Source organism: Actinokineospora diospyrosa (genome assembly GCF_024171925.1).
In the GTDB taxonomy this organism is placed as follows: Bacteria; Actinomycetota; Actinomycetes; order Mycobacteriales; family Pseudonocardiaceae; genus Actinokineospora; species Actinokineospora diospyrosa.
Genome location: NZ_JAMTCO010000005.1, coordinates 1 through 115,343, shown reverse-complemented (window position 1 = coordinate 115,343; position 115,343 = coordinate 1). Strand labels below are relative to the sequence as shown.

The following is a 115,343-nucleotide window of genomic DNA, read 5'->3' as shown; positions in this document are numbered from 1 at the left end:
GCGGGCTTCGGAGAAGCCCAACCACTTGCGGGCCAAGGGGAACCACGCCTTGTAGACGCTCTCCTTGGCGGCGAACAGGAGCTTGTCCCAGTGCACGTCCGGCGCCCGGCGCGCCAAGTCGGCGAGGTGATCACGCTCGTCGGGGAGGCTGACCGCGTCCAGCACGCCGTCCGGCAGACCCACGTGCGGCTCCGCGTCGATGCCGACGGTGGTGATCTCGGCGGACTCGGCGAGCACCGCGGCCCGGTACCCCGCGCAGTGGGTCATGCTGCCGACCACCCCGGCGGGCCACTGCGGGGCCCCCTTCTCCCCCGGCAGGATCGCCACCGGCTCGCGCCCGAGCCGCACCAACCCCTCCCGAGCACAATGCCGAACCGTCGTGTACTCCCGCCGCCGCTTGTCCACCGCCTTGGCGACGAACTGCTCCTCCTCCGGCAGCAACACAGCCCCCGGCGGATCAACAAACGCCTCCACCGCCACGACGGCGGCGGGCAGGATCAGCTCAATCACGGTCCACCACGCCCCGACCCTATCCAGCCCCCCGGCCCCCAGGGGCCCGTCGTGGCACGGATCATCCGCGAACCGCCGGTACCTCACTCACCACGAGTCGCTTCACCCAACCCCAGCCAGCGCTTCCCTCACCAACCCACCCCAACCGCCTACCCCACGACCGGCGACCCTGCCCCACCCCGGCAACCCCACCGCCACCCGCTCCGCGCGCACGCGTCGACCTGCGCCCGGCCCCCACCCTCTCCGGGGGGCGTCCCTGGTCCAGTCTACTGGGCCCCACCGACAGTGGATCTTGAAACGAGGGCGTGGAGATCGACATGTGGATAACTTCTGTCGCTGGAGCGGGTGAATACAGGTCACCCTCCTGACGCAGATCCCGAGGTCAGGAAGTTTCGAAGCGTGAGAGGTGCGACTGGCGGAACGAAGTCGCCAGCGGAGCAGGAGTCGAGGCAGGCGACTTCCCGCAGGTGGGTGGTGTCGGGACCAGCAAGGCGAGATGTCGCGATCGGCGAACCCTTGCGCACGCCGTCGGCAATCTGCGGTGCGGGAGATTTCGCCCCCGGAGGGGCGCTGGCGGTAGAGCGAGAAGCCGCTTCTGGTGCGCACCGGCTACAAGCGCGGCGCCGGGCTCCCCGCGCGCGTCGGGCGACGCCCAGCCCCCACCCTCTCCGGGGGGCGGCCCCAGGGCCAGTCTACTAGGTGGGACCGACAGTGGATCTTGGGAGAGGGGTGGTGGAGATCGACATGTGGATAACTTTTGTCGCTGGAACGGGTGAATGTGGAGGGGGAGGGAGGCGCCAGGGGAAGAGGGCGCAGGGGCCCGCGCCCCGACCGGGTCCAGCGGGGTCGGAGCGCGGGGGCGCGTAGAAAGGGCTAGCCGGCGCGGGCGATGACGTAGGTCATGGGAAGGTCTAGGCGGTCGCCGTTGGGGAGGGTGTCGGTGCCTTGGAGGATGATCGCGCCGGAGTCGAGGATTGAGAGGCCTGCGCTGGCGAGGACCTCCTGGAGTTTGCCGTCCACCCAGGCGGCTGGGGTGAGGTTGTGCTTGAAGACCTGGCGCATCTTGGGGACGGCGGTGGGGCTCTGGGAGAGGGCGTCCTTGATCGTGTCCCCGGCTGCGGGGGCCAGTTCGACGGCGAAGAGGTGGCCGGAGGCGCCCAAGAGGGTCGCCAGGGACGCGGCGGCAGCGGGGCGGCGTTCGTCGGGCATTTGGTGCAGGACGCCGCGCATGTAGATGTTGGTGTCGCCGAGTTCGGCGTGCAGGGCGGTCGCGGCGGCGGGGTCGGCGAGGTCGAAGGTGCGGAAGTCGACCCCTGAATCAGCGTGCAGGGCGGTCGCGTGCTCGATCGCGGCAGGCGCGAAGTCCAGGCCGAGCACCCGGCCGTAGTGCTCGGCGAGCGCTGCCGACTGGGTGCCGTTGCCGCAGCCGACGTCCAGCACCGGCAGGTCGATGGCGAAGTGCTGCTCGAACAGCGGCAGCTGCGCGGTCGCGGTCACCCCCGGCGCACTGTCCCAGATGGCCAACCCCCGCTCGTGCGGCAGGTCCGACCAGAACCCCTGCCAGTTCGCGTTCACCGGCTGTCCCATGATGCCTCCACCCACTTATCCCACTGATGGGTGATGGTTTACGACTCTCCGGCAACGCGCACAAGTCCTTGATCGACTTTTTGGGCTGAACAGGTGAAATCAGATAACGAAAGTGGTCGATGCACATAACGAACCGTGACCACAACCGACGATCGATCTGTCCACACAGGACATATCCAGGACCCCGACCACACCGAAGGGCCCGCCGGTCGAGACCGGCGGGCCCTTCGGGTCAGACCGCTAGCGATCAGTCGCTACCGCTGCGCCGCCGCCTGGTCACGAAGACCGTGACCGCGCCGACCAGGAGCAGGAACAGGCCGCCGAAGAACGGCCACTTGACGTCGGCACCGGTGTCGACCAGCCCCGAGTCGTCGCCTGCGGTGACGCCGACGGTAACCACGGCCGCGTTGTTCGCGGCGTTGTCGTCCGGCGTCCCGTCGGCCAGCGTCACGTTCGCCACCGCGGTGGTGTCGGTGACCGTGGTGGTCGCCGTCGTGCTCACCGTGATCGCACCGAGCTGCTGACCGGGCAGGATCACCGCGTCGGTGACGCAGGTCGCGACCTGGCCCGCCACGGTGCACTGCCACAGCACCGCCGCGGCCGCGTTGATGTCCTGCGCGCTCGCCGCGGGCTGGGCCTCACCGCCCGCGGAGTCGATCCGCAGGCCCTTCGGGACGGTGATCGTCGTGCGCGCGCCGACCACCGGGGTGTTGCCGGTGTTGGACACGACCGAGGTGAAGATCACCGTCTGGCCGACGTTGGCCGACGGCGTCGGGGTGCTGACCCCGACCGCGAGGTCGATGAGCTTGGTCACGAACCCGGCGTCCACATCCGACAGCTGCGGGATGGTCCCGTCGCCGCCCGGCTCGATGGCCAGCGCCGCGGTGACCCCGGTGAGCCAGCTGACGTCGGAGTTGGTCGCGTCACCGGACACGTTCGGCTTGGTGAACGACTTCCCGGCGGGCAGCGTGACACCGACGTAGTAGGTGCCGGCGACCAGGTCGGCGAAGTGGTACTTGCCGTTGGAGTCGGTCGTGGTCGTCGTGATCGGCGAGCCCGCGTCGTTGTAGAGGGTCACCGTCACCCCGGCCACCCCGGGCTCACCGGAGTCCTGCAGGCCGTTGGCGTTGGTGTCGTCCCAGACGAAGTCACCGACGCTGCCGTGCCGCTCGCCGAAGTTGATGACCTTGCCGTCGACGGTGTTCGGGTTGATCTGCAACAGCGTCACCGGCACCACGTTCGGCGTGGTCGAGCCGTACCCGGCGGGCTGGGTCTCGACGACGATGTAGTTGCCGAGCGGCAGGTTCGGGAACGTGTAGTGCCCGTTGCTGTCGGTCGTGGTCGGGGACCCGATCTGGACCCCGTTGCCGTCCTGCAGGGTGATGGTCACCCCGGGCAGGAAGGTCGGCTCGTCGTTGTCGATCACGCCGTCGCCGTCCAGGTCGACCCAGACGCGACCGCCGATGGAGTCCGGCAGTTCGGCGAAGGTGTAGCCGCTGGCGTTCTCACCCGCGACGAGCACGATCGGCGTGATCGTGTCCGAACCGCTTGCCGAGCCACCGCTGTTGCCCGGTGTGTCGACGCCGTCGTTGTAGTTGTCCGGCTGCTCCTCGGTCAGCGAGTACGTGCCCGCCACCAGCTCGGGGAAGATGTAGGACCCGTCGCCCTTGCTGGTCGCGGTCGCGTTGACAGTGAGCCCGTTGACGTCGGTACCGGTCAGGTGCAGGACCACGTCCGGGATGCCCGGCTCGCCGACCTGCTGGGAGCCGTTGCGGTTGTTGTCCTGGAAGACCACGCCCTCCAACACCGTGAAGTTGTCGGTGAAGTTGTAGCCGGTGATCGACTTGTTCGGGTCGAGGTCGATGTTGGTGATGTAGTTCGGCAACGAGTCGTCGCCGCCCTCGCTACCGGCCTCCGACGTGCCCTGCCCGTACCCGGTGGGCTGGGTCTCGGCGAGGGTGTAGTTCCCGCCGGGTCGCAGGTTGGTGAAGGTGTAGGTGCCGTCGACGCCGGTCGTGGTCGTCAGGTTGACCGGGTTGCCGAGGTCGTCGAGGCCGGTCAGCGTGATCGTGACCCCCGCGAGCGGGCTCGGCGTCGAGCCGTTGTCGGTCACCAGACCCGAGATCGAGGACGGGACGACCTCGCCGAAGTTGTACCCGGTGGCGTCCTCACCGCCCGCGAGCGAGATGCCGATGATCGCGTTCGGCGGCGAGAGCGTGCCGCCGGTGTTGCCGACGGTCTCCTTGCCGTCGAGCCGGTTCACCGGGGTGTCCTCGGTCAGCGTGTAGCTGGCGCTACCGACCAGGTTCGGGAACGTGTAGATGCCGGTGGTGCCGTTGGAGGTGACCGTCTGGTTCACCGTGGTGCCGTTGGCGTCGGTACCGGTCAGGTGGACGCTTGCGGCAAGACCCGGCTCACCGACGTCCTTGATGCCGTCGTTGTCGTAGTCGTCGAACACGACACCGGCGAGGGAACCGCGGTCTTCGGCGAAGATGTAGCCGGTACCGGTGTTGCCCGAGCTCACCACGATGCCGCTGATGACGTCGTTGACGCTGACGTTGCCCGCGGGCGTGCCGTTGGTCTCCGGTCCGTCGCCGTACCCGGTGGGCTGGGTCTCGGTGAGCGTGTAGGTGCCCGGGGCCAGGTTCGTGAAGGTGAACGTGCCGTTGGGCGCCGTGGTCGTGGTCGAGGTCGCGGCACCCGACAGCGCGATGCTGACGTTGCCGATCCCGTTGCCGCCGTCGTCCTGGACGGTGCCGCTGATGGACACCGCCACGTACTCGCCGAACAAGTACCCGGTGGCGTTGGTCCGCGCGGCCAGCGAGATGGCGCTGATCGCGTTCGGCGGCGAGAGCGTGCCGCTCGACGTGCCAACGGTTTCCTTGCCGTCGGAGTACGCGCCCGGCTGCGTCTCGGTCACCGTGTACGTGCCCGCCCGCAGGTCCGGGAACGAGTACAGGCCGGTGGTGGCCGCGCTCGTCGCCGTCAGCGTGATGGCGTTGCCGTCGGAGTCGGTGCCGGTCAGCGTGACCGTGACCCCGCTGAGGCCTGCCTCGGCGCCGTTGATGGTGCCGCTGTTGTCGGCGTCGAGGTAGACGTTGCCCGCCAGGCTGGAGGTCGGGCGCTCGGCGAACAGGTTGCCGGTGCTCGACTGCCCGGAGGTCAGCGTGATGTTGACGATGTCGTTGCCGCCGGAGGAGCCGATGGTCCCCGGTGTGTCGGTGCCGTCGTCGTAGGCGGCGGGCTGCGTCTCGGTCACCACGTAGGTGCCTGCTTGCACGCTGGTGAACTCGAAGGTTCCGTCCGCGGCGGTGGTGGCCGGGATGTTGACCGGCGAACCGCCCACGGTGGTGGTCCCGGTCAGCGTCACGGTCACACCCGAGATCCCGGTGTCGTACTGGGTGCTGCCCGGGTTGTAGGTGCCGTTGTTGAGCCGGTCGGCGAACACGCGGCCGGAGATGGTGCCCACGGTCGGGGCGGACGCGGTCGCGAAGTCGCTGATCGGGTCGCCGACGACGTCGGTGCCGTTGACCGTCGCGGTGTTGCTGTCACCGGTGATCGGGGCGGTCGCGGTGCAGGTGTAGCTGGAGCTGCCGCCCGCGCCCAGGGTGCCGATCGTGGCGTTGGCGCACGAGGGCACCGTCGGGTCGGACACCGTGATGCCGGTGATGTTGCTGTCGCCGTCGTTGTGGACGGTGATGGTGAAGGTGATGGTCTCGCCGGTGGTGTAGGTCGCCTTGTCCGGGACCTTGGTGATGTCGATCGACGGGTTGACGACGGTGACCGCGACCTCACCGGTGCCGGTCAACGGGTCGCCGAAGGAACTGTCGCCGGTGGCCGTCGCGGTGTTGGTGTAGTCGTCGGCGCCCGCGACACCGGTGCACGAGTAGGTGTAAGGCGCGTCGGCCAGCAGGGTGCCGATGATCCTGTCGCAGTTCGCGGCGAGCGGGTCGTCGACCTCGACGCTGGTGGCGCTGGACCCGCCCGGTGACACGACGGAGAAGTTGTAGGTCACCGTGTCACCCGGCTTGTACGGGCCCGGGGCGTTGAGGGTCTTGGTGACGCTGATCGACGGGATCGGCACGGACAGCACGAGGTTCTCGGCGAGGTAGGTGTCGCCGGAGGTCGAGAAGGTCAGTGTCGCCGATGTGGACCCGGTGGTGATCAGGTTCGTCGCGATGACCTTGGAGTCGATGCTCATGTTGTTCGCGACCGACGGGTTGGCCGCGTGTTGGCCGTTGGAGACGAAGAAGTTGTTCGTCACCGCGGCCCCGAGCGGGTCCTCCGTGGCCGTGCCGTTGATGGAGAACGCGTCGCCGACGATGTTGAAGTCGCCCTCGTAGGCGGTCACGCCGACGCGGACGTTTGGGTCACCCACCCGGAAGCCGGTCACGGTGGTCGTGGTCGCGGCGTCGGCGGAGGACTGGCGGACGTGACCGTCGTAGATGTAGACCTCGCGCTTGGCGGGGGCGTCGACGTTGGGCGCGTCGAAGTACCAGACGACGACCAGCGACCAGCCCGCGAAGCAGCCGAAGCCCTGGGGGGACCAGACGTTGCCGAGGGTGATGGTCTGCGCGGACCCGGTCGTCAGGTTCGCCGAGACCTGGGCGGTCACGTTCGCGTACGCGGTGTAGAACTGCGGCTGCGAGTTGGGCACGTTCGCCAGGGCGTCGCGGCTGACGACCTGCGGCGCGTAGGCGGTGGTGACGCCGCCGACGGTCAACCGGGTGGAGGTCGACTCCGGGGTGCCCGAGGGGAGCACCGACGTTCCCGCGCCCGCGAGGAACTGGCGGGTGTTGCAGCCGGGCAGCGCGGAGATGGTGCCGTCGGCGAGGCGGACGGTGCCGGTGTCGCCCGCCCAGTTCAGCCGGGCGTAGTCGATCTTGGCGCCCGCCGGGACGGTGACCGTGGCGGTGGAGGAGTTGAAGGTGGCGGGGCTGCCGTCGACGTCGGACCACCTCATGTAGTACGAGTCGTTGATGCCCGTCGCCGTGGTGTTGGTCCGCGCCTGGGACTGGGCGCAGGTCGAGATCGGCTCACCGAACGGGTCCTCGGGGTCGTCGCCCTGCGGGCACTGCATGTTGCCGTTGCCGGTCTGGTAGAAGTCGCCGTAGATCTCTTTGTCGTAGTTCAAGGTGAACGGGCGAACGACGGCGGCTTCCACGGGAGCGGCCACCAGGACCACCACACCCGCGGCGGCGGTCACCGAAGCCAACGCGACCGCGAGGCCGCGGCGGACCGCTCTCGTTATGGACATGTCCCAACTCCCATGCAGAACGACAGTTTCCGACGAATCGGAATCTGCCTTGGGTGCACGGACCGCGCGCGCCAGCGGCCGGGGATTCACCAGGTCGGGTAGATCTCAGTAACGATGCTGGTCAGCACTGTGCGAAGTGGACCTTCGAAAACGGCGGGGTCAGCCGGTCTCGCGGAGCTCGGCGGGCACGGCGGCGAGGTCCGCGGGGTTCTTGGCCTGCTCGCGCACCAGGACGCCGTGCAGGATCATCCGCTGCCGGTTGGAGAACTTGGGGTGGCAGGTGGTCAGCGTGATCATCTTCTGGCGCTGCTCGGCCGGGGTCTTCGCGGCAGGGTTACCGGGCACAGGTGCGACTACCTCGCTCTGCGCGGGGGTGACGATCTGGCGGCCGACAGCCCTGGCGTACTCACCGGTCTGCGGGGCGACTCCTGCGCAGTGCGGGTTGGTGCTCTTAGCGGCCCAGTTCTTGGCGTCGTCGGTTGTGGGGAGCATGCGGTAGACGTACCAAGTGGACTGGGTCTCTACGACCATGGCGTCGCAGGCGTTGAGGAGGTCGAGGTCGTTGAAGGGGGCACCCTTGCCAACCCGGTGACCGGCGACGGCGAAGTTGCCGGGCTGGCCGGGTAGGGCGGACTTCTTGTAGTGGCCGGGACCGGTCTCAAGGTCCTCGACGGAAGTACCTTCGACGACGGTGAAGTGGTAGTCCTCGCCGAGCGCCGGGATGTACAGCTTCGCCATCCCCTCCCCGTCGGCGAACTCGAACTTCTGCTGCCGCTGCGGATCGGCGACCGTGGGCTGCTGCCACTGCTCGTCCAGCGCGACGGTGACGTCCTCCTGCTTCTCAGCGGACATCAGGTCGGTCACCCAGACCTCGTACACAACGAACAGCAGGACGACGATGCCCAGGGTGACCATCGCCTCGCCTATAGACCGGACGATGACTGCACCGGTGCTCGCCTTGCGCACGGGCTTTGGCGCGTCTTCCTCGGGCTCGTCGTCGAACTCGTTTTCGGGGTCGTCGGGGGGCGGTTCGATGCGTTCGGTCTCGGGGTCGGCGTAGCGGGGGGCTCCTAGGGAGCCCCGGTGCGCGCGGATGAACTCGGTGGGCTCGTCCTCGGCGGGGTGGACGGGCTGGAGGAGCTCGGTGGGCGCCTCGGCGGGGTGCGGGCGGCCGCGCTGGGGAGCGGGACGGCCGTTCAACCCGGGGTCGGGGCGGCCGTTGACGGGTGGTGCGGCACTGGTCGGCTCGGCACCGGGTGGGGGCTGAGCAGCGGTGAGGGGGCGACCGCCACGGGGGGCGCCAACTGGGCGACCGCCGAGCGGAGAGCGCGCGTCGGCGCGCGGGAACTGAGCGTCGGCACGTGGACGATCACTGGGTGGCTGCGCGCCGGTAGGCGGGCCCTGGGGCGGCCCATCACCGCGCGAGGCGCGTACGCCATCGGATGGGCGATCACCGCGCGGAACGCGTGCGTCGGCGCGCGAGCGATCTGCACGCGGGGGCTGCGCGTCGGCGAGCGGACGATTGTTGGGTGGCTGCGCGCCGGTGAGGCGGACCTGGGGATCAGCAGGCGGCCCGTCGCCTAGTGGGGGGCGGGTGCCACCGGTTGGGCGATCGCTGAGGGGAACGCGCACGTTGGCGCGTGAGCGATCGGTGGGCGGGGGCTGCGCGCTGGTGGGCGAGACCTGGGGATCAGCAGGCGGCCCGTTGCCTAGCGGGGATCGACCGCCGCCGGTTGGGCGATCGCCGGGTGATGGGTGTGTGCTGGCGGGGTGGTGATCGGTGGGGGCGGGGCGGCCACCTGCGGGCTGGGCGGGGCCGGGTGGTCCGTCGCCGCGGTGGGGTTGGGGGTCGCCGGGTGGGCGGCCGTTGATCGGTAGGTGCCCGCTACGCGGGGATTGCGCGGCGGTTTCGGGGCGGCCGTTCGGGCTGGGCGGAGGTGCGGGGGCGCGGCCATTGGGAGGCTGCGTGGGGGCGCGGCCGGTGGGGGGCTGGGTGGGGGCGGGTGAGTGCCCGTCCACTGGTGGGCGCCCGGTGTTGGGACGGGGCGCACCAGGGGTGGGCCTGGATCCGCTCGCGGGGCGCACGTCCGGCCGTGACTTGGCCTCGGACAACGGGGGATCGGCGGGCTGCCTGCCCGAACGGTCGCTGGGCTGGGGCACCTCGCCACCAGCCGGGCGATCACTGGACTCCGCCCTCAACCGCGCGGCGGCTCGCCTGCCGGGGCGGTCACCGGCCTGGGCCGTGTCGCCCGCAGGTGGGCGGTCACCGGGAGTGGGACTCGGGCGATCGGCGGCCCGGCCGCCGAGGGGGCCAGCCAGCGGGGGGTCGCCGGGCTGGACTGGGGGGTCGGGCAGGCGTCGGCGGCCTTGGTAGTCGGCGGTGGGGGGTTGGGGGTCGGACTCGGGCCAGTGCGGTTGGGGCGGGGGTTCCCGCCGCCGGTCGTCGTGCACTGTGGTCACCCCCTGGTCCTGTCAGACACCTAGAAGGTACGACATGGGGCCGTTCGGGGGACGGGTGAACTGGACACCGGCGGCGGGGCGGCCCCGATCAGGCGGCGTGCAACTGGTCTCGGCCCTCGGTGGCGGCGGCAATGAGCTGGTCGAGGCTGGCGGGGGTGAGCAGGACCTCGAAGTTGTCCAGCTGACCGGCGAAGCGCACCAGCAGGTCGCTGCCCTCGACCTCGGTCGAGATGGCGCAGCTGTCGTTGATCTTGGCCCAGGTGGTGATCTCCAAATCGGAGCGCAACAAGGGGCACCTTCCTTTCGTTGGTTGTGCTGGAGTCAAGGTAGGCCGGCGCAAGTTGCTCCAACAATGCCCCGATAGGGTGGCAACTGTGCCACCCGGACAGCCGCTACCCTCCGTCCATGGCAGCAACCCCCACCCGCCGCAAGAAGCGACTCGGCCGCTTCCTGCGCGACCTCCGCGAAGCAGCAGGCCTGCGAGCAGTGGACGCCGCCCGCAAGCTCAAGACCGAAGAGAGCACCATCAGCCGCTACGAGAACGGCATCTACAAACCCGCCTGGGCCGCCGTCTCCGTCCTGCTCACCCTCTACGGCGCCGATTCCGAAGCCGAAGACAAGGCGGGCGTCCTCTACGACGCGGCCTCGGTCACGGTCCCGAAGATCCGCATCCCGCCCGACTCGCCCAAGGTCTTCCGCGAGTTGGTCAACACCGAACGCGAAGCAGAGAATCTCTACATCCTCGAAACCTCAGTGATTCCAGGACTGCTGCAAACTGCCGACTATGCGAAAGCCCTGTTTTCCACCGGCAGCGATGTCACCATCGAAGTGGATGAGTTGGTCGATTTCCGCCTCGAGCGGCAACAGGTCCTAACTGGACCCGATGCACTGGAACTTTGCGTATGCCTCGATGAGGCCCTGCTGCATCGGCAAGTAGGAGGCCGCAAGGTGCTCCACAACCAGTTGCGGCATCTCCTTGCACTGCTCGAGCAACCCAACATCACGATCCATGTGATCCCGTTCGAAGCGGGCGCCTACGGCAACATGTCGGGCGGTTACCAGGTGATGACTTTTGGCGACGAAGGGGACGCCGATGTCGTCTACATCGAGCACGCTGCAGTCGGCGTGTGGGTGGAGAATGAACGAGACGTAAGGCACTTCCAAGACACGTTCGAGGATGTTCGGGCCCAGGCTCTGAACCCAGAGGAAAGCGCGGAGGTGATCCGCGCGCACGTGAGGAGATTGAGCAAGTGAAGGACCTTCAGTGGCGTCGCAGCAGTCGCTCGGGCACCGCCGGTGGCAACAACAACTGCGTGGAGGTCGCGCGGCCGACCACGGAGTCCGCTGTCTACCTCCGCGACAGCAAGCACGCTGGCACCGCTCTCCGCGTTGACACCAAGTCGTTCGTGGCGTTCCTCAGTGGAGTGACTCGGTGAACTGGCGCCGCAGCAGCTTCAGCGGAGCAGGCGGCGGCAACAACGACTGCGTCGAAGCGGCCTGCCCCACCCCCACCACCATCCACCTGCGGGACAGCAAGAACCCCGGCCCCACCCTCCGGTTCACCGCCCCCGCCTTCCGCAGCCTCCTCACCAAGGTCGGCTGATCCCACACAGGCCCCCGGGATGATTTCGGGGGCTTCTGTGTGCCTATATTGATCCATGCGGATCCGCGAGCTCGACACAGTGCTCCTCGGCGTCCTGAGCAAGGACCACCCGGAGATCACCGAGGTGGTCAAGATCGATAAGGGGCACAGCCGGCTCCGCGTGGACTTCGCCAGCGGCGCCCGAGTCACCATCATGGTCCGCGAGGTCAGCGGGCCGGGTGTGCCCGCTCACGCCGCCTACAGCATCCCCGAGGCGGTCCTCTGATGCGCCGCGACCGCTTTGTCGAATACCTGCGCGAGCAGCTCGCGGCGGCGGGTCACCCCGACATCGCCAGCATCGATACCTACGCCGTCGACACCAAGATCTCTGACCTGCGCATCACCTGCACCGACGGCCGGGTCATCTCGCTGCACACCACCCGCACCTCCCCACCCGGCGGCGACAACTTCGCCGAGCAGGAGCGGATCGTCTCCAAGTAGCTAGCGGTGGTACACCGGTGGGCTGTTGCCCCAGTGGTCGCGGAGGAACTTGGCCAGGGTGGGGTCGTCGACCGCGTAGGCCAGTTTCATGTCGCAGCGGGAGGTCACCGCGATGTGCCGGGCGAGTTGGGCCTCGAGCTTGTAGATGAACTCCTTGTGGATCAGCGGGGAGAACAGCGAGCCGCCCGCGAGTCCGGCTTCGGTGGCCCACTCGTGCCGGGTCTTGACCTCCCAGACCAGCTTCGGGTCGTTCGCGTCGAGCCCGTCGGTGGTGGTTTCGAGGCCTTCCGGGGTGCGCAGGTAGTAGTCGGTCATCGAGCCGGTGACCTTGTCGGCGAAGGCGTTGTGCCGGGCGTTGCCGCCTTGGCGGGGTACGGGTTTCTGCAGGCAGGGCCCGGCTTTGCGCTCGGCGGGGTCGGCGGCGAGTTCGAGGTCCATCCCGGCGATCGCCTTCATCATCGCCCACCCGGACATCTCGGGGAGGGTCTGCGCGCGTTTGCGCAGCGCGCCCGCGAGCACGGCGAAACGGGCGCTGCCACCGGGGTCTAGGGCGCGCGGCGTGTAGATGATCGTGACGTCGTCGAGCGCGGTGGGGATGGACGGGCCCGCTGGCAACTCCGTGACCAGGGAGTCCGGGAAGTACACCGCGTGCACGCTGGCCAGGTCGGCCTCGCTGCTGACCTTCGACGCGTCGTGCGCCAGGGCGCCGAGCACCTCGAACGACCGTAATCGGTGGTGGACGGTGACGTTGCCCTCCGACCCGCCCTCGAACGCGACCGACGACTTCGCCCACCCGCGCTCCACCACGAACCCCGGCGCCGAACCGCCGCCCGCCAGCGACGCGATCGGCCGCTCGCCCTCCCAGACCGCGGCCTCCCGGGTCCCCGCCGAGGTCAGCCGCCGGTCGAACTCGTCGATCGAGTAGTCCGGCGGCGCCGCGTACCGGGGCGCCCCGTTGGGCGTGGCCACCGGCCGGGACACCCCGGCCCGGGGCTGCACCACGGGCGGCCGCACCGGCGGCGGCGCCGGGACGTACCGGCTCACCGTGACCATGTCGGAAACAGCCCTGTTCCCGGCGCTGCGCTGCAACCCGATCAGCGCGTTCTGGCTGTCAGGCGTACCCGCCGGGCGGGCACGCACCGGTTCCGGTTTCCGCTCGCGCTCGGTACCCATGACCAGCAACTTTATCGACGCCACGCCCGGCCATCCGGGCACAGATTCCCGCCCCCACGGCCAACCACGCGCGTTCTACCCTTCGACCAACCCCAGCCCAAGGGACCGCTCATGCACGAACACGAGGCGCTACCCACTCACAACACCCCCACCCGGCCGAAACCGGCCCCCACCTCCGGTTCCGCCATCCTCACCCTCCAACACCAAGCAGGCAACCACGCCGTGGCCACCCTCCTGGCCCCCACCGTCCAACGCGCCTGCTGCGACAGCTGCGGCTCCGGCGGCAGCTGCGAATCCCCCACCCCCGAGGTCGACCCCGCCACCCTGCGACCGCAGTAGCGCTCACCTGGTGGAACGCAGCGAATCGGCGTCAGTTGGACTCCATCAGCCGCGAAACACGCGCACTGGCAGCACCTTCATCGCCGCTGGCTCACGCCAAGAAACCCCGCAGCAGAGCCGCTGTTCCGGCCAGGTGTTCGGCCATGCCCACCCGGGCCGCGACCGCGTCGCCGTCCAGGATTGCGTCGATGATGGCCTTGTGTTGTTCGTTCGAGTGCGTCAAGTTCGCCGGGATGACGGGGATGGCCGCCAGCAGCGCGTTCAGCCGGGTTCGGACGTCGGCTACGGCGGCGGTGAGGGACGGGGTGGCGGTGGCTTCGGCGATGGCCAGGTGCAGCCGGGAGTCGGTGCGGCGGTAGTCCGAGATGCCCGAGGTCGCCGTGTCCGCCAGGCAGCTCCGCAGGTGGCGCCGGACCTGGGGGGTCAACGACCGGGAGGCCGCGACCTCCGCTGCTCCCGTCTCCAGGGCGTAGCGCAGGGTCAGGGTGTCCTCGACATCCCCCGGTGGGGGCAGGGGGTCCGACGACGGGAGTTGGACGAAGGCGCCGCCGTAGCGGCCGCGGCGGGATTCGATGTGGCCGGATTCCTGCAGGGCCCGCAGCGCCTCGCGCAGGGTGACCCGGCTGACCCCCAGGCGCGCCGACAGCTCGCGTTCCGGGGGTAGCCGACCGCCCGGGGGTACGACGCCGAGGCGGATTGCCTGCAGCATCCGCTCCATGGTCTCCTCGAACGCGTTGCCCGCCCGGACCGGCCGGAACAGCGCGTCGGCGAGGACCGGGTCGATGGGGTCAGACGGGAGTGACATAGGCCCCCGAGATACCGCCGTCGACCAGGAACTGGGACGCGGTCATGAAGGACGAATCGTCACTGGCCAGGAAGGCCACTGCGGCGGCGATCTCCTCGGGTTCGGCGAAGCGGCCGAGGGGGATGTGGACCAGGCGGCGGGCAGCCCGCTCGGGATCCGCGGCGAACAGCTCGCGGAGCAGCGGGGTGTTCACCGGACCGGGGCACAGCGCGTTCACCCGGATGCCCTCCCTGGCGAATTGCACGCCCAGCTCGCGGCTCATCGCCAGCACCCCGCCCTTGGACGCGGTGTAGGAGATCTGCGAGGTCGCCGCCCCCATCACCGCCACGAACGAGGCCGTGTTGATCACAGAGCCCTTGCCCGCGCGGCGCATGTGCTCGATGGCGTACTTCGAGCACAGGTACACCGAGGTCAGGTTGACCTCCTGCACCCGGCGCCAGGCGTCGAGGCCGGTGGTGAGGATGGAGTCGTCCTCCGGCGGCGAGATGCCCGCGTTGTTGAAGGCGATGTCGACCGAGCCGTAGGTGTCGAACGCGGTCTGGAACAGCGCCCGGACCTCGTCCTCGCTGGTCACGTTGACCCGCACGAACAGCCCGTCGACCTCGGCGGCGGCCGCCGACCCGCCGTCGGTGTCGACGTCGGCCACCACGACCCGGGCGCCCTCGCTGGCCAGCCGCCGGACCGACGCCAGTCCGATCCCGCTGGCGCCGCCGGTGACGACCGCGACCCGACCCGCTAGACGCATGTTCACTCCTGGGTGTCGATGAAGACGTTCTTGACCTCGGTGAACCCGGCCAGGGCGTCCGGCCCCAGCTCGCGGCCCAACCCGGACTGCTTGAACCCGCCGAAGGGCGTCGAGTACCGCACCGACGAGTGCGAGTTGACCGACAGGTTCCCGGCCTGCACGCCGCGCGCGACCCGCAGCGCCCGGCCGACGTCGCGGGTCCAGATCGAGCCGGACAGGCCGTACTCGGTGTCGTTGGCCAGCCGCAGCGCGTCCGCCTCGTCGGTGAACGGGACCACGGAGACGACCGGCCCGAACACCTCCTCCGCCCAAGCCGGGTACTGCCCCGGCCCCAACACCGTCGGCGGGAACCAGAAGCCGGGGCCGTCGGGCGCGGACCCGCGGAAGGCCACCGGCGCGCCGTCGACGTAGGCCTGGACCCGGTCGCGGTGCGCGGCGGAGATCAACGGCCCCATCTCGGTCGCGGCGTCCGCGGGCGCGCCGACGACGACCCCGCGCACGGCGGTCTCGAACTCGGCCATGAACGCGTCGTACGCGGACCGCTCGACCAGGATCCGCGACCGCGCGCAGCAGTCCTGACCGGCGTTGTCGAACACCGCGTACGGCGCCGTGGCGGCGGCTTTCGCCAGGTCGGCGTCGGCGAAGATGATGTTCGCGCTCTTGCCGCCGAGCTCGAGGGTCACCCGCTTCACCTGGTCGGCGCACCCGGCCATGATCTGCTTGCCGACCCTGGTGGAGCCGGTGAACACGACCTTGCGCACGGCGGGGTGGGTCACGAACCGCTGCCCGACGACGTCGCCGCGACCGGGGAGGACCTGGAAGACGTCCTCCGGGATGCCCGCGGCACGGGCGAGTTCGGCGAGGCGCAGCGCGGTCAGCGGGGTCAGCTCGGCGGGCTTGAGGACCACGGTGTTGCCCGCGGCGAGCGCGGGCGCGAACCCCCACGCCGCGATCGGCATCGGGAAGTTCCACGGCACGATGATCCCGACAACCCCCAGCGGCTCGGCGAAGGTGATGTCTACGCCGCCCGCGACCGGGATCTGCCTACCGAACAACCGCTCCGGTGCGGCCGAGTAGTAGTAGAGGACGTCACGGGCGTTGCCCGCCTCCCAGCGCGCGTTGCCGATCGTGTGCCCGGCGTTGGCGACCTCCAACCGGGCCAAGTGCTCCGAGTCGTCGTCGACCAGGTCCGCGAACCGCCGCAACAACCGCCCCCGGTCGGCAGGCGCCACGTCCCGCCACGCCGGGAACGCCGCGGCCGCCCGCTCGATGGCCCGGTCGGCCTCCTCGAGGCCCGCGAGGTCCACGCTCGCGATGACCTGCTCAGTCGCCGGGTTGACGACGTCGAACGAGGTCATCAGCGGTCTCCCTTTCGCTCAAGCACAGCACTGGACAGCGCGGCCATCAGCGGCCACCTCGTCGCTCGTGGGCGGCCTTGACCAGGGCGCCGAACAGCCGCACGTCGTCGGCGTTCTGCTCCGGGTGCGACTGCATGGCCACCACGAACCGGCGGCCCGGGAGTTCCAGCGCCTCCACCGTTCCGTCCTGTGCGTGGGCCACCACCTGCAGCCCCTCGGCCACCCGGTCGACCGACTGGTGGTGGTGGCACAGCGCCGAGACCGACTCGCCGAGGACCTGGGCGAGCAGCGATCCCGGTGTCACCGACAGCTCCGTCTTGCCGAAGGAGGCCACGTGCGGCAGGTGGTCGTTGGTCCCCACGACCTCCGGCAGGTGCTGGTGCAGCGTGCCGCCGAGAGCCACGTTCAGCACGTGCAACCCCCGGCACACGGCCACGGTCGGCAGGTCCATCTCGAGGGCGGCGCGCAGCAGCGCGAACTCCGAGGTGTCGCGCAGGGGTTGGGGGGTGCCGGTGGTCGGGTGGGGTGGTTGGCCGTAGCGGGCCGGGTCGACGTCGGCGCCGCCCGCCAGGACCAGGCCGTCGAGCCAGTCCAGGGTGGCGGGGCGCCAGTCGCCGATCGGGGAGAGCAGGACGGGGTTGCCGCCCGCGGCGCGGACCGCGTCGAGGTAGTCGCGGTGCAGGACGGCGGCGTCGGTCTCCCAGACCCCGAAGGTGGCGTGCTCCAGGTAGGTGGTGATGCCGATGACCGGTGGACGGTCAGAGACGTTCGAAGCCACGCACGCGCTCCCAGTCGGTGACGGCCGAGTCGAAGGCCCGCAGTTCGACCGCCGCCGCGTTGCGGTAGTGGTCGACCACGTCCGCGCCGAACTCCTCGACCGCGACGGAACTCGCCGCGAGCAGGTCCGCCGCGGCGTGCAGAGTGGCCGGGACACGGGGTTTCGCCGCAGTGTAAGCGTTACCGGTGACGGCCTCCTCCAGCGGCAGCTCCTCGTCCACCCCGCGTAACCCGGCGGCAATCATGGCGGCCACGGCCAGGTACGGGTTCACGTCACCACCGGGTACCCGGTTCTCCACGCGCAGCGACTGCCCGTGCCCGACCACGCGCAGCGCGCAGGTGCGGTTGTCCACTCCCCACGCGAGCGCGGTCGGGGCGAACGAGCCGTCGGCGAAGCGCTTGTAGGAGTTGATGTTCGGCGCGAAGAAGTAGGTCAGCTCGCGCAGGTACGCCAGCTGCCCGGCGATGAAGCGGCGCATCAGCGGTGCGAACCCGTACTCGCCGTCACCGGCCATGACCGGGGTGCCGTCGGCGTCGCGCAGGCTCAGGTGGATGTGGCAGGAGTTGCCCTCGCGCTGGTCGTACTTGGCCATGAAGGTCAGGCTGTGCCCGAGCGCGGCCGCGATCTCCTTGGCGCCGGTCTTGTAGACGCTGTGGTTGTCGCACGTGGTGAGCGCGTCGGCGTAGCGGAACGCGATCTCGTGCTGGCCCGGGTTGCACTCGCCCTTGGCGGATTCGACGTACATCCCGGCGCCCGCCATGCCGTTGCGGATCGCGCGCAGCACCGGTTCGACCCTGCCGGTGCCCAGCAGCGAGTAGTCCACGTTGTACTGGTTGGCCGCGGTCAGGTCCCGGTAGCCCGCGCGCCAGGCCTGCTCGTAGGTGTCGGTGAAGAGCATGAACTCCAGCTCGGTGCCGACGAAGGCGGTGAGGCCGCGCTCGGCGAGGCGGTCGAGTTGGCGGCGCAGGATCTGCCGGGGCGAGACGGTGACCGGGCCGCCCTCGACGAGTTCCACATCGGCCAGGACCAGGGCGGTGGACTCGTGCCAGGGGATCAGCCGCAGCGTGGACAGGTCCGGGCGCAGCACGAAGTCGCCGTAGCCGTCCTCCCACGAGGACGAGCGGTACCCGGCGACGGTGTTCATCTCCACGTCGACGGCGAGCAGGTAGTCGCACGCCTCGGTGGCGTGGTCGACGACCTCGTCGAGGAAGAACCGGGCGGTGACCCGCTTGCCCTGCAACCGGCCCTGCATGTCGGTGATGGCGACCAGCACGGTGTCGACCGCGCCGGACTCGACCAGCTCGCGCAGCCGCCCCAGCGGCATCCCGGTGTCGCCCACAACCCGACCTCCTGTCACGAGCACCCCGCCGCAAAGGACCAGCATCTGACCATTGGCGGGCTATCTCGAGCATGCTGTCAGCGGTCGGGGGTGTGCGCAACCGCCAGATCGGGACAGCCGCGGCGCCCGGATTCGACAACCCGGCCGCAGATCGCGTCGATCGGTCACCGTGCGCAGCCAGCAGGGCCGCGCCAATGGCCCTTGACCAGCTGGGTAGCGCAGATCACACTTGTTGGTCCAGCAATGGAGCGCGACCAGTCCATTGGAGGACTCATGCCCGACCAGTCCGACCAGTCCCCCACCCACTCCCCCGGCGCCAACGACGACCAAGCCAGGCTGCACGCACTGGGCTACGCCCAGGAACTGCGCCGCTCGCTGTCGGGCTTCAACAACTTCGCGGTGTCGTTCACGATCATCTCGATCCTGTCCGGCTGCCTGACGCTCTACGGGTTCGGCATGAAGACCGGCGGCCCGGCGGCGATGATCTGGGGCTGGCCGCTGGTCGGGCTCTTCGTGGTGCTGGTCGGGCTCGGCATGGCGGAGGTGTGCTCGAGCTACCCCACCGCGGGTGGCCTCTACTACTGGGCGGCGAAGCTGGCCAAGCGCAACGCCCCCGCGTGGGCGTGGTTCACCGGCTGGTTCAACCTGGTCGGGCAGGTGGCGGTCACCGCGGGCATCGACTTCGGCGCGGCGCTGTTCCTCAACGCGTTCCTGGACCTGCAGTTCGGCTTCGCCGCGACCCCCGGGCACACGGTCCTGCTGCTGGCGATCATCCTGCTGGCGCACGCGCTGCTGAACACCTTCGGCGTGCGGGTCGTGGCGGTGCTCAACACGATCAGCGTGTGGTGGCACCTGCTCGGCGTGCTCGCGATCGTGGTCGTGCTCGCGGTCGTGCCGGACAAGCACCAGGACGCGTCGTTCGTGTTCGGCGAGTTCGCCAACCAGACCGGGTGGACCTCACCGCTCTACGTGTTCCTGTTGGGACTCCTGCTCGCGCAGTACACCCTGACCGGCTACGACGCGTCCGCGCACATGACCGAGGAGACCCGCGGCGCCGCGGTGGCCGGGCCGCGCGGGATCGTCACCTCCATCCTGGTCTCGCTGGCCGCCGGGTGGGTGCTGCTGATCGGGCTGACCTTCGCCGTCCAGGACTACGACGGCGCGGTGAACTCAGCGACCGGGGTGCCGCCCGCGCAGGTGTTCATCGACGCGGTTGGACTTGCGACCGGCAAGGTGCTGTTGCTGATCTGCATTGGGGCGCAACTGTTCTGCGGGATGGCCGCGGTGACCGGCAACTCGCGGATGATTTACGCCTTCGCCCGCGACGGCGCCATCCCGGGTTCGCGGGTGTGGCACCGGATCAACAAGCGCACCAGGACGCCGACGAATTCCGTGTGGTTGGCGGCGGTGGGAGCGTTCCTACTGGCGGTGCCGTACCTGTGGAGCTACACCGCCTACGCCGCGGTCACCTCGATCGCGGTGGTCGGGCTCTACACGGCTTACGTCATCCCGATCTACCTGCGGGTGCGCGCGGGCGAGGACTTCGAGCGCGGCCCGTGGCACCTCGGCCGCTGGGGCCGTCCTATTGGGATAGTCGCGACGATCTGGGTCGGGTTCATCTTCGTGCTGTTCATGTTGCCGCAGGTCTACCCGGTGACGTGGGAATCGCTCAACTACACGCCGATCGCGTTCGCCGTGGTGCTCGGCGGGGCGGCGCTGTGGTGGATAGTGTCGGCGCGCAAGTGGTTCACCGGCCCGAAAGTGCAGGGCGACGCGGCCGAGTTGGCGGCGGTGGAACGGGACCTGGCCATCGACTGAACGCGGGCGGACGGGGAAGAACTGGGAAACGGGAAAATCCGCACCGCCGCGCCGTCTTGTCAGGTTCACGGTGGTTAACAAATACTGACAACGTTCCACGCGACGCCGAACACCGCTCAACCAACCGGAGAACCCCAACGAGGGCTGGGGATCCGGGGACCCTGCACCGAGTGAGGTGACCGCGTCGCGCGACCGCCCCTGCGGGTCTGGGGAACACGTGGCGACGGCGGTGGGCGTGCACAACCCCCACCGCCGCGCCCTCCCGCACGAGCGACCCGCACCCGAGCCAGCCCGGCCAGGAGCCCGACCGCATTGCGGCTCCAGTTGGCGTGGGGGCCACCGCCTTCCGCACGGGCGTGTGGCCCCCACTGCCAGTTCCGCCGGTCCCGCCGCGTTCCGCTCGTTCTCGTTCCGCATGTTCCGCTTGTTCCGCCGAACAAAGTCGATTGTGACCACGAGCACACCCGTTGTACTTTCGAGTAGCTTTCGACCGGTCCACACCAGGTCGGAGGAAACCCATGCCAATAAACCGAAAACGGCTCGGGCCACTCGCGCTCGCGATCACCCTCGTGGTCGGCGGCGCGCACACGGCGAGCGCGGCCCAAGGGGACGACTTCTACACACCACCGGCAACATTGCCCGCGCACAACGGCGACCTGGTGCGCACCCAGCCCGCGCAGTTCTACCTGGACCCGGCCCGGTTGATCCGCGCGGACGGGACGGTCACCCGGGTCATGTACCGGTCCACCGACCGCACCGGAACGCCTATCGCGGTCACCGGCACCGTCATCACACCGCGCAAGGCGTGGGGCGGTCCCGGTGAACGACCTGTGATCGGGTACGCGGCGGGCACGCAGGGCCTGGGCGACCAGTGCGCGCCGTCGCGGCAACTGGCGGCCGGGATGGAGTACGAGGGGCCGTTCGTGGCCGGGTTGTTGGCCAGGGGCTGGGCGGTCGCGCTGACCGACTACCAGGGGCTGGGCACGCCGGGCGGGCACACGTACATGAGCCGGGTCGTGCAGGGCACCGCGGTGCTGGACTCGATCCGGGCGGCCAGGCAACTGCCGGAACTGCCGGATCGGGGGCCGGTCGCGGTCGTCGGGTATTCACAGGGCGGCGGGGCTGCCGCGTCGGCGGCGGAGTTGGCAAGTGGGTACGCGCCGGAGTTGGACCTGCGGGGCGTGTCGGCGGGCGCGGTCCCGGCCGATCTCGCCGACGTCGGCAAGGCGCTCGACGGCAGCTTGTACGCCGCGTTCGTCGGGTACGCGGTGGCCGGGTTGGAGGCGTCCTACGGCATCGACGCCAGCGCGTACCTCAACGACCGGGGCAAGCGGTTCCTGGCCGACATCAAGGGGCAGTGCCTGTTCGAGTCGATCCCGGAGTACGCCTTCGCCAGGACGTCGGCGTTCACCCTGGACGGGCGGCCGCTGGACAGGCTGCTGGCCGAGGAGCCGTTCCGCACGATCGTCGCCGAGCAGGTGCTCGGCAAGCGCAAGCCCGCGGTCCCGGTGCTGGTCACGCACTCGCTGCTCGACGACGTGATCCCGTACGCGACCGGGCGGGCGCTGGTGGACCGGTGGTGCGGGCAGGGCGCGAACGTGCGGTTCGCGACCAACCTGGCACCCACCCATGTGGGTGGCGCGGTGGCGGCCTACCCGGAGGCCTACGCCTTCCTGGAGGCGCGGTTCGCCGGTCGGGCGCAGCGCTCGACCTGCTGAGACCGGGCGGGGCGTGAAAACCCGGTGCGCACCCCTGGGATACTGGTCCCCTGAGATGAGGAGGTGCCAGGGTGGCGCACGGGGATGTCGGGCTGGAACTGGGGGCACGGGTGGCCGAGGCGCTGCGGCGCGGGCTCGGCCTGGAGATCACCCCGGACGAGGCCGTCATCCGACCGTCCACCCGGGAGGGCGCCGACTACCAGGCGAACGCGGCGATGAGCCTGGCCAAGAAGCTCGGCAAGCCGCCGCGCGAGGTGGCCCAGGTCATCGTCGACCACCTCGACTCGGCCGACATGCTCGAGCCGCCGGAGATCGCGGGCCCCGGGTTCATCAACCTGCGGTTGCGCGAGGAGTGGCTGACCGCCCGGGTCGCCGCCCTGCTGGGTGACACCCGGCTGGGGGTGCCGGTGGTGGCGCAGCCGCGCCGGTTCGCGCTGGACTACTCCAGCCCGAATGTGGCCAAGGAGATGCACATCGGGCACCTGCGGTCGGCGATCATCGGCGACGCGGTGCTGCGGCTGCTGCGCTTCAGCGGGCACGAGGTGGTGCCGCACAACCACCTCGGCGACTGGGGCACGCCGTTCGGGATGCTCATCGAGCACCTCGTCGACGAGGGGCACGGCACCGACGGCGGGATCAGCGACCTCAACCGGTTCTACCAGGAGGCGCGGCAGAAGTTCGACGCCGACCCGGCCTTCGCCGACCGGGCGCGGGCGCGGGTGGTGGCGCTGCAGGGCGGCGACGAGGCGACGCTGACGCTGTGGCGGGCGCTGGTCGAGGAGTCCACCCGGCACTTCCAGAAGGTCTACGAGCTGCTCGGGATCTCGCTCACGCCAGCGGACGTGTACGGGGAGAGCTTCTACAACCCCTACCTGGACACGGTGATCGACGAGCTGACGGCCAAGGGGCTCACCGAGATCAGCGACGGCGCGGTGTGCGTGTTCCCGCCGGGGTTCAGCAACCGCGAGGGCGAGCCGCTGCCGCTGATCGTGCGCAAGAGCGACGGCGGGTACGGCTACGCGGCGACCGACCTGGCGACCGTGCGGTACTGGATCACCGAGCGCGGGATGACCGACCTGCTCTACGCGGTGGGCACCCCGCAGGCGCAGCACTTCGCGATGATCTTCGCGGCGTCCCGGCAGGCGGGGTACCTGCAGCCGGAGCACTCGACCGTCCACATCGGATTCGGCACGATCCTCGGCGAGGACGGCAAGACGATCCGGACCAGGGCTGGCGGTTCGGTGAAACTGGTCGAGCTGCTGCAGGAAGCCGTTGAGCAGGCGGCGAAAACGGTCGCCGAGCGGTCCTCTTTGGACGCGGAGCGGCAGGCGGACGTGGCGCGGGCGGTGGGCATCGGCGCGGTGAAGTACGCCGACCTGGCCAACGACCGGGAGAAGGACTACGTGTTCACCTGGTCGCGCATGCTGGCCAAGGAGGGCAACACCTCGGTCTACCTGCAATACGCCAACGCCCGGTGCCAATCGGTGCTGCGCAAGGCGGGCGACGCGCGCTTCGGCGACATCGAGGTAACCGCGCCTGCCGAGCGGGCCCTGCTGGTGAAGCTGCTCCAACTGCCCGCCGCCATCTCCGCGGCGGCGCACGGCTACGCCCCGCACAAGCTCACCGGCTACCTCTACGACCTGGCGTCGACGTTCACCGCGTTCTACGACAGCTGCCCGATCCTGCGCCCGGACGTGCCCGCGTCAGTGCGCGGTTCCCGGCTGGCGCTGACCAAGATCACCTCCGATGTCCTGGTGCTCGGGTTGGACCTGCTGGGCATCGCCGCGCCGACCGAGCTCTAGTCGCTGGCTTGCCTGTAGCGGTGGGTAACGGCATTGTGACCGGGTGACAATCGCCGAACAGGTCGTGCTCCTCGACGACGCGGGCAACAGCATCGGCACGGCGGACAAGGCCACCGTGCACCACGAGCACACCCCGCTGCACCTCGCCTTCTCCAGCTACCTCTTCGACGCCGACGGCCGCTTCCTGATCACCCGCCGGGCGCTGACGAAGAAGACGTGGCCGGGCATCTGGACCAACTCCTGCTGCGGCCACCCGGCCCCCGGCGAGTCCCCGGTCGACGCGGTCTCGCGCAGGCTGGTGGACGAGCTGGGGTTGCCGGGCCCGCACAAGGTCGAGCTCATCCTGCCCGCGTTCCGCTACCGGGCGGTGATGCCGGACGGGATCGTGGAACACGAGATGTGCCCGGTGTACCGGGTGCTGGTCGACACCGAACCCGCCCCGAACCCGGCGGAGGTCGACTCGGTCCGCTGGCTGGCGTGGGGGGACTTCCTGGAGGAGGTCCGCACCGGGGAGCTCGACATCTCCCCCTGGTGCGTGCTCCAACTGACCGAACTCGTCCCCCTCGGCGACCCGCTCAAGTGGCCCACGGGCGACCCCTCCGAACTCCCGCCAGTGCTTCGCTAGCCTCCCCTCACCGCCAGGCGGCGCCGTTCGGTGCCGCCTGCCTCTCTTCACCCCTTCACTCTTCGGAGTGAACTTCCGTTGCTGGCTGCGGCTTTCCGCCAGCTCTCCCTGGTCGCGGTTATCCACAACCTGCGCGGCTGTCCACAGCTTTTCGCCGGACCCCTTTTCGGGGTTGACACCCGGTAGACTGGCACCGGGGCCGCCCCCCGGAGAGGGTGGGGGCTGGGGTACGCGGGGTGGGTCTCCGCTTGCGGTAGAGGCCAGCGGGCGAAAGCGTTGCCCCGTAGTTCCAGGTCGCTTGGTTCGGCGGTTCTGGGCGCCACTACCAGCCACGTTGTGACGGGTGCGCAAGGGCCACAATCGTTCGCAGCACTGGTGGCTGCTCGCAAGGCTTCGGGGAGGGGCTGGACCAACGAGAAGAACCCCCGCAGTGAAACAGCACTGAGCCGCTGACCCCGTAGCCCGGTTCGGCGTCTCCAAAACGCCACTGCCGGGTCGCTCCTCCCCCGGCAAGCCGTCTTGCGGCTGGTGCGCCAAGGTCGCCATGGTCCGCAGCACTCGCGGCCGCCCGTAAGACTTCGGCGAAACCCACTTCAGGGCGACACAGACCAACTGGCGTCGGGGAGGCCCGAGAGGGACCCCTGCAATCGAGCCGCGACAAAATACCCTGCGGGCACGGCAACATGGTGAGCCACTGACCTCGTAGCTCCAGCTCGCCCGGTTCGGCGTCTCCTAGGCGCCGCTGGGACTCTGCACGGCCAGCGACGTTGCGGCGGGTGCGCCAAGGTCGCAATTGCCCGCAGCACTGGCGGCTGTTCACAGGACCTCGGCGACGAAGGCGGGCGGAACCGCATTGCGAGCGTGGCCCGCACAGCACGATGAGCCGCTGCCTCGTCATTTCAGGTCGCCCCGTTCGGCACTACTGAGCACCACCGTCGGGTGAACCTTCCACGACCAGCGGCGTTGTGGCCACGTTTCCCGAGGTGACAGTTATCCACAACGCTCGCGGCTATCCACAGGTTTTCGGCGGAGCCCTTTTCGGGGTTGACACCGGGTAGACTGGCATCGGGGACGCCCCCCGGAGAGGGTGGGGGCTGGGGTGCGCGAGGTGGGCCTCCGGCGGTGGGGCGGCGAGACGGGGTGCAACTGCTGCTGGCTCGACGGGGGAAGAGGTGCCGTGACCGCAGCGCGTCACCCTGGGCGCATGGGGAGGGGTGGCGGGGGCAAGGGGAGCGTGGTTGGCGCGCCGGGGTGAGGCCCAGGTGCCGCGGTGTCGGTGAGCGGGCGGACCGGGGTCTGTTTGGGTGGTGGGGAGGGGAAAGGGGGGAAGAAAGTCGGGAGTTGGTGGTGATTTCCGGCTGAAAGGGGGCGGATGCGGGCAAATCACGCGCCACCAGTCCGGGGAGTTGCCTACCTTGGGGGATGTGAAGATCCTCTTCAGCAGTCTGCCCGCACACGGGCACACCTATCCCCAACTGCCGCTGGCCATCGCGGCCAAGGCGGCTGGGCACGAGATCACGTACGCCACCTGGGAGACCTTCCACCCCCCGCTCGCCGCGCTGGGGTTCGAGACCGTCAACGCGGGCGGTGACATGGCCGGGGCGTTCACCGAGGTCATCGCGGGGCGCGACTTCCAGGAGTTGACGCAGGAGGAGATTTCCGGGATCGCGATGCGGGTGTTCGGCGACATCCTGCCGCGGGCGGCGATCGCGGACCTGGGGGCGTTGTTCGAGCACCGGCGGTTCGACCTGGTCGTGCACGAGTCGGCCGCGATCGGGGCTGCCATCGCGGCGAAGTTGGCCGGGATCCCGGCGGTGGGGCACGGGATCAGCAAGCCCGTCGCGCTGGACCACATGCCCGCGTTGAAGAACCTGCTGCCCGACCTCGCCGCCGAGTTCGGGGTGGCGTTCAGCGAGCGGACCGGGTTCGGCAGCCCGTACCTCGACATCTACCCGGAGTCGTTGCAGGAACCGGCGGAGCTCATCGACAGGCGGGTGCCGCTGCGGCCGGTGGCGTTCGCCGAGCCGAGCGAGTTGCCCGCGATCGCGACGTCCGGGGCCGGGAAGCTGATCTACCTGACCCTGGGGACCGCGTTCGGCAACCCGGCCGTGCTGCGCGCGGCGATCGACGGGCTCGCCGCGACCGGGAACCGGGTCGTGGTGGCCACCGGGCCGACGGTCGAGGTGGCGGCGTTGGGTGAGCCGCCCGCGAACGTGACCGTGCTGCCGTGGGTCGCCCAGGCCGAACTGCTGCCGCACGTCGACCTGGTCGTGCACCACGGCGGGTCGGGCACCACGCTCGGCTCGGCGGCCGCGGGGGTCAAGCAGCTGTTCATCCCCCAGGGCGCCGACCAGTTCGTCAACGCCGAGACGTTCACCAACGCCGGGGCCGCCCGCCAACTCCTCGGCGCCGACGTCACCCCGGAAGCCCTCACCGAGGCCGCGAAGGACGTCCTCGCCGACGACAGCATCACGAAGGTCGTCACCGCCCTGGCCGAGGAGATCGCCGCGATGCCGAGCCCGGAGGAGATCGCCAAACGCCTGCCGGAGTGGGCATAGACAGGTGGCCCCTCACCGCGTTCCGGTGAGGGGCCACTCGTCCTCGGTCTACTTCTTCACGGTCAGGTCAACCGCGATCGTGTTGCCCGCGCTGGTCACCAGCGGGGCGATCATGCCGTTCAGCGGGCCGCAGCCGCTGACCTTGCCGATGTCGTAGGTGCCGGTGAGCTTGCCGCCAGCCAGCACGTCGAACGGGCCCGCGGACTTCAGGGCCAGGTCGGACGGGGTCACGGTCTTGCAGGTGGTGCCCTGGTAGACGGAGAGGCCGAAGATCGCGATCTTGGTGAGGGTGATGTCGAGCTTGCCCGCGAAGGTGATCGCGCCGGTCGCCACCGTGCCGCCCGCGGCGCCGACCTGGGCGAAGGCGATGTTCGCGGCGGCGGGCAGGAAGCCGAGGATCTTGAACTTGCCGCTGGTCGGGTTCAGCGCCAGGGCGCCGGTGTACTTGCCCGCGGCCAGGTCGGCCTCAGCGCTGAACGCGCCGGAGAGCGGGACGGAACCGTTGAGGGCCTTGAGGGTTGAACTGCCCTTGAGGTCGTAGCCGATCTTCACGCCACCACCGGGCGGCTGGGTCGTGGTCGTGGGCTGGGTCGTCGTGGTCGTCGGGGTGGTCGTGGTCGTCGGGGTGGTCGTGGTCGTCGTCGGCTGCGTGGTGGTCGTTGTGGTCGTCGGCTGCGTGGTGGTGGTGCCGCCGGTGATCTCGAAGGTGTGCAGGGTGTTGTCCTGGCCCGGGTTGAGCGTGCACGGCGAGTCGAAAGTGCCCAGGCCGGTGGCGGTGCCGTCGGCCTTCTTCGGGGTCAGGGTGAGGGTCAACCCGTTGACGGTGATCGTCGCCCGCCCGGGTTGGCTGAAGGTCAGCGACGGCGTCTGGCCGGTCGCCTTGACGTCGAACGGGCCGGCGGTGGGGACCGGGGTCTTCTCGACGGTGATCGGCGCGTTCACCGGGAGGGTGACCCCGGGGGCGGTGACGGTGGCGGCCGAGACCGCCGTGCCCTCCACGGTCGCGGCGCCGACCAGGCTCAGGCCCTGGGTCGCGGTGTCCGGGACGGTGGTGATCGCGGTGATGTCGAACGCCCCGGTCGGCTGGCCGACGCCGATGGTGTCCGGGATGTCGGTGCTGATCACGACCTTGATCGCCTGGTTGCCGATCAGCGGGAACGGGCAGGTGTAGTTCAGCGTGAGCGACACCGGGCTCGCGGCACTGGAGCCGGTGCCCAGCAGCAGTCCGGTCGTCACCAGCGCGGCCGCGGTGGTGGCCACCGCCAACCTCGTGGAGTACTTCGCAGGATTCACGCGCATTCCTTCCTCGGGTGGACAACGGCCCGGGACAACCAGCGAAAGCCGCAGTTCGGCCACGCTAACTACCGGCCAGTAACACCCACAAGAAGGCGGTTCGAATTTGTCACGGCGGCACATTTCCCGCGTTCGGGATTAGCACGCCCGCGAAATGGGCGCCGTGGCCAGGGGAGGTCGCGGGCGATCGCGGGACCCCCAGCCTCGCGATGAGCCCACGGGGTTCACCCCTGGCCGCACACCGCCCCCGACACCGGGGACAGCGTCACGCACCCATCGTCGCGCACGGAACCCTTGGCGCACCAGCCGGTTCACCCAGAGCGGAACCAAAGTCCACTGTGGACTAGTCGAGCCACTGCAGCCCGTAGCTCAACCCCTGCTGCAGGTCGTGGAACTCCAGCGCGACGTCGCCGACCCGGTCGATGGTCAGCAGGTCGTCACCGGGGGCGAAGTCCTCGAACGCCTTGGCGGGCAAGCCGTTGACCCGCCACACCCGCTTGGGCGGGGTGACCGGGTCGAACCGCACCCGGACCGAGAACTCCTCGCACCGGCGCAGCGGCGTGAACACGTAGTACGGCCGCATCCACGAGCGCGGGTAGGAGGTGAACTCGATGCTGTAGTCGTGGCGCTGGCCCAGGCTCAGCGGACTGGGCAGCCGCACGACGAACCGGGTGTGGCTGGAGGAGACCCGCTGCTCCTGCACGATCTCGCCGCCGTAGGCGATCTCCGCGCGGATGTCGGGGCCCTCGGGCATGGCCTGGTCGCGGGGTGCGCTCAGCGACAGCACCAGCTCGTCGAGCTCGTCGACGGCGGCCACGATCTGGCGCTGCTCGGTGAGCGTGGGCACCTCGAGGTCCAGCCGCAGCGCAGCGCGCAGGGACTCCACGTACCAGCCGTCCGGGGAATACGAACCGGACTTGCGGTCGCGCATCCCCGCGTCGTAGAGCAGTTCGGCGAGCAGTTGGAACGCGCTGTCCACCCGGCGCCGGGCGGTGCGCGGGTCTCGGTCGAACCGGCTGGCCAGCCAGTCGATGCGCTGGTCGAGGAACCCGCCGTCGGCCTCCTTGTGCAGGCCGAGCGCGGCGACCGCGGCCAGGTGCAGGTCCGACGGGAGCCGGGCGCCCAGGTGGGTCAGCCGCAGCACCAGCTTGCGCCGGACCAGCGCCGGGTCGTCGATCTCGGTGATCCCGCAGGCCATCCGCAGGGCGGGGCCGACCCGGCTGTGCAGGTCGTCGGAGCGGACCCCGCGCCCGCGGCGGACCTCCTTGAGCTCGGCGACCACGTCGGCGATCTCGACTCCCACCCGGACACCACCCTTTCGCACGGTTTCCTCCCTGCAGCATCGCAGGGCGCCCCGGTGTGTTACCAGTGACAAATCCAAGGCGCCAGGACAGACAATGGACACGCTGGAAAAACAGGCGCCCGGTTCACATTCCCCCCGGAGTGAACCGGGCGCCCGCCCCCCTCTTATCCCCCCGCCAACCGCGGTTGGCGCTCACACCAGCAGGAACAGGATCCAGTGGCTTTCCACGGCCATGCACCTCCTCCGAGTTCAGGGCAGCCTCCAGCCCGGGAACAATTGATTCGCGTGTGTGTCAGAAACCGCTGACCAGCAACATGCCGGAACCGAGTCCGGCCAGGAATGTCCAGAAACCAATCCGCGCTACCGATCCCACCGTCATCAGCATCCTCATCGGTGATCCCTCCCCGGATCTCGCTCGCGATCCAAGGATGCCCCTGGGACAACGACCCCCGCGATGACCTGTGGCACGCGCCGAGCACGCCATTTGGCACATCTCAGAGCTCGGGGACCTCGCGGACGAAGGCGCGCAGCACGTCCGGGCGCGCGATGACGGTTTGCCTGCGGGTGTTGATGACGATCCCGCGGTCGCGCAGCACCGAGAACGCCCTGGCCACGGCGCGCAACGATGCGCCGACCCGGTTCGCGACGTCCTGCTGGGTGAACGGGACGCGCAACGCGAGCCCGGTGTCGGTCTGCACGCCGTACGTGCGCGACAGCCAGAGCAAATATGCGGCGACCCGCTCGGTGACGTGCATCGTGGCGAAGTCGGCGCGGGCGCTCTCCGCCTCGCGCAGCCGAGCCGCCAACTGCATCACCATCGCCAGCGCGACCGAGGTGCGCTGGGCGAGCAGGTCGCCGAACTCCTGGGCGCGCAGGTGCACCGCGTGCACCTCGTCGAGGCTCTGCACGTCCGCCGAGCGCACCCAGCCGTGCAGCGCGGCCAGGTCCCCCAGCACGTCGCCCGGCCCGCGGAAGGCGACCAGCACGGTCTGCCCGTCCGCGCGCCTGGTCAGCACCCTGGTCCAGCCGCTGACGAGCACCAGCACGTGGTCGGTCGGGTCCCCCTGGCGCAGCAGCGTCTCCCCCGGCCCGAACACCCGCGGCGTCCCCAGGCCGACCACGTGCGCGCGGTCGTCCTCGGACAGGTAGGCCATCAGGGACTCGGCGACCAGGTCACCGGGAAGTCGCATCGCACCCTCCACCCCGTGATCATCGCCGATCCCCGCGCACCTCACCAGGCTAGTTCGGTCTCCACGGCGGATCTCCTCTCTACTAGGCGCCACCCGACGGTAATCCGCGCCCGTGCGGACCGGCCCGGGTCCCGGTCAGGTTGACCAGGTTCTGTCCACGGCGTTCGTTGACAGTTCGGCGCCCGCGGGCCCCGTTCGGGGGAAATCCCGCGCGCGCCCGGGCAGCGGGTCCGCCGTCGCGGTAGGTGGTGGGTGTGCAGACCTTCCGGACCCTGGTCGGCGCGCGGGTGTGGGCGGCGGTGGTGGCCGCCGGGACCGCACGGGAGTACGCGCGGGGGGAGGTGTTGCTGCGGCAGGGGGAGCCCGGCGGGTACGCGCTGGCGCTGGTGCGCGGGCGGGTCCGGGTGGTGCTGGCGGACGGCCTGCTGGTGTCGTTGCGGAGCGCGGGCGACCTGGTGGGCGAGCTGGCCGCGGCGGGGGTGGGCCGCACGGCGTCGGTGGTGGCGCTCGACCGGTGCACGGCTTGCCACGTGAGCGCGCGGGTGCTGGACGCGGTCGCGGGCGGGGCGGTGGGCGAGTACCTGCGGCAGAAGCTGGTGGCGACGGTGGAGCAGGTTTCGTTGGCGCGCTTGGGAAGCCGTACGCGGGTGGCTCGGCTGCTGCTGGCGGTGGTCGATCTCGGGGAGGCAGGCGACCGGCGGGTGCCGCTGTCGCAGGAGGCCGTGGCGCGGGCCCTGGGGATGGCGCGCAGCACGGTCGCCGAACACATAGCCGACCTCCGCCGCCACGGCGCCCTGCGCGACGGGCCGCGGCTGGTGGTGGCGGACCGGGATCTGCTGGCTGCGCACGCGGTGTGAGTGGTTGTGGTTGAGTTGGCGGTCGGATCTTGTGCTTTCCCAGGAGTGGCGTTGGCAGTGGAACGGCTTACCGTGCGCCCGATCGCCGGGCGTGCGGAACTTGGCCTCTTTAACCGAGTGCCCTACGTCCTCAACGGGGAACTGGAGGACGACCTCGTTGCCGGGCGCCGCAGGCCGGAGTGGATGTGGATCGCCCTGCGCGGCGAGGACTTGGTGGCCAGGGTCGCTTGGTGGGGCCGGGCGGGTGCGCCATTCCTCTTGGACATCTTCGACGCGGACTGCCGGGACATTGGTGAGCGGCTACTGCGGATCGCGATGGCCGCGGTGGTCCCATCCGGCGGTCCGGTGCCCGAGTACATCCGCACCGTCGCACCCGATTGGCGCTCGCACGAGACGACCCGGCGCGCCGTCGAAGACCGCATGGCCGCGCTGGAACGCACCGGCGCCCGCTTGCTCGTCGAGCGGCTGCGGTTCGAGTGGCGTGCCGGGACGCCGGTCCCCGAGCCGGCAGGACGCCTGCGGTTCAGGCCGGTTCGTGACATCGAGGAGATCCTCGGCTTGATGACCCGGGTGCTGGCCGGGACTTTGGACGCGCACGGCAGGGACGACCTGACGCGCATGTCCGCGCGCGAGGCGGCGGTTAAGCACTACGAGGAGGAACTCGCGCATTTCCGGAGCCCGCGGGAGTGGTGGCGGATCGCGACACTGCCCAGCGGCGAACCGGTGGGGTTCACCACCCCGGCGCGCAACGACTACAACCCGGTCACCGGCTACCTCGCCGTCGTGCCAGAGCACCGGGGCAACGGGTACATCGACGAGATCCTCGCTGAGGGGACGCGCGTCCTTCGTGCGCAGGGTGCCACCCGCATCCGGGCGGCCACGGACCTCGGCAACACCCCGATGGCGAACGCATTCCGCCGCGCGGGGTACGTCAATATCGAGCGAACGATCAACATGGTGTGGCGCTGATGCTCGAGCGCTTCGGCTGGCGGCGATCCGGCTCCCCTCTTGGGTGAACTTCTGGCGCTTGGGGCCGCTTTCGCGGTTCTTGCGCAGGTGGGATTTGTCCACAACCCGTGCGGGTATCCACAGCTTTTCGCCGGGCCCCAATTTGGGGTTGACACCGGGTAGACTGGCATCGGGGACGCCCCCCGGAGAGGGTGGGGGCTGGGGTACGTGGGGCGGGCCTCCGATTTTGCAGGCGGCGGCTTCTTCGCGGGCCGGGCGCGGCCGAGGAGACCGGCAATTCGACCGGCCATCTCACTTTTGGGTTCACTTCTGGCGCTTGGGGCTGCTTTCGCGCTTCTTGCCCAGGTCGGAGTTATCCACAACCCATGCGGGTATCCACAGCTTTTCGCCGGATCCCTTTTCGGGGTTGACACCGGGTAGACTGGCATCGGGGACGCCCCCCGGAGAGGGTGGGGGCTGGGGTACGCGAGGAGGGCCTCCTATTTCGGAGGCGAGCGGGGTTTCCGGAGGCCAGGCGGGGTTCGGGGCGGGCGATTCTGCTGGCGGTTTGAGTGGTGGGCGCGTTCGGCTTTGGGGTGTTTGCCTCGGTGGCGGCGTCGTTGATGCACCTGTGTGGGGGCAGAGTCGTGCGTCCCGACCGGCGAGGGGATTGCCGCGTTGACGTTGGTCTAGTGCGGGCTGGCCGGGCCTTTCGGAGAAGAACTGTGCGGTCCGGCAACGGGTCGATGTCCGCGATGCTCGCTGACTGACCGAGTTGGACGGGCGAAGAGATGTACGCCCTTGCACTGATCAACAAAGTGCGGCGACTCGGTCGGCGGCATCCACTGTCGGGTGCACTTCCACTGCTTGACAACGTTCCGACTCTCTTTGCCCAGGTCGGAGTTATCCACAACCCATTCGGCTGTCCACAGCTTTTCGCCGGACCCCTTTTCGGGGTTGACACCGGGTAGACTGGCATCGGGGACGCCCCCCGGAGAGGGTGGGGGCTGGGGTACGCGGGGCGGGCCTCCGGTTTTGCGGAGGTGGGGCGGGGTTTCCGGAGGCCGGGCAGACGCGGGGCAATGGGTGGAGGCCGGGCGGTGGAGGCCGGGCGGAGGGGGGTGGGGGCGAAACGCAAAGAGGGGGAAGGGACAAGTGGGGTGCCCTCGCTCGACTTGTGTCAGGTGCGAGAACGGATTTCCAGGGCGCGAATCTGTCCGGCGGCGGACGGTTGGGGGCGGCGGTCGGGGGCACGGTTGGGGGGACGAGAGGAGAGGACCGTGGGGTATGGGGTGGAGTTGCCGCCGTATCGGGCGATTTTGGTGGTGGACGTAAAGGGGTTCGGGGGGTGGCGGGGGCGGGACCACGCGGAGTTGGCGCGGTTGGTGCCCACGGTGTTGCGGCGGGCGTTCGCCGAGTGCGGGTTGGGTGGGGAGTGGGATCGGGCGCCGTTGAGCGTGAGCACCGGGGACGGGTGGGTGTTGGGGGTTCGGTCGGGGTTGTTGCCTCGGTTGTTGAATCCGGTTTTGCCTGCCTTGCAAGAGGTGTTGAGCGACGGGGTGCGGATGCGGGCTACCGTCCACATCGGACCTCTAACCGGTGGGCGGGCGGTTGAGGCGGGGAACGGGGAGGCTCGGGTGCAGGCGCACCGGTTGTTGGACGCGGGGCCGGTGCGGGCGTTGTTGGACCGGTCCGGGCCGGGGACCCGGGTGGCGGCCGTGGTGTCGGAGCGGGCGTACGCCGACGCGGTGGTGTCGGGGTACGCGGGGGATGATCCGAACCTCTACGTCCCCGTTCCGGTTCGGGTGAAGTCCTTCGCGCAGACCGCCTACCTCCGGGTGCCGGTGCCGACCGGGGAGTTGCTCAGCCACGGGTTCACCCGGGCAGCACCATCGGGAGTCCAAAGTGGTCGAACAGCGCGTAGCCGAACGTCGTGATCTCGGCAACCTCCTCGCCCTCCACCCGCAGCACGTCCAGCTTGAACGCGCGGAACTCCGTGTCCCCCGGGCGCCGCAGGTAGCTCGCCGCGGCGGGCATCCGGTTGGCCGTTGTGGCCACCAGGCGCCAGTCGCCGTCGCGGTCGGGGCCGAAGGCGCGGGTGAGCAGTGCCGCGATGGCGTCGCGGCCGTCGAAGCGCAGGGGGTTGGGGGGCATGGTGACGCGGATGTCCTCGGCTGCCACCGCAAGTGCGGCGGCCGCGTCGCAACGTTCGTGTGCGTCGATGAAACGTGCCAGCAGGTCCCGCTCGGCCGCACTGGGTTCGCGGGCGGTCCAGTCGTCGCGATGAGAGGGCAGGTGTTGGCGCAACGTTGCGCGGGCGCGTTGCAGTGCGCTGTTCGCCGCCGCCACGCTCACGTCCAGCAGTTCGGCCGTCTCCGCGGCGGGCATGCCCAGCACCTCGCGCGCCAGCAGGGCCGCCCGCTGCCGGGCGGGCAGCACCTGCAGGGCCGCCAGGAAGGCCAACTCGATGGTCTCCCTGGCGACCGCCACCACGTCCGGCTCCTGCGCGCTCGGCGCGACCTCGTCGAGCTCGCGGTCCGGGTACGGGGTCAGCCAGGCGACCTCGGTGCGCGCCCTGGCCGAGCGGGCCTGGTCGACGCACACGTTGGTCGCGATCTTGTACAGCCACGCCCGCGCGTTGCCCCCGTCGAACCCGTCGCGGTTGCGCCACGCGCGCAGGAACGTCTCCTGCACGGCGTCCTCGGCCTGCTCGTACGAGGCGAGCATGCGGTAGCAGTGGACGTGCAGCTCCCGGCGATAGGGCTCGAAGTCGGTCATCGCGCCGCGGTGACGACCTGCTGCACGGCCCACGAGTTGCCGTCCGGGTCGGCGAAGAAGATGAACGAGCCGTAGTCGCGGCCCTCGGGGTCCGCGCCCGGGGTCATCACGCCGTCGACGAAGTGCTGGGCACCGGAGTGCTCGACCCCCGCCGCGTCGAGCTGCTTCTCCGCGGCCAGGATGTCGGTGACGACCAGGTGGCAGCCCTTCACCGTGCCCGGCTCCCCGTCGCCCATCCCCTTGCCGAAGGTGATCGAGCAGGACGAGCCGGGCGGGGTGACCTGCACGACCCGGAAGTGCTCGTTCGGGCTGAAGTCGGTGTCCACGGTGAACCCGAGCTTGTCCGCGTAGAACTCCTTCGCGCGGTCCACGTCGGACACCGGTACGACGACGACCTGCAGCTTCCAGTCCATGGTGTGTCTCCTCGGTTCGGGGGCCCGGTGGCCATCCTTGTACCCGTGTAACGGGAGACGCCGGAGAAACTCATCGGTGCGCCGATGAATTCATCCTGACCAGCGCGAACGTCAGCCCAGCGACCACATGTCGGTGTCGAAGACGACCGCGACGGGGGCCGCGACCGGCTCCGGCCGGACCAGGTCCGGGGTGATGTCGACCTGCTGCGCGCGCGAGCAGTGCTCGTCGAGCAGGTCGATCGCCCCGCCGGGCAGCGTCCTGCCCGCCGCGGCGGCGGTCTCGACCACGGCGGCGATGGTCTGGTCCGGGACGCGCACGGCGTAGTGGTCCTCGACGCCCGCGCGCAGGTGGGTCAGCACGGCGGTGGTGTCCGCCCGCGACATCGACTCGACGGCGACGGTGTGGAACTGCGGGCCGGGCGCGGGGACGGCGGCCAGTTCCTCGGCGGTCGCGGTGCAGATGACGCTCAGCTCGCCCGCGGCCGCGGCCGCGCGGAACGGGTCGAGCAGGCGGGGGTCCAGCACCCAGAGCACGCACCCGGTCCGGACGAGCCGGTCGACCAGGTGCCCGACGGCGTCCCCGGTCGGCAGGTCGCCGGTGACCGCCCTGATCACCCGGCCCTGCAGCGCCTTGGCCACCTGACCGGCGGCGATCCGGTGGGCGAGCCCCTGCACGATCGCGGCCTTGCCGACCCCGCGCGGCCCGACGACCAGCACGCTGCGGCGGGTCCGGCGGCTCAGGGCCTGCGCGACCCGGTCGACCTCGGCGTCGCGGCCGATGACCGGTTCGGGGTGGACGCCGGTCGTGTGCCGGTCGAGCACGGTGTCGCCGGTGAGCTGGGCGCGCCGCGGCTGCACCCCGGCCAGCACGGCGTCGCGCAGGACCCGCAGGTCCGCGTCGAGGTTGACCAGCATCCGGGCGGCGACGCAGTTGGGTTCGCTGAGCAGGCCGAGCAGCAGGTGGTCGGTGTGCACGGCGGCCCGGCCGAGCGCGGTCGCCTCGGTCTTGGCGTGGTCGATGACCCGCTGCACCTCGGCCGCCACCCGCAACGGCGTCCGCCCGGTCGAGACACCGCGGCGGACGTGGAACTCGGCCCGCTCCCGCAGCAGGTCCGGCCCGAGCCCGCGCTCGAGCAGGACGGCCGCGGCGTTCCCGCGGCCCTGGGCCAGGGCGAGCAGCAGGTGGACCGACCCCAGGTAGTCGTGGTGCAGCCGGGTCGCCTCCCCCTCGGCGACGGTCATCACCGCCACGGCCTCGGCGGTGAACCCCTCGAAGAACCCGGTCATCGGGGACCCCCGAACGCGCGGGCCCGCTGTCCGTGCCGACCGTGCGCCATCCAACCCGGGTACCTCGACCGGGGTGCGCGGCCGGGACGGACAGCGGGGAACTCAGCCACCCAGCGCCTCCTGCACGACCTCGAGGTCGCGACGGGCCGCCGCCAGGGTGCTCGCCGACGGGTCGAGGGTCCGCTCGCGGATCGCCACCAGCTCGACCAGCAGCCGCTCGGCCTCCGCGTGCTCGCCGACGCGCGCCAGGTAGCGGGCCAGCGCGTGCTGGGTGCGGCAGGTGTCCTCGTGCTCGTAGCCGAGGGCCAGCCGCTGCGACGGGGCGAGGAAGCGCAGCATGGGGATCGCCTCGGCGGGACCTTCGACCTCCCCCGCGCAGATGACGCTGTAGAACACGGTGCGGAGGAAGTCGGGGGCGTCCCCGCCCAGGATGGCGTGCTGGGTCACGGCCAGCTCGTCGAGCGCGGCCGCGGACTTCGCCAGGTCACCGGCGGCGGCGCGGGCGAACAGCAGGTGCGAGGAGGTGCGCAGGACGTCCACGTGCTCGCCGGGCAGCAGGCGCAGTTGGCGGGCGTGCAGGTCGGCGAGGTCGGCGACCACCGAGGCCCAGCTGGTCTCCCTGGCTCTGGCGACCACGGACGCGACCCGATCGCGCAGGTCGTCGGCGGTTTCCGTGCCGACGCCGTTGCGGATGCGCAGTTGGTCGGCCGTCTTCGCGCTGCGCTTCTGCGGCTCCGGCAGCCCCTCGCCGCGCATGGTCAGCAGCAGGTGGCGGTAGACCTCGTCGAGGGTCACGTACTCCCCCGCGCCGGGGATGCCGCCGTCGAGCAGGCGCAGCAGCCGACCGGTGAACGCGGTGTGCGGCTCGTCCGGCAGGACGAGGGACTTGCGGTTGGGCGGGGCGGAGGTGAGCACGTAGGTGCCGTCGATGACGAGGTCGTCGACCGGGGCGGACATGGCGGTGCCGAAGGCGCGGCCGGAGAAGCAGCAGTCCAGGACGACGATCTTCACCTTGGCTGTGCTGTCGAGCACGCGGTCGCGCAGGGCGCTGTAGGGCAGTGACCCGAACTCCGGGGAGCCCGGCTCGCTGTCCTGCATGCCCAGGTAGAGGTCGTGCGCGCGGCCGATGAGCCCGTGGCCGATGTAGTAGACCAGCAGCAGGTCCTCGGCACCGGCCATGGCCTGGGTGATGCCGCGGCCCAGGGCGCCGGTGGACGGCGAGTCGAGCAGCACCGTGCACGCCTCGACCAGGCCGAGCTCGACGAACACCCGGCTCAGCTCAGCGAGACCGGGGCCGACCTGCGGGATGTCGGGCAGGCGGTCATCGCTGTAGCTCGACGTGCCGATGAGCACGGCGCGGGACGTCCCCGGCATGAGCCGCACCAACCCCCTCCGCGCCGCCCGGGCCCCTGGGCGGCGCGAACAGGATGTCGTGCCCTGGATACCGGGTGTTACGCCTGCTTGGTCTGGGTGAACCTGATCAGGTTGCCAGATGGGTCGCGGAACGCGCAGTCGCGGACCCCGTAGTGCTGGTCGAGCGGCTCCTGCACGACCTCGGCCCCGGTGGCGGCGATCCGCTCGAAGGTGGCGTCGCAGTCGTCGGTGGCGAACAGGACACCGCGCAGCAGGCCCTTGGTGAGCAGCTCGGTGAGCGCGGCCCGGTCGGCCTCGGAGGTGTTGGGGTCCGCGGCCGGGGGTTCCAGGACGATCTCCAGCTCGGGCTGGGCCTGGGGGCGCAGCGAGACCCAGCGCATCCCCTCGTAGGAGACGTCCTTGCTGACCTCGAGGCCCAGGGCGTCGCGGTAGAACGCGAGCGCGGCGTCGTGGTCGTGAACAGCGATGAATGTGTGCGAGACCGTCAGTGCCATGTGGACGAGGCTACGAGCCGTCCGCGCGCGACGCTTCTCCATTCGTGACCGGTCGCCGGACCGGGCGGGTGTAGAGCTTGGCGTAGCAGGCGGGGATGCCGACGACCTCGTCGTGTGTCCTGGCCCTATAGGCGCTCGGTGGCTCGCCGACCAGTTCGGTGAACCGGGTGCTGAACGAGCCGAGCGAGGAACAGCCGACCGCGAAGCACACCTCGGTGACGCTCATGTCGCCCCGGCGCAGCAGCGCCTTGGCCCGCTCGACCCGCCGGGTCATCAGGTAGCTGTGCGGCGACTCACCGTAAGCGGCGCGGAACGCGCGGGAGAAGTGCCCGACCGACATGTGCGCGCCCTTGGCCAGCGCGGCCACGTCCAGCGGCTGCGCGTAGTCGCGGTCCATCCGGTCGCGGGCCCGCCGCAACAGGACCAGGTCTTCCGTCGCCACCCGCACAGCATCGCACACGCGGCGATTGGGCGGAATGGACCACGTCGAACGTCCTTATCAGTTGAAGTGGTGAAATAAATGATTCCCAGTTACTAGGAGCCCTCTTTCGGCTGTATGTCGGAGGGTGAATCTCCCTATACCTTCGGCGGCGCCCACGAGGGAGGGAACAGATGCGCAAAACCGTTCGCGCGACAACTCCAGCGGTACTCGCCTGCGTCGCCGCGACCTTGCTGACCAGCATCGCGGCCGCCGCACCAGCGCCAGGAGCGCCCAGTGCGGGCGACCCCTACTACCCGAATGCCGGAAACGGCGGATATGACGTCGCCCACTACGACATCCGACTGACCTACCAGCCCACGACGGATGTCCTCTCCGGCACGACGACCATCACCGCGACCACGACGCAGGAATTGTCCCGATTCAACCTCGATTTCGGGTTGCGCGTCTCGTCGGTGCTGGTGAACAACGTCGCGGCCACGTTCTCGGCCAACGCGGCCGGTGACGGCGAGCTCGTGGTGACCCCGGCGCGGCCGCTGGCCAAGGGCGCGCCGATCACCGTGGTGGTCGCCTACAACGACCGGCCGTCCACCGTGAAGATCAACGGCTTCACCTCATGGGTGAAGACCGCCGACGGCGCGCTCGCGGTGAACGAGCCGGAGATCTCGTCGTGGTGGTACCCGTCCAACGACCACCCCACCGACAAGGCGACCTTCGACGTCTCGGTCGAGGTGCCCGACACCGTCGTCGCGCTGTCCAACGGCAACCTGGTGCGCACCACCAAGAACCGCACCGGCTGGACCCGCTGGTGGTGGCGCAGCACCCAGCCGCAGGCGACCTACCTGACCTCGCTGGAGATCGGCAAGTACGAGGTCAACCGGCAGACCACGCCCGAGGGCAAGCCGTTCATCACCGCTTACGGCGCCGACCTCGGCGACTCGCTCGGCGCGGCGAAGGCCAGCATCGAGCGCACCCCGGAGATCAACGAGTTCCTGGCCACCCAGTTCGGGCCCTACCCGTTCGAGGCCCAGGGCGGGGTGGTGACCACCGCGATCGGCTTCGCGCTGGAGAACCAGACCCGGCCGGTCTACGGGGCGCGCGGGTTCATCGGCGGCTCGAACGCCTCGCTGGTCGCGCACGAGAACGCCCACCAGTGGTTCGGCGACAGCGTCGCGGTCGGCCGGTGGAGCGACATCTGGCTCAACGAGGGCTTCGCGACCTACGCGCAGTACCTGTGGTCCGAGCACGTCGGCGAGGGCACCGCGGCCGAGTTGGCGCAGTACGTCTACGACTCCAAGCCTGCCGCGGACCCGTTCTGGCAGGTCCTGCCCGGTGACCCCGGCGCGGACCGGCAGTTCGACTCGGCCGTCTACGACCGGGGTGCGGCGACCGTGCACGCGCTGCGCACGCTGGTCGGCGACGACAAGTTCTTCGAGATCCTCAAGACCTGGCAGGCCACCCGCAAGGGCGGCACCGGGCGGATCGAGGACTTCACCGCGCTGGCCGAGCGGATCGCCCCGGGCAGGCCGGTGCGGCACCTGCTGAAGATCTGGCTCTACACCGCCGGCAAGCCCACCGTCGGCCCCAACGGCCCGACCGTTCCCGGCCAGCGCCTGGCGGCGACCGCGGAACCCAAGTCGTACAAGGAGATCCGCGCGGCGCTGGACAACCACGCGCACTCGCACAAGTGAGCTACTGAATGAGAAGAGGGCGGGCACCCGGTAACTACCCGGGTGCCCGCCCGTTCCCATCTTCGCCCTACTGGAACTGTCCCTAGTAGAGGGTCGCCTATCCCAGGGTCAGTGCCAGGTCGTCGAGGACGAACGAGGTCTGCAGGTTGCTGTCCTCGCTGCCCGCGAACTTCAACGTCACCGTCTGCCCTGCCAGCGACGAGACGTCGTAGGTCTTCTGCACGTAGCCCGCGGCCTTGTTCGTGTTGGAGAACGAGGCGACGGTGGTGGAGCCGAGGCTGACCACGAGCTTGTCGTAGGCCAGGTTCTCGGTCTCGGCCGAGTCGACGTGCAGGTAGAAGCTCAGCGTCGCCCGGCACCCGGTCGGGATGGTGACCGACTGGGAGACGGTGTCGGTGTGCGCCGAGCCCCAGCCACCGAGCCAGGACGACTGGGTGCCGCTGCGAGCGGGCTCGCGGTAGCTGGTCCAGTTGCCGATGGTGGTGTTCGGGTCGGTCCAGTTGGTCTTGCCCGACTCGAAGCCCGGGTTCAGGATCTTCTGGCCGGAGCAGCCGCCGGGGGGCTGGGTCGTGGTGGTCGGCGGGGTGCTCGTGGTGGGCGGAGTGCTCGTGGTCGGCGGGGTCGACGACGTGGTCGGCGGCGTGGTGGTCGTGCTGCTCGGCGGCGTGGTGCCACCGGTGCAGGTCGGGTCACCGGACTGCGCCGGAACGCTCACCGCGTCCCAGGCCGCCTTGACGGCGTTGAACTCCGCGCAGCTGCCCTGGTACAGGTTCTTGGCCGCGGTCAGCGTCCAGGTGCGGTACTTCAGGTAGGAGCTGGACGAGGTCTTCAGCTGGACCGCGCCGTGCATGATCTTGATGGCCTTCTGGATGCCGATGCCCTGCAGCGTGGTGTTGTTGCAGGTCGGGCTGACCGGCTGGCCGTTGCTCGGGTTCGAGCCCTCGGCGAGCAGGTAGAACCAGTGGTTGCCCGGGCCCGCGGCCGCGTGCACCTCCATGTTGGGCACGCTGCTGGAGTAGCAGTTGGGGTCGCTGCCGTGCAGGGAGGGCTTGTACATGTAGCGGATCGGGCCGGAGCCGACGAGGTTGGTGTCCTCGCCCATGATGTAGTCGGGCTCGTCGTAGGCCGAGGGCTCGTTGGCGAACCACTCGGTCGCGGTGCCGAAGGTGTCACCGATGAACTCCTGGGTGCCACCGCCGGAGAAGCCGCCGGAGCCGGAGTGGTCGTCGATGCCGTGGCCCATCTCGTGGCCCAGGATGTCGAGCGAGCCGACCCACTGGCCCTGCGGGTTGTGGCCGAGGTTCACGTACGCCGGGCGCGAGGAGTAGTAGTACGCGTTCTGCTCGTCCAGGCCGACGTTGATCTTCCAGGCGCCGCCCTGGCCGTCGAAGCTGTTGCGGCCGACCCACTGCGAGAGCATCTTGTTCTCGGTCTGGGCGACGAACAGCGCGTCGGCGCAGCCGGTCTCCTTGTTGGTCGCGGTGCCGTTGCCCCACGAGTCGTCGGAGCCGGAGAAGACCGAGCCGGAGCTGTAGTCGCGGCAGTCGAGACCGGTGATGCTGGGGTCCTTGAGCGAGTACGTGCTGCCGGACTTGGTGGTGTTGAGCGGCAGGTTCGGCCCGTTCCAGTAGCCGGTGCCGGTGCCCTCCGCGAGGTGCTCGACGGTGCGCAGCACGCGGCCGTCCTGGGCGTCGACGTAGACGCTGAGCGCGCTGAGGTGCCCGTGCTCGTCCTTGCCGATGACGTTGCTCTCGTAGGCGAGGCGGCCGCTGCCCTCGGCGACGACGACCTTGCGGCCCGCGCCGTTGGACTTGCCACCGGTGACCTGCTTGAGCGCGATCGCGTCCGCGCCCGCCTGCGACAGCTTGGCGGTGGTGACGTCGACCTCGCCGAGGGTGTTGTCCTGGGCGACGGAGGTGGCCTTCACGGTGCCCTGGTTGTCGGTGGCGACCACGAAGTCACCGCCGATCACCTCGAGCTCCTTGTAGGTCCGGTTGTAGGCGACGTAGTTGAGGCCACCGGCTGAGCGGACGGCCTTCTGCACGAACTTGTCCTTGCCGCTGGCGTGCAGCGCGGCTGGCGGGTTGGCCACCAGCGCCGCGACGGCGTTGGTGGCGTTGGCCTCCGCCTGGGCGGCGGTGGTGGTGGTCGCGGGCTGGGACTGGGTGTTCGGGACCGCGATGGCGGTTCCGACGACGACCAATCCCGCGGCGATCGCGCCGCCGACGGCGAGCAGGCGATGTGCCGGCTTCATGGTGCTCCTTTCCCAGGTCTCATGTGGACGGGAAATCCACAGCAGGGAAACCTGGAAAACGCAGGGATGAACATTGGCGTCGAACGCTAACCCCGCGCCGGAAGCTGAACCAGCACCTTCACACGCTCAAATCTTCACACGGCGAACGTGTGAAAGCGCAGGTCAAAGCGGACATATCTACCCTTTTGGGTCAATTTATTAACAATCGGGCCGTAGTCGAAGTCCGATTTCCACTTATTCATAGAATAACCTCAGAATGGCCAGCCGGTGATCCACTGCGCGGCCGCGCGGGCATCACCGATCATCATCGCCACCACGACGAGCAGCACCGTGGTCACCCGTGCGAGCACCATGAGCGCACCTCCTCACATCGCCTCACATCGCCTCACACCGCTAGAAGTGCGCAGACGCTAGTTGGCGCCCCGGCGGGCTTCAAGGGCGCTGACCGAGGCGTTATCTAGACTCGGCCGCTATGACGGTGGTCGACCTGTTCGCCGGGCCCGGGGGGCTCGACGTCGCCGCGCGGTGGCTCGGGGTGCCCGCGGTGGGCATCGAGTGGGACCGCAACGCCTGCGCGACCAGGGCGGCGGCCGGTCTGGCGACCGTGGTTGGCGACGTCCGCGACTACGGGCCGGCCGACTTCCCCGAGGCCACGGTGCTGGCGGGCGGGCCGCCGTGCCAGACGTACACGGTGGCCGGGGGCGGGGCGGGGCGGCGGGCGCTGGAGCGGGTGCTGGGGTTCGTGAAGCGGATGGCGGCCGGTGAAGATGTGATCGACGAGCTGTCCGGGCTCTCCGGCCTCGACGATGAGCGGACGGCGTTGGTGCTGGAACCGCTGCGGTGGGCGCTGACCGCGCACCGGTTGGGCCGCCCGTACGAGGCGATCGTGTTGGAACAGGTACAGGCAGTGCTGCCGGTGTGGTCGGCGGTGGCCGAGGCGCTCGCGGGGATCGGCTACCGGTCGGACCACGGGATCCTGCACACCGAGGAGTTCGGTGTGCCCCAAACCCGGCGCCGGGCCATCTTGATCGCCCGCCTCGACCGGCAACCGTCCTTGCCGCGGCCAACGCACCAGCGTTACCGCAAAGGCGCCGCCGCCGAACCGGGCGCATGGCGGTCAATGGGCGAGGCCCTCGACCGACCGGGCCCCTTCGTAGTCATCTCCAACTACGGCACCGGCGGCGACCCCAAAGCCCGCGGCCGGCGCACCTCAGCCGAACCCGCCGCAACCGTAACCGGCAAAATCTCCCGCAACCGCCTAACAACCCCAGACGGCACAGAACTCCCCCGCTTCACCCCCGCAGAAGCCGGCCGCCTACAAACCTTCCCCCCCAACTACCCCTGGTCCGGCGGCGACATCCCCCAACAAATAGGCAACGCAATCCCACCCCGCCTGGCCGCCCACGTCCTCGGTGCCGCCTTGGGGATCCCGGTGGACGAGGCCGCGCTGGATCAGTTCGTGACGCCGCGGCCGCCGACGAACCGCAACACGGCGTAGACCGGCAGACCCAGCCCGAGCGCGACACCGATGACGGACCTGGCCAGCAGCACCACACCGGGCTCGGTGTCGAAGCACAGCCCGATCAGGCTGACCAGGCAGAACAGGTAGAACGCCACCACCAGGCCCAGGCCGACGGCGGGTGCGGCGGTGCCCGCGGCTCCCCGGCCCGGGCGGCGCACAGCGGTGACACCCTCGCCCACCAGGTAGGCGTTGAGGCTCAGGCCGAAGACGACCCCGGCCAGCAGGGTCAGGTTGTCCAGTGCCGCAGGCAGTCGGATGTCGAGCACGATGCCCGCGAGGGCCACCACGGCGAGCGGGAACGACGCCGCGATGACGACCTCGGCCCAGCGCCAGAAGGTTTCCCGGTCGGCCAACTCCTGCTCCCCCATGCCACCGATCGTATCCGCGGGATGGCCACCAGCCGGTTCAGGCGGGATGAACGAGGATGGTCGGCGGAGGTGGGCGGATGCTGGAAGCCGGGTTCTGGGGTTTGGTGGCCGGGTCGGCGCTGGTGGTCGGGGCGCTGCTGGGGTACCTGGTGCGGGTCGCCGCGGGGGTGGTGGCTGGGGTGATGGCGTTCGGCAGCGGGGTGCTGATCTCGGCGGTGTCGTTCGAGTTGATCGCCGAGGCGCACGAGCGGGGTGGGATCGTGCCGACCGCGGTGGGCGCGCTCATCGGGGCGAGTGTCTACACAGGAGCGAACGTCCTGCTGGCCAGGCGTGGTGCGCAGCACCGGAAGCGTTCGGGCGGGCAGACCTCGGAGGCGGAGCAGGCTGGTTCGGGGACGGCGATCGCGCTGGGGGCGTTGCTGGACGGGATCCCGGAGTCGATCGTCATCGGTACGAGCCTGGTCGGCGGGGGCGGGGTGAGCGCGGTGACGGTGGCCGCGGTGTTCATCTCGAACGTCCCAGAAGGACTCTCCAGCGCGGCGGGCATGCGGGCCGCGGGACGCACCCGGAAGTACGTTTTCGTTCTGTGGAGCGGGATCGCGGTGATCAGCGCGCTGTCGGCCGTCTTCGGGTACGCCGTCGCCGGTGGCCTGTCCCCCGCGGTCCTCGCCGCGATCACGGCGCTGGCGGGCGGCGCGATCCTGTGCATGGTCGCCGACACGATGATCCCGGAAGCGTTCGCCGGTACCCGGCTGTGGATCGGGCTGGTCACGGTGATCGGGTTCCTGACCGCGTTCGGCTTGTCGCACGCCTGACGGGCCGCCCCAACTCGAGGGCGGCCCGTCAGGTCATCGAGCTACTTCACCCAGCCCGGCAATCCAGGCTGCGGGCCGACCGGGCGCGGCAGCGACGGCGCCGCGGCGATCGACGGGCCGACAGGCGGTTCGACCGCGGCACAGCGGGTTCCGTCGCGCGGGGTGCGCAGCGTGAACAGGTAGGTGTCGGAGACCCCGATGGTGCACTCCGAGCGCGGGTACACGCCGTGGCCCCAGCCCTCGTAGGTCACCAGCACGGTGGTGTCGCGGCTCTGCCGGTGCGCGTTGACCGCCCAGTCGTAGCCGGTCGCCGGGTCGTGCAGCGCGTTGAGCATCAGGATCTTCGGCGCGTTGGTGATGTTCAGGTCGTGCTGCGGGTTGGTCGCGGCGGGCATGCCGATGCAGCCCACGGTCGCGACGTGGCCGAGCGCGGAACCGCGCATGTGCGGCGCGAGCCGGTTGGCCCGGTCGGTGAGCGCGGCGTATTCCCGGTAGTCCTTCACCCGGATCGCCCAGTCCTTGCAGAACACGCTGTTGAACGGGTTCTCGATGAGCTCCTCGGTGCCGTAGGCGGCCCGCTGGGGCACGGTGGTGTCGAGCGAGACGAGCACCTGGGCCAGCAGCGACCAGTCAGGCCCGTAGAAGGACGAGAACGTGAACCGGCTGATCTCCTGCGCGGTGACCTTGCGGGTCGGGTCGTCGGGGTCGGCGATCTCGCCCCGGTCGGCCTTGAGCAGCAGCTGGTCCCACCACTTGGCGACGTCCTTGCCGTGCAGGGCGCAACTGGTGGTCCGCTCGCACCAGCGGACGAACTCGCGGAAGGAGTCCTCCGCGGTCGCCGCGCTGACCGCGGAGAAGCGGGCGGTGCCCGCGCTGTGGTCCATGTTCGAGTCGATCACCATGGCCCGCAGGTTGCGGCCGAACTCCTCGGCGTACTGCTGGCCGATGAGCGTGCCGTAGGAGACGCCGAAGTAGTTGATCTTCCGCTCGCCCAGCGCCACCCGCAGCGCGTCGATGTCGCGCACGACCGACTTGGTGTCGGCGTAGTCGGCCATCGGCCCGGAGTGCTTGCGGCAGTCCGCGGCCAACTCCCGGTTGAAAGCCCCCAGCGCGTCGAACTCCCGCTGGTTGGTCGGGTAGAGGGAGGGCTGCTTCAGCGCCAACTCGAGCGAGCACTTCACCGGCTGGCTGCGCGCCACCCCGCGCGGGTCGAACCCGATGATGTCGAAGCGCGCCAACACGTCCGGGCTGAAGAACTGCTCGGCCCCCAGCGCGAAGTCGACCCCGGACCCGCCGGGGCCACCCGGGTTGATGATGAGGACCCCGATCCGCTTGCGCGGGTCGGTCGCCTTGCGCCTGGCCACCGCCAGGTCGAACTTCTCCCCCTTCGGTTTGGCCCAGTTGATCGGTAACCGGAGCGTGCCGCAGTCGGCCGAGGCCACCTCCGCGCACGGCACCCAGTCGATCCGCCCCCCAGCCCCGGCGGTTTGCGCGCCCGCGATCGACGCACCCCCTGCCACCATCGCGACGGCGGCGGCTAAGACGCCTGCCGTTCGGATCAAAGACCGCACAGGTCCCCTCCCAGTGTCTGTCCACAGTGTTCATTCGCCCACTCGGGCAAGGCGAACGCTCCCAGAGCCGTTGTGCGCGTCACAACCTGCTGGAGGAGGACACCGTGATCACACCGTGGAATGACACCCACCGGTCCCGGGCCTTAAGGCACCCCCGACGCCATCCGGCCCAGGTATGTCGGCTAGCGCGCGATGACCGACGTGCGGCCCAGGTCGTGCACCTCGGTCGCAGCCATGATCACCACATACGGATTGCGGCTGAACCGACCCGTGCGGGCTTCCCTGCGGAAAGTGGTGGACAGGAACCAGAGGCCGATGACGGCCGCAGCGGCACCCAGCGCCCACCCCGGGGCGAGACCGAGCGTGGACAGCACGACGATCGCGACCAAGCCCGTCCAGGCGGGCACGACCAACGCTATCGGCAACCGCGGTCCGCTTTCCGCGGCCGCGGCGGCGGTCGCCGCGGGGAACTCCCGCCAGTCCTGGCGCGTGAAGCGGAGATCGTTCGCCGCGGCTGCGAGCAGGAGGAGGCGCAGCCGGGACGGGATCCGTTGGTAGAGCGCGGCACCGCGGTGCCCGTCGACGGCGTTGAGCGCGATCTCCTCCACGGCCGCGAGCGTGTCGCGGTCGGGCGCGGACTCGACGTGCCAGTACGACCGGAGCGCGGCGTACCAGCCGGATGGCTCCGGATGTTCGCTGACCCTGATCGCACGGCTGACCAGACCGAGCAGCATGACCGGGCGCACGAGGCCGTCCGCGAGGGTGAGCAACGGGATCGCGAGGCGGGGGTCGACCACATCGATGTCCAGATCAGTGGCGCCCCCGCACAGGAGCGCTACGCGAGCGGCGACGACGCCCGCGGTCCGGGGCGAGCGGTCCTGGAACGGCGCCCACACCCACGCCATGTCCGGCGTGTCCGCGTCCGCGGGTAATTCAGCGTCAGCGAGCGCGGCCTCGATCTCCGGAATCCGGAGCAACCACATGAAGTGCCAAGCCACGCGATGCGCCTGAGGCCGCCAGAGCATGGGGGCGAGCACGAGCGCGGCTGCCGGGGTACCGATCTCGGCGAGCAGGTCGACCTCCGCCTCGGCGCCCAGCAGCGGCACGGCGAGGTCACCCATGGACACCAGCGCTGCCCTGGCATCGGCATCGGGGAGCCGGTTGACCAGGATCTTCGCTGCGCGCGGGAGTTTCGTCGCCGCCAAGGCCCGGCAGGCGGACGGACCCGATCGCCCCTCGAGGAACTGGAAGACCCGCCTGCCCCGGTCGTTGGGGACGGCGGCGACCAGCCCGAACGCCGCCATGGTCGCCGCGTCCAGATCGGAGTTGGCCACGAACAGCGCGGTGAAGTGCGCGGTGACCATCGTGGCGACCTCGTCGTTGACCACCTGCGCGTCCGCGAGGCATTCGAACGCCAGTACCTGGTCGTCCTCGAAGATCTCGGCGATAAGCGGACCGGCGTTCGCGCTGACCGCCCCGCACCACAGCTTCACCACCTCCCGCCAGTCGGCCGGGTTGGCGCGGTAGGCGTCCAGCAGCGCGGTCGGGTTCTGCTCGTACGCCACCGCCGCCAGGTATTCCTGCAGGCTGAGGTGGGCGAACATATAGGCGCTGCCACCGTCGAGGCGCAGAAGGAGTCCGCTGCGGTCGACGATCTCCTCCAGGACCTGGTTGGCGTCGGACTCCTTGACGCCGATGGTCGGGCTGACCCGGGTGATCTCGGCTAGCACGTCCTCGTAGCGCAGGGTCCGCCGGTCGACGGCGTTGGCCGGGACGGCTTGGGCGGCCAGCGCGAGGTGCTTGAGCAGCGCCTTCTTCTGCGGCCCCTTGAACTGGTTGCGACTGTCCTTGAGCCTGCGCAGCAGGATGTCGGTCACCTCGCCGTAGAACTCGGCGCGGGAGTGCGGCAGCACGATGCGGGTCTCGTCCTTGCCGCCGTAGAGGTAGGCGATCATGGTGAGCAGCAACGGGTTCTGCGCCAACTGCATGATCCGCGGCGCGTCGCGCAGGGCCGCCATCAGCCGCTCGGCGTCGAGGGCGTCGGGGATGCCCGGCCACTGGGTGAGGAACCGGCGGATCGCCCGGTCGTCGAAATCGGCGATGTGGAAGCGCGCGGTGATCTCGGGGGCGAGGTCCTGGTCGTAGATCGCGGTCCGGCAGGTCACCACGACCTGGCACTCGGGGTAGCGCGCGGCGAAGGCCCGCAAGTGCCCGGCGACGCGGGCCCGCTCCGCCGAGGCCACCTCGTCCAAGCCGTCGAACAGCACGCTGAGGCTGCCGTCGCGCAGGGCGCGGGCGACGAAGCGCTCCGGCCTGGCGAACCCGTCCTCGCTGAACTGGGCGATGATCTGCTGCTCGGGGGTGTCGGCGAACCGGTGCAGTTCCAACAGGACCGGGACCTTCTGACCACGCCGCCAGGTCGTGTCCCGCGCCCAGGTCAGCATCGAGTGGCGCAGCAGCATGGTCTTCCCGGCGCCCGGACGCCCCAGCACAACGGCGCGCCGGGCCGACTTGAGCCGCTCATAGGCGTCGGCACCCGCGTCGGTCTGCTCCGAAGTGCGCAGCGGCACGTACACCTTGGCGGCATCGAGCCCCTCGTCCGGCATGAACAGCACCGGCAGGCTCGCGTACCGCAGCGCCACCCGTTCCCGGTACTCCCGCAACGCCCGAGCCCGCACCACCCGCGTCCCGGCCAGCCGCGTCGCCAACCACCCGAGCAGCCGGGCGACCAACTCCGGCACCCACTTCTTGGCCGTCTCCCACACCAGCAACAACGCGACAGCCGCAACCACCCAACCCCACGGCGACGAGGTCAGGCGAGCCAGGTTGTCGATGCTCATCACCGCTGTGATCGCGATCAACGCCCCGACCGCTACCCGCTCGTGCCCCCACCCACCCGAAGCCCCGCGACAGCCCTAAGACCCACCCCACCCCGCTCCCCACGCACGCGGGTCGGGGGCGCAGCCCCCACCCTCTCCGGGGGGCGGCCCCAGGGCCAGTCTACTAGGCCCCACCGACAGTGGATCTTGAAAGCGGGGGCGCGAAGATCTACATGTGGATAACTTCTGTCGCTGAAACGGGTGAATATCTGGGCGGCGTGGTGGCGTTGACCTGGGGATGTCCAAACAGGGCGGCCCGTGGCCAGGCGCGCGAGCCGAAGTCATTCGCGGGTGATCAAATTGGCGCCGGATCCGCAGTGGCAGCGAATCCGCGGCGAGCGACTGGCCTGACAGCGGCCGAAGTTGCTGCGCCACCGCACACACCAGCCAGGCAACCCTGCCCGCCGCCACAGCTCGCGGCAGCCTAACCCCGCCCCCGCAACGCTTCCCCCCGCACGCGGGTCCGGGGCGCAGCCCCCACCCTCTCCGGGGGGCGGCCCCGGTGCCAGTCTACCGGGCCCCACCGACAGTGGATCTTGAAAGCGCGGGCGCGAAGATCCACATGTGGATAACTTCTGTCGCTGGAACGGGTGAACGTCGGGGCGGCATGGTGGCGCTGACCTGGGGATGTCGACACGGGACGGCCCGTGATCAAGCGTGCGAGCCGAAGTCGTTCCCGGGTGATCAAGTAGGCGCCAGATCCGCGGCGGCGGCTGAAGTAGCGGCTCCCCTGCGCGCAACCAGCGCGGCGGCACAGGATCTGCGGCGGCTGAAACGGCGGCGCCACCGCACGCACCAGTCCTGCCCGCAGCCACAGCTCGCGGCAGCCTAAGCCCGCCCCCACAACGCTCCCCGCACGCGCGGGTCGGGGGCGCAGCCCCCACCCTCACCGGGGGGCGGCCCCAGGGCCAGTCTACTAGGCCCCACCGACAGTGGATCTTGGGAAACCCCACCCGAAGATCCACATGTGGATAACTTCTGTCCCTGGAACGGGTGAACCCGAACAGGGCGAAGCGGGGTGGGACCAAGAGGTCCCACCCCGCTTCTAAGGCACTACCTGCTCAGTTGTCCTGCCCGGTCAGCTGGTCTGCAGTGCCACGTCGTCGATGAGGAAGCTCGTCTGGAGGGACGCGTCCTCGACGCCGTTGAACTTGATGGTGACCGACTGGCCCGCGAACTGGCCGACGTTGATGGTGCGCTGGATGTAGCCACCACCGGCGTTGGTGTTCGAGTAGCTGGCGATCGTGGTGCTGTTCGCGGTCACGGTCAAGCGGTCGTAGACCACGTTCTCGGTCTCCGCGGTGGTGATCTTCAGCCAGTAGGTCAGCGTGGAGTTGGTGCAACCCGCCGGGATGGTGACGGTCTGCGCCGCGCTGTCGGTCCGGGTGGAGCCCCAGCCGTTCAGCCACGCCTTCCAGGAACCGGTGCGGGCCGCTTCCTGCGCCGAGCTGTCGCGCACGCCCGAGGTGGTGGTCCACGGGGTGGTGCCGGACTCGAAGCCACCGTTGACGATGACGTTCGAACCGGTGCAGGTGCCCGGGTTGCCGCCGCCGACGGTCAGGGTGAACGTCGCAGAGCGGGTGGCGCTACCGACACCGGAGATGGTGATCGGGTAGGTGCCGTTGGCCACCGAGGAACCGACGTTGATGGTCGCGGTGGACGACGAACCGGTCTGCACCGAGCTCGGGCTGAAGGACACGGTGACGCCGGTGGGGGCGCCCGCGGCCGACAGGGTGACGTTCTGCGCCGAACCAGAGGTGGTCTGGGTCGCCACGGTGGTGGTGGTCGAGCCACCCGGCTGCACGGAGGCCGAGGTCGGGTTCAACGACACGGAGAAGTCGTTGGTCGGCGTCGGCGTGGTGCTGACGGCCTGCTTCCAGATCGCGTAGGCGACACCGTCGGCGGACCGGTTGAGGTGGGTGGCGCTGATGTTGTTCACCGTGTCGCAGGAGCTGTGGTAGCAGGGGTCGTAGGCACCGTTCGCGGTACCGCCCCACTTCTGCGCCTGGGCCGAGGTCTTGCGGGCCGAGGCACCACTCGCGTAACCGGAGGACGGGATGCCCGCGTTCTGGAACGAGTAGTCGTCGGAGCGGCCAGCGCCCTCGACGTTCTCCTCGGGAGCCAGGTTCAGCGAGGTCCAGTACTCCTTCAGCGGGGTGGCGACAGCGGTGTTGATGTTGTTGATGAAGTAGCCGCCGTTGACCGAGGCCACCATGTCGAAGTTGTAGTAACCCTTGATCTGCGACCGCTGGGCCGAGGTCAGCTGGTTCACGTAGAACTTCGAGCCGTTGAGGCCCTGCTCCTCGTCAGTCCACCAACCGAAGCGCACGTGCTTGGCCATGGTCGGGTTCTTGGCGGCGAGCTGGAGCGCGACCTCGAGCAGGGTCGCCGAGCCCGAGGCGTTGTCGTTGATGCCGGGGCCAGCGGCCACACCGTCGAGGTGGGCACCGAACATGTAGGTCTGGGCGGTGTCGCCACCGGGCCAGTCCGCGATCAGGTTGTTCGAGCGGTAGGTGCAGCCGGAGGAGCAGGTCTGCTCGACCACGGTGTAGCCCGCGGCCTGCAGCTTGCCCTTGATGTACGCGACGGAGGCGGTGTAACCCGCGCTACCGGCGCGGCGGTTGCCACCGTTCTGCGACGCGATGGTGCCGAACTGCGAGATGTGGGCCTGAACAGCGGCCACGTCGATGTCCGGCGCGGTCGGGTTCGGGTCCGGGCCGGTACCGGTCACGGTCAGGCTGTAGGTCGCGGTGTGGCTGGTGGCGCCAGCCGCGGTCACGGTGATCGTGTAGGTGCCGTTGGCCACCGAGGAACCGACAGCGACGGTCGCGGTGGAGGAGGCGCCGGTCTGCACCGAGGTCGGCGAGAACGACACGGTCACGCCCGAGGGCTGGCCCGAGGCGGACAGGTTCACGTTCTGCGCCGAACCCGAGGTGGTCTGGGTCGCGACGGAGAAGGTGCCCGAGTTGCCCTTCTGGATGGAGCCCGAGGACGGGTTCAGCGACAGGCTGAACTCGTTGCCGCCGGACGGGGTGCAGGTCGGCTCACCGGTCTGCGCGGGCAGCGTGATGGCGTCCCAGGCGGCCTTGGTCTTGTTGTACAGACCGCAGGTCGCGTCCAGGTTCTTCGCCGAGGTGAGGGTGGCGATCCGGTACTTGCGGTGGGTCATGCCCGAGGTCTTCAGCAGCATGCCGCCGTAGAAGATCTTGCCCGCGGTCTGGATGCCGACACCGGTCAGCGTGGTGTTGTTGCAGGTCGGGCTGTTCGGCTTGCCGCCGCCCGGGTTGGTGCCCTCAGCCAGCAGGTAGAACCAGTGGTTGAGCGGGCCAGCCGCCTTGTGCACCTCGGTGTTGGGGATCGAGGAGCTGTAGCAGTTCGGGTCGTTGTTGACCAGCGACGGCTGGTACATGTTGCGGATCGGGCCGTTGCCGACGAGGTTGATCGTCTCGCCGACGAGGTAGTCCGCGGGGTCCTTCGGGTTGTTGGCGTAGGCCTCGGTCAGGGCGCCGAAGATGTCACCGGTCGCCTCACCGAGCCCGGCCTCCGAGGAGGTACCACCGGGGGTGTTCTGGTCCAGGCCGTGGCCGTACTCGTGGCCGACGACGTCCATACCGGCGATCCACTTGTTCGAGCCGTTGCGGCCGATGGTGACGGTCGAGCCGTCCCAGTAGGCGTTCTGCTCGTTCAAGCCGACCTTCGCGGGCCAGCTGCGGCCGGAGCCGTTGTGGCCGTTGCGGCCCAGCCAGTCGCGGAGCATGTTCCACTCCTGCTGGGCGCCGTAGAGCAGGTCGCCGCAGCCGGTCTCCTTCGAGGTGGCGTTGCCGGTGCCCCAGGAGTCCGACGACTTCGAGAAGACGGTGTTGTTGCTGTAGTCCGCGCACTGCAGACCCGGGCGGTTCGGGTCGACCATGCGGTAGGTGCCACCGGAGTTGGTGGTGTCGATGTTGACGTTGCCGTTCCACTCGCTGTTGAGCGTGCCGTGGGCGGCGTCCTCGACCTTGTCCAGGACCGCGCCGCTGTTGGCGTCGACCCAGACGGTCAGGTGGCTCGGGCCACCCTCCTTGGTGTTGCCGACGACCAGGTGTTCCCAGGCGAGCGCGGGGGCGTCGTTGGTGACCTTGACGACCAGGCGGCTCGACTCGACCTTGGTGGTCTTGCCCTGCAGACCGCGGGAGGTCTGCTCGGCGGCGGCCTTGGTCACGCGGGCGGTGGTGGACGGGACGGCCACCTTCGCCTTGGTCGCGGCCATGACGGCCTGCACACGACCCTGGCCGTCGGCCAGGACGGTGGCGTCGCCGCCGACGACCGGCAGGCCGCGGTAGCTGCGCTGGTAGCTGACTGAGTAGAGGTCGTTGAAGAACGGGTTGACCAGGTCGCGGGAGTAGGCCTCGTCCGGGCCCTTCGCCAGCGCGTCCAGACCGCTGTTGGCAGCCCGGTCAGCCGCGGAGATCGCCAGCGCCTGGCGGTCCTGGCCTTGGGCTTGCTGGTCCTGACTGGCGAACACCGGACTGACGGTCACCGCGACCGCCGTCCCGGCGAGCACGGCGAGGGCGACACCAGCCGCCATCGTTCTGCGCTTCATCGGAATGCTCCTTTGTGCAGGGTTGCGCACGGCACGACCGGCTCCCGCCTCGTGGGCAGAACACCGCAGCAGGGGAGGAATAGGACAGCACCGAGCGCGGTGAAGCATCAGATCTGGTCAAGCAACAGTCAAGGCAAACCAAAGTCACGAAATGAACTGTCAACTTCTGGCAAGTTGTTCGCCGCGCGCACAACTCGGCACCAGCTCACCGCGCTCAACGGCCCCACCTGCGGTTTCACAGAGTGGGACGGCGTGCCGGGGGCCGCGATCCGGCCAACACCGGGCGCCTCCCAGCTCACCGGACCACACCATGAGATGGGTCAAATAATCCCATTCACAGTATTCGTTCCCAATGTTCCAGTCGTCCCGGAGCTAGGATTTTCCCTTACGCCGACCGGCCTAGGCCGAGCGTCCGTGGACGAAGACCGCATAGGCACCATTAGTAAAGGATTCTTTAGACCAGGTCGCGTAGCGGTGAAGCGGGGCCAGGCCGGCCGCCGCGCAGTGGGCGTCGTACTCCTCGACCCCGTAGCCGCGGTCGAGCGAGAACCCCGCGACGAGCAGCCCGCCCGGGGGCACGTGCCGGGCCACGCCCGCGACCAACGCGGCCTGGGTGCCCGGCGGGGTGAACAGCGGCACGTTCCCGGCCATGAGCACGAGCTCGAACGTGCGGCCGAGGTCGAGGCCGACGAGGTCCTGGTGGATCCACGGCACCCGCGGCGCGCGCTCACGCGCGACGGCCAGCATGGACGGGTCCACGTCGACCCCGACGACCTCTATGCCCCGCCGGTCCAGTTCGATCGCGACCCGGCCGGTGCCGCAACCGGCGTCGAGCACGGTGGCGGGTTCGTAGGAGCACACGAAGGCAGCCTCGCCGTGCACGTCTTGGCCGCTCTCGGCCAGGCGGTCGAATCGGCTCTGGTAGTTCTCGCCATCCCAGGTCACCCGTCCACCGTGGCACACGGTTACCGGCGCTGGATGGTGTGGCGGGTCGGGTCGGCGGTCATCGGGTCTTCTGGCCAACGGTGCTTCGGGTAGCGACCGCGCAGCTCAGACCGGACCTGCTTGTAGCTACCTGCCCAGAACGACGCCAAATCCGCAGTTACCGCTACCGGGCGGCCCGCCGGTGAGAGCAGTTGCAGCACCACGGGCACGCGACCATCCAGAACGGTCGGGCTGCTGGTCCAACCGAACACCTCTTGCACCTTCACGGGCAGGGCAGGTGTGTCTCCTGAGTAGTCCAGCCTGATCCGCGAGCCGGAGGGAACCTCTATCCGCTCGGGCACGAGGTCCTCCAGGCGTCCCGCCTCCGGCCAGGGCAGCAGGGCGCGCAGCGCCGAGGTGAGGTCTAGCCGCCGGAGTTCGGACTTGTTAGAGGCGGATCCGATCCAGCGTTCGGCCAGCGCGATCAAAGCCTCGTCATCGACCGCGGGCCAAGGCGGACCTACCACCCGGTGCAGCAACGCCAAGCGCTCTCGCAGTGCCGCCGCAGCCGGGGAGAAGCGCACCAACGCGAGCCCGTCCTTGCGAAGCCCGGCTAGGACTGCCTCCCGAACAGCCGTGGCAGGCGGGTTCGACAGCGGCCGCTCTTTAAGCACGATTGCTCCCAACCGCCGCACCCACCGGGCCACGACGTCTCCGTCCGCCCACACCACTTCGTCGCCCTCGACCAACAAAGGCGCTGCCGCGCGGATCGCCAACGCCTCATCGGCCCTGGCGGCCAAGCGGACTCGACCGTGCACCGCACCCGGCTTGCGTTCAGCGACGGCCACCGCGAGCCATTCCGGGTCGCCTAGGCCCCCCGGGGCTTCCACAGCGGTGCCGTTGACCATCAGGTAGACACCGGGTGCCCGCCGCCGCGCGAGGCGCTCAGGATGGGCGAGAGCCACCACCAAGGCCGAGTCCCGCTCCCGTGTGGGGCCGGAGACAAGAGCCGAGAGGCGCCGGACTTCGCGTAGCCACCGCTGAGGGCGGGTCGCTCGGAGCGTCCTGAGGGTGGCATCGAGGTCAGCGTCGGTCGCGAGGGTGTCATCGTCGAGAACGGATACCACCTCTGCGGCGGCAGTTGGGCCTACCTGGGCGGCGCCGTCGAGCAGGGCGCGGGCTAGACGGGGATGCAGGCCGAGTTGTGCCATAGCGTGACCTCGGTCAGTGACCGTGCCGCCGTCGAGCGCGCCTAGAGCGGTCAACGTCTCTCTACCCGCGGCGAGCGGTCCCGGTGGCGGTGTGTCCCACCAGCGCAGCCCTGATCCGTCCGGCGTCCCCCAGCAGGCGAGCTCAAGCGCCAACCGGGTCAGGTCAGCCGTGCGGATCTCCGGTTCCGGGTACCTCGGCAGCGTGCCGTGCTCGTGCTCCGGCCAACACCGGTAGACCCACCCGGGCGCCTCTCGACCGGCCCGGCCCGCGCGTTGGTCGGCTACAGCCGCGGACACTCGTACCGTCGTCAGGCCGGACATGCCGCGCCGGTGGTCGACCCGAGGCACACGGGACTGCCCGGCGTCGACCACGATCCGCACGCCGGGCACAGTCAGACTTGACTCCGCAACCGCCGTAGACAGCACTATGCGTCGCCGTCTTCCCGGCTGGAGCGCGGCATCCTGATCTGCGGCGGCGAGCCTGCCGTGCAAGGGAACGACGTCCGCATCGACGCCTCTTAGCGCTTCGGTCACTCGCCTGATTTCGGCCGCACCGGGCAAGAAGACCAGGATGTCGCCATGGTGCGCAGACAGAGCTAAGTGGACTGTCCTCGCGACGCAGTGCTCAATCCGCTCGTTGCGCAGTGGCGGGCTATAGATGAGTTCAACGGGGAAGGTCCGCGCCTCAACTCGTATGACCGGTGCGTCGCCGAGCAGTGCTGAGAGCGAGTCCGAGGCGACTGTGGCGCTCGTGGCGAGCAATCGCAGATCTGGACGTAGGCCATCGCGGGCATCCAGCAGAAGGGCTAGGAGCAAGTCGGCGTCTAGGTGGCGTTCATGGCACTCGTCCAGCAGAACTGTGTCCACACCAGACAGCTCTGGGTCGTTCTGGAGGCGACGCACCAGCAGGCCGGACGTAACGACCTCAATCTTTGTGTCCTTGGACCTCTTGCGGTCACCGCGCACCGAGTAACCCACCGTCTGCCCGACAGGTTCACCGAGCAGCGATGCCATCCGCGCCGCGGCAGCACGGGCAGCGAGCCTGCGCGGCTCAGCGACGACAACCGTGCCGATCTCCGCTAGCGCCAATGGCACCAGCGTCGTCTTGCCGGTACCCGGTGGCGCGACCAACACCGCGGTGCCGTGATCGGCCACCGTTCGGGTGATCTCGGCGAGCGCGGGGCGGACCGGGAGGTCGGGGAGCACCGGACCAGCTTCTCAGGTTGTGCTCAGCGTGCCCGAGTAGCCTCGGAGACCGTGACGAAAGGGACGGTGCTCGACCTCGTCGGCACCCTGTTCCGGCTGGGGCTGGCCGGGGTGTGGCTGGTGTCCGGCTGGCTCAAGGCGAGCGACCCCAACCAGACCTACATCGCCGTGCAGGCCTACGACGTGCTGCCCGGCGGGCTGGTCAGCGTGACCGCGGCGGCGATGCCGTTCCTGGAACTCGCGCTCGGCGTGCTCCTCGTGGTCGGCCTGGGCACCCGGCTGACCGCGCTGCTGTCGGTCGTGGTGCTGCTGGCGTTCATCGCCGCGGTCGCCCAGTCGTGGGCCAGGGGCCTCAGCATCGACTGCGGCTGCTTCGGCGGCGGCGGGCCGGTCGCCGAGGGCGACACGCGGTACCCGGAGGAGATCGCCAGGGACATCGGGTTCCTGGTCTTGGCGGTGTGGCTGGCCGTGCGGCCCCGCACCCGGCTGGCGCTCGACGGCCGCTTCACGCGGACCGCCGGGGCGGCGTAGGAGAGAGGTACAGGTGGGCGGAGCGGAACGCAGCGCGCGCAAGCGGCGGCAGAACCAGACCACGGGCACGGTCAAGACCAGTCCGGCGGCTAAGAGCAGCCCGGTAGCGGCTGCCCGCAAGTCCGGTGGCAACCGGAACCCGATGATCGTCGGCGCTCTCGTGGTCGTCATCATCGCGGCGGCGGTCATCGGCGGTGTGATCTACACGAACAGCAAGAAGAGCGCGACCGAAGGCGCAGCCATCGCCGTGAAGTCGGTAGACCTATCGCTCCCGGTCACGCGTGAAGGCGCGGTGGTCGTGGTCGGCAAGAGCAGCGCTAAGGCCACCATCGACGTCTACGAGGACTTCCTCTGCCCGGCGTGCCGCGCCTTTGAGGACTCTTACAGCGGCCAGATCGAGAGCAAGCTCAACGACGGCACGCTCAAGGTCCGCTACCACATGCTGAACATGCTCAACGACCGCTCCGACCCGGCCGGCTACTCCACCGACTCCGCCAACGCCGCCCTGCTCGCGGCCGACGAGGGCAAGTTCCTCGCCTTCCACAAGAGCCTCTTCGGCAGCCAGCCGGAGGAAGGCGCCCGCGGCTGGACCAAAGACCAGCTCATCGACCTCGGCCGCTCCCTCGGCCTCACCTCGCAAACGTTTGCCGACGGAGTCCGGTCGGGCACCTACGACAAGCAGATCAGCGACGCGTTCCAACAGGTCCGCGGCACGGACTACCTGCAGCAGGAGTACAACGGCCAGAAGGCGTTCGGCACGCCGACACTGGCCGCCAACAACAAGATCATCGACACCAGCGACCCGAACTGGCTCACCGCACTGACCGGGTAGCAGATCGGCCGTGGGGCGGGCCCTCAGTCGCACATCAACCCCACGCGACCCCCGCCCCACACCACCCCGCAGGACGCGTCCGAGCGACCCCCCGCTGGGTCCGCCGCCCACGCTCTCCACGGGCACAGATCGCCCGAGTCTGATGGACCTGCCCGGTTCTTGCTAGAACCCCAGTCCACCCAACGCAAGCATCGTCGGGGTTCGGGCTTGCCCGAGCGGGGTTTGGGGCTTGCACCCCCAATGTGATCGCGAAACGCACATGGCCCGCGCCCTCTGCGGACACGGACCACCTATGCGTGGACCTGCTGGGGCCTCACCTGAACCGCTACCCAACACGCAACCACGGCCGGGGTCCCGGGGGCTCGCCCCCGGCTGGGGCTTGGGGGCTCGGCCCCCAAAGAACACGCGAAACAAGAAAGGCTCACGCCCTCTGCGAGCACGAGCCTCCACTTGTGGACCTGCCAGGGTCTTACTCGAACCGCTACCCAACACGCAACCACGGCCGGGGGTCCGGGGGCTCGCCCCCGGCTGGGGCTTGGGGGCTCGGCCCCCAAAGAACACGCGAAACAAGAAAGGCTCGCGCTCTCTGCGAGCACGAGCCTCCACTTGTGGAGCTGAGGGGATTCGAACCCCTGACCCTCACACTGCCAGTGTGATGCGCTACCAACTGCGCTACAGCCCCGTACCAATCACGCTCGGTTTCCCGTGGCGTGCTGCGCATACGCTACATCACGGGGTGCTGGGGGGTGAAATCGGGGGGTGGGTTGGGGCTTCCGCGGGCGGGGTCTGGGTGTTAGACCGTTCTGATGACCGCTGGTGAGGTGTTGGAGGTCGGGGCGCGGCGGGAGCTGCAGCTCGGCCGGTTGCGCGGGTTGGTGGATCGGCTGCTCTCGGCTGGGGGTGTGCAGGGGCAGCGGTTGCGGGACTGCGGGGTGGGGGCCGGGGCGGACGTCGATCTTGAGGGGCTGCGGCGGCTGCCCACGATCAGTAAGCGGGATCTGTGGGACCACTACCCGTACGGGTTGCGGGCGGTGGATGCCGATGACGTGGTGTGTGTGCACGGGTCGTCGGGGACGGGCGGGCGGCCCACGTTGGTGCCGTACACGGCGCACGACCTGGCGGTGTGGGCTGAGGTGGTGGCGCGGGCTTTGGCGGGGGCCGGGGCCACCAGTCGCAGTGTTGTGCACAACGCGTACGGGTATGGGTTGTTCACGGGTGGGTTGGGGATCCACCACGGCGCGGTGCGGCTGGGGGCCACGGTCGTGCCGATGTCCGGGGGGATGACGGAGCGGCAGGTGCGGTTGATCCAGGACCTGCGGCCCGATGTGCTGACCTGCACGCCCTCGTACGCCATCCACCTGGGTGAGGCGATGCGGGGGACGTCGAACAGCTTGCGGGTCGGGCTGCACGGGGCTGAGCCGTGGACGGACGAGATGCGGGCCCAGATCGAGGGTCTGCTGGGGATCCGCGCGCTGGACATCTACGGGTTGTCCGAGGTCATCGGCCCCGGGGTGGCCTGCGAGTCGCTCGATTCCGAGGGCCTGCTGAACGTCGCGGAGGACCACTTCTACCCCGAGTGCGTGGACGCGGAAGGCGAGCCGGTGCCGGACGGGACGCCGGGGGAGTTGGTGTTCACGACGTTGACCAAGACCGGGATGCCGCTGTTGCGCTACCGGACGGGTGATGTGGCCACGCTCGCCCCGGAGACCGACACGGGGTGGCGGCGGATGTCGAAACTGCTCGGCCGCACCGACGACATGCTGGTCATCCGGGGTGTCAACGTGTTCCCGACCGAGGTGGAGGCGGTGGTGCTCGCCGACGCTCGGGTCAGCCCGCACTACCTGGTCGTGGAGGACCGCCGGGTGGCCGCCCGGGCGGAACTGCGAGTCGCGGTCGAACCCAAGGCCGACGTCGACCCGGCCCCACTGGCGGCCGCGCTGAGCGGCGCACTGCGCGAACGCCTCGGTGTGGGCTGTGACGTGCGGGTATTCGCCCCCGGCAGCATCCCCCGCACCGACACCGGCAAGGCCAAACGCCTAGTCCGCTGGTCAGACGGCGAATTCCCGCTACCTGGGCTGACGTGGGACTAGTGCGACCGCCTCGGGCCTGCCCCGGGTCAGCTTAGGCGGTTTAGAGCCTGCAAGGTCACCATCTGTTCTTGTGGGCCGAGCCGCCGCGGTGCGGTCAGTGGGAGATGCGGTGGTGGGCGGCGGTGTCTAGGAGGGTGCCTACGGTTCGGCGGGTTGGGGTGGGGGAAGTAGGAGCGGCCTGGTGATGGAGGAGGTGTTGGAGGGAGTTCCGGGCTTGGGCGGCTTCGCCTTGTAGTAGTTGGGTTAGGAGTTGGTCTTTCTTAGAAGTTGGCAGGGTGGCTAGGTGTGCGGCGAGGTCGCGGGGGTCGTGTGGGGGCGGGGAGGCTTGGGCGGCGACCGCGAGGAGAGTGCGGTCGAGGCGTAAGAAGTCGGCTAGGGCGCGCTGTGCGGTGGTGAGGTCGCCCAAGCCTGGTGGGACCGGTGGCTCTAGGTCGTTGTCGGCGTCGCGGGTGAAGGCGTCTTCGTCGCGTTCCCATGTGCCGTAGGCGGCTAGCCAGGCTATGTAGAGCGGGCGGAGGTCACCGGCAGCGAGCTCAGCGCGCACTCCGACTATCGCCGTTAGCATCGTCTCGGCGTCGTAGTCGACGTCGTTGGGGTGGTCCTCGCTGATGGCGTCGAGCACGATGTACTCATCCGTGGTCCACGCGCTCATCTGGTCGCCCACGCAGTAGTCCTCGACGACGGCAGGGTCGAGCAGGTCGCTGGGCAGGCGGAACATCACTCTCCGCGTGCCCCAGTCAGCCACATAGAGGTGCGCGTCGTAGTAGCGCTCCATCAGCCAGTTCGGATCCCCCTTGAAGTCACCCCAGTGGTAGTCATTCATGAAGCTGGTGGCTGTGATCGTTGCCCGGGTCGACAGCGACCGAATCGCGGCCTGCTCGACGTCGTCCAATGGTCGATCGATCGCCAAGAACTCGTAGTACTGGTACTCGCTCACAGCCATCCAGAGGAATCAGGGCGTTAGGCGCGGATTGTTTGGGTTTGGGTTAGCGAGCACGAGCGGGGTGTTGTGGTCAGGCGTTTGCCGGGCCAGGTTAGGACGGCTAGTGCTGAGGTCTTGAACTCCGGGCGGGTGCCGGTGAGGGTCTCTACGACGTCCTCCAGGTCTGGGTTGTGACCTATGAGCAAGACCGTCTTGGCGGTGTCGGGTACCGCCCGCAAGACCGCCAGGATCGAGTCAGCACCCTCGCCGTAGAGCTGCTCGTCGAAGGTGGTGGGTGGGATGTCAGCTAACTGCGCCGCTGCCAGCTCCCAGGTCTGCCTGGTGCGGGTAGCGGGCGAGACCAGGGCTAGGTCTATGGCGTCGACGTGGTCGGCCAGCCACTTGCCGACCGCGGGGGCGTCGCGCCTACCCCGGTCGTTGAGCGGACGACGGTAGTCGGGCACGCCCTCCGGCCAAGCCGACTTCGCGTGCCGCAGGACCACCAACCGGCGCATGGGCTCCTCCTCAACAGTGGAACCCCCATCGAACCAGCTTTACTTTCGTCAGTGTCGACAACGCACCCCCCGCTTGTAGCGTCAGTCGGGTGGAACACACGCGGAGCGTCGCCGTGGACGTCGCGATCGGTGCAGTCCTGTGCGCGTTGTTCGGCCTGGAAGTCCTGTTGAACCAGCCGGTCTCCAGACTCAGCTGGGACGTGACAGTCCTGTTCGTCCTGCTCGTGGGCGCATCCACCCTGTCCCGACGAGCCCCTCTAGCGTCCTTCCTGCTCGCTTGCGCCGGGATGGCCTACCTGGTCATGGCGGGCATCGGTAGCGCAAGCTTCACGATCGCCGCGGTGTTGATGAGTTACCTACTCGGCCGCCGCACGGCGGAGGTTCGACCGGCGGTTTACGCGTTCGCCGCTCTAGCCGCACTCGGGCTCGGTTACTCCATCTTCCTGGGGGTCGTCCGCGGCAGGTTCGACACCCAGCTGATGCAGTGGCTGTGGATGGTGTTCGGCCTGGTTCTACTCGCCGTGTTCCCCTGGTTCGCCGGTCGATTCCTACGGCAGCGGGCAGAGCTGCAGCGGGCCGGGTGGCAGCGCGCCGAGCAGCTGGAACGGGAGCAGCGGATCATCGCCGAGCGCGAGCGGTTGCGCGAGCGGGCCCGGATCGCCCAGGACATGCACGACTCCCTGGGGCACGAGCTCGCGCTCATCGCGCTGCGCGCAGGCGGGCTCGAGGTCGACCGTGGCCTGGGTGAGCACCACCGACAGGCCGCGGGTGAGCTGCGCACGACCGCAGGCCAGGCCTCGGAGACGCTGCGGACGATCATCGGTCTGCTCGGTGAACCCGGGACCTTGGCACCGCTGCGCCCCACCACCGACTCCGTGGCTGACATGGTCGAACGGGCAAGAGCCTCAGGTATGACCGTTGACCTCGATAGCCCTGCCGAGATCACCGGCGTCGTCGGACTAGCCGTGCGGCGAGTGGTGCAAGAGGGGTTGACCAACGCCGCCAAGTACGCGCCGGGGGCCCGGGTGACTGTGCGGGTCGAACGCGACAAGGACGTGACCTCGGTCTCCGTGGTCAATGCTGCAGCGACCCGGCCAGCTGAAGGTGAGATAGGCACGCAGCGTGGTCTTATCGGACTGCGGGAACGCGCCTTGCTCATGGGCGGCACGTTCGCAGCTGGACATGAGGGTGGTGGCTTCGCGGTGCGCGCCCGACTGCCACATGACGCTACCGCCGTGATAGAGCCCATAGAGACCACTGAGAGCGTCCGCGAGCAGGTCAGGCGTAGTGCTCGGCGCGGGCTGATCGTGGCGGTAGGCGTACCTGCGGCGATCGCCTTTGGGCTCGTCGCGTTGATGTTCGGCTACTACGCCTATTCCGTCATGCACTCAGTGCTACCGCGTGCTGACTATGACCGATTCTGGATCGGTCAGCCGAAGGGCGAGGTGGAGGCAGCACTACCGGAGATGCAGATGTTGGACGCCCCGACCATGTCCAACCCGCCCGGTGCTGGCTGTCGGTACTACCTCGCGGAGGCAACCATGTTCGACTTCCACTCCACTGTGCTGCGAGTGTGTTTCGACGCTGACAGCTTGGTTGCTAAGGACGTCGTTCGGGAGCAGCACAAGTGATCCGGGTGCTCCTTGCGGACGACGAGGCCATGGTCCGGGCGGGAGTCCGCGCCATCCTCGCTGCCGACGATGCCATCGACGTCGTCGCCGAGGCAGCAGACGGCCGTGAGGCGGTAGATCTAACACGCGCACACAGGCCAGATGTCGCGTTGCTCGACATACGGATGCCGGTCATGGACGGCCTAGCTGCCGCTGCCGAGATAAGGCGGGGTATGCCGAACACTGCCGTGGTCATGCTCACCACCTTCTCGGAGGACGCCTACATCGCCCGAGCGTTGGGAGATGGCGCCAGTGGGTTCCTGCTTAAGTCTGGCGACCCACGAGAGCTGATCGCCGGTGTTCACGCTGTCGCGGAGGGGGCTGCCTACCTGTCGCCGAAGGTGGCTTCGCGGGTGATCGCAGAACTGTCCGCAGGACCTGCGGGGCGGATGGGCGCACGGGTTGAAGCTCGAGAGCGCATAGAGGTGCTTACCGCGCGGGAACGACAGGTACTCGCGTTGGTCGGGGCCGGTCTGGCCAACGCCGAGATCGCGAGGCGCCTGCACCTGGTCGAGGGCACCGTGAAGGCGTATGTCAGCACGATCCTGACCCGCCTCGATGTCCGCAACCGGGTGCAGGCGGCGATCATCGCGTACGAGGCCGGTCTCGTCGACCAGCCACCCGCTTGATGACAAACCAGACGACAGCAAGGACAACGACGCCCAGTACGACCTTCTCGAAGATGGACGCGTAGCCTTCTATGAGATGCCAGCTCTGCCCAAGCAGGTAGCCCGCTAGCACGAAGCCACTGTTCCAGAGAAGACTGCCAGCGGTGGTAAGAGCGACGAACTTGGCCAACGGCATCCGGTTAAGACCAGCGGGGATGGAGATCAGGCTCCGGAAGATGGGGAGCATCCTCCCTAGGAATACCGCCTTGCCGCCGTGCTTGTCGAACCAGTCCTCGGTTCGATCCACATCAGACACATCTAACAGCGGGATGCGCTCCACCAACGCACGTAGTCGTTCTCGTCCCAGCTTTGCGCCAAGCCAGTACAGCATAAGAGCGCCTACCACTGAGCCCAACGTGGTGAAGAAGATGGCGCTGAACAAGGAGATGCCACCTCGGCTGGCAGCGAAACCTGCCAACGGCAGGAACACCTCGCTCGGCAACGGCGGGAAGAGGTTCTCGGCAGCCACAAGTAGACCGGCACCGGGACCACCGAGGGTGTCCATGACATCCAGGGCCCAGCCGGTCAAGCCCCCTTCGGGTCCGGTGCTCACGTATGCCGCCTCCTCTCGCGCTCGCCAAGTGGCATACCCGTTTTGCCCGGTTCTGGAACCTTCGGGTCGATCACAGTGCCCCCTTCGTCGGCTGCCAGGGACGCTATGGCGCGCTGAGGTCGGCGCGCACTGGTCGATCGACGAACCCACACCCCGACTTAAGTCATGGTGAATCACCTGTCCGAGTGAGGCGCGACACGGTCCACCGGGGGCAAACTAGCTCTGTGAAACGCTTTTCGGCTACCCTGCTGGCCCTCACGATCATGATCGCCACCCCGCTGCCCGCCCTGGCCACGACATCGGTGTCGCTCTCCGTCCTGGCCTTCAACATCTACCAACTCCCCCGCGTCGCCGACGGCGACACCGCGGCCAAGCAACGCCGCGCGGGCGAGGCCGAGGCACTGATCAGATCCACCGACCCCGGCGTGCTCGTGCTCTCGGAGGCGTTCAGCGCGGAGGCCGAGTCACTGCGCGCCCAACCCCCACCCTCAGCCCCGTCCGCACCGTCCCGTTCACCACCGGTCTCCCCTCCGACCACTAACCGGTCCAAACCTCCGTCACCTACTAGGCCCACCTTTCGCCAAGAAGATGAGCGCACGCCCCTACCGCCAACCGAAGGGAGTCCCAACCAAGTCATCGTCAACCAGCAAGCCGTCGGCCGCGGGCGGAGCACACCACCACAGCTGGGGATGACACGTGCAAGGCCCCCAAGTCGTACATGATCCGGGCACCCACCGGGCCCGCACTCCACGCCCTGGGCCAGCAGATCGGCATGGATCCTCCGTACCAGAACGCATCTCCTCTTGCATGAGGGCTTCGAAAGATCCCGAGCAGAATGGGGTTCTCTAAAGGAGAAGCGGTTCGGCGCGATCGAGGTCGTGGGTCTACGCAGGTGGTTCGCGACGGCGTTGCGGCTCGGCTACGGCAGTAGACCAGCGCTACGTCGGCTTCGGTTGGGCTCGTGTGCGGAGCGCGTTGCCTCGTTCAGGCTTGTCGGGGGCGCGGAGACGAGCCCGCATCGCTCCGTGGTGGACCTAGGGGAAGACCCGGGTGCGCATCTCGACCGTTGTTCCGGTTGGGGTGTGGGTGATGGCCACGTGGTGCATGAAGGCGCGCATAAGGGCGATGCCCCGGCCGCGGTGGGGGTTGCGGGCGGGGTCGGGTTGGCGCCAGTGGCCGGTGTCGGTGATGGTCAGGTGGAGGTCGTGGACGGTGGCTTCTGCCCGGAGGTGGACGGAGGCGGGCTCGGTGTCGTGGTAGCCGTGTTCGATGGCGTTGGCGCATGCCTCGCCGACGGCGACCAGGATGTCTTGGGTGGTGGGGGCGGGCACGCCGTAGCGCTCGAGCCAGGTGCCGAGGGTGCGGCGGGCGGGGGCCAGCTGGCCCGCGTCGGCGGGGAAGGTCAGCTCCAGGGGCGCGGGGTGGCGGTACAGCAGGACAGCCACGTCGTCGTCGTAGCCGGTGTCGGGGGCCAGGTGGGTCATGACCTGGTCGGCGAGGGCGTCGAGGGTGGAGTCGCCGCCCACTCGGAGTGCGGTGATGACCTGGTCGATGCCCTCGGTGAGCGAACGGCGGCGGCGTTCGACGAGGCCGTCGGTGTAGATGAGCAGGGTGGCGCGGACCGGGAGCACGCGGTCGACCTCGGGCCGGGAGACGCCGGGTTGGACGGCGAGTGGCGTCGAGGCGGCCTGGTCGAGGTGGTGGGCGGTGCCGTCGGGATGGGTGAGGATCGCGGGCGGGTGGCCCGCGCTGGAGTAGGTCAGCACGCCGGTGCTCGGGTCGAGGACCCCGCAGAACACGGTGGTGCACACGGCGCCGGGGACACCCGCGGCGAAGTGGTCCATCGCCATGAGGGTGCGGGCGGGCCCGACGTCCTGCAGCAGCAAGGCGCGGCAGGCGCTGCGCAGCTGTCCCATGACCACGGCGGCGTTCAAGCCACGGCCCACGCAGTCACCGACAACGATGCCGATGCGGCCATCCGGTAGCGGCACCGTGTCGTACCAATCGCCGCCAACGCCCACTGGGCTGGCGGCGGGTTCATACCGGACGACGAAGCCCGCGGGTAGGACTGCCGGACCGAGGATGGCCCGCTGCAGAGCTAGCGCGGTCTCCCGCTGTTGGTCGATCTGGTGGGCGCGCGCCAACCCCTGGGCCAAGTGACCGGCCAGCAGCGACAGCAGCAACTCGTCTTGGTCGCCAAACGGCCTGCGTTCGCTCAGGTCGAGCCAAAGCACCATTGGACCGTCGGGGTGGTCCAACGTAACCGCAACGCCGGTAGCACCATCGGTTACGGGAGCAAGGGTATGGCTACCGCACAGCTTGATGAGGGCATCCCGACGCTGCTCAGGTAGGCCCTCCCAGGTCAGGTCAGGGTCGGTGCTGGTCAACCTAGGCTCATCGGAACGGACTAGAGCGAGCACTCGCTCGGCACGCCATAGATCCCGCAGTTCCGACAACGCGCCCATCAGCGCCTCGGTTGAACTGGTGGCATTGGTCAACCGCATGTTGAGCGCCGCGAGGGCGGTGTCCCGCTGGATGGCGTGGTGCGCGGCGGTGACGTCGCGGAAGGTGCCGACCGTCACCGTGCGACCGGTATCGGGGTCTTGGACCCGGCTGAGGCTGGCGCTGATCCACAGCCGGTGACCGTCGCGGTGCACGACAGGGATGGCGTGGTAACTGCCCCGGTCCTCGTCCCGCATGCTCGTGACCACCTCGACGACCGTGCGGTACGCCTCTGGGTCGGCGGTCTCATCTGGCCACCAAGCGTGCCGGGGCGCGTAAGGCAGGCCTTCCGGGCCATAGCCGAGGATGTCGGCGAAGGCATTGTTGATCTCCACTACGGCGCCTTCGTCATCGCAGACGAAGAACGCCTCCTGGAGGGAGTCGACCATGGCCGTGCGCCAGCGGGCGTGGTGGGTGCGCATCCGGGCCAGTTCCACCGTCGCCCGCACCCTGGCCAGCAACTCGGCGGCGGCGAACGGCTTGACCAGGTAGTCGTCGGCGCCCGCGCGCAGGCCCTCGATGGAGGCCTCCTGCCCGGCGCGCGCCGACAGCAGCAACACCGGGACCGCCGCCGTGCGCGGGTCGCCGCGCAGGGCCGTCAGCAGCGCCAAGCCGTCCATGCGGGGCATCATCACGTCGCTGACCAGCAGATCTGGCGGCGACGTGCGGACCTCCTCCAGCGCCAGAACGCCATCGGTGACCGCCCGCACCTGGTAGCCGGCCTCGGATAGCAGCCGCACGAGGTATTCACGCATGTCGGCGTTGTCGTCAGCGACCACGACGGTGGCATGAGCATCTGACACAGCGGCCACTACCGGTGCCGCGCCAGGTAGCCAGCGCAGCGCCTCTTGCACGTAGGGCTGGGCGGTAGCGGAGACAGCGCTAGAACCTTGGCCTGATGACAAGGCGTCGGCGGGGAGGTGTGCGGACCCGAACGGCAAGCGGATGGTGAAACTGGTGCCCTCGCCCACGGTGCTGTCGGCGGTGATAGCGCCGCCGTGCAGTCCGACGAGTTCCTGCACTAGAGCCAGGCCGATGCCACTGCCCTCATTGGACCGTGAGCGCGCGTTCTCGATGCGGTGAAAGCGTTCGAACAGGCGCGGGATCTCTTCCGGAGGGATGCCGATGCCGGTGTCGTGGATGACAACCACGGCGGTCTTGTCCTCTGCACGCACAGAGATCCCGACCGAACCGTCGAAGGTGAACTTAACCGCGTTGCTGAGCAGGTTTAGAACTACCTTCTCCCACATACCCAGATCGACGTAGACGGGCTCAGATAGAGGTGGGCAGTCGACGACGAAGTCGAGTCCTGCGCGATCGATCGCGGAGCGGAAGACGCTAGCGAGCTCAGCGGTGGTCGCAGCGAGGTCGACTGGCTCGTAGTGGGCCTGCATGCGGCCCGCCTCGATGCGCGAGAAGTCCAGCAGCGTGTTGACCAGCTTGCCCAACCGCAGGGCGTTGCGGTGGATGACCTCGATCTCCTCGCGAACCCGCCCGTCGCTGTGGCCGAGTCGGTCGCGCAGGTCGTCGAGCGGCCCCATGATGAGGGTCAGCGGGGTGCGGAACTCGTGGCTGACGTTGGAGAAGAACGCGGTCTTGGCGCGGTCGAGCTCGGCCAGCCCCTCGGCCCGCCGCTGCTGGGCCTGGTAGCCGCGCGCGCTGGAGATCCCGGCCGCGACGTGCGTGGCGACCAGGTCGACGAATCCCCGGTACCCCTCGTCGAGCGGCCGGTACCGGTTGAGTCCGACGACCATGAACCCGTACGGCGCCGCGCCCTGCTGCTTCAGCGGGACGACCACGGCCTGGGCGGGCGGGGCGGACCACCGGCCGCTCGGCAGCCCCGCGAACACTTCGGCGTCCAGTTCGACCAGCACGGACTCCCCCGCGGCCAACGCCGCCGCGGGCCACACCGGGTTGTCGGGCGGCAGGGTGTTGGGCGCGGCGGCGTGCTCGACGGCGATCCCGGTCGTCCCGGCGAGGTGCGCGGTGCCGTCGTCGTCGAAGACGTAGGTGAGGGTGAACGGCAGGTCGTGCGGGTTGCGCTCGAGCTGGTCACGGGCGAAGGCGAGGGTCTCCTGCTCGGTGCGGACCGCGCTGGGGTTGGACCCGAGGTCGCGCAACGTCGCCATCCGCCGCTCACCGATGACCCGGTCGGTGTCCTCGCTGACAACGCACAGCATCCCCACCACGGCATCGGCGTCGTCGCGCAGCGGGCTGTAGGAGAAGGTGTGGTAGGTCTCCTCAGGGAAGCCGGACCGCTCTAGCACCAAGAGCAGCGCTTCGTCCCAGGTGGCGGTACCTGTCGTCAGCACAGCTTCGATACGCGGACCGATGTCGTCCCAGATCTCCGCCCACACTTCGCTGGCAGGCCTACCGAGCGCCCACGGGTACTTCCGCCCCAGGGTGTCGCGCCGGTAAGAGGAGTTGCAGAAGAAGGTCAGCTCCGGTCCCCACGCCAACCACATGGGGAACCGCGACGACAACACGATGCTGACCGCCGTCCGCAAACTCTGCGGCCACCCCTCAACCACCCCCAACGGCGTCCCGGCCCAGTCGACCGCCTCTAGGTCTCGCCCAACTTCCCGGTCCGCCGAGAAGACATCCACCCCACCCACGCTTCAACCCACCCGCCGATCACCGCTCCAACAACCAGCCCAGAGCGAACCACGCCCCTCCCCCCACCACCACCTCGACTCCACAACACGCGACGCCCCCATACCCCCGAGCTAGCCCCCCGCCGGGTCCCCCACCCTGGATGCCCAGGCGCTCCGCAGCCCCATGCGCTCCGCGAACTCCCGCCCGCTCTGCACCAAGCCCTATCGACTACCCACCCGATGCGATGACCGAAGGTCGATCGAGTCCCGCCGGGTCCCCATCCTGGTCGTCCAGGCGCTCCGCAGCCCCGTGCGCTCCGCGCACTCCCGCCGCTCCGCGCCTTCCCAACCACCGCACCGTGGGGGTCTGGGGGGTCGCCCCCCAGAAACGATGACGGCCGACCCGTCCACGCTTTCCGTGGACATGGGTCGGCCGAGGTCGTGGAGGTGCCGGGAATCGAACCCGGGTCCTCTGTCGTTTCACCAGGACTTCTCCGTGCGCAGTTCGCTATGTCTCTGCTCGGCCCCACCGGTCACGCGAACTAGCCGGTGTGACGGGCCCAGTCACTGTGGTTTTCCCGCTTCGCCCCCGTGACCGGGACTGGCGGTGAGCCTCCTAGCTGATGCCGGCTACCGGGGCGGAGGCATCCCCGGGCCGACAGACTCACACTCGCTTAGGCAGCGAGGGCGAAGTCAGCGCGACTGTTAGTCTTGGCGCTTATTGTTTTGCGAGCGACGCTTAAGGTGGTCATCTCGCCTGCACCTGCACGCTTCCCCTGACTCGACGTCCAGAGTCGAAACCGTTCACCCCCGTGTGTGGTGGGACTGCTTCCGGTCAGTCTAACGCGCGGGTCCAGTGGTTTCATCCCGGCCGCCGGAGGTAGGGGCAGCCCTACCTCCGGCTCGGTAGCGTCCCCCATGGAGGCGGGCCCTCTTGACCGCGATGCTGGTGGTCAACGGCTTGAGGAGGCGAGACGCAATGACCACCATCCAGAGCGACGGGTCCCGACCGAACCCGTCGGTGCTCGGGTCGCTTGGGTACCTGGCGATGAACCTGCCCGTGGGGATCGCGGGGTTCGTGGCGGTGGTGACGTTGTTCAGCGTGGGGATCGGCACTGCCGTCGTCTGGGTTGGGCTGCCTGTGCTGGCGGTGGCGATCCTGGGGGCGCGGGTCGCGGCCCGGGTGGAGCGGGCGCGGGTCTACGCGATGCTGGACACCTACATCGCGTCGCCGTACGTGCCGTTGCCGGAGCGGGGGCGGTGGAAGGCACGGGTGCGGGATGTCGCGACGTGGCGGGATGTGAGCTACTTCGTGTTGTTGTTCCCGATCGGGATCTTCGAGTTCGTGGTGATGGTGACGATGTGGTCGCTGACGGCTGGGCTGCTGTTCCTGCCCTTCTACTACCGGTTCCTGCCGACGGGTAGCTGGCGGGTTGGGGACTGGGACCACCCGTTCCTGGTGGTGGACTCCTTCATAGAGTCGCTGCCGTTCGCCGCGCTCGGGCTGCTGTTGCTGGCGTTGGCGCTACCGGTCACCAAGGGCCTGGGGCGGGCGCATGCGTACTTCGCGCGGTCGCTGCTGGGGCCGGCGCCGTCGTTGATCGGGTCGTACCGGGCTGAGCCGCTGCCGAGTGGGGTCTGATGATGGAAACGCGCAGGTACCCGCACCCGGCTAGGGCGATCGCCTACCTGCTTGGGGCGTTCCCCCTCAGCCTGTTCACCTTCGTGGTCACGGTCACGCTCATCTGCGTGGGTGTTGGCACCGTGGTGATCTGGGTCGGGGTGGCTGTCCTGGTCGCGGCGGCGCTGTTGGCGCGGGCGTTCGGCAATGCGCACCGGGCGTGGGCGCGCGTGCTGCTCGGTGCCGACCTGCCCAAGCGGGCGGTGATGGTGTCCGGCGACGAGGGGATGCTGCGGCAGTGGCAGACGCTGATGACCGACCGGCGGACCTGGCGGGACATCGCGTACCTGATGTTGGAGTTCCCGCTGTCGATTCTGGGGTTCGCGCTGGGGATCGTGAGTGTCCCGCTGTTCCCGCTGGCCCTGTTCCTCGCGCCGCGCTACGCCTGGCTGCACTCGCAGCTGACCATCTCGATGCTCGGCCCCGACCGCACCCAGGACCTGACCGCCCGCGCCGAGCGGCTGCAAGCGTCGCGCGCTCGCGGAGTTGACGCTGCCGAGGCGGAGCGCAGGCGCATCGAGCGGGACCTGCACGACGGCGCTCAGCAGCGGCTGGTGGCGGTCGCGATGGGGCTCGGCCGGGCCAAGGTGAAGATGGACGCCGACCCGGCTTTGGCGAAAGCGCTGATCGACGAGGCGCACGCGGACGCGAAGCTGGCCGTCGCCGAGCTGCGCGACCTCGCCCGCGGCATCTACCCGGCGGTGCTGGGTGACCGCGGCTTGGACGCAGCTCTGTCATCGCTCGCGGCGAAGTGCCCGGTACCGGTAGAGGTAACTGTCCAGGTTGAACCGCGTCCGCCCGCCGCGGTGGAAAGCACGGCGTACTTCATCGTGGGCGAGTCGCTGACCAACATCGCTAAGCACGCGGGTGCGAGCAAGGTGACGGTCAAGGTGTGGCGGGCCGAGCGGGCGACGGGTGACCAGGTGGTTGTCGAGATCACCGATGACGGTGATGGTGGCGCTGTGCTGCGGCCGGGGGGTGGGCTGGCGGGCTTGGCCGACCGCGCTGCGACGATTGACGGTGTGATGACCGTGGTGAGCCCCATCGGTGGGCCGACAGTGATCAGGGCGGACCTACCGTGCGCGTGGTGATCGCCGAGGATTCGGTGTTGCTGCGGGTCGGGGTGACCCGCCTGCTGGCCGACGAGGACATCGAGACCGTCGCCGCCGTCGACGACGGGGACGGGCTGCTGCGCGCGGTCAGCGAACACCGCCCCGACCTGGCGATCGTCGACGTGCGGATGCCGCCGACGTTCACCGACGAGGGCCTGCGGGCCGCGTTGCGCGCCCGCGAGGAGGTCCCCGGGCTGCCGGTGCTGGTGCTCTCGCAGTACGTCGAGGAGCGGTACGCGGTGGAGTTGCTCGCCGGTGGCGCGGGTGGTGTCGGCTACCTGCTCAAGGAACGGGTGGCCGACGTGGCCGAGTTCGTCGACGCGGTCCACCGCGTCGCGGGCGGCGGCACCTGCATCGACCAGGAGGTGATCGCACAGCTCATGGCCAGAGGACGGCGCAACCCCATCGACCTGCTCACCCCGCGCGAACGGGAGGTACTCGGCCTGATGGCCCAGGGCCTGTCCAACGTCGCCATCGCCCGCTCGCTGACGGTCTCCGACGGCGCGGTGGAGAAGCACGTGGGCAACATCTTCTCGAAGCTGGGTCTAGAACCCAGCTCCGAGGAGCACCGCCGCGTCCGCGCGGTTCTTACCTTCCTTGACCGAGGCTGACTAGAAGGCGTGGGCGTTCTCTTGTGCCCACCTGGCGAAGGTGCGCGCCGGAGTCCCGGTTACCTCTTCGATGGTCGGGAGTGGTGTGTAGCCGGCTGGCGGTGGCGTAGTGCGCATGGTCAGGAAGAACTCGATGTCGTCAGGGCCGTAGCCCTCATCTCGCCACTGGGCGACGATCTCGTCCCGGGTCAGTTCTACGAATCGGATGTCGCGACCCAACACCTCCGCCAGAACAGCCACCCTCGCCGGTGCGGTCAGGGCTTCAGGCCCGGTGAGCCAGTACTCCTTACCTGAGTGCCCGTCCGACGTGAGGGCAGTTGCCGCTACCGACGCAATGTCGGCGTCGTGGACTAGAGCACTGGGCATCGTGGGAAAGGCATCCCGGACTTCGCCAGAAGCGCGGATCTGGTCAGCCCACTCAAGAGTGTTGGACATGAACTCGACTGGGGCGAGGTAGGTGTGCTCGAGCCCAGATGCCGCTACCGCGTTGTCCAGCTCGGTCTTCTCCAGGTCTCCCTTGAGCACTGTCACCTTGCGCACTCCGGCCCTAAGAGCGAGATCGACGATGGCGGGCGCGTTGGACAACGGGGCGTAGTCGTCGCCAAAGCTGATGAGGTGGGCAGCGGTCACGCCCGCGAACGCGGCGGCAAGGGATGCCGTGTCGGCCAGGTTGCCTTGGAACAACTCGACATCGGCAGGTAGTCCTGCCTTGGCGGGGTCACGGGTGAGAGCGCGGACGGAGTGGCCCGCGGCGAGGAGTTGGTCCACCAGCGGGCGGCCGACGTTTCCGGTGGCACCGGACACGAGGATGGTCATGGCGGCGACGCTAGGAGCGATCGCGGACACTTTCTGGCCGCGATCGCTGCGAGACTCCACGGCATGTCGGAGACCTCGGCGCGGCTGCTGTCCCTGTTGGGCCTGCTGCAGGCGCGGCTGGACTGGACCGGCCACGAGCTGGCCGACCGGCTGTCGGTGAGCCCGCGCACGGTGCGGCGCGATGTCGAGCGGCTGCGCGACCTCGGCTACCCGGTCAACGCCACGGGCGGGGTGGGCGGCGGCTACCAGCTGGGTGTCGGCGCCCGGTTGCCCCCGCTGCTGCTCGACGACGACGAAGCGGTCGCGGTGGCCGTTGGGCTGCGGACGGCGGCGGCGGTGACCGGCATCGAGGAGATCTCCGCACGGGCACTGGCCAAGCTCGACCACGTGCTGCCCGAGCGGCTGCGGCGCCAGGTGGCCACGATCGCGGCCGCGATGGTGACCACGGCGGGCCCCGGCGCCGAGGTGGACACCACGACGCTCGCCGCGATCGCCGCCGCTGTGCGCGACCACCACAGGCTGCGCTTCGACTACGGGACCGAACAGCGCGACGTGGAGCCCTACCGGCTCGTGCACAGCGGCCGCCGCTGGTACCTGCTCGCGTGGGACACCGGTCGCGGCGACTGGCGCACCTTCCGCGTCGACCGCCTCACCCCGCGGACGCCGACCGGACCGCGGTTCGCCCCGCGCGACCTGCCCGAGCAGGACGTGGGCCGCTACTTCGTGCGCTCCATGACCACCACCCGTTTCCGCTACCGGGCGCGGCTGACCATGCACGCCCCCGCGACCGAGGTGGCCGACGAGGTCCCGCCCACCATCGGCCTGGTCGAACCGGTCGACGCCGAGACCTGCACGCTGCGCCTGGGGTCCGACAGCCTCGACCAGTTGGCGGTTTGGGTGGCGGCGTTCGGGTTCGAGTTCGAGGTCCACGAGCCGCCGGAGCTGCGCTCGCACCTCAGGGAGCTGACCGCCCGCCTGGGCCGCGCGGCGGACCGGGGCTGAGGATCACCGCCGCCCGTCCCGGTTCGAGCCCACCGCCGCCATGACCGCGGCGACGGCGATGAGGAACCCCACATCCCGCCACCGATCCCCAGCGGCGGCCGCCGAGACCCACCACCCGACAACAACAACGACAACAGCCACCCCGTACAGCGGCCAAGCGAACCGTCGCATCCTCGCCACCCCACCCCAGCGGCCCGGGAGCAGGGCCGGATCGCACCGACCGTACTCCCGGGCCGCGAGGTCGGGATTCGCTCGTGGGGCGGGTCACGGCCCGCCCCACGAGCGGTTTATCAACTCACTGCGAGCGTGACGTCGTCGAGGACGAACGAGGTCTGCAGTGAGGCGTCTTCGGTGGAGACGAACTGGAGGTTGGCCGACTGACCCGCGAAGGCGCTCACGTCGACGGTGACCTGTTGGTAGTCAGCGCCCGCGTTGAGGTTCGAGTACGTCTTCAGGGTGGTCGTGCCGAGTCGAACGGTCATCTTGTCGTATTCGAGGGTCTGGGTGGTCTCGGAGGTGTTGATGTAGACCCAGAACGACAGGGTGTACGAGGAGCAGCCCGCCGGGATCGTCAGGGACTGGCCGACGTTCTCGGTGTAGGTGGTGCCCCGGCCGCCGAGCCACGCGGTGTAGGTGCCGCTGTGGGACGGGACGCCCTGGCCGCCGTGGGCGCCGATGACGCCCGTGGTGGAGGTCCAACCGGTGTTGCCGCCCTCGAAGTCGGGGTTGGTCACCAGTTGCGGAGCGCTGCCGCAGCCGCCACCGGCAGGACCGACGTTCCACTCGATGGTGACGTTGCCGGTGCCATCAGTGGCGGCAGCGAAGACGACCGAAGAGAACTGGCCCTCCTCGGTAGGCCTACCGGTGATGAGACCGCTGCCGTCGATCGAAAGGCCGCCGGGCAGGCCGCGGGCGGACCAACGGTACGGGGCAGTACCACCGCTCGCGGACAGTGCGACGTTGACGTTCTGGCCGACCTTGGGCGCTTGCGCACCCGGGTCGGTGATGGTGATGGTCGCGCCAGCGGTGATGGTCCAGTCGAAGCTGACCGAACCGGTGCCGCCGGTCGCGCCGGTAGCCGTGGCGGTCACGCGGAACTGGCCAGCCTTGCTAGGCGTACCGCGGATGACCTGGGTGTCAGAGCCACCCGCGTCGGTAGCGGTAAGACCGTCCGGCAGACCCGAGACGGACCACGTGTACGGCCCGGTGCCACCGGACGCGATCAGCTTCAGGCCTGCCTTGTCGCCGACCTTGCTCGTCTGCGGACCCGGGTCGCCAATGGTGATGTCGCCACCAGGAGCATCGGTGACGGTCCAGTTGAACTTGGTGCTGCCCGGGTTACCCGACGCCGGGGTGGCCGTGACGGTCACGCCGTAGATGTCAGCGGTGGTAGGGCTACCGGTGATGACACCGCCGGTAGAGATAGACAACCCAGCCGGGAGACCGACGGCCGACCACCGGTAGGGCGGGGTCGCGCCAGTCGCCTGGAGGGTCAGGTTGACCGGGGTGCCTACGCGGGTGTTCTGGTCACCGGGCGAGATGACCTCCGCGTCCCCAGCGGGCGGAGCGGTAATCGTCCAAGAGAAGGAGGCACTGCCTGGGGTGCCAGAAGCCGGGGTAGCGGTAACGGTCACGTTGTAGGTGCCCGCGGTGGTAGGCGTACCGGAGATGACACCGCCGGTAGAGATAGACAGCCCAGCCGGGAGGCCGGAAGCGGTCCACGTGTAAGGCGCGGTACCACCGGTGGCCGACAGGGTCAGGCTCGCCGGGGTGCCAACAGTGCCGGACTGGTTGCCGGGCTGGGTGACCGTGGTCGGCGTGCCCGCGCCTTCACCGGTGAACAGCAACCGGTTCGGCGAGCCGGTACCGGGGTTGGTCACCTTGCTCGCGGTCGCCTGGTTCGTCAGAGCGGTCGCGACCTGCGCCGGGGTGTCGTTCGGACGCCCTTGCAGGTAGCGGGCAACGGCACCGGCAACGTGCGGGGTGGCCATAGAGGTGCCACTGATCCGGTTGGTGGCGGTGTCGCTGTCCTTCCACGACGAGGTGATGTTCTGCCCCGGCGCGAAGATGTCGGTGCAGGTGCCGTAGTTGGAGAACGACGCGCGGGCGTCCGACTCCGCGGTGGCGTTAACGGTGATGGCTTCGGTAACACGCGCGGGAGAGGAATTGCACGCGTTGGTGTTGTCGTTACCGGAGGCCACCGCGTAGGTGATACCCGCGTTGACGGAGTTGCGGACCGCGGTGTCGACGGTGGCGGCCGCGCCACCGCCGAGGCTCATGTTCGCCACGGCAGGCTTAACAGCGGTGCGGGTCACCCAGTCGACGCCGCTGACGACACCGGTGTTGGAGCCCGAACCCGCGCAGTTGAGCACCTTCACCGCGACGAGCTTGACCTCCTTGGCCACGCCGTACTCGGTGCCACCGACGGTGCCCGCTACGTGGGTGCCGTGGCCGTGGCAGTCGGTGTTGTTGGTGTCAACGGTGTTCGTACCCCACGTCGCCCGGGTACCGAAGGTGCGGTGGGAGACGCGGATACCGGTGTCGATGATGTAGGCGGTGACACCCGCGCCGGTCGAGTCGTAGTTGTAGTTCTGGTTCAGCGGCAGGTTGCGCTGGTCGATGCGGTCCAGGCCCCAGGACGGCGGGTTGGGCTGGGTGCCGGTGGCGCGGACGACGGCGTCCTGCTCCACCGAGGCCACGGCCGGGTCGGCGGCCAGCTTGCGCGCCTGGGCCGCGGACATGCCCGCCGCGAAACCGCGCAGCGCGTAGCGCCACGTGGTGCGCACGCTGGCGCCGTAGCGGGACGCCACGTCGGCGGCGACCCGGTCCACAGTGGACGTCAGGGCCGCGGTGTCCTTGAAGGTGACCAGGTAGCTGCCGGGGATGGCGTCGGCCCGGTCGGCACCGAGCACAACCCCCTCGGCGGCCTCGGCACTACCCATGCCCACCACGAGCGCGGTCGCCGTCGCGGCGACCACCCCGGTGGCGAGCGCGCGTCTGCGCAGGCTCGCGCGAACTAGTTTCATCGGATGACTCCAAAAGCGATGCAGGGATCAGGGACGACGTTCGTCGAACGGCTCGGCATGCCGGTCGTGAGAAGCAACCACAATCACACCCATTCGCGCCAGAGCACGGGAATGAATTCCACTGTTCAGTCCATAGCCCACGCACTATCGCGGCGCGACGCCCGCATATCGACACTTGAATAGCGAAAACACTTGTGAATTCACAGGGGTGGGGCTGTCCCCACCCCGGCCACTGCGGCAGCCACCCGGACCAGGACACCTGCTGGCCCGGCTGTGCCGCGCGACCTGGGCCGACATGCTCGGAACCGGCAACTGGCGGCGGGTGGAAGGCACGAGGGGGCGCGGTGAGCAGGACGCGGAGGGACCCGTTCCTGGACGTGATCCGGGTGGGGGCGGTCTTACTGGTGGTCGTCCAGCACTGGCTGATGCCGGTGTTGGCCAGCAATGGGCACACTGTTGAAACCGGGAACGCCTTGACCACTCCGGGTTGGTGGTTGTTGACCTGGCTGTCACAGGTGATGCCGGTCGTGTTCTTCGCGGGCGGCGCCGCGAACCTTCACTCCTATAGGGCGAGCACGGACACGAAGGCGTGGCTCGCGAGCAGACTGCGCCGCTTGATCCTGCCGGTGTTGCCTCTTGCCGCCGTGTGGGTAGCGCTACCGTCCATGCTGTTGCGCATTGGCGTTCCGCCGCAGCCGGTGGACATCGCGGGTGGCATCAGTGCGCAACTGCTTTGGTTCCTCGTGGTCTACCTGATAGTGGTAGCGCTAACTCCGCTGATGGCCCGCGCACACGACCGGTTCGGCCTCGGCGTGCTGGTTCCGCTGGCCGCCATGGCTGTCCTGGTCGACGTGGTGCGCTTCGCCGGGCTGCCGGAGGCGGGTTTCGTCAACGCCGTCGTCATCTGGGTGGCCGTGCACCAACTGGGCCTGTGCTACGCCGATGGCCGCTTCGAACTGGGCAAGCGGGTGCACGCGGCGATGGCCGCGGCCGGGTTCGGGGCAGTCGCGCTGATGGTCGCGTGTGGACCGTACGCGCAGAGCATGATCGGGATGCCCGGCGCGCCGATGTCGAACATGAGCCCGCCCGCCGCCGTGCTGCTCCCGCTCGCGATCGGCCAACTGGGGCTGCTGCTGCTGGCCAGGCCCGCGCTCAGCAGGCTCGCGGGCCCGGCCGTCAACGCCGTGGCCGCGCGCTGCACCACGATCTACCTGTGGCACATGCCCGCGCTGGTCGTGGTCGCCGGGACCATGGTGGTCGGGATGGGCTACCGCACCCCCGACCCCGGGTCGTTCGCCTGGTTCGCGGTGGCGCCGATGTGGCTCACCTGCACCGGCCTGGTGCTCGCCGGTCTGGTCCGGGTCTTCGGTCGGTTCGAGACCGGCGGTGGCCGGGCGGTCCCACCCCGTGCCGCGGTGGCCGTGAGCTACCTGGCGGCCACCGTCGGACTCCTGGGCCTGACCGTGCGCGGCTTCGCCCCCGACGGCCCCGGCCTGTTCGAGGGACCGGTGCCGTGGGCGGTGCTGGTGCTCGCCGGGGTCGCGCTGTGCACCCACGACCGCGAGCGGGCCACCCTGGGGGCGACCCGCTCGGCGGACCTCACGCTGCCAACTGCCCAGCCCGCGGTTCTAGCGCCAGCCGCAGCACATCCCGCACATCGCTGACCAGGTGCACGGTCAACTCCTGGCGCACCGAGTCCGGCACGTCGTCGAGGTCGGGCTCGTTGCGCTGGGGCAGCAGCACCGTGGTGATGCCCGCGCGGTGGGCGGCGAGCAACTTCTGCTTGACCCCGCCGATCGGCAGGACGCGGCCGGTGAGCGACACCTCACCGGTCATCGCCACGTCCGAGCGGACCGGCTGCCCGGACAGCAGCGACGCCAGCGCGGTCGTCATCGTGATGCCCGCGCTCGGCCCGTCCTTGGGCACCGCGCCCGCCGGGACGTGCACGTGCACCCCGCGCTCCGCCAGTTCCGCGACCGGTAGCCCCAACGCCGCCCCGTGCGAGCGCAGGAACGACAGGGCGATCTGCGCGGACTCCTTCATCACGTCACCCAGTTGCCCGGTGAGCGTGACGCCGGTCCCGCCGGTCGCCTTCTCCGCTAGCGATGCCTCGACGAACAAGACATCTCCGCCCGCGCCGGTAACCGCGAGCCCGGTAGACACACCGGGCACCGAGGTCCGTTCAGCCGACTCTGGCGTGTGCTTGGGCTGCCCGAGGTATCCGCGCAGATCGGCGGCATCCACCAGCAGTGGCAGCGACGCGTCGCCCAAGGCCAGCTTGGCGGCGACCTTACGCAGCACCCGAGCGATCCCCCGCTCGAGCTGGCGCACCCCGGCCTCGCGGGTGTACTCCCCCGCGAGCAACCGCAGCGCGGGCTCGGTGACGACCACCTCGTCCACCGTCATCCCCGCGCGCTCGAGCTGCCGGGGCAGCAGGTGGTCGCGGGCGATGGTGACCTTCTCGTCCTCGGTGTAGCCGTCGAGCAGCACCAACTCCATGCGGTCGAGCAACGGTGCCGGGATGGCGTCGACGACGTTCGCGGTGGCCAGGAAGACCACATCGGACAGGTCGAGCTCGACCTCCAGGTAGTGGTCGCGGAACGTGTGGTTCTGCGCCGGGTCCAGCACCTCCAGCAGCGCCGCGGTCGGGTCGCCCCGGTAGTCCGAACCCACCTTGTCGATCTCGTCGAGCAGCACGACCGGGTTCATCGAGCCCGCCTCCTTAAGGGCGCGCACGATCCGACCGGGCAATGCGCCGACGTAAGTGCGCCGGTGACCACGGATCTCCGCCTCGTCCCGCACGCCACCTAGCGCTACGCGGACGAACTTGCGCCCCATGGCACGCGCCACCGACTCGCCCAGGGATGTCTTACCGACCCCAGGCGGGCCCGCCAGGGCGAGAACTGCGCCACTGCGACGCCCACCGACCAAGCCCAGCCCACGCTCGTCACGACGCTTGCGCACCGCCAAGTACTCGATGACGCGGTCCTTCACGTCCTCTAGCCCCGCGTGGTCGGCGTCCAGCACCGCCCGGGCGCCCGCGATGTCGTAGGCGTCGTCTGTGCGCGTGTTCCACGGCATCTCCAACACCGTGTCGAGCCAGGTGCGGATCCACCCCACTTCGGGCGACTGCTCCGAGGTTCGCTCAAGCTTGTCCACTTCAGACAGCGCTGCCTCGCGGACCTTCTCCGGCAGGGCCGCCTCGGAAACCCGTGCCCGGTAGTCCTGTTCCTCGGAGGCGGGCTTACCGTCCATTTCGGCCAGTTCCTTGCGGATGGCGGCCAACTGCTGGCGCAGCAAGAACTCCCGCTGCTGGCGCTCCATCCCCTCCTTGACGTCCTGGCGGATCGTCTCGGCGACATCGAGCTCGGCCACGTGCTCGCGACCCCACTCGAGCAGCTTCTCCAGCCGCTCGGTGACGTCGGTGGTCTCCAGCAGCCAGACCTTCTGCTCGTCGGACAGGTACGCCGCGTACCCGGCGAGGTCCGCCAGCGCGGCCGGGTCGTCGACCTGGGTCACGCTGTCGACCACCTGCCACGCGCCGCGCTGCTGCAGGATCGTGGTGACCAGGCCCTTGTACTCGCGGGCCAGTTCACGGGTCTTGTCATCGGTCGTCTCATCGGCGGTCTCCACCTGCACCCACAGCGCCGCGCCGGGGCCAGTAGTGCCCGCACCGATGCGCACCCGCCCGGTGCCGCGCACCACAGCGGCGCGCTCACCACCGGGCAGCCTGCCGACCTGCTCGACCACAGCAAGCGTGCCGACGCGGGCGTACTTGCCGTCCAACCGTGGCACCAAGACGACCCGGGCAGGCTCGCCTGCCGCCTGAGCGGCCTCTACAGCGGCGCGGGCCTCGTTGGCGTTATCGGAGCCGGTGAGCTGGATGGGGACGACCATGCCGGGCAGCAGGACCGCGTCGTCCAGCGGGAGCACCGGCAGGTTCAGGGCCTCGGACATGGATCACACTCCAGAAGTTGAGTCTGATCACGTCAACTTCCCTGAGTCGCCTTCTGTTCCCCTGGCGTGTTCGCCCAGAGCGAGCAGCCTGGCCCCGTTGTCGTGCAACACCGCCCGCAGGAACGGTTCCCCCAGGCCAGGGGCCTGCGCCCAGTCCCAGACCGCCCGCACCTGCTCCGCGTAGGCGTACGGGATGCTCGGGAAATCGGTACCGAACAGCACGCGGTCGCCGAGGTCGGCCAGCCGGACGGTCCAGTCCACGGGCAGCGGCGCCGACCCGAGGGTGAACTCGACACCGACCATCGTTGTGTCCAGGTATACCCGCGAATAGCGCCCCGCGAGGTCCAACGCCAGAGCGGTCTCCGGCATGCCCGCGTGCGCCAAGACCGCGGGCAACCGAGGGTGGCGCCGCAGTACCTCTTCGAACACCGACAGACCGGTGTACTCACCCGGCAGCGGACCGTGTCCACAGTGCACGACCACCGGCACGCCCGCCTCGGCCAACATCCCCCACGCAGCGTCTAGAAGCGCGTCTCGCGGGTCGTAGGCACCTACCTGCACGTGCGCCTTCACGCAGCGCGCGCCCGCGCGCAGAGCGGACTCCAGGTACCGGGTCACCGTCGGCTCCGGGAAGAGCGTCGCGGTGGGCACAGCCTCGGGTACCCGGGCGGCGAACTCCAGCACCCACTCGGTGAGCCACTCGGCCATGCCCGCCTTGTGCGGGTAGACCAGCGGCGCGTACCCGATCACACCGAGTGCGCGCAGCGTCGCCACGCGTTGACTCTCCGACCCCCGGTAGTGGATCGGCCACGCGAGCCCGTAGTTGCGCTCGGCGGCGTCGAAGTAGGCCCACACCTTGCGCTGGACCCGCTCCGGCAGGAAGTGCACGTGCACGTCGACCAGCCCGGGCAGCCCGAGACCGCGGACCAGTCCGGCGACCTCGGCGTCGCTGCCCGGCCCCACCTACTCGCGACCCTTGGCCCGCCGCCCGACCGCCTTGGCGATCTCCCGGTTGGCGTCGCGCTTGGCCAGGTCCTGGCGCTTGTCGTAGGCCTTCTTGCCCTTGGCCAGCGCCAGCTCGACCTTCACCTTGCCGTCGGAGAAGTACATCGACAGCGGGACCAGCGAGACCCCGGACTCCTTGATCTTGCCGATCAGCTTGGTGATCTCCGCGCGGTGCAGCAGCAGCTTGCGGGTGCGCCGCGGCTCGTGGTTGGTCCACGTGCCCTGCGTGTACTCCGGGATGAACAGGTTGCGCAGGAACACCTCACCGTCGTCGACGGTGGCGAACGCGTCGACGATGGACGCCCGGCCCTCGCGCAGGCTCTTGACCTCGGTGCCCACGAGGACCATGCCCGCCTCGTAGGTGTCGATGACCGCGTAGTCGTGCCGGGCCTTGCGGTTGGTGACGATCGCCTTGCGCCCGTGTTCCTTCGCCATGACGCGCAACTCTACGCAGCGCGCGCCCGACTACGTGCGGACGTAGAGCCGCAGCGTGATGTAGCCGGTGAAGGCCGAGATGACGATGGCGATCAGCAGCAGGATCGGCGACACGAACGCCAGGTCACCCGCCTCGACCGACTTGACCACGCCGGACTTGATCGGCTGCGCCAGCACGTCGTCGAGGAAGGCCAGTTTGGCGCCGACCAGCATCGCTATCGCCACCAGGGCGCCGACGATGCCGGTGACCACCGCCTCCAGGAGGAACGGCAACTGCGTGTACCACCGCGTCGCGCCCACCAGGCGCATGATGCCGACCTCGGTCCGCCTGGTGAACGCCGAGAGCTGCACGGTGTTGGAGATCAGCAGCAGCGCGGCGACGGCCATGACGCCCGCGATGAAGAACGTCGCGTTGCGCACCCCGTTGAGCGCGCTGAAGAACCGGTCCAGGAACTGGCTCTGGTCACCGATGGAGTCGACCCCGGCCTTGCCCTTGTAGGTCTGGATGATGACCTCGGGCCGGTCCGGGTCCTTGAGCCGCACGTTGAACGAGGACGGCAGCGCCTCCGGCCTGGCCAGCTTCACCAGCTCCGGCTGCGCCTCGAAGATCCGCTTGAACCGCTCGTAGGCCTGGTCGCGGTTCTCGAACTCCACCCGCTCGACCGCCGGGTCGGACTCCAGCTGCGAGCGCAGGCCCCGGCACGGGTCGGCCCGGCACTCCTTGTCCGAGGCGGACACGTCGTTGGTCAGGTAGATGTTGACCTCGACCTTGTCCTGGTAGAGCTCCTTGGTGTTGTCGATCATCCGCACCACCAGCAGACCACCGCCGAGCAGCAGCAGCGAGATGGCGGTCGTGATGATCATCGCGATGGTCATCGTGATGTTCCGGCGCAGACCGGTCACGACCTCGCTGAACACGAAGCTGGCACGCATCGGGGGTGGGGTTCCTCGCTGTCCGGGGTCCGGGTGGTTCTCGGGGGCCGTCAGGCCGGGTGTCGGCGCTAGCGCCCGACGCCGTAGACGCCCCTGGCGTCGTCGCGGACAACGCGACCCAGGTCGAGCTCGACCACCCTGCGTCGCATGGAGTCCACGATGGAGTGGTCGTGGGTGGCCATCAGGACCGTGGTGCCGGTGCGGTTGATCCGCTCCAGCAGCAGCATGATGTCCTGGCTGGTGTCGGGGTCGAGGTTCCCGGTCGGCTCGTCGGCCAGCAGCATCAGCGGCCGGTTGACGAACGCGCGGGCGATGGCCACCCGCTGCTGCTCACCGCCGGAGAGCTCGTGCGGCATCCGCTCGGCCTTGCCCTCCAGGCCGACCAGCTCCAGCACCTCGGGCACCACCTTCTTGATGGTGTGCCGGGGCTTGCCGATCACCTCGAGGGCGAACGCCACGTTCTCCGCGACGGTCTTGTTCGCCAGCAGCCGGAAGTCCTGGAAGACGCAGCCGATGGACTGGCGCAGCCGGGGCACCCGGCGCCGGGCCATCCTGGTCAGGTCGAAGTTCGCCACGTACACGCGCCCCTTGCTGGGGACCTCTTCGCGCAGCAGCAGCCGGAGGAAGGTCGACTTACCCGAGCCCGATGGGCCGATCAGGAAGACGAACTCACCCTTGTCGACCTGCACGGAAACGTTCTCCAGGGCAGGCCGGGTGGAGGTCTTGTAGACCTTGGAAACCTGTTCGAGCCGGATCACGGTCGGCGAGTCTACCTTCAGTTGTTATCGAGCCGTAGCCTCGGTGTCCGTTACGGAACCAGCTGGTCACCGGTGGTGCCCGGGCGGTTACACGTGGGTCTTGCGCCAGCGGATACCGGACTCGAGGAACCCATCGATGTCGCCGTCGAGCACCGCGGCCGGGTTGCCCACCTCGTGCTCGGTGCGCAGGTCCTTGACCATCTGGTACGGGTGCAGCACGTAGGTGCGCATCTGGTTGCCCCACGACCCGCTCGAGGAGTCCTTCAAGGCGTCCATCTTGGCCTGCTGCTCCTGCCTGCGCCGCTCCAGCAGCTTGGCCTGCAGCACCGCCATCGCGCTCGCCTTGTTCTGCAGCTGCGAGCGCTCGTTCTGGCAGGACACCACGATGCCGGTCGGGATGTGGGTCAGCCGGACCGCGGAGTCGGTGGTGTTGACGCCCTGTCCACCGGGACCGGACGAGCGGTACACGTCGACCCGCAGGTCCTTCTCGTCGATGTCCACGTGGTCGGTCTGCTCCACGACCGGGACGACCTCGACCGCGGCGAACGAGGTCTGCCTGCGACCCTGGTTGTCGAACGGCGAGATGCGCACCAGCCGGTGGGTGCCCTGCTCTACCGAAAGCGTGCCGTAGGCGTAAGGCGCGGCGATCTTGAAGGTCGCCGACTTGATGCCCGCCTCTTCGGCGTAAGAGGTGTCGTAGACCTCGATGGGGTAGCCGTGCCGCTCGGACCACCGCAGGTACATGCGCATGAGCATCTCGGCGAAGTCGGCGGCGTCCACGCCACCGGCCTCCGAGCGGATGGTCACCAGCGCGTCGCGGCCGTCGTACTCGCCGGACAGCAAGGTGCGCACCTCCAGAGAGGAGATGTCGGCCTTGAGCTTGTCCTGCTCGGCGGTCGCCTCGGCGGTGGCGTCCTCGTCGGCGCCCTCCTCGGCGAGCTCGTAGAGCACCGCGAGGTCGTCGAGCCGCGAGCGCAGGTCCTCGACCTTGCGCAGCTCACCCTGGCGGTGCGAGAGCTTGCTCGTCACCTTCTGCGCGGACTCCGGGTCGTCCCACAGGTCCGGTCGCGCGGCCTGTTCTTCCAGGTCCGCGATCTGCGCGCGCAACCCCGCAAGGTCCATCACCGCCTCGACGTTGGCCAGCGAGGTGGACAGTTCCTTGAGATCAGCGGCGACGTCCGGGTTCACGTCGGAAAAGACTACGCGGACGCGGACGCCACCGCTGCGGCGGTAGCCGGGTCAGGACTTGGGGATGGAGTCCAGCAGCTTGAGCACGGCCTTGGCCCTGGCCACGCCGAACTCGGCGATCGCCTTGGCGTAGGGGTCCTCGGCGGTCTTGACGGCGGTCTTGGCCGCCTCGTGCTCACCGTTGTAGACCTGCTTGGCCGAGTCGATCAGGCCGACCCGCTGCTTGGCGGTCAGCGTGCTGGCGTGCACCAGCCGCAGGATCAGCGGGCTGCGCAGGTGGTCGGGACCTGGCTCGCCACCGAGCCAGGTCTTGAACGCCTTCTTGCCAGCGGCGGTGATCACGTACTGCTGGCTGGAGCGGGGACCCTGCTTGCCGAGGCGGACAAGACCGGCATCAGCGAGCGCGGGCAGTTCGCGGTAGACCTGGCTACGCGTCACGCTGAAGAAGGAGCCGAAGCGCTCCCTTGCCGCGGACACCAGCTGGCCACCGGTCTGCGGGCCTTCGTGCAGCAGGCCGAGCAGGGCGGCGGCGGTCGCATTCAGTTCAGACACAACACCACGGTCCCACGGCAGCGCCGTGCTGTCCACAGTGGCCATGTGCGCCAGTCCACAATGGCTGATCGTTGAACAACCCGCCGGGGACATTCGACCCGGGACCGATCAGCGGACGCCGACTGTCCCCAGTTGGCCCAAAACGGGACTATCCCACGTGGACTCGGCCGCCTTGCTCCCCCGAAGGAGTGGATCTCTTCCCAGCACGCTACCCGTTCGGCCCAGTCCGAGGTGGGCGAACGGTAATCGGTCCAGGACCCGGGTTTCCCCCACCACCAACCCCCCATTGTGGTCCAGATCACCCTGATGGCAGCGCCTGCGCGACCGGAAACCGCCGGCCCGCGGCCTCGACGGGGAGTGCGTTCGCCGGGAGACTGTCACACTAAGACCCCTTTGAGGGTCCAGTGTGGACCCCGCGCCGGGCGCATCCGTTCCCCTCTAACGCCAGTGCGAATGCACGCGCATCCACACCCGCCCATTCCGCACTCCCATCGAGATGTCCACAGAGGACTAACCCCGGTCGATCCCGCACTCCCGCGGAAACCCACCCTCCCTCTACACCGAATACCCCCGCCCACCCCGCGACGCCCCCACCCCTCCACTCCCCACCGCCCACACCCGACACCCTCCTTCCCCCACCCCACCTCCCCCGCCCAACCAAGCCCTCACCGTTAACCACCCCCCCTGTGAAACTCGCTAGACACCCCCGTGTAGGGTTTGTTTTACCACCGCGGGGTGGAGCAGCTCGGTAGCTCGCTGGGCTCATAACCCAGAGGTCGCAGGTTCAAATCCTGTCCCCGCTACTAAAGAGGCGGTACTCCTTTTCTTCAGGAGTACCGCCTCTTCTTTCTTTCCCCAAAACCCGACATCCCCGGCGTTCTCATCCACCGCGCCAGCGGGAAAGGGAGACGGCCCGTTGTCGTCACCGTGATGCGACGACCAAAGGTCAAGCGAACCCCGCTGGTTCCGGCGCCCGTCGCACCGTGGGGGTCTGGGGGGTCGCCCCCCAGGTGCAACACGGAAAAGGCCCTCGTCCACGTTTTCTGTGGACAAGGGCCTCGACCTTTGTAGCGGGGACAGGATTTGAACCTGCGACCTCTGGGTTATGAGCCCAGCGAGCTACCGAGCTGCTCCACCCCGCGTTGTAATTAAGACTGTACACGGGGGTGTTCTGTGGAAGCAAATCAGGGGGTCTGCGGGTGAGTGGGGTCACCATGGGGGCGGAAAAAGGGGCAGGCCCGCCGCCGCGGGTGCGGGGGCGGGCCTGCTCGGTGGGTCGTGCGGTCAGCCGCCGGGGGCTGGGGTGGGTGATGGTGACGCGCCGGGTGAGGACGGTGGGGTGCTGGTCTGCCCCGCCTTCGCCTTGGCCGTGTCGTACTGCTTGGCCGCGGCGTCCAACTCGGCCAGTGCCTTGCCCTGCTCGGTGAAGTCACCGTCGCGCTGGGCCTGCCGCAGGTGCGCGATGGCGGTGTTCAGGGCCTGCACGGCCTGGTCCAGCTCGGTACCCCCGCCGCCGGGCGGTGGCGTGGTGGTCGTCGTGGGCGGTGGCGAGGTGGAACTGGTGGGCGGTGTCGTCGGATCGCCCGGTTTGGTCGCCGTGTCGCCGGTGCCCTTGCCGAACACCTCGTCGAGGGCCTCGTCGATGGTCGGCGCGAACCCGACCTTGTTGCCGAAGGACACCAGCACGCGGGCCAGCTGCGGGAAGGCGTTGGCGTCCTTGCGCTGGATGTAGATGGGCTCGACGAACAGCAGCCCACCGGCCACCGGCAGCGTCAGCAGGTTGCCGAACCGCGGCGCCACGCTCGGGTTGTTGAACAGCGTTCTGTTCTCCGCGACCTCGGGTGTGGTTTGGAACCGGTTCTGCACCTGGCCGGGACCCTCCACTTGGGCCGTGCCGGAGGTGGGTAGTCGCAAGACCCGGATCTGCCCGTAGTCCTCCGGATCGGACGACACCGACACCCAGGAGGCGAGGAACTGCCGGTTCAGCGAGTTGAGCGCGCTGGTGATCTGGAACGTCGCCTTGGTCTGGCCGGGCGCCTGGGCGAGCACGTAGTACGGCGGTTGCTTGGCCCCGTCGTTGGTGGCGTTGGAGGCGCCGTCCTCGGTCGGGTCGGCCGGGACGTTCCAGAAGGTCTTCTGCGAGAAGAACTCGACCGCGTCGGACACGTGGTACTTCGAGAGCAGCTCGCGCTGGACCTTGAACAGGTCCTCCGGGTAGCGGAAGTGCGAGCGCAGCTCGTCGGAGATCTCCGAGGACGGCGAGACCGTGCCGGGGAAGACCCCCTGCCACGCCTTGAGCACCGGGTCGTCGTCGGTGATCGAGTACAGCTTCACCGTGCCGTCGTAGGCGTCGACGGTGGCCTTCACCGAGTTGCGGATGTAGCTGATCGTGCGGTTGTCCTGGCGCACCACGCCGTCGAGGGAGTCGGTGGTGGCCTCGCCGAGGGAGGTCCGCTGCGCGTACGGGTAGTTCTCCAGGGTGGTGTAGCCGTCGATGATCCACAGGATCCGGCCGTTGACCACCGCGGGGTACGGGTCGCCGTCGAGGGTCAGCCACGGCGCGACCGCGCTCACCCGGTCCCGCGGGTTGCGGTTGTACATGATCTTGGCGCCCTCCTCGATCTGCGAGGAGAACAGGATGTTGCGCTCGGTGTAGTGCGCGGCGAAGACGAGCTTGTTGAACAGCCCGTCGATCGGCACGCCGCCCGCGCCGTCGTAGCCGAAGGTGCTGGTGGAGGTGTCGTACTCCAGCGGGCGACCGTTGTCCTTGCCGCCGACGATGGCGTAGTTGTCGGTGGCCAGCTCACCGAAGTAGATCCGCGGCTGGGTGACCTTGATCGGGCCGTCGTTGGTCAGGTCGCTGACCTTGAAGACCGGGTAGCCGCCCTGGTCGTTGGAGTCCTGCAGCGCCGAGTTGATGGTGTTGGCAGGCGCGGCGACGAACCCGTTGCCGTGGGTGAAGACCATGTGCCGGTTGATCCAGCCGCCCTGGGTCTCGGTGAGCCCGGAGGTCTTGATCTCGCGCGCGGCGACGATGTAGTCCTGGGTCTTGTTGTCGATGGTGTAGCGGTCGACGTCGAGCTTCTCCGGGAAGCCGTAGAAGTTCTCCCGGCCCTCGCGCTGGGTGAAGGTCGGGGCGAGGATGTTCGGGTCGAGCAGCCGCACGTTGGTGATGGTGTTGATGCTGCTCTGCTCGGAGCGGATCTTGGCGGGCGCGGTGGCCGAGGTGCCCGAGTAGTCCTCGGTCTTGACGTTCTTCTCGGTGAGCCCGTAGGCCGCCCTGGTCGCGTCGATGTTGCGCTGGATGGACAGCGATTCCTTGGTGTTCTCGTTGGGCCGCACCGAGAACTGCTGGATGACCGCGGGCCACGCCGCGCCGACCAGGATGCCGGAGAGGATCAGCAGCGCGGTGGCGATCGCGGGCAGCTGCAGGTTGCGCAGGAACGCGCCCGCGAAGAAGGCCACGGCGCAGAACGCGGCGATGAACATCAGGATGAGCTTGGCGGGCAGCACCGCGTTGAGGTCGGTGTAGTTCGCGCCGCTGAACAGGTCGTGCTTGTTGAACAGCAGCTCGTAGCGCTCGAAGAAGTAGTCGACCGCGTAGATCAGCACGAACACGCCAGCGGTGATCGACAGCTGCATCCTGGCTGGCGCGGCGAGCTGGCCGCCCTTGCCTGCGAGGCGGATCCCGCCGAACAGGTAGTGGGTGATCAGCGCGCCGAAGAAGGCGACCGCGACCGCGACGAACAGCCAGTTGATCAGCCAGGTGATGAACGGCAGGGTGAAGGCGTAGAAGCCGATGTCGATCTGGAACTGCGGGTCCTTGACGCCGAAGTCGCCGCCGTTGAGCAACAACTGCACCTGCTGCCAGTCCGACTGCGCCGCCGACCCGGAGATGAGGCCCATGATCACCGGCAGGCCGATGCCGAACAGGCGCACCCGCTGCACCACGGTGGAGCGGTAGCGGGCGAGCGGGTCGTCCGCGCTGGACACCGGCACGAACACCGGCCGGGTCCGGTAGGCGACCCACAGGCTCACCGCCAGCAGCCCGCCGACGAGGGCGCCGACGGCGAAGAACAACACGATCCTGGTCCACAGCACGGTGGTGAACACCGAGGTGAACCCGACCTCACCGAACCACAGCCAGTTCACATAGGTGCTGAGCAGCCGGGACCCGACCAACAGCAGCAGGATCAACGCGGCGGCGATGATGAGCAGGATCCGACTGCGCCGGGACAGCTTCGGCAGACCGATCGGGGGCCGAGTGGCCACTGGGCACGCTCCAGAGTCGCTGGCTTTCGACGTTCACACCGGACGAGCTGGCCCGTCCAGGTTGTTCAACTCTATTAGGGCCGGTCCGGGTTCCCGTTCGGGTGTCCGTTATGTGTGGATGACCGGGCGGGTTGTGGACAACCCGGCACCCGCCGGGGGCAGGCGCGGGCAGGTCGGGGACCGGTGCGACCATGTGCGCCGTGAGCATCCAGGACCTGCCCGCCGCCGCCCGCGAGGTCGAGGACTTCGTCGCCACCGGCGGCTGGGACCAGCGCCCGCAACTGTTCGCGCTGGTGCCCACCGCGGACCTGCTGCGCGAGCAGCCGGACCTGGCAGGCCAGATCGACCCGGGCGCGGCGCTGACCCCGGTCGCGCAGGACGAGCTGCCAGACGGCGACCTCGGCGCCGCGCTGGGCACGATCATGTGGCCGGAAGCGGTCGCGGGCTGCGCGCTGGTGCAGGAGATCCTGATCCTGCCGCCCGAGGCGGAGGCCGAGCTCCCGGAGTCCGACCCCGACACGGTGAGCGCGGCGGCGGCCGAGCACCCCGCGGCCCGCGAGGCCCGGCTGGTCGCCGCAGTGCTGCGGGACGGTTCGGTCGCCTGCGTCCTACGGCTGCGCGCGGGCGCGGACGGCGTGGAGGAGGTCGTCGAGCACCCCGACCTCGCCGAGAACCTCACCGCCGCGCTGCTGGACACGTTGCGCGGCTAGCAGCCGGGGACCGGTCGTCCGGCCTTGACGTCCTTGAGCGCCTGGACCGCACCGTCGAGGGTGGACACCTTCACCAGCCGCAACCCGTCCGGCGCGTTGTCCTTGGCCTCGGCGCAGTTGCCCTCGGGGACCAGGAACACGCTCACCCCGGCCTCCTTGGCGGCGACCATCTTGAACGGGATCCCGCCGATGCGGCCGACGTTGCCCGCCGCATCGATCTCACCGGTGCCCGCGATCGTGGCGCCGCCCGCGAGGTCCTCCTCGGTGAGCCGGTCGATGATCGCCAGCGCGAAGATCAGGCCCGCCGAGGGGCCGCCGACGTTCTGCAGCCGGATGGTGGTCTTGAAGTCCACGTCCGGGCGCTCCCCGGCGCCGAGGCCGATGAACCCCTCCGGGCGGTCCTCCTGCCCGAAGTCGCTCGCCCGCGCGAGGGCGATGGTCGCGGTCTTCTCCTGACCGTCGCGCTTATAGGTGATGGCGATGCTCTGCCCGGGCGTAGTGCCCGCTAGAGCCCCCCGCACGTCAGCGGCCGCGGCGACCTTCTTGCCGTTGACCTCGACCAACTGGTCCCCCGGCGCCAAGACCTTGTCGGCTGGCGCGCCCGAGGTGATCTCCTGGGCGATCACCTTCATCGGGTACTTCAGGTAGCGCAGCGCGGCGATCTCGGCGTTGCTCTGCGAGTCCTGGAACAGCTTGGTGTTCTGCCGGTCGATGTCCTCTTCGGTCTCCCCCGGGCGGAAGTAGTCTTCGCGCGGGGCGAGCGCGTAGCGGCCGCTGACCCACAGGCCGAACGCACCGAACAGGGTGATCTCGTCGTTGACCGACACCGTCGTCATCCGCAGCTGACCGGTCGTCTCGTGGCTCGGCTCGCCCTCGATCTGCACGACCCGCACACCCTCGACCGAGCCGAGCGTGTCGTAGGTCGGGCCGGGGCCGAGCGAGACGTAGGGGATCGGCACCAGCAGGCCGACCAGCAGCAGCGCCGCCGTCACCACGGTGCTGACCACCAGCGTCCAGCCGCGCCGGGTGAGCGCCGCCCGCACGGTGGGCGGGTCGGGCGTGGGGGGCGCGGCGGGTGACTCCGGTGCGGTGCTCACGACGCCACAGGGTACGTGCGTTCACCGAGAGCGGATCACCGGACGGCACGAGTTCACCGGACGGCACGGGGTGGGCCACGCCGCGTACCGTGGAGCCATGAGCGAGTTCCCGTTCGGCTTCAGCGTGCCGGACCCCGACGGTGACGGCAAGGGCGGCGGCAAGCCTGGCGGCGGTCAGGAGAACCCGTTCGACCAGCTCGGGCAGATGCTCAGCCAGCTCGGCCAGATGATGAGCCAGGCGGGGTCCTCGAGCGGTCCGGTCAACTACGACCTGGCCAAGCAGATCGCGGTGCAGAAGCTCGCCGGGCAGATCGGGTTCACCGCGCCAGCGGAGTCCACCAAGGCCGTCGTCGACGCGCTGCACCTGGCCGAGATGTGGCTGGACCCGGTGACGACGCTGCCGGTCGGCGCCACCTCGGCCAAGGCGTGGACCGCCCGCGACTGGGTCGAGCACACGCTGCCGACCTGGCAGCGGCTGTGCGACCCGGTCGCCCGCCGGATGGCCGGGGCGTGGGTGGAGGCGCTGCCCGCGGAGGCCAAGCAGCAGGCCGGTCCGCTGCTGGCGATGGTCGGGCAGATGGGCGGGATGGCCTTCGGGTCGCAGCTGGGCAACGCGCTGGCGCAGCTGGGGTCGGAGGTGCTGACGGTCACCGACATCGGGTTGCCGCTGGGCCCGGACGCGACCGCGGCGCTGCTGCCCGCCAACATCGAGGAGTTCACCAAGGGCCTGGAGCGGCCTGCCAGCGAGGTGCTGGTGTTCATCGCCGCGCGCGAGGCCGCCCACCAACGGCTGTTCGCGCACGTGCCGTGGCTGCGGCAGCGGCTGCTCGGCGCGGTCGAGGAGTTCGCGGGCGGCATCAAGGTCGACATCTCCGCGCTGGAGCAGCTGGCGACCCAGGTCGACCCGGCGAACCCGGAGAGCATCGAGCAGGCCATGCGCTCGGGGATGCTCGAGCCGAAGACGACCCCGGAGCAGCAGGCCGCGCTCGCCCGGTTGGAGACGCTGCTCGCCCTGGTCGAGGGCTGGGTGGACCTGGTCGTCGGCGAGGCCGTCACCGACCGGCTGCCCGGTGCGGAGGCGTTGCGCGAGACGCTGCGCCGCCGCCGGGCCTCGGGTGGACCCGCCGAGCAGACGTTCGCGACGCTGGTCGGCCTGGAGCTGCGGCCCCGGCGCCTGCGCGCGGCGACGAACCTGTGGCGGCTGGTCACCGACAAGCACGGCATCGACGTCCGTGACGGGTTGTGGGCGCACCCGGACCTGATGCCGACCGCCGAGGACCTCGACGAGCCGCTGGACTTCAGCGAGCGGCTGTCCACCTCGGGCGAGGACCCGATCGCCCAGCTGGAGCGCACCGCGGGCGAGCAGCCCACGGACCCCAAGGACTCCGACGACTAGGTCATTGCGGGCTAGGTGGTTGCGGGCTAGGTGGTTGCGGGCTGGGTCGTTCCGGGCTAGGTGGTACCCGGCGAGCGGTCGTCCGCTCGCCGGGTGACCAGGCGCCTAGTGGCTAGTCGTCAGTGGTGATGCCCCAGCCCGCCGCGGCGGAGAGGCCCTCGAGGTAGCCGACGGCGCGTTCGGTCTTGGGGTAGGCGTGCACGAGTTCCCAGAAGTCGGGGCCGTGGCCGGGGACCAGCAGGTGCGCCAGCTCGTGCACCAGCACGTAGTCGAGGACCCAGGCGGGGACCTCGCGCAGCCGTTCGCTGACCCGGATCGTGCGGTCGACCGGGGTGCAGGACGCCCACCGGGTGCGCATCGGCGGGACCCAGCGGACCGCGCGGGGCAAGCACTGGCCGCCGAAGTAGCGGTCGGAGAGCTCACCGCAGCGGGCCAGCAGCGCGGCGTCCGAACTGCGCGCGGGCGAGCGCCGCTTGGTCTCGTTGCGCAGCAGCCTGCGCTGCATCTCCTGGACCCAGTGGGCTTCCTCTTTCTTGGACAGCCTCGCCGGGATGAGAACGATCACGGTGTCACCTTCGCGGTACGCCGTGACGGTGCGGGTTCTGCGCTTGCTCCTGCGCACCTCGACGCGGGGTTCGGCCACGGCACAACCGTAAGGGGAGACACCGACAACGCGGGAGGACCGGGCGGGTGTGACTCTCACCTGTGGACAACCGGCTCCGCCATTCGGCCCAGCACGGCACCCTGGTCCCATGCGCGAACGGACCCTTCCACACCGGCCCCGGCTGCGGGCCGGTCTCGCGGTGCTCGCGCGCCGCGCCGGTGAACTCCAGATCGGCCTCGACCCGCGGCGGGCACTGGTCATCAGCGGCCTGCCCGAGCCGGTCTTGGCCGCGGCGACCGATCTCACCGGTGGCCGCACCACCGACGAGGTGGTCGCCGGTGTCGGCCCACCGCACGAGGAGGTCCTGCTGGACCTGCTGGCGGACCTCGTCGACCACGGCCTGCTCGACGACGACGCCGTGCCGGGCCCCCGGGTACCGCTGCGGTTGGCGGGTGACGCGGCGACAGCGACGCTGCACCCCGGCCTGCCGCCGCCCGCGGAACGGGCCGATTACCGGGTTCTGGTCCGCGGCGACGGCAGGCTCGCCGTCGCTGTGGCAGGGCTGCTCGCGGTCGCCGGTGTTGGGCGGCTGCACGTGGCTGCTCGGGGGACGGTGCGCGCGGAGGACGTGGGCACGGGCTACCTGGTCGAGGACATCGGACGCCCGCGCCAGGTGGCCGGGCCGGAGGCGGTGCGCCGCGCCGAGGAGACGGCCGGGGTCCGCCGCTTCGCCCGGTTCAGACCGGACCTGGTCGTGCTCACCGACGCCCTCGTCCCGGAGCCGTCGACCGTGGTCGACCTGGTCACCGACGGTCAGGCGCACCTGGCGGTCCGCGTCCGCGACGGCGTGGGGATCGTCGGCCCGCTGGTGGTGCCCGGCGCGAGCGGCTGCCTGCACTGCGCCGACCACCACCGGACCGACCTGGACCCGTGCTGGCCCCGGATCGCGGCCCAACTGGCGGGTAGAGCACTGCCGACGGACCTGGCGACCGCCCACGTCACCGCCGGTCTGGCCGTCACGCAGGTCCTGCACGCGGTGGCCTGGCTGCGCGACCCGACCGCCCAACCACCCCGGACCTGGAACACCACCCTGGAGGTGAACCCGTTCACCGCGGCCGTGGACCACCGCCGCTGGCAACCCCACCCCGACTGCCGCTGCGGCGCCGCGACCCACCCCACCTACCGCCACCTCCTCCGGCACAGCCGACCAGCGGGGGCGAAAAGAGCGTGACAGCGCCCTCTTGCCCGCCACCCACTTGGCGGACAAGAGGGCGACGCACCACCTTCGAGGAGCTGATTGGAGGCTGTGACCTGGGCACCGGCGGCAGCTGTGGCCCGACCGCCAAGACCCGAGTGCTATTCGCCTGCGATCGCGGCGCGGGACAAGGGACAATCGCCGGGTGACCGAGATGCCACGCAAGACCGTCGCGCGGACCGCTCGGCTGGCCAGCATCCCGCTGGGGGTCGCGGGCCGGGCGGTGGGCGGCTGGGGTAAGCGGCTGGCCGGGCAGAGCGCCGAGGCGGTCAGCGCGGAGCTGTCCGCGCGCACCGCCGAGCAGCTGTTCGCCGTCCTCGGCCAGCTCAAGGGCGGGGCGATGAAGTTCGGGCAGGCGCTGTCGGTGTTCGAGGCCGCGGTGCCCGACGAGCTGGCGGAGCCCTACCGCGAAGCGCTGACCAAGCTGCAGGCCGCCGCGCCGCCGATGAGCGCGCAGGTCATGCACCGGGTGTTGGCCCAGCAGCTGGGGCGGGGCTGGGGCAAGCGGTTCACCGAGTTCGACGACACCCCCGCCGCGGCCGCGAGCATCGGGCAGGTCCACCGCGCGGTGTGGCACGACGGTCGGCGGGTCGCGGTCAAGGTGCAGTACCCGGGCGCGGACGAGGCGCTGCTGTCGGACCTGCGGCAGCTGCAGCGCTTCAGCAGGCTGTTCCAGCCGTTCGCGCCGGGGATGGAGATCAAGCCGCTGCTGCAGGAGCTGACCGACCGGATGGTCGAGGAGCTCGACTACCGCGCCGAGGCGGGCAACCAGCGCGTCTTCGCCAAGGCCTTCGCCGACGACGAGCGCGTGCTGGTCCCCCGGGTCGTGGCCAGCGCCCCGAAGGTGACCATCACCGAGTGGGTCGACGGCCGCCCGCTGGCGAGCGTCATCCGGTCGGGCACCCGCGACGAGCGCGACCAGGCGGGCAGGCTGCTCTCGGAGTTCCACTTCTCCTCCCCCGCCCGGGCGGGCCTGCTGCACTCCGACCCGCACCCCGGCAACTTCATGCTCACCCAGGACGGGCGCCTGTGCGTGATCGACTTCGGCGCCGTCGCCCGGCTCCCGGAGGGCCTCCCCCGGCCGCTCGGCATGATGACCCGGCTCTCCCTGCAGGGCCGCTCGGCCGAGTTGATGGAGCTCATGCGCGACGAGGGCTTCATCCGCGAGGGAATGCGACTCGACCCGGACCACGTGTTGGCCTACCTGGCGCCGTTCGCCGAACCCGCGTCCGTGGACACGTTCCACTTCACCCGAGCGTGGATGCAACGGCAGGCCGAGCGGGTCGGTGACCTGCGCGGTCAGGACTTCAAAACCGGCCGGTCGCTCAACCTGCCGCCGCAATACCTGCTGATCCAGCGGGTCACCGCGGGGGCGACCGGAATCCTGTGCCAACTCGACGCGCAATTCTCGATGCGCGACATCATCACGCGATGGCAGCCGGGGTTCGCCGAAGAGGAGTAGGTCACCAGTACTCGGCGGGGAGCTTGCCCTCGATGTCGCGCACGTGCTTGCGAGCGCAGGCCGGGCACAGCCAGGTCGTCCCCCGCTCGTCCTGCTCGGCCACCCACGCCAGCGCCGCCACCGCGGGCTCGGCCGACCGGAGGCGACCGCACAGGGAACAGGTTGGCTCCATGGCCACCACGCTACCGATCCCGGGGACCCGGTCGAAGCGCCCAGCACGAACACGATCGGGTCGCGCGGGCTTCGGCGAAGCGGTCAGAGTTTGCGCAGGGCGGAGAGCACCCGGCTCATGAAGGCCAGGTCGGGGGTGTCCTCGGCGACCTCGTGCACGGTGAGCACGCCCCGGTCGGCCAGGTCGGTGATCAGGACCCGGGCCACCCCGAGCGGCACCGAGATGAGCGCGGCGACCTCGGCGACCGAGCGCGGGCTCAGGCACAGGTCGGTGATCATCCGGTGTTCCCAGGACGCGCGCCTGGGCACCTCGACCGTGCTGACCAGGGCCTCGACCGCCAGGTCGGCCCGCGCCCTGGTGCGGCCGCCGGTCCAGGCGTAGGGGCGGACCAGCGCGTGCACCTGCGGGCGCGACACCCACTCGTCATCGGTCAGCTCATCCAGCGCGGGCGCCTGCTCCGGCACGACGACATCGGCTGCGGCGGGCTCGGGGTCCTGCTCGGCGGACCCGCGGCGCTTGCGCGACCCGAACCGGGCGCCGACCTGGCCGATGTCGGTCTCGACCTGGCTCGCCCCGTCGGCGTCGAGCTCGTCGGAGCGGTCTGGCCGGTCGGGACCGCGCCACTGGCCGGGCGGGCCGAATCGGGCACCGGTGCGCCCGACCTCGACCCCGCGCTCACGGCCACCACCAGCAGTGCTCGCGTCATCGCTGTGCATCACCACGTCCAGACGCTGATCGTGGGCAGGGAACAGCCACGGTAGCGCCGGTCCGCGCACCGGGGATGACATCGGCGTTGCCACCATGTTTCTCCACCCGAACGGCCGAAGCCCACCGCGGCGGCGACCGCGGTGGGCTTCGGGGTGGTGTGGGACTACAGACCGGCGGTGGCGCGATCGGCGCGCTTGGCCGCCCAGGTGGAGATCCGACGCCATCGCCTGGCTGAGCTCAGCTGGCGGACCAGGCGGTGCGCGCGCGCCGCCTGCTCCGCCTCGAGCCTTCGAGATCGGGCTATGTCTTCATAGAGCAACATTTGCGGGAAACCCCCTGGCTTGAACTCGAACATCGGGTCTTTCATCAGCGCGTTCACGCGGCGACCTCGTCCCGCTGACCGGCGGAGCGCTCGGCGGCGTCCCTGGCGAGGTCCTCCTTGCGCGGGCGGCCACGGGGCCGCTTGCGGGCGATGACCGCGCCGCGCTCGAAGATCTCGCCACCCCAGACGCCCCACGGCTCGTGCCGGGCCAGGGCGGAAGCGAGGCAGGCGGCCCGCACGGGGCAGTCGCCGCAGAGGACCTTGGCGCGCTCCAGCTCGGTCGGCGCGTCGGCGAACCACAGGTCCGGGTTCTCGGTGGAACGGCAGGGCAGGTCGAGCCCGGCCGCGGGAGCCGCGTCAAGCAGCTCGCTGACCCCTGTGCCCGGCGGGCTCATCAGATCGGTGAACGCTCCGCCCGGAAGGGGAGCGGTGGCGGTACTCATGGTGGTGCACTCCTGTGACGTTGAAGCGTGGGAAACCTGGTGGCGTGGCGATGTCTGGTTCATGGCAAACAAAAAGGCCGCGGATTCCGGTATCGGAGTCCGCGGCCTCGGGCCTGGGAGGTTCTTGACAGGGCGTCAAGTCCTCCAGCCTGAGGCTGCGGACAGGTACTTGGTGACGACGAGATCGATGGAGCCGACAGTGGTCTGCTCTCGATCGGCGAAGACGGCCCCAGCCGTCTGAACGGGGTTCTGCTTCGGGGCGCCGATGTGCACGGCGATCCCATTGGCAGTCCCAGTACCCCGCTCACGCGGCCACGCGGCGGTGGGAACCAACCCACCGGTGGCGCACGCACGAGAGCCGCTGCCCGCGAGCAGCGGGAAGCCAGCGGCCGCATTCGTCATGAAGATCACCACGGGGGCCACCACCTTCCTGCTACGGTTGGACTCAGCTTCGGACGGGTTCGCGCGGGCACTTCGTGCCTGCCACAGCAGATTATTGGCCCTGGCAGAGGCCGTGCAACCCAATTTCCAGAACTTCCCGTGACCCCGGTCACACATCACTCGACCGGTAGTCAGGCCCCGGTGATCGCCAGCACCTCGGCGCCGAACCGGTCCAGCTTGCTGGCGCCGACCCCGGAGATGGCCACCAGCGCGGCCCGGTCGGCCGGTCGCTGCTCGGCGATGGCCAGCAGCGTGGCGTCGGTGAAGATCACATAGGCCGGGACCTTCAGGCCCTTGGACCGCTCCAGCCGCCACTCGCGCAGCCGCTCGAGCAGGCCCTCGTCCAGGTCGGACGGGCAGCTCTCGCAGCGACCCAGCTTCACCGGCATCGTGCCGACCAGCTTGTCCCCGCACACGCGGCAGTACCGGACGGGGTTCATGCCGCGGGCCATCGCCTGCCTGGGCATCTCCCGCTGCCGGGACGCGGCGATACGAGCGACCGGGTCGTTGTCCGGGATGAGGCCGTAGAGGAACCGGCTTCGCCTGCGGTAGCGCTTACCGCCCTCGGTTCGCGCAAGAGCCCAGGACAGCGCCAAATGCTCGCGCGCGCGGGTGACGCCGACATAGAGCAGTCGGCGCTCCTCCTCGATGGCGGCGTCGTCACCGTCTGCGTGCTGAATGGGCATGGTGCCGTCGGTCAGGCCCACTAGGAACACGGCGTCCCACTCCAGGCCCTTCGCCGCGTGCAGGGAGGCGAGAGTGACGCCTTCGACCGTCGGCGGGTGTTGAGCCTGGGCACGCTGGTCCAACTCGGATACGTAGCGCGATAGGTCTGCGTCCGGGAGCGCGGCGGCTAGCTCCTCGGCAAGCTCAACAAGCGCTAACAACGACCCCCACCGCTCGCGGGCAGACCCGCCTGCGGGGGGCTCGTCGGTGAGCCCGATAGGCGCTAGAACCTGGCGCACAACAGCAGGTAATTCGCCCTCGGGTGGACGTCCTGCTGCTGTGCGCAGTGCGGCCATCGCCTGACGGATCTCCTGGCGGGCGAAGAAGCGCTCGCCGCCGCGCACCAGGTAGGGGATCTCCAGCTCAGTCAGCGCCTGCTCGTACACCTCGGACTGAGCGTTGATGCGATAGAGCACGGCGATCTCGCTTAGCGGTGTACCGGCGTCAACGAGCTCTTTGACCCGGGCAGCCACTGCCGATGCCTCGGCAGGCTCATCGTCGTACTCAGCGAAGCGGGGCTCTGGCCCTGCCGGACGCTGACCGACCAGCCGCAGCCGCGACCCGGCGGGCCTATCGCGCGCCGCGGAGATGACCCGGTTCGCGAGCGATACGACTTCGGGCGTGGACCGGTAGTCGCGCTCAAGTCGGACGACAGCCGCCTCGGGGAAGCGGCGGGTGAAGTCGAGCAGCGGCCGCGGCGAGGCACCCGCGAAGGAGTAGATGGTCTGGTTGGCGTCACCGACGACGGTGAGGTCATCGCGGCGGCCGAGCCAGGCGTCGAGGACGCGCTGCTGCAGCGGGGTGACGTCCTGGTACTCGTCGACGACGAAGCAGCGGTACCGGTCGCGGAACTCGTCAGCGACCTCGCTGTTCTCTTCCAGCGCCGCGGCGGTGTGCAGCAGCAGGTCGTCGAAGTCGAGCACCTTGGCCGCGTTCTTCAGCGACTCGTACCCGGCGTAGACCTTCGCGACCAGCTCGGGCGCGGCCGGGGTGTCGCGGCGGGCGCGGGCGGCGGCCGCCGGGTAGTCCTCCGGGGCGACCAGGGACGCCTTCGCCCACTCGATCTCGCTGGCGAGGTCGCGCAGCGCCTCCCGCTCGGTGCCCGTGCCCGCCCGGTGAGCCGCCTGGCCGACCAGCCGCAACTTGGTCTCGAGCAGCTCCCACGGCGCGTCGCCGACGACCCGCGGCCAGAAGTAGCGCAGCTGGCGCAGCGCGGCGGAGTGGAAGGTCCTGGCCTGGGCGCCGGAGATGCCCATCGCGCGCAGCCTGGTGCGCATCTCGCCCGCGGCGCGCGCGGTGAAGGTGACCGCCAGCACCTGGCCCGCGGTGACGTGACCAGCGCCGATGAGGTGCGCGATGCGGCTGACGATGGTCCTGGTCTTGCCGGTCCCGGCACCGGCCAGGACGCACACCGGACCGCGCGGCGCCCGCACCGCGGCGAGCTGCTCCGGGTCGAGCCCGGCGATCAGGTCCGTGTCCGCGCCAGCCATGCGGTGCATCCTCGCAGAGCGCGGCCACCAACCGGGGGAGGCGGCCCCGTATCCTGGTGGTTATGGCTCAGAAGCAGGACAAGGCGGCCGCCAAGGAAGCCAAGCAGGCGCGCAAGGCCGCGTCCAAGGCCCGGCGCGCGCAGATCTTCCAGGCGTTCAACATGCAGCGCAAGGAAGACAAGGCGCTGCTGCCACTCATGATCGGCGCCGTGGTGCTGGTCGCCGCGGTGGCGTTCGGGATCGGCTTGCTGCTGGGCATCGAGTGGTACCTGCTGCCGGTCGGCGTCATGTTCGGCCTGCTCGCGGCGGTCATCCTGCTCGGGCGGCGGGTGCAGCGGACCCAGTTCGCCAAGGCCGAGGACCAGCCGGGCGCGGCGGGGTGGGTGCTGGAGAACTTCCTGCGCGGCCGCTGGCGGGTGACCCCGGCGGTCAACGGCACCACCCAGCTCGACGTGATCCACCGGGTGATCGGCCGCCCCGGCGTGGTGCTGGTCGCCGAGGGCGCCCCGCACCGGGTGAAGACCCTGCTCGCCCAGGAGAAGAAGCGCGTCGCCCGGCTCATCGGCGACACCCCCATCTACGACGTCATCGTGGGCAAGGAGGAGGGGCAGGTCCAGCTCAGCAAGCTGCAGAAGCACCTGATGAAGCTCCCCAACAACCTGCGCCCGGCCCAGATCGACACCGTCGAGAAGCGCCTGGCGGCCATCACCGCCCGCGGCGCGGCGATGCCCAAGGGCCCGATGCCCGCGGGCGCCAAGATGCGCAGCGTCCAGCGCACAATGCGCCGCAGGTAGGCGCGTTAGACCGTTTGTCGTACCCCTCTGAGACCCTTTGGTCGAACGCGAGGAGGAGCCCGTGATCGCGATGCGACGGCATCACATCGAATCCAGCGCGCCCACGCACCTGCTGACCATTGCGGAGTACGCCGATCTCGACGAGCTCGGGACCGGCTACACAGAGTTGCTAGAGGGCCGTTTGTTGATGTCACCAAGCCCAACGCCCGAGCACCAGAAGGTGATGTTCGGGTTGGGGTACCAGTTGTTCGATCAGTTGCCCGACGACCTCGACCTCATCCTGGAGGTCGACATCGACCTCGGGTTGGCCGAACCAGGACAACCCGGGTTCAGCAGACGACCGGACCTGGTCGTGGTGCCGAAGGCGGAGGTGGCGCGCCGCCAGGCCGAAGGTGGCCTGCTGCGCGCGGCCGAGGTCCTGGTCGTGGTCGAGATCGTCTCGCCGGGCTCGAAGCGGACAGACCGCGTGGTCAAGTACTCGGAGTACGCCGAGGCGGGCATCCCCCACTACTGGATCCTCGACCTCAGCGAGCCGGTGTCGCTCGTGGCCGCGCACCTGAGCGAGGAGTTCGGCTACCACAGCGGGGCCGAGGTCACGGGGACCTTCAAGACCGACGTCCCGTTCCCCGTGGAAGTTCGGCTTGATTAAGTAGAGGCGGGAACGGGCGGGCGGGGCTACCGTCCGCCCGTGACTTCCGCTGATCCGCTTGCCTCCCGCATCGCCGCCGCGCAGTTGTCCGGTCTCAGCCGGGCCAGGCGGGTGGTGGGGGATGACGACCTGCCGGAGTTGCAGCAGACGAGGCGGGTGGTTCCCGCGGGGCCGTTCACCGGGTTGCTCGCGGTCGACGGGCCCGCGTACCTCTCCTACGCGGTCGCGTCCCGGCCGGGGGAGGCGGTGACCAGCGCGTCCGAGGTGGTCCAGGCCATCGCCCTGCTGCGGGAGACCTTCCCGCCGGAGACCCTGCGGTTCGAGCTGATCGACCAGGCCTGCCCGGGTGCCGCCGGACTCCTCGAAGCGGCGGGCATGCGGGTCACCATGCGGATCCCCGTGATGGTCCTGGACCCGGTCGAGGCCGAGGTCCCCGCCACGGCAGCGGGGGTCACCGTCGCCTACATCGACACCGAGGCGGACCGGATCGAGGGCGCCAAGGTGGCCGGTGCGGCGTTCGACTTCGAAGGTGATCTGCCGACCGGTCCACCGCCGCGGCCGGAAGACGGTGGCAGTGTGCTGGCCAGGGTCGATGGCGAACCCGCGGCGGTCGCGTCGTGGACCCAGGTCGCGGATGGCATCACCGAGATCGTCGGCGTCGGCACCACGACCGAGCACCGCCGCAAGGGGCTCGGCGCTCTGGTCACCGCGCACGCGGTTCTAGCCGCTGCCGAGCTCGGCGGGGCTACCTTGACCTGGCTCACCCCCGGTGGCGACGACGCCGACCGGGTCTACCGCAAGGTCGGCTTCACGCCGGTCGCCACCGCGATCCACCTGGCCGAACCGTCAGCGGGTTCGTAGCACGATCGTCCCGGCCACCTTGTCGTGCAAGCCGCGGCCGTCCTTGTCGACGATCGCGGCCGGGATGACCAGGGCGATGAGCAGCGTTCGCGGGATCGCGCGGAACGGGCCGACCAGCGGCTGGCCGTCCAGGCGGACCACGCGCATGCCCAGCAGCGCCTTGGCCGGGGTGAACCCGGCGAGCGCGACCCCGGCGACGGTGATCAGCAACCAGGCCAGCCCGGCCCAGACGTTGAACTGCCACATCCGGCTCGGGTCGTCGTAATCCGGCCGCAGGAACACCGAGGTCACCAGCGAGGCCAGGACTAGGTCGAGCACCAGGGCGCCGAGCCGGATCCCGGTGGAGGCCACCGAGCCGAGCCCGCGCTCCGGTGCGCCCAGCCGCTCCCCGCGGTAGCGCACCTCGCCGTCGTCGGAGTCGAAGCCCGCGCCGGGCCCGGACAGCCATGTACCGGTCCATCTGCTCACCCGACCAGCGTAGAAGGTGCCCGCCGTCACCGGTGCCGGCATGCTCTTCAGCGGCCCAGCGCCGTCGTTAACACCGGCGAAACATCCGGGTGATGGTCGGGCAACACCGCCCTCATAGCGTCATCACCGAGCGGGTACGGCAAGACCGTGACGCGGTGGGCCGGTCTGGGCCCGAGACAGCAGACGAAGGAGCAAACGAGCGTGTTCAACTCTTCCGACGAGGTCTTGCGCTACATCGCCGACGAGGGCGTGAAGTTCGTCGACGTCCGGTTCTGCGACCTGCCCGGGGTGATGCAGCACTTCACGCTGCCCGCCAGCGCCTTCGACGAGGACGCGTTCACCGAGGGCCTCGCCTTCGACGGGTCGTCGGTGCGCGGCTTCCAGTCGATCCACGAGTCGGACATGCTGCTGCTGCCCGACCCCTACACCGCGCGCATCGACCCGTTCCGGATCGAGAAGACGCTGATCCTCAACTTCTTCGTGCACGACCCGTTCACCCGCGAGGCCTACAGCCGCGACCCGCGCAACATCGCCCGCAAGGCCGAGCAGTACATCGCCGAGTCCGGCTTCGCCGACACCGCGTACTTCGGCCCCGAGGCGGAGTTCTACATCTTCGACTCGATCCGCTTCGACTACACCGAGAACGGCTCGTTCCACGAGATCGACTCGGTCGAGGGCTGGTGGAACACCGGCGCGGACGAGGGCGGCAACAACAAGGGCTACAAGACCCGCTTCAAGGGCGGCTACTTCCCGGTCCCGCCGGTCGACCACTTCGCGGACCTGCGCGACCAGATGGTGCTGAAGATGCAGGACTCGGGCTTCACCGTCGAGCGCGCGCACCACGAGGTCGGCACCGGCGGCCAGACCGAGATCAACTACCGGTTCAACACGCTGCTGCACGCCGCCGACGACCTGCAGCTGTTCAAGTACATCATCAAGAACACCGCGTGGGCGGCGGACAAGTCGGCGACCTTCATGCCCAAGCCGCTCTTCGGTGACAACGGCTCCGGCATGCACGTGCACTCGTCGCTGTGGAAGGACGGCGTGCCGCTGTTCCACGACGAGTCCGGCTACGCGGGCCTGTCCGACACCGCGCGGCACTACATCGGCGGCCTGCTCGCGCACGCCCCGTCGCTGCTGGCGTTCACCAACCCGACGGTGAACTCCTACCACCGCCTGGTGCCCGGCTACGAGGCCCCGGTGAGCCTGGTCTACTCGCAGCGCAACCGCTCCGCCTGCGTGCGCATCCCGATCACCGGCAACAACGCCAAGGCCAAGCGGGTCGAGTTCCGCTGCCCGGACTCCTCGGGCAACCCCTACCTGGCCTTCGCCGCGATCGTGATGGCCGGTCTGGACGGCGTGAAGAACAAGATCGAGCCGCCCGCCCCGATCGACAAGGACCTCTACGAGCTGCCCCCGGAGGAGGCCCGCGAGGTCGCGCAGGTCCCCGCCTCGCTCGGCGAGGTGCTGACCGCGCTGGAAGCCGACCACGACTACCTGCTCGAGGGCGGCGTGTTCACCCCCGACGTCATCGAGACCTGGGTGGCGTTCAAGCGCGAGCACGAGATCGACCCGCTGCGCCTGCGCCCGCACCCCTACGAGTTCGGCCTGTACTACGACGTGTGATCCCCGGCGTCTGATCCCCCAGCTGTCCCCGGTGCCCCGCGAACCCCTGTGGTTCGCGGGGCACCGTGCTTTGTGGTCACACCGATGGCCCACGACGGCGCGCGGTGTCCCCTGGGGGAAACCCTGAGGCGGAACCCGGGTCCGGTCCGGATGCGCCGACCCGGTCCGCGCGGGCAGGCTCGGGGTATGACCAGCAACGGACGCCAGTACGTCGTCACCACCGAGGTCACCGTCACCGTGTTCGACGAGAACGCGTTGGCAGGCGGGGAAGCCGACGCCGCGGCGGCCCTGCGGCAGGTGGTCGACCCGGCCGCGGCGCTGGCCGGGGTGGCCGGTGTGCGGACCGGTCGGTGCGCGCTGCGGGTGCGGCCCGCGTGGCCGGGCCCCGCCTGAAATCCACCCGATCAGGTAGATAATCCGGTCCCACCTGCACTGTTAGCTGGGTTACAGAAGTGTTTCCCGAATCGAGACCCAGTACGGGATTCCCTAGTCGGCTCGGCAGGCCTTACGCTCCCGCGCACACGTCCGTGCGCGTCTCGTTCGGACGCTTCCCCGCTATCGACGAGGACCCAGCCATGTTCGCACCCCTTGATGCCGCGCGCGTCGAACGCCTCAAAACGGCCTACTCCGTGCGCAACCTCGATCGCTGCGCCAGCCTGAGCCTCGTCCACCACAGCGATCACCAGCCCCGGCACGGGGACCTGGTGCTCGCGGAGGTGACCAAGGTCGGCTACCACCAGGTGCTCGAGCTGACCGATGGCCGAAAAGCGAAGTTGTACGTGGGCGACGAGATCCTGGTGGCCTACGGCGCCCGCTACGCGCCGGACCACTTCGAGGCGGAGCTGCCGGACGACCTCGGCGCCTGCGACCTGGTGGCCGCCGGTGGCGTGCTCGGCAAGGTGCGCAGCCGCAACGCCGCGGTGAGCGCGCCGACCACGGTGCGCCCGCTCGGGCTGGTCGGCGACCACGCGGGGCACGTCATCAACGTGTCGGACCTGGCGCTGGGCGCCCCGCTCGCCGCGCTGCGCAAGCCGCCGACGTTCGTCGTGGTGGGCACGTCGATGAACTCGGGCAAGACCACGACGTGCGCCTCGCTCGTGCACGGACTGTCGCGTTCGGGCTTGCGGGTCGGCGCGGCGAAGCTGACCGGCACCGCGGCGGGCGGCGACCCGTGGCTGTTCCGCGACTCGGGCGCGGTGGCCGCGCTGGACTTCACCGACGCGGGGATGGCGACGACGTTCCGCATCCCGTTGGAACGGCTCGTGTCGAGTTCGTTGCTGTTGCACGGCCACCTGATGGCGCGCGGGGTGGACGCGATCGTGCTGGAGATCGCCGACGGCCTGCTGCAGGCGGAGACCGCGCAATTGCTCGACCGCCCAGAGATCCGGCGGATCACCAGCGGCGTGCTGTTCGCCGCCGCGGACTCCTCCGGCGCGCTCTACGGCGTGCAGCGGTTGCGCGCAGGCGGGCACCCGGTGCTGGCGGTCAGCGGTCTGCTGACGGCGTCGCCGCTGGCGGTGCGGGAGGCACAGGCCGGTCTGGACGTCCCGGTGTACGGGCCGCTGGACCTGCAGTCGCCCGCGTTGGCCGGTGAACTGCTGCGCCGGGCGATCGCGGAGGCGGCCGAGGCGACGCAACTGGTCGACCACGGGGTCGACGAGGTGCTGGCCTAGAGCTTGTCGACGTCCAGGCCGTGCTCGGCGAGCACGGCCTGGGGGTCGGCGAGGAGTCGGCGCGCGCCGAGGTCCATCACGCCGAGCAGGCAAGTGATCTCGGCGGAGACAGTGCTTTCCGCGCCTTCCGCACCCCCTGCGCCCTCTGCCAAGGTGATGGTGGAGTCGGCGTTGAAGGTCTTGCCGGGGCCGAATTCGATCCGCAGGTCCACGTCCACGCTGTCGCCCGCGCGCAGTTCGCGGCGGAAGTGGATGGTCGAGGTGAGCAGGACCGGCGCGGTGCCCGCGGCGATGAGCCCGTCCCAGGCGCACCCGGCCGCCGCGAACCCCTCGACCCGGGCGACCTCGGCGTACTGGTGGTACACGGCGTGGTTGAGGTGCCCGAGCGCGTCGAGCTCATAACTGCGCACCGGAATCCGGATGCTCCAGGTCATACCCCCGAGCCTAAGCGACCACCCCTCACCAACACGGCCACCCCACACACTCCAAGACCACACCCCACGGCCAACTCCCACCTGGCCGGGAACAACGCCGATCCCACCTCGCCCAGAACGATGCCCTGTCGGTCCCACCCAGTCGGGAACGACGCCAGTACCGAACCCTCTAGTCGGGAACGAGTCTGGTGCCATTCCCACACAGTCGGGAACGATGCCGGTGCCGTGCCCACTGAGTCGGGAACGATGCCCGAGCCGTTCCCCTCCAGTCGGGAACGATGCCGGTGCCGTTCCCCCTTAGCCGGGAACGATGCCGGGCGGGGACGAGGGGGCGGGTGGTGGGAGAAAATGTCTCAGTCGTAGAAGACGTGTTCGACGACGGCGCGGGCGTGTCGGGTGGTGCGCCGGTAGTCGTCGAGGAACTTGCCGGGGTCCTCGGTGAGCGGGGTGCCCATCGCGGCGGCGACGGCGGCGAGTTCGCGGCCGTGGCTGGGGAGTTGGTCGGTTTGCTTGCCGCGCACCAGGGTGGCGGCGTTGCGGACCCGGGTGGCCAGCAGCCAGGCCTCGCGCAGCGCGGTCGCGTCGTCCTCGGTGAGCAGGTCCGCGGCGACCGCGGCGGTGAGTCCGTCCATTGTGGACGTGGTGCGCAGCGCGGGGACAGCGTGGGCGTTGCGCAGTTGTAGCAGCTGCACGGTCCACTCGACATCGGCGAGGCCGCCACGACCGAGTTTGGTGTGGGTGGCCGGGTCGGCGCCCCTGGGCAACCGCTCGGTGTCCACCCTGGCCTTGATCCGGCGGATCTCCCGCACCTGGGCGGGATCCAGGCCGCCTGCCGGGTAGCGGACCGGGTCGATGACCTCGATGAACCGGGCGCCGAGGTCGGCGTCGCCCGCGACCGGGCGGGCCCGCAGCAGCGCCTGGGCTTCCCAGATCTCGCCCCATTGCGCGTAATAGGCGCGGTAGGAGTCCAGAGTGCGCACGATGGGGCCTTGACGGCCCTCGGGTCGCAGGTCGACGTCCACCTGCAGCGGTGGGTCCTGGGTGGGCGAGCCGAGGAGTTTGCGGACGGTCTGCGCGACGCGGCCCGCGTACTTGAGGGCGTCGGAGTCGGTGACGCCGGGCGCGGGTTCGCAGACGAACATGACGTCGGCGTCGGACCCGTAGCCGAGTTCGCCGCCACCGAGCCTGCCCATGGCGATGACCGAGATGGTGGCCAGGTGCCCGCCAGCGGCCGCTGCCTCGGCGCGGTCGACGGCGGCGAGCGCGGCTTGCAGGACCGCGCACCACACGCTTGACAGGGCCGCGCAGACCGAGAACACGTCGGTGAACCCGAGCAGGTCCGCGCAGGCGATGCGCAGGAGTTCGTGCCTGCGCAGGGATCGCGCGGCGGCGACGGCGTTGCCGAGGTACCCGTGGCGTTTCACCGCGACGCGCAGCGCTTCGGCGACCTCAGCCGGGTCCCGCACCGCCAGTTCCTTGGGCTCGGCGAGCAACCTGAGCACCTCGGGGGCGCGCACGACCAGGTCCGGCACGAGCTTCGACGTGCCGAGCAGGGTCGCGAGGCGTTCGGCGACGGCGCCTTCGTCGCGCAGCACCCGCAGGTACCAGGGTGTCGCGGAGAGGGCCTCAGAAACCCTGCGGTAGGCGAGGAGTCCGCCGTCCGGGTCGGGGGTGGAGCCGAGCAGGTCGAGCAGCACGGGCAGGAGCGCGGTCTGGATCGCCGCGCGCCGGGACACGCCCTCGGTGAGGGCCTTGATGTGCTGCAGCGCGCCCTGCGGTGAGCTGTAGCCGAGGGCGGCGAGCTGCGCGTGGGCCTGATTGGTGGTCAGCCGCAACTGGTCGGTGGGGACGCGGGACACGGCTTCGAGCAGCGGGCGGTAGAACAGCTTCTCGTGCAGCCGCCGGATGCGGTTGGTGTTCCTGCGGAAGTCGGCGACCAGCACCTGGGCGGCGTTGCGACCGCGCTCGGGGCCGATGCCGCTGGCGCGGGCTAGCCAACGCAGGTCGTCGGTCTCGGCGTCGGCGGGGAACAGGTGGGTGCGGCGCAGGCGCTGCAACTGCAGGCGATGCTCGAGGGTGCGCAGGAACCTATAGGAGTCAGCGAGTTCCGCAGCGTCGGTGCGACCCACATAGCCTCCAGCGCCTAGCGCGGCTAGTGCGTCCACTGTGGATCCAAGGCGTAGTGACTCGTCGGTGCGACCGTGCACGAGTTGCAGCAGCTGCACAGCGAACTCGACATCGCGCAGGCCGCCGCGGCCGAGCTTGAGTTCACGGTCGAGCAGTTCAGCGGGGACGTGGTCCTCGACGCGCCTGCGCATGGCCTGAACCTCGGGGACGAAGTTGTCCCGGTCAGCCGCGATCCACACCATCGGGGTAACCACGTCGAGGTAGCTCTGCCCGAGCTCGGCGTCACCTGCGACAGGACGTGCTTTAAGCAGGGCCTGGAACTCCCAAGTCTTGGCCCAACGCTTGTAGTAGGCGCTGTGGCCGTCGAGGGTGCGTACGAGGGCGCCGTTGCGGCCCTCGGGGCGCAGGCCCGCATCGACCTCGAAGCAGGCCTCGGTAGCGACACGCATCATCGCGCTAGCGGCCCTAGTGGCGACCGCGATGTCATCCTCACCTACGAACACGACGTCGACGTCGCTGACGTAGTTCAGTTCGCCGCCGCCGCACTTGCCCATGGCGATGACCGCCAACCGCGCGGTGTCTCTACCGCCCGTTTCACCCCAAGCAACGGCGAGCGCGGCTCTTAGCGCGGCCTCGGCGAGCGCACTGAGCTGCCGGGCGGTGGTGTCGTACTCGGAGCGCGGCAGGGTCGAGTCCACAAGGTGGCCTAGGTCGTCTGCCGCGACCTCCATGAGCAGGCCGCGATAGGCGGACTTGAGTGCCCGTATGGCTTCGTGTCCCCGTAGAGCGGCGATAGGTGTTTCGCTGTCGGCTTGCACTGCCTCGTAGAGGGCCGCGGTGTAGTCCTCGACTGCGGTACCGCCACCGTCGAGTCGACGCCATTGGTCGGGGTGGGCGACGAGGAAGTCTGCGAACGCGGTGGAGGAGCCCAGCACAGCGATGAGCCGCGCACGGAGCCTGCGGTCGGTCTCGAGTTCGCCGCGCAGCCGGGCCCACTGGTCGGGGTCGGCTTCCCGGACGCGGTCGAGCCCGCGCAGCGCCAGGTCCGGGTCGGGGGTGCGGGACAGGGCGGTGAGGATCACCTCGCGCTGGGGGCCGGCGTCGCCCCAGAGCCCCGCGGCTCGCAGGTCCTGCTCGGCGCGCGGGTCGGTGAGGCCGAACCGGGCGGCGGAGGAGATGGAGCGCGCGGAGTCGGCCATGTCAGATCAGCGGCAACGTCGGGCGGCTCGGCTCGACCGGGGCGAGTTCGCCCTTCGCGAGTCGCATGAACCGCTCCACGAAGGGCCGCCACGCCTCCTCGACATCGGCGTGCAGCTCGACGAGGCGCTCCGGCTCGAGCTCCCCCGGCTTGGCCCAGGCCGCGCTCTCCGGCGCGTTGGCGGCCCAGGCGAGGACCAGCTCCGGGGTGGTCTCGATGTGGAACTGGATGCCGTAGCCGACAGGGCCAACTCGGAACGCCTGGTTCGGGTAGCGGGTGGCGGAGGCGAGCAAGGCAGCGTCAACAGGCAACCGCGTGACCACATCGTGGTGGAACTGCACCACGTCCGGCATCATCGGCAGGTCGGCGAATAGTGGATCCACCCACCCCACATCCCTCTTAGCGACGAGCCCACCCCCCACCTCAGGCCCGTTCGCCCCCACTTCGACAATCCCGCCGGTTGCGACAGCGAGCAACTGCGCCCCTAGACAGATCGCAAGCAGCGGGGTCTTCTTGGAGACGCACGACGACAGCAGCTTGCGCACTTCAGCCAGCCAGGGGTGGTCGATAACGTCGTTGGCCCCCATAGGCCCACCGAGGCAGACAACCGCCGCGTAGTCGCCCATGGGCAGCGGCTCCCGGTAGGGCTGCGCGAGCACGATGTCCGCGCCCGCGTCGGCCAACCACTCGACGAGCCTGCCGGGCGGGTCGGTGTCATCGAGCTGCACAACCAGAACTGACGTCACGACCCGAGAGTATTCCGTCCGGTGAAGGTCGCCTCCACGGCCTCGAACACCGGCCGGAACCCGAGCCGCTGGTAGATCGAATTGGCCACCGGGTTGTCCAGGTCAGCGAACAGCAGGACGTCCCGAGCCCCCCGCTCCACCGCCCAGGTCACAGCGGCCGCGGTGACAGCACTGCCGTACCCCCGCCCCCGGTACTCCTTCGGCGTGTAGACCGGCCCGATCCGCGACATCCCGCTCACCGGCTTGGTCGCCAACGCCATAGCCACCGGATCCCCGTCGACCCAGATCGCCGCACCCCGCCCACCGGCCAGGGCATCCCGCGCGAACTCCACCGGATCCGGCAACCCCTCGTCGTCACCCAGTGCCTCATCACTGAACTCCGAACACCACCGCCCCAACAACTCCACATCATCAACGGTGCCGAACCGCCCCGCCCCCGCCACCGACGGCTCGACCAACCCCTCAAGGCGGAACAACCGCTCCGACAGCAGCCGCTTAACGTCCACGCCCGCGGCCTTCGTCCACACCTCGATGAAGTTGTCCGCGACATCCCGCGGCCCCAGAGCCCGCCGCAGCACAACCCCCTGCCGCAGCAAATACCCCACCACCACCTCATGAGTCCTGACCGGCAACCCGGACAAACTCATCGGCCAAGCCCCGTACTGAAACGCCGCCCCCACAACCTCCTCCCCCTCGTGGACCGTCAACAAAACAATCCCCGCAGGCGGTTCCCCCAACGCAAGCAACCTGCTCAAGACCGTCATCGGAACCGTATGCCGCACAGGATCCGCGGCATAGAACCCCTCAACAACACCCCAGAACGCATGGACATCCGCATACCGCTCGATCCGCATCGCCCCATACTCGCCCACCCACCCCACCCCAGCGACCGAGTTTTTCACCCCATCGAGCAGCACCGAGCGGCCTCCGCCCAACCCACGCGGACCGGCCCACCTGATCAACCACCCGACGGCAAAACGTCGGAGGTGCCACCCCGGCCCCACCGAGTCAGCCCACCCAACCTGGCCCCTGGACAGTCGGACCCTGCGGTACCAACCCAACCCCCATCAGGACCGGCCCCGACCCACATGCCCAGCCCGTGGACACTCGGACGCAGCGGTGCCAACCTTGCGGGGCCCCGTCAGGTCCGCCCCAGCCCACCTGCTCAGCCCGTGGACACTCGGACTTGGCGGTGCCAGCCCAGCCCGCTCTCGTCTGACCTGCCAACCCAGCGCCTGGACAGTCGGAGTCGCTGGTGCCAGGCCAGCTCGATGGGGCGGACTTGTTTTGCGTGGGGGGACAACACCCGTAGCGTCGCCTCGCAGCAGGGCCATGCTTTTCGGCCCCTGCTTTGCGGTCCTG

General features: G+C 69.6%; 93 protein-coding genes, 3 tRNA genes and 1 other RNA gene (1 of these 97 running past the window's edge). 39 read left to right on the top strand and 58 right to left on the bottom strand.

Annotated elements, in window-relative coordinates; all coding sequences use genetic code 11:
• The 4 genes from LV75_RS09930 to LV75_RS09915 all read right to left on the bottom strand — a co-directional run.
• On the bottom strand, positions 1-510 hold the 5' portion of the coding sequence (locus tag LV75_RS09930) for a 4'-phosphopantetheinyl transferase family protein (protein WP_253886524.1). Its footprint begins 147 nt before the window's first position; the window shows 510 of its 657 coding nt (coding positions 1-510); its start codon is at positions 508-510; its stop codon lies off the left edge, out of view.
• Between the two features lie 873 nt (positions 511-1,383).
• On the bottom strand, positions 1,384-2,097 hold the full coding sequence (locus LV75_RS09925; RefSeq protein WP_253886523.1) for a class I SAM-dependent methyltransferase: 714 nt from the start codon (positions 2,095-2,097) through the stop codon (positions 1,384-1,386).
• Between the two features lie 247 nt (positions 2,098-2,344).
• The gene (locus LV75_RS09920) at positions 2,345-7,354 is read right to left on the bottom strand and encodes an SdrD B-like domain-containing protein (protein ID WP_253886522.1); all 5,010 of its coding nucleotides are present in this window, start codon (positions 7,352-7,354) and stop codon (positions 2,345-2,347) included.
• 159 nt (positions 7,355-7,513) lie between these two features.
• Positions 7,514-8,320 carry a class E sortase gene (locus LV75_RS09915; protein WP_253886521.1) on the bottom strand — a complete coding sequence of 269 codons (807 nt, stop codon included), beginning with the start codon at positions 8,318-8,320 and terminating at the stop codon, positions 7,514-7,516.
• 117 nt (positions 8,321-8,437) lie between these two features.
• On the opposite strand from LV75_RS09915, the gene LV75_RS09910 reads away from it, so the two are divergent.
• Positions 8,438-8,938, top strand: a complete 501-nt coding sequence (locus tag LV75_RS09910; RefSeq protein WP_253886520.1) for a hypothetical protein — start codon at positions 8,438-8,440, stop codon at positions 8,936-8,938.
• Between the two features lie 964 nt (positions 8,939-9,902).
• On the opposite strand, the gene LV75_RS09905 is transcribed toward LV75_RS09910, so the two are convergent.
• Entirely contained in the window at positions 9,903-10,100 is a 198-nt protein-coding gene (locus LV75_RS09905; RefSeq protein ID WP_253886519.1) for a hypothetical protein, read from the bottom strand.
• Between the two features lie 119 nt (positions 10,101-10,219).
• Here LV75_RS09905 and LV75_RS09900 point away from each other — a divergent pair, with 119 nt between their 5' ends.
• Genes LV75_RS09900 through LV75_RS09880 form a run of 5 tightly spaced genes read left to right on the top strand, consistent with a single transcriptional unit; the run spans position 10,220 to position 11,897 of the window.
• Complete coding sequence (locus LV75_RS09900) at positions 10,220-11,068, top strand: helix-turn-helix domain-containing protein (protein ID WP_253886518.1); 849 nt, start codon at positions 10,220-10,222, stop codon at positions 11,066-11,068.
• Complete coding sequence (locus LV75_RS35440) at positions 11,065-11,250, top strand: DUF397 domain-containing protein (RefSeq protein ID WP_253886517.1); 186 nt, start codon at positions 11,065-11,067, stop codon at positions 11,248-11,250. The genes LV75_RS09900 and LV75_RS35440 overlap by 4 nt, the downstream gene beginning before the upstream one ends.
• Positions 11,247-11,417 (top strand): DUF397 domain-containing protein, encoded by a 171-nt coding sequence (locus tag LV75_RS09890; RefSeq protein ID WP_253886516.1) that lies wholly within the window; start codon positions 11,247-11,249, stop codon positions 11,415-11,417. The genes LV75_RS35440 and LV75_RS09890 overlap by 4 nt, the downstream gene beginning before the upstream one ends.
• Positions 11,418-11,472: 55 nt before the next feature.
• Positions 11,473-11,682 (top strand): hypothetical protein, encoded by a 210-nt coding sequence (locus tag LV75_RS09885; RefSeq protein ID WP_253886515.1) that lies wholly within the window; start codon positions 11,473-11,475, stop codon positions 11,680-11,682.
• Positions 11,682-11,897, top strand: coding sequence for a hypothetical protein (locus LV75_RS09880; RefSeq protein ID WP_253886514.1), 216 nt, complete (start codon positions 11,682-11,684; stop codon positions 11,895-11,897). Before LV75_RS09885 ends, LV75_RS09880 begins: the two co-directional genes overlap by 1 nt.
• Here LV75_RS09880 and LV75_RS09875 read toward each other — a convergent pair whose 3' ends face one another.
• Positions 11,898-13,070, bottom strand: coding sequence for a hypothetical protein (locus LV75_RS09875; protein WP_253886513.1), 1,173 nt, complete (start codon positions 13,068-13,070; stop codon positions 11,898-11,900).
• Between the two features lie 111 nt (positions 13,071-13,181).
• Between LV75_RS09875 and LV75_RS09870 the strand changes: the two genes are divergently transcribed.
• Positions 13,182-13,409, top strand: a complete 228-nt coding sequence (locus LV75_RS09870; RefSeq protein ID WP_253886512.1) for a hypothetical protein — start codon at positions 13,182-13,184, stop codon at positions 13,407-13,409.
• 91 nt (positions 13,410-13,500) lie between these two features.
• On the opposite strand, the gene LV75_RS09865 is transcribed toward LV75_RS09870, so the two are convergent.
• The 5 genes from LV75_RS09865 to LV75_RS09845 are packed head-to-tail and all read right to left on the bottom strand — an operon-like array spanning position 13,501 to position 18,419.
• A complete protein-coding gene (locus LV75_RS09865) occupies positions 13,501-14,214 on the bottom strand; it encodes a FadR/GntR family transcriptional regulator (RefSeq protein WP_253886511.1) in 714 nt (237 codons plus the stop codon).
• Positions 14,198-14,959 carry a 3-oxoacyl-ACP reductase gene (locus LV75_RS09860; protein ID WP_253886510.1) on the bottom strand — a complete coding sequence of 254 codons (762 nt, stop codon included), beginning with the start codon at positions 14,957-14,959 and terminating at the stop codon, positions 14,198-14,200. Before LV75_RS09860 ends, LV75_RS09865 begins: the two co-directional genes overlap by 17 nt.
• A 2-nt stretch (positions 14,960-14,961) precedes the next feature.
• Complete coding sequence (locus tag LV75_RS09855; protein ID WP_253886509.1) at positions 14,962-16,317, bottom strand: aldehyde dehydrogenase family protein; 1,356 nt, start codon at positions 16,315-16,317, stop codon at positions 14,962-14,964.
• Positions 16,318-16,363: 46 nt separating this feature from the next.
• Positions 16,364-17,095, bottom strand: a complete 732-nt coding sequence (locus LV75_RS09850; protein WP_253886508.1) for a gamma-glutamyl-gamma-aminobutyrate hydrolase family protein — start codon at positions 17,093-17,095, stop codon at positions 16,364-16,366.
• Positions 17,076-18,419: a glutamine synthetase family protein gene (locus LV75_RS09845; RefSeq protein ID WP_253886888.1), complete on the bottom strand. Its 1,344-nt coding sequence runs from the start codon at positions 18,417-18,419 to the stop codon at positions 17,076-17,078. Before LV75_RS09845 ends, LV75_RS09850 begins: the two co-directional genes overlap by 20 nt.
• A gap of 288 nt (positions 18,420-18,707) precedes the next feature.
• Between LV75_RS09845 and LV75_RS09840 the strand changes: the two genes are divergently transcribed.
• The 5 genes from LV75_RS09840 to LV75_RS09820 all read left to right on the top strand — a co-directional run bounded on the left by LV75_RS09840 (position 18,708) and on the right by LV75_RS09820 (position 26,955).
• Positions 18,708-20,252, top strand: coding sequence for an amino acid permease (locus tag LV75_RS09840; RefSeq protein ID WP_253886507.1), 1,545 nt, complete (start codon positions 18,708-18,710; stop codon positions 20,250-20,252).
• A 518-nt stretch (positions 20,253-20,770) separates the two neighbouring features.
• The gene (locus LV75_RS09835) at positions 20,771-21,970 is read left to right on the top strand and encodes a lipase family protein (RefSeq protein ID WP_253886506.1); all 1,200 of its coding nucleotides are present in this window, start codon (positions 20,771-20,773) and stop codon (positions 21,968-21,970) included.
• Between the two features lie 71 nt (positions 21,971-22,041).
• The gene (gene argS / locus LV75_RS09830) at positions 22,042-23,772 is read left to right on the top strand and encodes an arginine--tRNA ligase (RefSeq protein WP_253886505.1); all 1,731 of its coding nucleotides are present in this window, start codon (positions 22,042-22,044) and stop codon (positions 23,770-23,772) included.
• Between the two features lie 43 nt (positions 23,773-23,815).
• Entirely contained in the window at positions 23,816-24,397 is a 582-nt protein-coding gene (idi, locus tag LV75_RS09825) for an isopentenyl-diphosphate Delta-isomerase (protein WP_253886504.1), read from the top strand.
• A gap of 1,424 nt (positions 24,398-25,821) precedes the next feature.
• Complete coding sequence (locus tag LV75_RS09820) at positions 25,822-26,955, top strand: glycosyltransferase (protein WP_253886503.1); 1,134 nt, start codon at positions 25,822-25,824, stop codon at positions 26,953-26,955.
• 48 nt (positions 26,956-27,003) lie between these two features.
• Here LV75_RS09820 and LV75_RS09815 read toward each other — a convergent pair whose 3' ends face one another.
• The 3 genes from LV75_RS09815 to LV75_RS09805 all read right to left on the bottom strand — a co-directional run bounded on the left by LV75_RS09815 (position 27,004) and on the right by LV75_RS09805 (position 30,741).
• Positions 27,004-28,248: a DUF6801 domain-containing protein gene (locus LV75_RS09815; RefSeq protein WP_253886502.1), complete on the bottom strand. Its 1,245-nt coding sequence runs from the start codon at positions 28,246-28,248 to the stop codon at positions 27,004-27,006.
• Between the two features lie 343 nt (positions 28,249-28,591).
• Entirely contained in the window at positions 28,592-29,572 is a 981-nt protein-coding gene (locus tag LV75_RS09810; protein ID WP_253886501.1) for a hypothetical protein, read from the bottom strand.
• 473 nt (positions 29,573-30,045) lie between these two features.
• Positions 30,046-30,741, bottom strand: a complete 696-nt coding sequence (locus LV75_RS09805) for a Crp/Fnr family transcriptional regulator (RefSeq protein WP_253886500.1) — start codon at positions 30,739-30,741, stop codon at positions 30,046-30,048.
• Between the two features lie 254 nt (positions 30,742-30,995).
• Between LV75_RS09805 and LV75_RS09800 the strand changes: the two genes are divergently transcribed.
• From LV75_RS09800 to LV75_RS09790, 3 genes are all read left to right on the top strand, one after another.
• A complete protein-coding gene (locus LV75_RS09800; protein WP_253886499.1) occupies positions 30,996-31,598 on the top strand; it encodes a Crp/Fnr family transcriptional regulator in 603 nt (200 codons plus the stop codon).
• Positions 31,599-31,655: 57 nt separating this feature from the next.
• On the top strand, positions 31,656-32,567 hold the full coding sequence (locus tag LV75_RS09795) for a GNAT family N-acetyltransferase (RefSeq protein WP_253886887.1): 912 nt from the start codon (positions 31,656-31,658) through the stop codon (positions 32,565-32,567).
• A 1,259-nt stretch (positions 32,568-33,826) separates the two neighbouring features.
• Positions 33,827-34,483 carry a hypothetical protein gene (locus tag LV75_RS09790; protein ID WP_253886498.1) on the top strand — a complete coding sequence of 219 codons (657 nt, stop codon included), beginning with the start codon at positions 33,827-33,829 and terminating at the stop codon, positions 34,481-34,483.
• On the opposite strand, the gene LV75_RS09785 is transcribed toward LV75_RS09790, so the two are convergent.
• The 6 genes from LV75_RS09785 to LV75_RS09760 all read right to left on the bottom strand — a co-directional run bounded on the left by LV75_RS09785 (position 34,422) and on the right by LV75_RS09760 (position 39,289).
• The gene (locus LV75_RS09785; RefSeq protein ID WP_253886497.1) at positions 34,422-35,324 is read right to left on the bottom strand and encodes an RNA polymerase subunit sigma-70; all 903 of its coding nucleotides are present in this window, start codon (positions 35,322-35,324) and stop codon (positions 34,422-34,424) included. The two genes, LV75_RS09790 and LV75_RS09785, sit on opposite strands and share 62 nt — an antisense overlap.
• Positions 35,321-35,737 (bottom strand): glyoxalase superfamily protein, encoded by a 417-nt coding sequence (locus tag LV75_RS09780; protein ID WP_253886496.1) that lies wholly within the window; start codon positions 35,735-35,737, stop codon positions 35,321-35,323. Before LV75_RS09780 ends, LV75_RS09785 begins: the two co-directional genes overlap by 4 nt.
• Positions 35,738-35,848: 111 nt before the next feature.
• Positions 35,849-37,024 carry a Clp protease N-terminal domain-containing protein gene (locus tag LV75_RS09775; protein WP_253886495.1) on the bottom strand — a complete coding sequence of 392 codons (1,176 nt, stop codon included), beginning with the start codon at positions 37,022-37,024 and terminating at the stop codon, positions 35,849-35,851.
• Positions 37,025-37,126: 102 nt separating this feature from the next.
• Positions 37,127-38,398 (bottom strand): caspase, EACC1-associated type, encoded by a 1,272-nt coding sequence (locus LV75_RS09770; protein WP_253886494.1) that lies wholly within the window; start codon positions 38,396-38,398, stop codon positions 37,127-37,129.
• A gap of 77 nt (positions 38,399-38,475) precedes the next feature.
• The gene (locus LV75_RS09765; protein WP_253886493.1) at positions 38,476-38,892 is read right to left on the bottom strand and encodes a VOC family protein; all 417 of its coding nucleotides are present in this window, start codon (positions 38,890-38,892) and stop codon (positions 38,476-38,478) included.
• A 10-nt stretch (positions 38,893-38,902) separates the two neighbouring features.
• On the bottom strand, positions 38,903-39,289 hold the full coding sequence (locus LV75_RS09760) for a helix-turn-helix transcriptional regulator (protein ID WP_253886886.1): 387 nt from the start codon (positions 39,287-39,289) through the stop codon (positions 38,903-38,905).
• Positions 39,290-39,504: 215 nt separating this feature from the next.
• On the opposite strand from LV75_RS09760, the gene LV75_RS09755 reads away from it, so the two are divergent.
• Positions 39,505-41,022 (top strand): M1 family metallopeptidase, encoded by a 1,518-nt coding sequence (locus LV75_RS09755; protein ID WP_253886492.1) that lies wholly within the window; start codon positions 39,505-39,507, stop codon positions 41,020-41,022.
• 97 nt (positions 41,023-41,119) lie between these two features.
• On the opposite strand, the gene LV75_RS09750 is transcribed toward LV75_RS09755, so the two are convergent.
• Positions 41,120-43,276, bottom strand: a complete 2,157-nt coding sequence (locus tag LV75_RS09750; RefSeq protein WP_253886491.1) for a M4 family metallopeptidase — start codon at positions 43,274-43,276, stop codon at positions 41,120-41,122.
• Between the two features lie 472 nt (positions 43,277-43,748).
• Between LV75_RS09750 and LV75_RS09745 the strand changes: the two genes are divergently transcribed.
• Complete coding sequence (locus LV75_RS09745; RefSeq protein ID WP_253886490.1) at positions 43,749-44,774, top strand: DNA cytosine methyltransferase; 1,026 nt, start codon at positions 43,749-43,751, stop codon at positions 44,772-44,774.
• On the opposite strand, the gene LV75_RS09740 is transcribed toward LV75_RS09745, so the two are convergent.
• Positions 44,729-45,166, bottom strand: coding sequence for a hypothetical protein (locus LV75_RS09740; protein WP_253886489.1), 438 nt, complete (start codon positions 45,164-45,166; stop codon positions 44,729-44,731). The genes LV75_RS09745 and LV75_RS09740 overlap by 46 nt on opposite strands.
• Positions 45,167-45,243: 77 nt before the next feature.
• On the opposite strand from LV75_RS09740, the gene LV75_RS09735 reads away from it, so the two are divergent.
• Positions 45,244-45,981 (top strand): ZIP family metal transporter, encoded by a 738-nt coding sequence (locus LV75_RS09735; RefSeq protein WP_253886488.1) that lies wholly within the window; start codon positions 45,244-45,246, stop codon positions 45,979-45,981.
• 41 nt (positions 45,982-46,022) lie between these two features.
• Here the strand turns inward: LV75_RS09735 and LV75_RS09730 are convergent, their stop codons facing one another.
• From LV75_RS09730 to hrpB, 5 genes are all read right to left on the bottom strand, one after another.
• Positions 46,023-47,552, bottom strand: a complete 1,530-nt coding sequence (locus LV75_RS09730; RefSeq protein ID WP_253886487.1) for an alpha/beta fold hydrolase — start codon at positions 47,550-47,552, stop codon at positions 46,023-46,025.
• Between the two features lie 182 nt (positions 47,553-47,734).
• Entirely contained in the window at positions 47,735-50,392 is a 2,658-nt protein-coding gene (locus LV75_RS09725; protein ID WP_253886486.1) for an NACHT domain-containing protein, read from the bottom strand.
• Between the two features lie 1,117 nt (positions 50,393-51,509).
• Positions 51,510-55,013 (bottom strand): M20/M25/M40 family metallo-hydrolase, encoded by a 3,504-nt coding sequence (locus LV75_RS09720; RefSeq protein WP_253886485.1) that lies wholly within the window; start codon positions 55,011-55,013, stop codon positions 51,510-51,512.
• Between the two features lie 399 nt (positions 55,014-55,412).
• Positions 55,413-55,958, bottom strand: a complete 546-nt coding sequence (locus LV75_RS09715; RefSeq protein ID WP_253886484.1) for a class I SAM-dependent DNA methyltransferase — start codon at positions 55,956-55,958, stop codon at positions 55,413-55,415.
• Positions 55,959-55,978: 20 nt separating this feature from the next.
• Entirely contained in the window at positions 55,979-58,354 is a 2,376-nt protein-coding gene (hrpB, locus tag LV75_RS09710) for an ATP-dependent helicase HrpB (protein WP_253886483.1), read from the bottom strand.
• 66 nt (positions 58,355-58,420) lie between these two features.
• Between hrpB and LV75_RS09705 the strand changes: the two genes are divergently transcribed.
• Both LV75_RS09705 and LV75_RS09700 read left to right on the top strand, forming a co-directional pair.
• Positions 58,421-58,885 (top strand): MauE/DoxX family redox-associated membrane protein, encoded by a 465-nt coding sequence (locus LV75_RS09705; RefSeq protein ID WP_308210925.1) that lies wholly within the window; start codon positions 58,421-58,423, stop codon positions 58,883-58,885.
• 13 nt (positions 58,886-58,898) lie between these two features.
• Positions 58,899-59,717, top strand: a complete 819-nt coding sequence (locus LV75_RS09700) for a DsbA family protein (protein WP_253886481.1) — start codon at positions 58,899-58,901, stop codon at positions 59,715-59,717.
• Positions 59,718-60,326: 609 nt separating this feature from the next.
• Here LV75_RS09700 and LV75_RS09695 read toward each other — a convergent pair.
• Positions 60,327-60,399, bottom strand: a tRNA-Ala gene (locus LV75_RS09695).
• 124 nt (positions 60,400-60,523) lie between these two features.
• On the opposite strand from LV75_RS09695, the gene LV75_RS09690 reads away from it, so the two are divergent.
• A complete protein-coding gene (locus tag LV75_RS09690; protein WP_253886480.1) occupies positions 60,524-61,807 on the top strand; it encodes a phenylacetate--CoA ligase family protein in 1,284 nt (427 codons plus the stop codon).
• 94 nt (positions 61,808-61,901) lie between these two features.
• Here the strand turns inward: LV75_RS09690 and LV75_RS09685 are convergent, their stop codons facing one another.
• Both LV75_RS09685 and LV75_RS09680 read right to left on the bottom strand, forming a co-directional pair.
• Positions 61,902-62,744, bottom strand: a complete 843-nt coding sequence (locus tag LV75_RS09685) for a hypothetical protein (RefSeq protein ID WP_253886479.1) — start codon at positions 62,742-62,744, stop codon at positions 61,902-61,904.
• Between the two features lie 23 nt (positions 62,745-62,767).
• The gene (locus LV75_RS09680; RefSeq protein WP_253886478.1) at positions 62,768-63,244 is read right to left on the bottom strand and encodes a SixA phosphatase family protein; all 477 of its coding nucleotides are present in this window, start codon (positions 63,242-63,244) and stop codon (positions 62,768-62,770) included.
• 89 nt (positions 63,245-63,333) lie between these two features.
• Between LV75_RS09680 and LV75_RS09675 the strand changes: the two genes are divergently transcribed.
• Both LV75_RS09675 and LV75_RS09670 read left to right on the top strand, forming a co-directional pair.
• Positions 63,334-64,875, top strand: coding sequence for a sensor histidine kinase (locus LV75_RS09675; RefSeq protein ID WP_253886477.1), 1,542 nt, complete (start codon positions 63,334-63,336; stop codon positions 64,873-64,875).
• Complete coding sequence (locus tag LV75_RS09670) at positions 64,872-65,543, top strand: response regulator (RefSeq protein ID WP_253886476.1); 672 nt, start codon at positions 64,872-64,874, stop codon at positions 65,541-65,543. Before LV75_RS09675 ends, LV75_RS09670 begins: the two co-directional genes overlap by 4 nt.
• On the opposite strand, the gene LV75_RS09665 is transcribed toward LV75_RS09670, so the two are convergent.
• From LV75_RS09665 to ssrA, 3 genes are all read right to left on the bottom strand, one after another.
• On the bottom strand, positions 65,500-66,135 hold the full coding sequence (locus LV75_RS09665; RefSeq protein ID WP_253886475.1) for a DedA family protein: 636 nt from the start codon (positions 66,133-66,135) through the stop codon (positions 65,500-65,502). The two genes, LV75_RS09670 and LV75_RS09665, sit on opposite strands and share 44 nt — an antisense overlap.
• Positions 66,136-67,169: 1,034 nt before the next feature.
• Complete coding sequence (locus tag LV75_RS09660) at positions 67,170-71,252, bottom strand: SpoIIE family protein phosphatase (RefSeq protein WP_253886474.1); 4,083 nt, start codon at positions 71,250-71,252, stop codon at positions 67,170-67,172.
• A gap of 418 nt (positions 71,253-71,670) precedes the next feature.
• Positions 71,671-72,043: a transfer-messenger RNA gene (gene ssrA, locus LV75_RS09655) on the bottom strand.
• Positions 72,044-72,210: 167 nt separating this feature from the next.
• Between ssrA and LV75_RS09650 the strand changes: the two genes are divergently transcribed.
• Genes LV75_RS09650 through LV75_RS09640 form a run of 3 tightly spaced genes read left to right on the top strand, consistent with a single transcriptional unit; the run spans position 72,211 to position 74,635 of the window.
• Positions 72,211-72,873, top strand: a complete 663-nt coding sequence (locus LV75_RS09650; protein WP_253886473.1) for a sensor domain-containing protein — start codon at positions 72,211-72,213, stop codon at positions 72,871-72,873.
• A 2-nt stretch (positions 72,874-72,875) separates the two neighbouring features.
• Positions 72,876-74,003 carry a sensor histidine kinase gene (locus LV75_RS09645; RefSeq protein WP_372504154.1) on the top strand — a complete coding sequence of 376 codons (1,128 nt, stop codon included), beginning with the start codon at positions 72,876-72,878 and terminating at the stop codon, positions 74,001-74,003.
• Positions 73,991-74,635 (top strand): response regulator transcription factor, encoded by a 645-nt coding sequence (locus tag LV75_RS09640; protein WP_204450671.1) that lies wholly within the window; start codon positions 73,991-73,993, stop codon positions 74,633-74,635. The genes LV75_RS09645 and LV75_RS09640 overlap by 13 nt, the downstream gene beginning before the upstream one ends.
• Here LV75_RS09640 and LV75_RS09635 read toward each other — a convergent pair whose 3' ends face one another.
• A complete protein-coding gene (locus tag LV75_RS09635) occupies positions 74,636-75,451 on the bottom strand; it encodes an NAD(P)H-binding protein (RefSeq protein ID WP_253886471.1) in 816 nt (271 codons plus the stop codon).
• 63 nt (positions 75,452-75,514) lie between these two features.
• Here LV75_RS09635 and LV75_RS09630 point away from each other — a divergent pair, with 63 nt between their 5' ends.
• On the top strand, positions 75,515-76,453 hold the full coding sequence (locus LV75_RS09630; protein ID WP_253886470.1) for a helix-turn-helix transcriptional regulator: 939 nt from the start codon (positions 75,515-75,517) through the stop codon (positions 76,451-76,453).
• A 3-nt stretch (positions 76,454-76,456) separates the two neighbouring features.
• Here LV75_RS09630 and LV75_RS09625 read toward each other — a convergent pair whose 3' ends face one another.
• Positions 76,457-76,624, bottom strand: a complete 168-nt coding sequence (locus tag LV75_RS09625) for a hypothetical protein (protein ID WP_253886469.1) — start codon at positions 76,622-76,624, stop codon at positions 76,457-76,459.
• 119 nt (positions 76,625-76,743) lie between these two features.
• Positions 76,744-79,479, bottom strand: a complete 2,736-nt coding sequence (locus LV75_RS09620; RefSeq protein WP_253886468.1) for a S8 family peptidase — start codon at positions 79,477-79,479, stop codon at positions 76,744-76,746.
• A 344-nt stretch (positions 79,480-79,823) separates the two neighbouring features.
• Here LV75_RS09620 and LV75_RS09615 point away from each other — a divergent pair, with 344 nt between their 5' ends.
• Positions 79,824-81,143, top strand: coding sequence for an acyltransferase family protein (locus LV75_RS09615; RefSeq protein WP_253886467.1), 1,320 nt, complete (start codon positions 79,824-79,826; stop codon positions 81,141-81,143).
• On the opposite strand, the gene lon is transcribed toward LV75_RS09615, so the two are convergent.
• The 7 genes from lon to LV75_RS09580 all read right to left on the bottom strand — a co-directional run bounded on the left by lon (position 81,079) and on the right by LV75_RS09580 (position 88,307).
• Positions 81,079-83,436: an endopeptidase La gene (gene lon / locus LV75_RS09610; RefSeq protein ID WP_253886466.1), complete on the bottom strand. Its 2,358-nt coding sequence runs from the start codon at positions 83,434-83,436 to the stop codon at positions 81,079-81,081. The two genes, LV75_RS09615 and lon, sit on opposite strands and share 65 nt — an antisense overlap.
• A 27-nt stretch (positions 83,437-83,463) precedes the next feature.
• On the bottom strand, positions 83,464-84,399 hold the full coding sequence (locus tag LV75_RS09605) for an amidohydrolase family protein (RefSeq protein WP_253886465.1): 936 nt from the start codon (positions 84,397-84,399) through the stop codon (positions 83,464-83,466).
• The gene (gene smpB, locus LV75_RS09600) at positions 84,400-84,876 is read right to left on the bottom strand and encodes an SsrA-binding protein SmpB (protein ID WP_253886464.1); all 477 of its coding nucleotides are present in this window, start codon (positions 84,874-84,876) and stop codon (positions 84,400-84,402) included.
• A gap of 30 nt (positions 84,877-84,906) precedes the next feature.
• Entirely contained in the window at positions 84,907-85,809 is a 903-nt protein-coding gene (gene ftsX / locus LV75_RS09595; protein WP_253886463.1) for a permease-like cell division protein FtsX, read from the bottom strand.
• A 68-nt stretch (positions 85,810-85,877) separates the two neighbouring features.
• Positions 85,878-86,567 (bottom strand): cell division ATP-binding protein FtsE, encoded by a 690-nt coding sequence (ftsE, locus tag LV75_RS09590; protein ID WP_092783152.1) that lies wholly within the window; start codon positions 86,565-86,567, stop codon positions 85,878-85,880.
• A gap of 87 nt (positions 86,568-86,654) precedes the next feature.
• Complete coding sequence (prfB, locus tag LV75_RS09585; RefSeq protein ID WP_253886462.1) at positions 86,655-87,755, bottom strand: peptide chain release factor 2; 1,101 nt, start codon at positions 87,753-87,755, stop codon at positions 86,655-86,657.
• A gap of 51 nt (positions 87,756-87,806) precedes the next feature.
• A complete protein-coding gene (locus tag LV75_RS09580; RefSeq protein ID WP_253840471.1) occupies positions 87,807-88,307 on the bottom strand; it encodes a PadR family transcriptional regulator in 501 nt (166 codons plus the stop codon).
• Positions 88,308-89,036: 729 nt separating this feature from the next.
• On the opposite strand from LV75_RS09580, the gene LV75_RS09575 reads away from it, so the two are divergent.
• Positions 89,037-89,110, top strand: a tRNA-Met gene (locus LV75_RS09575).
• A 265-nt stretch (positions 89,111-89,375) separates the two neighbouring features.
• On the opposite strand, the gene LV75_RS09570 is transcribed toward LV75_RS09575, so the two are convergent.
• Positions 89,376-89,449, bottom strand: a tRNA-Met gene (locus tag LV75_RS09570).
• A 142-nt stretch (positions 89,450-89,591) separates the two neighbouring features.
• On the bottom strand, positions 89,592-92,579 hold the full coding sequence (locus tag LV75_RS09565) for a UPF0182 family protein (protein WP_253886461.1): 2,988 nt from the start codon (positions 92,577-92,579) through the stop codon (positions 89,592-89,594).
• Positions 92,580-92,770: 191 nt separating this feature from the next.
• Between LV75_RS09565 and LV75_RS09560 the strand changes: the two genes are divergently transcribed.
• A complete protein-coding gene (locus tag LV75_RS09560) occupies positions 92,771-93,289 on the top strand; it encodes a PPA1309 family protein (protein ID WP_253886460.1) in 519 nt (172 codons plus the stop codon).
• Here LV75_RS09560 and LV75_RS09555 read toward each other — a convergent pair.
• Entirely contained in the window at positions 93,286-94,386 is a 1,101-nt protein-coding gene (locus LV75_RS09555; protein ID WP_253886459.1) for a YlbL family protein, read from the bottom strand. The two genes, LV75_RS09560 and LV75_RS09555, sit on opposite strands and share 4 nt — an antisense overlap.
• Before the next feature lie 97 nt (positions 94,387-94,483).
• Between LV75_RS09555 and LV75_RS09550 the strand changes: the two genes are divergently transcribed.
• A complete protein-coding gene (locus tag LV75_RS09550) occupies positions 94,484-95,782 on the top strand; it encodes a zinc-dependent metalloprotease (protein WP_253886458.1) in 1,299 nt (432 codons plus the stop codon).
• A gap of 112 nt (positions 95,783-95,894) precedes the next feature.
• On the opposite strand, the gene LV75_RS09545 is transcribed toward LV75_RS09550, so the two are convergent.
• The gene (locus tag LV75_RS09545) at positions 95,895-96,425 is read right to left on the bottom strand and encodes a M48 metallopeptidase family protein (protein ID WP_253886457.1); all 531 of its coding nucleotides are present in this window, start codon (positions 96,423-96,425) and stop codon (positions 95,895-95,897) included.
• 109 nt (positions 96,426-96,534) lie between these two features.
• Here LV75_RS09545 and LV75_RS09540 point away from each other — a divergent pair, with 109 nt between their 5' ends.
• Together LV75_RS09540 and LV75_RS09535 are read left to right on the top strand one after the other, a co-directional pair.
• Positions 96,535-97,617, top strand: coding sequence for a TOMM precursor leader peptide-binding protein (locus tag LV75_RS09540; protein ID WP_253886456.1), 1,083 nt, complete (start codon positions 96,535-96,537; stop codon positions 97,615-97,617).
• 178 nt (positions 97,618-97,795) lie between these two features.
• On the top strand, positions 97,796-99,103 hold the full coding sequence (locus LV75_RS09535; protein WP_253886885.1) for an ABC1 kinase family protein: 1,308 nt from the start codon (positions 97,796-97,798) through the stop codon (positions 99,101-99,103).
• A 1-nt stretch (position 99,104) separates the two neighbouring features.
• Here LV75_RS09535 and LV75_RS09530 read toward each other — a convergent pair whose 3' ends face one another.
• The 6 genes from LV75_RS09530 to LV75_RS09505 all read right to left on the bottom strand — a co-directional run bounded on the left by LV75_RS09530 (position 99,105) and on the right by LV75_RS09505 (position 103,405).
• On the bottom strand, positions 99,105-99,275 hold the full coding sequence (locus tag LV75_RS09530) for a hypothetical protein (RefSeq protein WP_253886455.1): 171 nt from the start codon (positions 99,273-99,275) through the stop codon (positions 99,105-99,107).
• 83 nt (positions 99,276-99,358) lie between these two features.
• Positions 99,359-99,991 (bottom strand): DUF742 domain-containing protein, encoded by a 633-nt coding sequence (locus LV75_RS09525; RefSeq protein WP_253886884.1) that lies wholly within the window; start codon positions 99,989-99,991, stop codon positions 99,359-99,361.
• A gap of 155 nt (positions 99,992-100,146) precedes the next feature.
• Entirely contained in the window at positions 100,147-100,362 is a 216-nt protein-coding gene (locus LV75_RS09520; RefSeq protein WP_253886454.1) for a hypothetical protein, read from the bottom strand.
• Positions 100,359-100,748: a WhiB family transcriptional regulator gene (locus LV75_RS09515; protein WP_253886453.1), complete on the bottom strand. Its 390-nt coding sequence runs from the start codon at positions 100,746-100,748 to the stop codon at positions 100,359-100,361. The genes LV75_RS09520 and LV75_RS09515 overlap by 4 nt, the downstream gene beginning before the upstream one ends.
• Positions 100,749-100,883: 135 nt before the next feature.
• On the bottom strand, positions 100,884-101,162 hold the full coding sequence (locus LV75_RS09510; RefSeq protein WP_253886452.1) for a hypothetical protein: 279 nt from the start codon (positions 101,160-101,162) through the stop codon (positions 100,884-100,886).
• Positions 101,163-101,320: 158 nt separating this feature from the next.
• Complete coding sequence (locus tag LV75_RS09505) at positions 101,321-103,405, bottom strand: ATP-dependent DNA helicase UvrD2 (protein WP_253886451.1); 2,085 nt, start codon at positions 103,403-103,405, stop codon at positions 101,321-101,323.
• A 62-nt stretch (positions 103,406-103,467) separates the two neighbouring features.
• Between LV75_RS09505 and LV75_RS09500 the strand changes: the two genes are divergently transcribed.
• The 3 genes from LV75_RS09500 to LV75_RS35435 all read left to right on the top strand — a co-directional run bounded on the left by LV75_RS09500 (position 103,468) and on the right by LV75_RS35435 (position 105,709).
• A complete protein-coding gene (locus tag LV75_RS09500; RefSeq protein WP_253886450.1) occupies positions 103,468-104,199 on the top strand; it encodes a DUF4191 domain-containing protein in 732 nt (243 codons plus the stop codon).
• Between the two features lie 70 nt (positions 104,200-104,269).
• Complete coding sequence (locus LV75_RS09495; RefSeq protein ID WP_253886883.1) at positions 104,270-104,848, top strand: Uma2 family endonuclease; 579 nt, start codon at positions 104,270-104,272, stop codon at positions 104,846-104,848.
• 39 nt (positions 104,849-104,887) lie between these two features.
• Positions 104,888-105,709 (top strand): GNAT family N-acetyltransferase, encoded by an 822-nt coding sequence (locus LV75_RS35435; protein WP_253886449.1) that lies wholly within the window; start codon positions 104,888-104,890, stop codon positions 105,707-105,709.
• On the opposite strand, the gene LV75_RS09485 is transcribed toward LV75_RS35435, so the two are convergent.
• The gene (locus tag LV75_RS09485) at positions 105,695-106,177 is read right to left on the bottom strand and encodes an RDD family protein (protein ID WP_253886448.1); all 483 of its coding nucleotides are present in this window, start codon (positions 106,175-106,177) and stop codon (positions 105,695-105,697) included. The genes LV75_RS35435 and LV75_RS09485 overlap by 15 nt on opposite strands.
• A gap of 201 nt (positions 106,178-106,378) precedes the next feature.
• Here LV75_RS09485 and glnA point away from each other — a divergent pair, with 201 nt between their 5' ends.
• From glnA to LV75_RS09470, 3 genes are all read left to right on the top strand, one after another.
• Positions 106,379-107,803 (top strand): type I glutamate--ammonia ligase, encoded by a 1,425-nt coding sequence (gene glnA, locus LV75_RS09480; protein ID WP_253886447.1) that lies wholly within the window; start codon positions 106,379-106,381, stop codon positions 107,801-107,803.
• A gap of 186 nt (positions 107,804-107,989) precedes the next feature.
• Positions 107,990-108,196, top strand: coding sequence for a hypothetical protein (locus tag LV75_RS09475; protein WP_253886446.1), 207 nt, complete (start codon positions 107,990-107,992; stop codon positions 108,194-108,196).
• Between the two features lie 182 nt (positions 108,197-108,378).
• Positions 108,379-109,476 carry a P-loop NTPase family protein gene (locus LV75_RS09470; RefSeq protein ID WP_253886445.1) on the top strand — a complete coding sequence of 366 codons (1,098 nt, stop codon included), beginning with the start codon at positions 108,379-108,381 and terminating at the stop codon, positions 109,474-109,476.
• Here the strand turns inward: LV75_RS09470 and LV75_RS09465 are convergent.
• The 4 genes from LV75_RS09465 to LV75_RS09450 all read right to left on the bottom strand — a co-directional run bounded on the left by LV75_RS09465 (position 109,473) and on the right by LV75_RS09450 (position 114,628).
• Positions 109,473-109,910 (bottom strand): acyl-CoA thioesterase, encoded by a 438-nt coding sequence (locus LV75_RS09465; RefSeq protein ID WP_253886444.1) that lies wholly within the window; start codon positions 109,908-109,910, stop codon positions 109,473-109,475. The genes LV75_RS09470 and LV75_RS09465 overlap by 4 nt on opposite strands.
• 353 nt (positions 109,911-110,263) lie before the next feature.
• Positions 110,264-113,236: a bifunctional [glutamine synthetase] adenylyltransferase/[glutamine synthetase]-adenylyl-L-tyrosine phosphorylase gene (locus LV75_RS09460; RefSeq protein ID WP_253886443.1), complete on the bottom strand. Its 2,973-nt coding sequence runs from the start codon at positions 113,234-113,236 to the stop codon at positions 110,264-110,266.
• 1 nt (position 113,237) lies between these two features.
• The gene (locus LV75_RS09455) at positions 113,238-113,981 is read right to left on the bottom strand and encodes a type 1 glutamine amidotransferase (RefSeq protein WP_253886442.1); all 744 of its coding nucleotides are present in this window, start codon (positions 113,979-113,981) and stop codon (positions 113,238-113,240) included.
• Positions 113,978-114,628, bottom strand: coding sequence for a GNAT family N-acetyltransferase (locus tag LV75_RS09450; RefSeq protein ID WP_253886441.1), 651 nt, complete (start codon positions 114,626-114,628; stop codon positions 113,978-113,980). The genes LV75_RS09455 and LV75_RS09450 overlap by 4 nt, the downstream gene beginning before the upstream one ends.
• Between the last annotated feature and the right edge of the window lie 715 nt (positions 114,629-115,343).

What these genes read in the sequence shown, in the direction of transcription:
- LV75_RS09925 (WP_253886523.1), bottom strand. Translation starts at nt 2,097, where the DNA reads ATGGGACAGCCGGTGAACGCGAACTGGCAGGGGTTCTGGTCGGACCTG.
- LV75_RS09920 (WP_253886522.1), bottom strand. Translation starts at nt 7,354, where the DNA reads ATGTCCATAACGAGAGCGGTCCGCCGCGGCCTCGCGGTCGCGTTGGCT.
- LV75_RS09900 (WP_253886518.1), top strand. Translation starts at nt 10,220, where the DNA reads ATGGCAGCAACCCCCACCCGCCGCAAGAAGCGACTCGGCCGCTTCCTG.
- LV75_RS09885 (WP_253886515.1), top strand. Translation starts at nt 11,473, where the DNA reads ATGCGGATCCGCGAGCTCGACACAGTGCTCCTCGGCGTCCTGAGCAAG.
- LV75_RS09880 (WP_253886514.1), top strand. Translation starts at nt 11,682, where the DNA reads ATGCGCCGCGACCGCTTTGTCGAATACCTGCGCGAGCAGCTCGCGGCG.
- LV75_RS09875 (WP_253886513.1), bottom strand. Translation starts at nt 13,070, where the DNA reads ATGGGTACCGAGCGCGAGCGGAAACCGGAACCGGTGCGTGCCCGCCCG.
- LV75_RS09870 (WP_253886512.1), top strand. Translation starts at nt 13,182, where the DNA reads ATGCACGAACACGAGGCGCTACCCACTCACAACACCCCCACCCGGCCG.
- LV75_RS09865 (WP_253886511.1), bottom strand. Translation starts at nt 14,214, where the DNA reads ATGTCACTCCCGTCTGACCCCATCGACCCGGTCCTCGCCGACGCGCTG.
- LV75_RS09860 (WP_253886510.1), bottom strand. Translation starts at nt 14,959, where the DNA reads ATGCGTCTAGCGGGTCGGGTCGCGGTCGTCACCGGCGGCGCCAGCGGG.
- LV75_RS09855 (WP_253886509.1), bottom strand. Translation starts at nt 16,317, where the DNA reads ATGACCTCGTTCGACGTCGTCAACCCGGCGACTGAGCAGGTCATCGCG.
- LV75_RS09845 (WP_253886888.1), bottom strand. Translation starts at nt 18,419, where the DNA reads ATGCCGCTGGGGCGGCTGCGCGAGCTGGTCGAGTCCGGCGCGGTCGAC.
- LV75_RS09840 (WP_253886507.1), top strand. Translation starts at nt 18,708, where the DNA reads ATGCCCGACCAGTCCGACCAGTCCCCCACCCACTCCCCCGGCGCCAAC.
- LV75_RS09835 (WP_253886506.1), top strand. Translation starts at nt 20,771, where the DNA reads ATGCCAATAAACCGAAAACGGCTCGGGCCACTCGCGCTCGCGATCACC.
- LV75_RS09805 (WP_253886500.1), bottom strand. Translation starts at nt 30,741, where the DNA reads ATGCGACTTCCCGGTGACCTGGTCGCCGAGTCCCTGATGGCCTACCTG.
- LV75_RS09785 (WP_253886497.1), bottom strand. Translation starts at nt 35,324, where the DNA reads ATGACCGACTTCGAGCCCTATCGCCGGGAGCTGCACGTCCACTGCTAC.
- LV75_RS09780 (WP_253886496.1), bottom strand. Translation starts at nt 35,737, where the DNA reads ATGGACTGGAAGCTGCAGGTCGTCGTCGTACCGGTGTCCGACGTGGAC.
- LV75_RS09775 (WP_253886495.1), bottom strand. Translation starts at nt 37,024, where the DNA reads ATGACCGGGTTCTTCGAGGGGTTCACCGCCGAGGCCGTGGCGGTGATG.
- LV75_RS09770 (WP_253886494.1), bottom strand. Translation starts at nt 38,398, where the DNA reads ATGCCGGGGACGTCCCGCGCCGTGCTCATCGGCACGTCGAGCTACAGC.
- LV75_RS09765 (WP_253886493.1), bottom strand. Translation starts at nt 38,892, where the DNA reads ATGGCACTGACGGTCTCGCACACATTCATCGCTGTTCACGACCACGAC.
- LV75_RS09760 (WP_253886886.1), bottom strand. Translation starts at nt 39,289, where the DNA reads ATGGACCGCGACTACGCGCAGCCGCTGGACGTGGCCGCGCTGGCCAAG.
- LV75_RS09755 (WP_253886492.1), top strand. Translation starts at nt 39,505, where the DNA reads ATGCGCAAAACCGTTCGCGCGACAACTCCAGCGGTACTCGCCTGCGTC.
- LV75_RS09750 (WP_253886491.1), bottom strand. Translation starts at nt 43,276, where the DNA reads ATGAAGCCGGCACATCGCCTGCTCGCCGTCGGCGGCGCGATCGCCGCG.
- LV75_RS09745 (WP_253886490.1), top strand. Translation starts at nt 43,749, where the DNA reads ATGACGGTGGTCGACCTGTTCGCCGGGCCCGGGGGGCTCGACGTCGCC.
- LV75_RS09740 (WP_253886489.1), bottom strand. Translation starts at nt 45,166, where the DNA reads ATGGGGGAGCAGGAGTTGGCCGACCGGGAAACCTTCTGGCGCTGGGCC.
- LV75_RS09735 (WP_253886488.1), top strand. Translation starts at nt 45,244, where the DNA reads ATGCTGGAAGCCGGGTTCTGGGGTTTGGTGGCCGGGTCGGCGCTGGTG.
- LV75_RS09725 (WP_253886486.1), bottom strand. Translation starts at nt 50,392, where the DNA reads ATGAGCATCGACAACCTGGCTCGCCTGACCTCGTCGCCGTGGGGTTGG.
- LV75_RS09720 (WP_253886485.1), bottom strand. Translation starts at nt 55,013, where the DNA reads ATGAAGCGCAGAACGATGGCGGCTGGTGTCGCCCTCGCCGTGCTCGCC.
- LV75_RS09690 (WP_253886480.1), top strand. Translation starts at nt 60,524, where the DNA reads ATGACCGCTGGTGAGGTGTTGGAGGTCGGGGCGCGGCGGGAGCTGCAG.
- LV75_RS09680 (WP_253886478.1), bottom strand. Translation starts at nt 63,244, where the DNA reads ATGCGCCGGTTGGTGGTCCTGCGGCACGCGAAGTCGGCTTGGCCGGAG.
- LV75_RS09650 (WP_253886473.1), top strand. Translation starts at nt 72,211, where the DNA reads ATGACCACCATCCAGAGCGACGGGTCCCGACCGAACCCGTCGGTGCTC.
- LV75_RS09645 (WP_372504154.1), top strand. Translation starts at nt 72,876, where the DNA reads ATGGAAACGCGCAGGTACCCGCACCCGGCTAGGGCGATCGCCTACCTG.
- LV75_RS09635 (WP_253886471.1), bottom strand. Translation starts at nt 75,451, where the DNA reads ATGACCATCCTCGTGTCCGGTGCCACCGGAAACGTCGGCCGCCCGCTG.
- LV75_RS09630 (WP_253886470.1), top strand. Translation starts at nt 75,515, where the DNA reads ATGTCGGAGACCTCGGCGCGGCTGCTGTCCCTGTTGGGCCTGCTGCAG.
- LV75_RS09625 (WP_253886469.1), bottom strand. Translation starts at nt 76,624, where the DNA reads ATGCGACGGTTCGCTTGGCCGCTGTACGGGGTGGCTGTTGTCGTTGTT.
- LV75_RS09620 (WP_253886468.1), bottom strand. Translation starts at nt 79,479, where the DNA reads ATGAAACTAGTTCGCGCGAGCCTGCGCAGACGCGCGCTCGCCACCGGG.
- lon (WP_253886466.1), bottom strand. Translation starts at nt 83,436, where the DNA reads ATGTCCGAGGCCCTGAACCTGCCGGTGCTCCCGCTGGACGACGCGGTC.
- smpB (WP_253886464.1), bottom strand. Translation starts at nt 84,876, where the DNA reads ATGGCGAAGGAACACGGGCGCAAGGCGATCGTCACCAACCGCAAGGCC.
- ftsX (WP_253886463.1), bottom strand. Translation starts at nt 85,809, where the DNA reads ATGCGTGCCAGCTTCGTGTTCAGCGAGGTCGTGACCGGTCTGCGCCGG.
- LV75_RS09560 (WP_253886460.1), top strand. Translation starts at nt 92,771, where the DNA reads ATGTGCGCCGTGAGCATCCAGGACCTGCCCGCCGCCGCCCGCGAGGTC.
- LV75_RS09550 (WP_253886458.1), top strand. Translation starts at nt 94,484, where the DNA reads ATGAGCGAGTTCCCGTTCGGCTTCAGCGTGCCGGACCCCGACGGTGAC.
- LV75_RS09540 (WP_253886456.1), top strand. Translation starts at nt 96,535, where the DNA reads ATGCGCGAACGGACCCTTCCACACCGGCCCCGGCTGCGGGCCGGTCTC.
- LV75_RS09535 (WP_253886885.1), top strand. Translation starts at nt 97,796, where the DNA reads ATGCCACGCAAGACCGTCGCGCGGACCGCTCGGCTGGCCAGCATCCCG.
- LV75_RS09530 (WP_253886455.1), bottom strand. Translation starts at nt 99,275, where the DNA reads ATGGAGCCAACCTGTTCCCTGTGCGGTCGCCTCCGGTCGGCCGAGCCC.
- LV75_RS09525 (WP_253886884.1), bottom strand. Translation starts at nt 99,991, where the DNA reads ATGCACAGCGATGACGCGAGCACTGCTGGTGGTGGCCGTGAGCGCGGG.
- LV75_RS09515 (WP_253886453.1), bottom strand. Translation starts at nt 100,748, where the DNA reads ATGAGTACCGCCACCGCTCCCCTTCCGGGCGGAGCGTTCACCGATCTG.
- LV75_RS09505 (WP_253886451.1), bottom strand. Translation starts at nt 103,405, where the DNA reads ATGGCTGGCGCGGACACGGACCTGATCGCCGGGCTCGACCCGGAGCAG.
- LV75_RS09500 (WP_253886450.1), top strand. Translation starts at nt 103,468, where the DNA reads ATGGCTCAGAAGCAGGACAAGGCGGCCGCCAAGGAAGCCAAGCAGGCG.
- LV75_RS09495 (WP_253886883.1), top strand. Translation starts at nt 104,270, where the DNA reads ATGCGACGGCATCACATCGAATCCAGCGCGCCCACGCACCTGCTGACC.
- LV75_RS09475 (WP_253886446.1), top strand. Translation starts at nt 107,990, where the DNA reads ATGACCAGCAACGGACGCCAGTACGTCGTCACCACCGAGGTCACCGTC.
- LV75_RS09470 (WP_253886445.1), top strand. Translation starts at nt 108,379, where the DNA reads ATGTTCGCACCCCTTGATGCCGCGCGCGTCGAACGCCTCAAAACGGCC.
- LV75_RS09465 (WP_253886444.1), bottom strand. Translation starts at nt 109,910, where the DNA reads ATGACCTGGAGCATCCGGATTCCGGTGCGCAGTTATGAGCTCGACGCG.
- LV75_RS09460 (WP_253886443.1), bottom strand. Translation starts at nt 113,236, where the DNA reads ATGGCCGACTCCGCGCGCTCCATCTCCTCCGCCGCCCGGTTCGGCCTC.
- LV75_RS09450 (WP_253886441.1), bottom strand. Translation starts at nt 114,628, where the DNA reads ATGAGTTTGTCCGGGTTGCCGGTCAGGACTCATGAGGTGGTGGTGGGG.